Raw genomic sequence first — 109622 nt, forward strand, 5'->3', positions numbered from 1 at the left:
TCCTGCTCGGGCTGTTCGAGGGCGGACCGGCCGAGCCGGTGATCATGCCCACGGAGCTGGTGATCAGGGAGTCCGCCTAAATGATCCCCGCTGTGGCCGCCGCCGTCGCCCTGGCCGAGGAGCACGGCATCCGGGTGGCGGATCCGGTGGTCCTCAACGACTCGTTCAACCTCCGGATCCACCTGCGCCCGGCCCCGATCGTGGCGCGGGTGCCGACGGTGACCGCGCTGGGGCGGGCGCGGCCCGCCGACGCGTTGCGGCGGGAGCTGGACGTCGTGTCCTACCTGCACGGGCAGGGCGTGCCGGTCGTGCCGCCAAGCGACCTGCTGCCCGCCGGGCCGCATCTGCGTGACGGGGTCGCGGTCTCCTTCTGGAAGCACGTCGAGCACGACCCCGGCCATCGGATGGGCCCGGAGACGGCCGGGCGGGCGCTCGCCGAGCTGCACGAGGCGCTGCGGGGCTTTCCCGGCGAGCTGCCCTATCTCGGGCCGGTGCTCGACGAGCCGGTGCGGCTGCTGGAACTGCTCGACGGGGAGGTCCCGCCCGACGTGCTGGCGCGGCTGCGGGACGCGCACGCGGGCCTGGCCGAACGGCTGGCGGGCCGCACGGCGCAGGCCGTCCACGGCGACGCGCATCCCGGCAACCTCCTCGCCACCCCCGCCGGGCTGCTCTGGAACGACTTCGAGGAGAGCATGGCCGCGCCCGTCGAGTGGGACCTGGCCTGCCTGCTGCGCACGCAGCGGCTCGACGGCCGGGCGGCCGTCCGGGCCTATGGGCACGATCCCGACGATCCCGAGCTACGGGAGTTCCTGGCGGCGCGGGCGCTGCAGGGGACGCTGTGGATGCTCCTCAGGGGGCTGCGGCTGCCCGCCGGGGCCGCCGACGCCCGCACGACGCTGGAGGCGTGGCTCCGGGACCCCAGCGGCGCCACCCGCTAGAGCGCTCCCCGCTAGACCGGGATCACGCCGCCGCGCGGGCCGAGGAAGTAGCCGCCGGTGACGTCCAGGACGTGCCCGGTGATCCACCGGGACTCCTCGCTCGCGAGCAGCGCCACGGCGTCCGCGATGTCCTGCGGGCGGCCGATGCGGCCCAGCGCGGTCACCTCGGTGACCGCGCGCTCGGCGGCGCCGTCGTCCGCGCGGAGCCAGGCGTTCATGTCCGTCTCCGTGACGCCCGGGGAGACGGTGTTCACGGTGATGTTCCGGTCGCCGAGGAGGGGCGCCAGGCTGAAGCCCAGCGTGTCCAGGGCTCCCTTGGTCATCGATTGAACTCCTCTCCACCATGAATGAATCGTGGAGATTCTTCCCGTCACCCTCAGGTGCGGGGGTTCGCGCTTCACCGACCCGGGCAACCCCGAGTCTCCACGCGCTGTCACCGCCGTTCCGGCGGCCTAGCTGTACCGACAAGGACACGATCTCCCGATGGGCTTGGCTATCGCCTTCCCGTTCGATCACTCGAACCATACCCACAGTGGCCGAGGAAGTACAAGAAGCTACGGTCAAAGGCGCGACCGTCCTCGAAGGCCGCCTTCACCGCGTACGCCTGCCCGCCCGCGCCCTCGATCGCGGCCACCGTCTCCTTGGCCAGGTCGTCGTTGCTGGCGTAATGGACGATCACCCGGGCCCCGTCGGCGGCCAGGCGCTCGGCGATGGCCCGCCCGATCCCGCGCGAAGCTCCGGTTACCAATGCTGTTTTTCCCGACAAATCTCTCATGCGCTCCATCGTGGGTCTCGGCTCCCTCACCCGTCCAAGACCGGCTGTTATAGCTTTTTGCTATGGATGCCCATATTCGGGATCTCAGGTATTTCGTGGCGGTCGCCGAAGAGCTCAGCTTCACCCGGGCGGCGGCCGAGCGGCTCTTCATCTCGCAGCCCTCGCTGAGCAGGCAGATCAGGCAGCTGGAGCTGTCGCTGCGGGCCAAGCTGTTCGAGCGCGACCGCCGTACCGTGGCGTTGACGGCGGCGGGGGCGGCGCTGCTGCCCGAGGCCCGGCGGATCATCGAGCAGTGGGAGGGCGCGCAGCGGGCGGTGGTGGCGGCGCGCGAGGAGCGGACGCTGGTCGTCGGGTTCCAGACGCGGATCGGGCGCGGGCTCGTGCCGTCCATCTCCTCCGCGCTGCCCGGCTGGGACCTGCGCTTCCGGCAGGTGCCGTGGAGCGACCCCACCGTGGGGCTGGGCGACGGCCAGGTCGACGTGGCCGTCGCGTGGCTGCCCATGCCCGGCCACGACTACGACTGGACGGTGGTCAGCACGGAGGAGCGCTGGGTGGCGCTGCCCGCCGCCCATCCGCTGGCCGCCCGCCCCGAGGTCACGCTCGCCGACCTGGCCGGGGAGGCGTTCGTGGCGATGCCGGTCTCCGCCGGGCCCATGCGGGCCTTCTGGCTGGCCGACGACCAACGGGCGGCGCCCGCCGTGGTGGGGGCGGAGGCGGAGACGGCCGAGGAGGCGCTCGAGCTGGTCGCGTCGGGGCGGGCCGTGGTGCTGGTCTCGGCCGGGAACGCCGAGCTCTACCGGCGCGATGACGTGGTCAGCAGGCCCGTGGCGGGGCTGCCGCCGAGCAGGCTGGCCGTCGTCTGGCGGCGTGACGACCGGCGGCAGGCCGTACGGACGCTGGTTGACGTGTTCGTCACGTGCATGTGCGTCACCTGATCGTCTTTTGTTGACACCGTATACCTTGCTGTTTACGGTGTATACATGATGCTCAGAGCAGTCGCCCCGCTTTTATCCGCGGTGCTTTTCTATTTCGGTACGGGTTTCGCGCCGATCCCCGCGCTGACCTGGCTCGCGCCGCTGCCGATGCTGCTCCTGGCGTCACGGGCGAGCGGCAGGGCGACGTTCATCCTCGCGTTCCTGGCCTTCCTGGCCGGAATGACGAACCAGCTCGACTTCTTCCTGCGCACCCCGTCGGTGCCGCGGCCCATCGGGATCGGCATCATCGTCGGCTGCTCGCTGCTGTTCGGGCTGGTGGTCTGGCTCTTCAGGGCGCTCGCCCGGCGCGGGCTGACCATGCTCGCCGCCACCGCGCCGCCCGCCGTGTGGGTGGCGTTCATGTACCTGACCGTGCTGGCCAACCCGACGGGCATCATCTGGCCGCTTGCCACGTCCGTGGCCGACGTGCCCGTGGTGACCCAGATCGCCTCGGTGACCGGCGCCTGGGGCGTGGAGTACGTGGTGCTGCTGGCGCCGACCACGTTGGCGGCGATGCTGTGGCCGGGGGTGGCCGCGGCGGCGTGGCTGCGTACCGGCGTGCTCGGGGCGGCGGCGTGCCTGCTCGTGCTTGTCTTCGGGGCCGTGCGGCTGGCCGGCGCGGACTCGACCGCCTGGCGGCAGGTGGCGGTGCTGTCGGCCACCCGCTACCAGTGGGCGCCCGACGCGGCGAGCCCGGCGGGCAAGGCCCTGGTCGGCGAGTACGTCAAGGAGATCGCCGAGCTACCCTCGGGGACCAGCACGGTGGTGCTCCCCGAGGGCACGCTGGGCACGGACGAGGCGAGCCTGGGCCCGGCGCTCGCGCCGCTGCGCGAGATCGCCCGCGATCGGAACATCGACGTGGTGATCGGGGTCGTCCACACGACCCCGGAGATCAAGTACAACTACTCGGTGGACCTCCCGGCAGGCGGACTCGCGCCGGTCTACTACACGAAGTGGCACTTCGCGCCCGGGGAGCCGTTCCGGCGCGGGGACCAGCTCGTCTTCGCGCGTGACCACGTCGGGCTGGCCAACTGCATGGACCTCAACTTCCCCGCGCCGATCCGCGACTACGCCCGCGCCGGGGCGCGGCTGATGGCGGTGCCGGCCGCCGACGAGTTCGGCAACGGCTGGCAGCACAGCCGGATGGGACTGCTGCGCGGCGTGGAGACCGGACTCTCGGTGGCCTGGGCGGCGCAGTGGGGCACGCCGATGATCTCGGACCCCTGGGGCCGGGTGCTGGCCGAGCGGGACACCGAGGGCACGCGGCAGCCGTTCGTCACGGCCTTCGCCGACGTGCCCTCGGGCCCGGGCCCCACCGTGTACGCCCGGTTCGGCGACTGGTTCGCGTGGCTGTGCCTCGCGCTGGCCGCCGCCGGGCTGGTGGCGCTGCGGTCAGTCCCTCGTCAGCCACGCCGTGGTGTCGGCGGGCAGGGCGCCGTCCTCCAGGGCGCCGCTGGCCAGGAGGAGCCGGCCCGCGGGTAGCGGCACCGGGTCGGGGCCCAGGTTGGTGACGCTCGTCAGGCCCGAGTCCCTGGTGAAGGCCAGGACCTCGCCGCCCGTCGGGAGCCAGGTCAACGTGCCGTCCCCCAGCAGGTCGCGGCGCAGGCCCAGGGCCGTCCGGTAGAGGTTGTGCATCGAGCCCAGGTCCGTGCGCTGGGCCTCGGCGGTCAGCTTGCGCCAGCCCTCCGGCTGCGGCAGCCACGGCGTGCCCGCGCCGAACCCGAACGGGGGCTCCTCGCCCGACCACGGCAGGGGGACGCGGCAGCCGTCCCGGCCCGGGTTCGTGCCGCCCGACCTGGCGTACATCGGGTCCTGGCGGAGCTCGTCCGCAAGATCCTCGACCTCGGGGAGGCCCAGCTCCTCGCCCTGGTAGACGTACACGGAGCCGGGGAGCGCCATGGCCAGCAGGGCCGCCGCCCTGGCCCGCCGGTAGCCCAGCTCCAGGTCGGAGGGGGTGCCGTGGAGGCGGCCCCCGTGCGCGAACGTGGTGTCGGCGCGGCCGTACCGGGTGACCGGGCGCGTCACGTCGTGGTTCGACAGCACCCACGTCGGCGGGGCGCCGATGGGGGTGTGGGTGGCGAGGGTCAGGTCGATGACCCTGCGCAGCTCGGCCGGGTCCCACGGGCAGGACAGGAAGTCGAAGTTGAAGGCCGTGTGGAGCTCGTCGGGCCGCAGGTAACGTGCGAAACGCTCCTGGTCGGGGAGCCAGACCTCCCCGATCAGGATGCGCTCGCCGTACTCGTCGGCCACCTCGCGCCACCGACGGTAGACGTCATGGACCTCGTCGAGGTCTTCGTACTTCGTGTCCGACTTGATCAGCAGAGCGGCGGAGTCGATGCGCACGCCGTCCACGCCGCGGTCGAACCAGAACCGCAGCACGTCCTCGAACTCCTGGTGGACCTCGGGATTGGTCCAGTTGAAGTCCGGCTGCTCCGGGGCGAACAGGTGGAGGTACCACTGGCCGTCGGGGACCTGGGTCCAGGCCGCGCCGCCGAAGATGGACTGCCAGTCGTTCAGCGGCTCGTCGGCGAACCAGAAGCGGTCCCGCGCCGCGGGGTTCTCCAGCGCCTCCTTGAACCAGGCGCTCTCCGTGGAGCTGTGGTTCGGCACCACGTCGATGATGACCTTGATGTCGAGCTCGTGCGCCCCCTCGACGAACCGCTCGGCCTCGGACAGCGAGCCGAAGACCGGCTCGATGTCGCGATAGTCGGCCACGTCGTAGCCCCCGTCGGCCATCGGCGACGGGTACCACGGGTTCAGCCAGATGGCGTCGATCCCGAGATCCTTCAGGTACGGCAGGCGGGAGCGCAGGCCGGCCAGATCGCCGATCCCGTCACCGTTCCCGTCGGCGAAACTACGCAGGTAGACCTGGTAGATCGCGGCCCCCCGCCACCACGTTTGCGACATGCGCTTATCCCTTGATGCTTCCGGCGGTGAGCCCCGCCATGATGTGTCGTTGGAAGACGAAGAAGACGATGATCATGGGGATGCTGGCGATGACCAGGCCGCCCATGATCTGGTTCTGGGTCACCGCGCCCGCCGTCTGCGACAGGCCCACGCTGATCGTCATCTTCTCGCTGTCGGTCATGACCAGCAGCGGTAGGACGAAGTCCTTGAACGCGGTGACGATCGTGAAGATGGAGACCACGCCCAGGATCGGCCTGGAGACCGGGAGCACGACCGACCACAGCACCCGCAGCGGGCCCGCGCCGTCGATCTGCGCCGCCTCGATCAGCTCCCGCGGGATCGAGTCGAAGAACCGCTTGAGCAGGAAGATGTTGAAGCCGTTCGCCGCCGCCGGGAACCACAGCCCCCAGGCGTTGTTGAGCAGCCCCAGGTCCACGATCGTGACGTAGAGCGGGATGAGGATGACCATGGGCGGGATCATCAGCGTGGCCAGCATCGCGCCGAGGATCACGTTGCCGAACATCGGGCGCAGCTTCGACAGCGCGTACGCCGCCGTGACGTCCACCGCCATGGAGAACAGCCACGCGCCCAGCGAGTAGTACGCGGTGTTCGCCAGCAGCGTGCCGATGTCGAACAGGTCCCAGGCCTCGAAGAACGCCTCCAGCGACGGGTCGGCCGGGACGAGCGACGGCGGCATCTGGGCGATCTCCTCCGGCGTCTTCATGGCGCCGGTGATCATCCAGTAGAGCGGGAAGACGAAGGCCAGCGTGAAGACCACGATGACGGCGATCAGCACCAGCCAGTAGATCCGCCGGCCCCACCTGCTGTTGAGCTGGTGCGGCGAGACGATCGTGCGGAACTGCACCTGGATCGGCTTCGGCGACTTTCGCCGGCGCTTCGGCCTCGCGCCGCCGGGCGGCTCGGACACCGGGGCTCGCCTGTGTTCGGTCGCCGTCATGCCCTGTCCTCACGGGTCGTCCTGAGCTGGAAGGCCGCGAAGACGAGGAGCGCGAGCATGAGCAGCATGCCGAGCGCGCCTGCCTGGCCGTAGTTCATCTGCGAGAACGCGAACTGGTACATGAGGTACGCGACGCTCACGGTCGCGTTCTCCGGGCCGCCGCCGGTCAGCATGTACGGCTCGATGAACACCTGCATGGTCGCCACGATCTGCAGCATCAGCATGAGCAGCAGGATCAGCCGGGTCTGCGGGATCGTGACGTGCCTGATCCGCTTGAAGATCCCGGCCCCGTCGAGCTCGGCGGCCTCGTACAGCTCGGGCGGGATGTTCTGCAGCGCCGCCAGGTAGATCAGCGTCGCGCTGCCCATGTTCATCCAGGTCGAGACGAGGACCAGGGAGATCAGGGCGGTCGACGACGAGTCCAGCCAGGCCAGCGGCGGCAGGTGGAAGAAGTCCAGGACCTGGTTGAACAGCCCGGGCCCCGGATCGTAGAACCACCTGAACAGCAGCACCGCCACGATCGGCGGCAGCATGACCGGCAGGTAGACCACGAACCGCAGGTAGGCCCGGGCGTGGCGCAGCTCGTTGAGGACGAGCGCGACGACGAACGGCACGGCATAGCCGCACAGCAGCGCGAGCAGCGTGAACTCCACGGTGTTCAGCCAGGCCTCGCCGAAGGCCGGGTCCTGGACCGCCGCCTTGAAGTTGTCCAGCCCCACCCAGGTGGGCGGGTTGATCAGGTCGGTCTTCTGGAAGCTCAGAATGAACTCCCTGACCATCGGATACCAGGCGAACACCGTGAAACAGATCAGGGCCGCGCAGAGGAACCCGTAGGCCGTCAGGTTGCGCCGCAAGATTCCCATCAAGGTCAGCCCTTGGCCGCCAGCATGGAGTTCGCCTTGGTCTCGGCGTCCGACAGGAGCTGGTCGACGCCGGCGTCCTTACGGCTCAGCACGCCCGACATGACCACGTCGAGGATGGCGTACAGCTCCTGCGCGTGCACCGGCTCGGCCTTCGGCGGGATCGTCGCGGCGGCCTGCACGTACGGCGCGTAGTTCGTGACCGGCAGCGAGGCGTTCTTCTCGCGGTCGGCCTGGATGGCCTTGCCCGTCGCCGAGTCGCCGTAGACGGCGTTGTCGGGCACGCCGACCGGGTTGCCGATGGCCTTGCCGCGGGCGAAGTCGAAGCGGCCCTTGCCGACGGTGTTGTAGCGGAAGTCGACCCACTCCAGGCCCGCCTTGGCCTCCTCGGGGGTGGCCTTCGGGTTGATCATGAACGCTTCGCCGCCGCTCAGCGACGCCTTGGCCTCGGGGAAACCGGTGATGCCGTAATCGGCGACGTTGCCCTTGAACTTGGTGACCACGTCGGTGACCACGTCGGGCGCGCCCAGCATCATGCCGACCTTGCCGCTGCCCATGGCCATCATGAGCGACTCCCAGCCGACCAGGAGCTTGTTGCCCATGCTGTTGTCCACCCAGCGCATGTCGTGCAGGTTCTGCAGCACGGCCTTGCCCTCGGGCGAGTTGAACGCGGCCTTCTTGTTGTCGGGGGTCAGGATGCTGCCGCCGCGGCCGTAGATGGCCTGGGTGAAGTGCCAGCCGCCGGTGTTGCCGCCGGAGTACTCGCCGTAGCCGACGTAGCCGGTGCCGAGCGCGCCGATCTTCTTGGCCGCCTCGCGGACCTCGGCCCACGTCTTGGGCGGGGTGTCGGGGTCGAGTCCGGCCTTGGTGAACAGGGCGCGGTTGTAGACCAGGCCGACGCCGTAGTGGACGTTCGGCACGCCGTACACCTTGCCGTCCTTGGTCACCATCTCCCGCACGTCGGGGCGCAGGTCGTTCCAGTTCTTGATGGTGCTGGTGTACTGCGTGATGTCGAGCGCCTGGCCCTGGCCGATGACGTCGTTGTAGTTCGTCACCGGGACCACGAAGACGGTCTCCATCTGGCCGCCGGCCAGCTTGGGGCCGAACGTCTTGGGGTCGAAGCAGGGCTGCTGGTCCGTGCTCTTGACCGTCACGCCCGGGTGCGCCTTCATGAACGTGGCCACGTCGTCGTCCCAGGCCTGGCGTTCCTTCGGCGCGGACTTGGCGGGCTGGCAGGCCACCGTGATCGTCACGGCCTTGGCGCCGCCGCCGGCGCCGGCTGACGGGGTGGCGGGGTTGCTGGAGCCGCAGGCTGTGGCTGAGAGGCCGAGCACGGACACGAGCAAGAGCCCAGTGGATCTCCGCATGGTCTGACCCTTCTGATGCGAGGTGCCCACACCATAGGATCGGGGACGGATGTTCGCAATATTTCGACTGCATATTGCAAGATAACGACTGGATTACGCCTGCGTAGCGACGCCTCTCACCCACCGCACGGGTTGAGGTCCCTTGGGGAGGAGAGGGGGCACCGGCCGAGAACCCCCAGGAAGAGGGGGCACGGGCCGAGAGCCCCTGGGAGGGAGGAACGGGCCGGGCTCAGGCCCCTAGACCGCCGCGCGCGCGGTGGAGGCGCGGACCACGAGCTCGGGCTCGAACAGCAGCTCGTCCGCCGGCACCACCGCCTTGTCGATCTGCGCGACCAGCAGGTCCACGGCGGCCCGGCCCATGGCGTCGATCGGCTGGCGGACCGTGGTCAGCGGCGGGTCGGTGCAGTTCATCAGGGCCGAGTCGTCGAAGCCGATGACCGAGATGTCCCCCGGCACGGTGAGCCCCGCCCGGCGGGCCGCCCTGATCGTACCCAGCGCGAGCAGGTCGCTGGCGCAGATCACGCCGGTCACCCCACGCTTGACCAGCCGGGCGGCGGCCGCGTGCCCGCCCTCCAGCGAGAACATCGTGTGCTCGACCAGCCCGGGGTCCCCGCCCTCCGCCTGGAACGTCTCCAGCTTGCGCCGCGACGGCATGTGGTCCTTCGGCCCGAGCACCATGCCGACCCGCTCGTGGCCGAGCGCGCGCAGGTGGGCCAGGGCCATCTCGGCGGCCACCGTGTCGTCGCACGACACCTGCGGGAAGTCGAGGTGCTGGACGGCCGCGTTCACCAGCACGGTCGGCAGCTTGCGCTCGTGCAGCAACTCGTAGTGCCCGTGCGCGGCGTCGGCCTGGGCGTAGAAGCCGCCGGCGAAGACGACGCCGCTGACCTGCTGCTGGAGCAGCAGGTCCACGTAGTCGGCCTCGGAGACGCCGCCGACCGTGCGGGTGCACAGCACGGAGGTGAACCCCTGCTGGGCCAGCGCGCCGCCGACCACCTCCGCGAAGGCGGGGAAGATCGGATTCTGCAGCTCGGGGAGCACGAGGCCGACCAGCCGGGCCCGGTCGCCGCGCAGCTGGGTGGGGCGCTCGTAGCCGAGCACGTCGAGGGCGGTCAGCACGGCCTCGCGGGTCGCGTCGGAGACCCCGGGCTTGCCGTTGAGCACCCGGCTCACCGTCGCCTCGCTGACTCCGACTTTCTTGGCCACCTCTGCGAGTCGTCGCGTCATGCGCAAACTATACGGCCTTCAGCGCAAGCGCTTGCAACGGCTTACGTCGATCCGACGTCAGGCTTTGCACGCCCTCCACGGCGGATCTGCCAGTCCTGCCGGGTTCCTGACCAGCGCGGAGAGACCGCCCCGACGAATTCCTGTCAGTCAACTGTTTGCGAAATCTCGTCGAAATATTGCGGCAATCTGCTTGGCATCCTATGGTTCGGCCATCCGCCTTACCCGGAGGGCCACCCCCATGAGAGCAGTCTTAGCCGCCCTTTCGTTAGTCCTCGGATTCCTGGCCGCACCCGCATACGCGGCGGCCGACACCAACCTCGCCGCGGGCAGGACCGCCACCGCGAGCAGCTCCACCGACGTCTACACCGCCGCAAACGTGACCGACGGCAACCAGGCCACCTACTGGGAGTCGGCAAACAACGCGTTCCCGCAATGGGTCCAGGTCGACCTCGGCGTCAGCGCGAGCGTCAACAAGCTCGTGCTGAAGCTGCCGTCCGGCTGGCCCAGCCGTACCCAGACGCTGACCGTCCAGGGCAGCACGAACGGCTCCGCCTTCAGCACGATCGTCGCCTCGGCGACGTACACCTTCAACCCGACCGCGACGATCACCTTCGCCGCCGCGACCGCCCGCTACGTCCGGCTGCAGATCACCGCGAACACCGGCTGGCCCGCGGGCCAGCTCTCCGAGTTCGAGGTGTGGGGCAGCGCGCCGGACAACCCGCCGCCGAGCGGCGCCAACCTGGCGCTCGGCAAGGCGATCACCGAGTCCTCGCACACCCACACGTACGTGGCCGCCAACGCCAACGACGACAACCTCCAGACGTACTGGGAGGGCGCGGCCTACCCCAACACGCTGACCGTGCAGCTCGGCGCCAACGCCGACCTGACCTCGATCACCCTCAAGCTCAACCCCGACCCCGTCTGGGCCAGGCGGACCCAGACCATCCAGGTCCTCGGCCGTGAGCAGAGCGCCGCCGGCTTCACCAGCCTCGTCTCCTCGGCCACGTACACCTTCGACCCGGCCACGGGGAACTCGGTGACCATCCCGGTGACCGGCAAGGCCGCCGACGTCCGGCTGCAGATCACCGCCAACTCGGGCGCGCCGGGCGGGCAGGTGGCCGAGTTCCAGATCTTCGGCACGCCGTCGGCCAATCCCGACCTGACCGTGAGCGACCTCTCGTCCTCCCCGGCCGCGCCGGTGGAGACCGACGCGGTCACGCTGTCGGCCACGGTCAGGAACGCGGGCACCGCGGCCGCCGCCGCGACCTCCGTGAACTTCTACGCGGGCGCGACCAAGGTCGGCAGCGCGAGCGTGGGCGCGCTGGCCGCGGGGGCGTCGACCACCGTGTCCGCGAACATCGGCGCCAGGGACGCCGGGACCTACCAGCTCTCCGCCAAGGTGGACGAGGACGGCAAGGTCGTCGAGCTGAACGAGGCCAACAACACCGCCACCGGCACCCTGACCGTGAAGCCGGTCGACACGGCCGACCTGGTCGCCTCCCCCGTCGCCTGGACGCCGGGCAACCCGGCCGCGGGCAACACGGTGACGTTCTCGGTGGCGATCAAGAACCAGGGCACGGTGGCCTCCAGCGGCGCCTCCCACGGCATCACGCTCACCGTCACGAACGACTCCGGCACCGTCGTCAAGACCCTGACGGGCTCGACCGGCGGCGCCATCGCGGCGGGCGCGACCACGAGCCCGGTGAGCCTGGGCACGTGGACCGCGGCCAACGGCAAGTACACGGTCAGGACGGTGCTCGCCGACGACGCCAACGAGCTGCCCGTCAAGCGCGCCAACAACACCAGCGAGCTGCCGCTGTTCGTGGGCCGCGGCGCGAACATGCCGTACGACACGTACGAGGCCGAGGACGCCGTGATCGGCGGCGGGGCCACGCGCGTGGGCCCGAGCAGGGACATCGGCACGATCGCCGGCGAGGCCTCCGGGCGGCGCGCGGTGACACTCAACCAGACCGGCGCGTACGTCGAGTTCACCACAAGGGCGGACACGAACACCCTGGTCACCCGCTTCTCCACGCCCGACGCGGCGGGCGGCGGCGGGCTCAGCTCGACCCTGAACGTCTACGTCAACGGCTCGTTCCTCAAGGCCGTCAACCTGACCTCCCGCTACGCCTGGCTCTACGGCGCCGAGGCCAGTCCCAGCAACTCCCCCGGCTCGGGGCCGCCCAGGCACATCTACGACGAGGCGAACGTGCTCCTCGGCGCCACCGTGCCCAAGGGCAGCACGATCAGGCTGCAGAAGGACTCGGCCAACACCCAGACGTACGCGATCGACTTCGTGGACTTCGAGCAGGCGACCCCGGTCGCGAACCCGGACCCGGCGAAGTACGCCGTACCGACCGGGTTCACCCACCAGGACGTGCAGAACGCGCTCGACAAGGCCCGCATGGACGCCAACCTGACCGGCGTGTACCTGCCGCAGGGCGACTACCAGACGTCGAGCAAGTTCCAGGTGTACGGCAAGTCCGTCAAGATCGTCGGCGCGGGCCCCTGGTTCACCAGGTTCTCCTCCCCCGCCGGGCAGGACAACACCGACGTGGGCTTCCGCACCGAGGCCTCGGCCAACGGCTCGACGTTCGCGAACTTCGCCTACTTCGGCAACTACACCTCGCGCATCGACGGCCCCGGCAAGGTGTTCGACTTCTCGAACGTGGCGAACATGACGATCGACAACGTCTGGGCCGAGCACCAGATCTGCCTCTACTGGGGCACGAACACGGACAACATCACGATCAAGAATTCACGGATCCGCAACCTGTTCGCCGACGGCCTGAACATGACCAACGGCAGCACCGGCAACCACGTCACCAACGTCGAGGCCAGGGCCACGGGCGACGACAGCTTCGCGCTGTTCTCGGCCACCGACAACAACCCCGGCGAGCAGACCGGCAACGTCTTCGAGAACCTGACCTCGCTGCTCACCTGGCGGGCCGCCGGCGTGGCCGTTTACGGCGGCTACGACAACACGTTCAGGAACATCTACGTCGCGGACACGCTGACCTACCCGGGCGTCACGATCAGCTCGCTGGACTTCGGGATCCCGATGAACGGGTTCGGCGCCAGCCCGCCCACGACGTTCGACAACATCTCGCTGGTCCGGGCCGGCGGGCACTTCTGGGGGCAGCAGACGTTCCCGGCGCTGTGGCTGTTCTCCTCGTCCAAGGTGTTCCAGGGCATCCGCGTCAACAACCTGGACATCGTGGACCCGACGTACAGCGGGATCATGTTCCAGACCGGCTACTCCGGCAGCGCGCCGCTGAACCCGGTCAAGGACACGATCCTCACGAACGTGTCGATCAGCGGGGCGCAGAAGAGCGGCGACGCCTTCGACGCCAAGTCCGGGTTCGGCATCTGGGTGAACGAGTTGCCCGAGCCCGGTCAGGGCCCGGCCGTCGGGTCGGCCACGATCAACAACCTGAGGTTCGCGAACAACTTCCAGAACATCAAGAACACGACCTCGACCTTCACCCTGACCACGAACTAGAGCTCTGACCTGGTGGGCAACCCCTGCCAGTCGCTGACGCTCGTCACCGCGGCGGCGCTCAACAGCGCCCCGCGGTGCAGGCGTTCCTGGGGGATGAGACCGTCGAGCGCGGCGCTGATGTAACCGGCCGCGAACGCCTCGCCCGCGCCGGCCGTGTCCACGATGGGGACCTGCCAGCCCTGCACGTCGTAGCGCATCCGGTCGGCGCGCACGCTCGCGCCCTTGGCGCCGCGGTCCACCACGACCTCGCGCTCCGCCGTGAGCGCGGGCTTGACCAGGTCGAGCTCGTCCTGGCGGAGGAAGAGCAGGTGCGAGTCGCAGGCCAGCTCGCCGAGCACCTCCTCGGCCTCGCGTACCGACGGCCACAGCTCGGGCACGTAGTCGACGGAGAAGGAGACCATCACCCCGGCGTTCTTCGCGGCGCTCACGGCGGTGCGCACCGCGTCGAGCGCGTCCCGGCCGAGGCCCGCCGTGAGACCGGTCATGTGGAGCATCTTCGACGCCGCGATCCGGTCGATCGGCACGTTGCCCGGAGTGAGCCGCGAGCCCGCCGAGCCCGCGCGATACTGCGTCACTCTCTGTGATCGGCCGACGCGGGTCTCTCTGAGGATCAGGCCCGTGCGCAACCCCTCGGACACGCGCATGTCCGCGACGTCCACACCCTCGCCCCTGAGCGCGGTGAGCACCCTCGCGCCCAGCTCGTCATCGCCCACCTTGCCCAGGTAAGCGGTGCGGTGCCCGAGCCTGGCCAGCGCGATCGCCAGGGTGAACTCGGGCCCGCACACGTCCAGCCGGGCTTCGCTCTCGTGGCGAACCCGGCCGCTGGAGACGATCCCCAAGGGCTCGCCGAGCGTGTAGACGTCGGTCATGCGCCAGACTGTAGCCGGTCAAGTACTTTTCCCGCATAACCCCTGGTTGCCAGCGTGATCAAATATTTTCTGTAACATTAGCCAACCTTTTCCCCTTCTCGTGGCTCAAAGTAGTAAAGGGGTCGGCCACCCCGAGCCGGCTCCAAGTCAATACGGGGAGAGGAATCAGCACCCTCATGAGAAAGATCGCACTTGGTATCGTTTCCGCCCTTGTGGGCGGGGCCATGCTGATGTCGGGCGCGAGCACTGCTTCGGCGGCCACCAAGGTGGACACCCAGCTCAAGATCCGCGACATCGACCCTAATCCGGTCGTGGTGGAGCCCGGCTCCGAGACGACCGCGTACTTCGACATCGGGGCCAGCTCCGACGTCAAGAAGGTCGAGCTCAGCGTGGCGCCCGAGGGCGCTCGCACGCTCCGCGCCAAGGACGTCAAGGACCTCGAGGGCTGGCGCTTCGCCGTCGGCTTCACCGAGGGGGACCCCCAGGGCAAGTGGCAGGCCACCGCTGTAGCCTTCGACTCCGCAGGCAAGGAGATCGCGAAGGACACGGCGTTCTTCTCGGTCGAGCTCGAGAAGAGCAAGTCCGAGACGCGTATCTCGCGCTTCTCCGCCGACCCGTACAAGATCCGCAAGGGTCGTACGATCGAGTTCTCCGGCCGTCTCCAGGTGGATGACGACGGCTGGGAGGGCGTCCGCGGCGAGAAGGTGGACGTCTACTTCCGCGCGAACGGCTCCAGCGGCTGGAAGTGGGTCGCCTCCGCCAAGACCAAGTGGGGCGGCAAGTTCTACGCCGAGACCCGCGCCTACAAGAGCGGTACCTTCCGCGCCGTGTTCAACGGCAACGACGAGCTCGACGGCTCCAAGAGCCGCACGGACTCCGTGCGGGTCTACGGCAGCTGGTGGCGTCGTTAATCCATAAGACGGAGGCCCGGTCCCTTCCCAGGGGCCGGGCCTTCCGGCTTTTCGGGGGCCCTCAGGTTTAGGGATCACGCTTTGCGTGCATGGACAGTCGCATTGCGTGGATCTACCGACCCCCGAAGGAGCCTCGTATGCCGCATCCCCTCATCGCCCTCGTCCTGAGCATGACGAGCACGCTGGGGGCGGCGCCTTCGTCCGATCTGTCCGTACGCTTCGAGCAGCCGGGCTCGCCGGGCGCCGAACAGGCCAGAAAGCTCCTCAAGGACGGCGACACGCTCAAGACCCGGATCCGGCTGCCCGCGTCGGTCAAGGTCGTCGCCCGTGACTGCGACGCGCCGGAGGCCACCTGGGACCTCGAGGAGCGCCGGATCACCATCTGCTACCAGCTGGTGGACAAGGTGCGCCACGTGATGGACGGCATCTCCGAGACCGAGGAGACCGACGCCCGTACCAGGTCCGCCCGCATGGACGGCGCGCTGGCCGTGCTCTTCCACCACCAGCTCGGCCACGCCCTGACCACGCTGAACGGCCTGGCCGACAGCGAGGAGCAGGCCGACCAGTTCGCGGCGCTGACGCTCGCGTCCGACGCGCCCAAGCGCGTGGTGGCCGCCGCCGAGGCCCGCCACCTGCTCGCCGGCCACTCCGGCATCGACCACCTGTCGGGGCCGCCCGAGTCGGCCACGTTCTCCTGCCTCCTGTACGGCGCCGACCCCGGCAAGTACGACCGGATCGCCCAGGGCGGCTGGGTCCCGCCCGAGCGGGCGCCCACCTGCGCCGGCGAGTACGACCGGGTCAGGTCCGCCGTCGGATCGATGGCCGTGAAAGCGGGCACGTAGCGGGTAGCGTCCGGAGTATGGCCGACGAGCTGCTCAAACACTTCAATCCGTTCGACATCTTCGACGCGGAGGCCGCCCGGCTCGACCGGTTCTTCGGCGGGCTCGACGAGGCCGGCTGGCAGCGGCCGTCCCGGTGCGAGGGATGGTCGGTGCGTGACGTGCTGGGCCATCTGGCGGGCGAGGAGCTGTACAACCACGCCTGCCTCGACGGGACCGTACAGGACCTGCTGACCCGGCTCTCCAAGGCCGGCGTGTCCGGCTACAACGACTTCAACGAGTGGTCGGTGCGGCAGCGGCGCCACCTGCCCGTGGCGGAAGTGCTGGAGGAGTGGCGGGTCCAGAACGGCGAGACGCGCCGCCGCATGCGCGAGCTCGGCCCCGGCGGGCTGATCGACACCATGGCCGGGCCCTACCCGTGCGGCCGGCAGGCCTTCCACTACGACTCCGAGTACGCCACCCACGCCGACGACGTCGGTGCGCCCGTCCCCGACGCCGAGGTCGACGACCGGACGCTGTGGCGGGTGGCGGTGGGGCGGTTCGTGCTGGCCGAGCAGGAGGCCAAGGTGCAGGTGGAGCAGACGGCCGACGAGATCTGGGCCGCCGTGAACGGGGTCACGGCCTCGCTGTCGTACCCCGAGTTCGTGGAGGCCACGGTGGGGCGGCTGCCCGCGTCGCACGGGATCGACCCGCGCGTCGTCGCGGCCCTGAGGTGCCTCGCCTGACCGTTCGGAAGGGGGATCGACCATGTGGCTGCGTAACCGGGCGGGCACGGAGCCACTGAGCGCGCGCAGCCCGCTGCGCACCCGGCGGATCCTGTCCCTGGTCGCGCTGGTGCTGGGGATGGCGGCGGCGGTGCTCTTCGCGGTGCTTGCCGCGAGCACGGGGGCGGAGGTCTGGCGCTGGGAGGCCGCGATCGCGGCCGCGGTGGCCGTCGTGGCCGCCGCCGACCTGGCACTGCTGCGCCGGCGGCGCTGACTGTGCTGTCAGGTGGTCAGTACGGCGAGGCTGTCAGGTGGTCAGTACGGCGAGCAGGAGCAGGACGATCACGAGCGCGCCGGCCGTGAAGATCATCCAGACGTGCGCCAGCACCCACCTGCGCAGGCGATCACCATACGCGTGGGAGAAGTCCCCGTCTGATTCGATCTTGTTGATCGCCGCGACGCGCCTGGCCAGCTCGGGGTCCTCTCGCTCAAGGGCCTGCTCGATCTCAGCGAGAATGCGGCGTTCCTTTCCAGAGAGACTCATGGCCATCACCACTGCTCCGATGCCGGTGACCACCTTTTACCCAGCAGTAGCGCAGGCATGCCCCCTCCGGCCGATCCCCCGCAGGCGCGTACATGCCTGCGGGGGGCCGCCCGTCACTTGCGGCGGTTCGCGTAGCGCTGATTGAAGCGCTCGACGCGGCCCGCGGTGTCGAGGATGCGGCCGCGGCCGGTGTAGAAGGGGTGGCTGGCGGACGACACGTCCACGTCGACGACCGGGTACGTCTTACCGTCCTCCCACTCGACCGTCCTGTCGCTGGCGAGGGTCGAGCGGGTGAGGAACGCGAACCCGACGCTCGGGTCACGGAAGACGACGGGGCCGTACGCGGGGTGCAGGTTCTTCTTCATGGCCTGCACAACCAGGTGACAACGGTTTTCATTCCCGAGCTTCCGGATCGAGTCCCAGCACCGTGCGGCCGCCGTCCACGGGGATGGTGGCGCCGTTCACGAACGCCGCCTCGTCCGAGAGGAGGTGCGCCACGACGGAGGCCACCTCGGCGGGGGTCGCGACCCGGCCGAGCGGGTGCAGCATGGCCAGCTGCTCCTCGACGGCCTGCCGCGCCTGCGGGGTCTGCGACTCCAGGAACGCCTCATATCGTTCGGTGGCCACCGAACCCGGGGCCACGGCGTTGACCCTGATGCCGTGCCTGCCGTACTCCACGGCCAGCGCCCTGGTCAGGCCCTCCGTTGCGGCCTTGGCGGTCGAGTAGGGGAGGCTGCCGGGCACCGCCCTGGTGGCCTGGTGGGAGGTGACGTTGACGATGGCGCCGGGCGTACCGGCCGCGAGGAAGTGTCGTACGGCGGTGGCACAGCCCACCACAGCGAGGTCGAGATTGGCCGCGATCAGGGCTCTGACCTCGGCGATCGGGGACGTGTGGACGGAGGCGTCGCGGAACACGGCGGCGTTGTTGACCCAGCCGCGCAGGATGCCGGCCTCCTGGGCCAGGTCGGCGGCCCAGGCGGCGACTTCCTCGTCGGCCGCGTCGCCGATCAGCGGGATGACTCGGGGGCCTGCCCAGGCGAGGGCGTCAGGGTCGCGTTCGACGGCCACCACGGTGTCCTTCTCGCCGCCCTTCTCGCCGAGGAGCCGTTCGACCACGGCCTTTCCGATGCCACGCCCGCCGCCGGTCACCACATAGGAAAAGGTCATGACTCGACGCTATTACGCTTTTACCGTGCGCTATTCCTGACGCGGCGAAGTGACATTTATCACCGTATTTCTGACCGGTGAACGGGAACGATCCTGGAGTGATCGACGCCACCGTGCCGAAGTCCCCCATGTGGATGATCGGCGCTCTCTCGATCACGCAAACCGCCGGATATGGCGTGCTCTATTACGCGTTCTCGGTGTTCATCCCACCGATGTCCCGCGACCTCCACGCCGGGGTCGCACAGTTGACCGGAGCGATCACCCTGGCCGTCCTGGTGTCGGGGGTCGCGGCGCCGCTCATCGGCCGCTGGCTGGACCGGCACGGCGGGCGCGGGCTCATGACCCTCGGGTCGGTGCTGGGCGGGCTGGCGGTGCTGGCGTGGTCCCAGGTGCGCTCTGTGGCGCAGTTGTACCTGGTCTGCGGGGTGCTCGGCGTGGCGTCGGCGATGGTGCTGTACGAGGCGGCCTTCGCCGTGATCGTGGCCTGGTTCGACGCGACCAGGCGGGCGCGGGCGTTACTCGCGGTGACCGTCGTGGCGGGCTTCGCGTCCAGCATCTTCCTGCCGCTGACGGGCTTTCTCGTGGACCTGTACGGGTGGCGCCAGGCCCTGGTCATCCTGGCCGCCGGATACGCCCTGACCTCGGTGCCGCTGCACGCCCTGGCCGTCCGGAGCCGGGCCGCTCCCCCGCACGTGAACCGGCGCGAGATCGTCGGGGCGGCCCTGCGCGAACGTCCCTTCTGGCTGCTGGCGGCGGCCTTCCTGACCCAGACCGGCGCGGTGTCGGTCATGGGGGTCCTGCTGGTCACGTACCTGATCGCCCTCGGCCACACCCCCCTCTTCGCCGCCGGCGTCGCGGGCCTGCTCGGGGTACTGTCGGTCACGGGCCGGCTCGTCACCACCGGCCTTCAGGGCCGCTGGTCGGTGGCGTTGATCACGGCGGTGATGTTCGGGGTGCAGGGGCTGGCGGCGGTGCTGCTGCCGCTGGTCGGCAGGAGCACGGCGGGGGCGGTGGCGGGGGTGGTGCTGTTCGGGCTGGGGTTCGGCGTGGGCACGATCGCCCGGCCTGCTCTTCTGGCCGACCGGTACGGCACGGGAGCGTACGCGTCCCTGAGCGGGGCACTCGCGCTGCCCATCACGGTCGCCAAGGCCGTCGCGCCGCTGCTGGCGGCTGGAATCGCGCAGTTCGCCGGGTATCCGGCGGTGATGGGAGCGGTGGCAGCGGCCTGCGCCCTGGGCGCCCTCTCCCTGATCGCCTACCACCGCAACGCCCACCCCAACCCCGCCACCGCCTGACCCACCTCCGCTCCTTCACCCCACCCACGCCCCGCCCTCACCCCAGCCACACCCAATCCCGCTCTGCTCCTCCCACCCCCAGCCATGCCCAACCGGCAAACCCCGGCCCACCCCCAACCCCGCGACGCTCCGCCCTCCCAACAGCACCCACGTCCAACCCGCGACCCACCACCAACCCCCCGCGCCCAAGCCACACTCCGCCCTCAATCCGCGACCCCGCCCTGACCACGCCCCGCCCCACTCGCGCGAAGGACCCCATCCGCTCCTCCCCCTCGGGAGCCCCCCGACCTCACCCACTAAAGACACTGGGCCGGAGCGCGGCCGACTGGGCTCGAAGGGCGCCTTATGGGCTGGCTCACGGACCGATCACCGTCGGGCAGACTGGGGATGCCAAGGCGAGCGCGTTGGAGCCCCCGATCGCCGTCGGCGGAACTCACGAAACGCTCACCCGCGAACACGTAAGGTAGCCACATGGATACCCCCACCGACGTTCTGCACCGCGTATTCGGCTACGACTCGTTCAGGTCGGGGCAGCAGGAGATCATCGACCATGTCGTGGCCGGCGGCGACGCGCTCGTGCTCATGCCCACCGGCGGCGGCAAATCGCTCTGCTACCAGATCCCCGCCCTGGTGCGCCGCGGCGTGGGGGTCGTCATCTCACCCCTGATCGCGTTGATGCAGGACCAGGTCGACGCGCTGCGGGCGCTCGGCGTGCGCGCGGGGTTCCTCAACTCGACGCAGGACTTCGACGAGCGGCAGCTGGTCGAGTCGGAGTTCCTGGCCGGCGAGCTCGACCTCCTCTACCTCGCTCCCGAGCGGCTGCGCGTGGACACCACGCTGCGGCTGCTGGCCAAGGGCGAGATCTCGGTGTTCGCCATCGACGAGGCCCACTGCGTGGCGCAGTGGGGGCACGACTTCCGGCCCGACTACCTCGAGCTGTCCACGCTGCACGAGCGCTGGCCCGATGTGCCGCGCATCGCGCTGACCGCCACGGCCACCCCGGCCACGCACGCCGAGATCTCCTCCAGGCTCGGCCTGAGCGAGGCCCGCCACTTCGTCGCCAGCTTCGACCGGCCCAACATCCACTACCGCATCACGCCCAAGAGCGAGCCCAAGCGGCAGCTGCTGGAGTTCCTGCGCACCGAGCATCCCGGCGATTCCGGCATCATCTACTGCCTGTCGCGCTCCTCGGTCGAGAAGATCGCCGAGTTCCTGGTCGACAACGGCATCGCCGCCGTGCCGTACCACGCGGGTCTCGACGCCCGCACCCGCGCCACCCACCAGTCCCGCTTCCTGCGCGAAGACGGGCTGATCGTGGTGGCCACGATCGCGTTCGGCATGGGCATCGACAAGCCCGACGTACGCTTCGTCGCCCATCTCGACCTGCCCAAGTCGGTCGAGGGCTACTACCAGGAGACCGGGCGCGCGGGCCGCGACGGCCTCCCGGCCACGGTGTGGATGGCGTACGGCCTCCAGGACGTCGTCCAGCACCGGCGGATGGCCATGGAGGGCGACGAGGCCCACCGCCGCCGCCAGGTGGTCCACCTCGACTCCATGCTGGCGCTGTGCGAGACCGTCGGGTGCCGCCGGGTGATGCTGCTCGACTACTTCGGCCAGAAGGGCGCCGAACCCTGCGGAAACTGCGACACCTGCCAGAATCCGCCCGAATCCTGGGACGGCACCACCCCCGCCCAGAAGGTCCTGTCGGCGGTGTTGCGGCTGGCGCGGGAGCGGCGGCAGAAGTTCGGGGTGGGGCAGGTGGTCGACATCCTGCTCGGCAAGAAGACCGCCAAGGTGCTGCAGCACGGCCACGAGACGCTCACCGTGTTCGGAGTGGGCACTGACCTGGGCAACGCGGAGTGGCACGGGGTGGTGCGGCAACTGCTGGCGCAGGGACTGCTGGCGGTCGAGTCCGACTACGGAGCGCTGGTCCTCACGGACGACAGCGCTTCGGTGCTCCGGGGACAGCGCGAGGTCCTGCTGCGCCGCGACACCCTGCGCCCCGCCCGGGCCAAGGTAGCCTCCTCATCGAAAGCCCAGGCGGTGGCCGAGCTATCCGCCGAAGCGGCCCCGCTCTTCGAGCGGCTCCGATCGTGGCGGGGCGCCACCGCGAAGGAGCAGGGGGTGCCCGCGTACGTCATCTTCCACGACGCGACCCTGAGAGAGATCGCCATCGCCCGACCGTCCTCACTGTCGGAGCTGAGCAACATCAACGGCGTCGGCGAAAACAAACTGGCGAAGTACGGCGAACTCCTCCTGGAGGTCCTCCAGGAGGACACCTGACCCCCACCGCCCCGGCCCCTGCCGCCCGCCTCAGGCGTGCGTTCACCTTGTGCGGGAAGGGCGAGGCGTGGTGGTGGCGACGGCCGCACGAAGAACGGTCGTCGCCACCACGTTGGTCGGCCGGGTCACGGCGATCGGGTGTCGCCGCCCCGCTGACGACCGGCCGGACGTGTGCTGGGCTCTGTGGTCGGTGTCCCCGACGTGGTTGCGGTACAGGATGATCGTACGGCGTGTGAGCGGGAAATGCTGGATGGGCTGGATTGTTCTATCTTTGAGGTTGGGGTCGTTGAGCTGGTCAGAGGGCTGTTGTCCAGTTCGGGTCACGGCCGAGATAGGCCAGAAGGTAGTCCTGGGCCGAGGCGCGCGGGGGCAGGGTCCTCGGCGGGGCGAACCTGTGCGGCCGGTCAACGTCCGTGACGAACAGATGGGCCAGGTCCAGCAGTTCCTCGGCCATGAGGTCCGGGATCGGGTGCTGTTCACCGCAGGCTCTGGCCACGTCCCAGCCGTGCACGGCAATCTCGATCGCACCCGCGGCGGCCACCATGGGCGCGGTCAGGTGGCGATCGCCTATGGAGACCATCCCGGGATGGGTGACCGCGCCCACCCACACACCCAGCACCTCTGTGGCGCGGTCCCTGAGAAGGAGCGCCGGGTTGGCCCCGCATCCCTGCCTTCGCGGCGCAGAGCCACTGAAGCACAAAGCGGCGCTGTCTCCCTCTCCGGTCGCGGACGCAGCCACCTCACGGACACCAGAGCGCGAAGAGGCGCTGTCTCCTCCCCCGGACGCGGATGCGTTCGACCCGCGAAAGCCGGTTCCCGATGAGGCGCCGTCCCCTCCACCCAACGCGGGTGCGTCCGAACCGCGAGAGCCCGTGCCTGATGAGGCGCCGCCTCCTCCATCGGATGCGGACGCGTCCGACCCGCGAAGGCCCGTACCCGGTGAGACGCCGCACCCTCCACCCGACGTGGACGCAGCCGAACCACGAAGGCCCGTGCCCGATGAGGCGCCGCACCCTCCGCCTGACGAAGATGCAGCCGAGCCGCGGATGCCGGAGCGCAATGAGGCGGTGTCTGCACGGCCGGACGTGGGTGCTGTCGGCCTTCGAAGGCTGCGCTGTGGAGGAGTGCCGATGCCGTCGCCTGGTGCGGGGGTGGTCGGCCTTTGGGGGGCCGGGGTGGGCGGCATGCGTGGGTTGGGGGGTCTTGGCGTTGGGACAGGGGTGACGGGTATACGTGGCGGTGCTGGGGGGATGTGGCCGGAGGCGGCGTCGTTCAGGGTTCGGAGTGAGTCGGCCATGTGGTCGAGCAGGTGCTGGAGGTTCCAGTCCGCGCAGGGAGTGGGACGGCAGAGGGCGGCCGGGGTGACTACGCGGAGGCTGCCCAGCGCATAGTCGATCGCCCGTTCCAGCAGCGCAACCCCCGCGGCCAGTGCCTTTTCTTGATCGCACATATCGCCTCCTCTCTCACATGCAGACCCGCGTGCCCGGGAAAAATCATCGGCCCCGCATCCGCTTGGGAGCCGGAGCCGGAGCCGGGGGGATAGAGATCTGTCACCGACTCGCCGAACGTCGGCGTGATCGCAGCCGGAGCCGGAGGAGAGCTTCTGCTTTGGGCCTGCTCAGCGGACTGCTCGACCCTTTGCTCGGATTGCCCGAGGCCACGACGCCCGGCATCGAGGACACCGATGGCTTGAGCGTTCCGATGCCCGATGGCGTGGTGCTGTTCGCCGACCGCTATCGCCTGCGCGGTGCGGGGCCGCTGCGTGTGGTGCTCGTACGGACTCCGTAGGGCAAGCACGAGCTCGACGCCAAGGGCACCGCTCGCGTGCCGGGCAGGCGCGGCATGCGGGTCGTCATGCAGAACGTACGCGGCGCGTTCGGATCCGATGGCCGGTTCGCGGCCTTCCAGCAGGAGAGGGGGACGGGCTGTCCGCGGGTGCCTGGTTGCCGCGAGCAGGCGGGGTGCGACGGGCGGCTGGCGACGGCGGGGGCCAGTTACCTGGATACATGCACGCGGTGGGCGGTCGGGCCGTACTTCGATCCGCAGCTGGAGGCGATGTGCCTGAGGTTACAGCCGTCGCCCTCAGCCTGGAGGTTATAGCTTCCAGCCCTCGGCCTGGGGTTGCGGCCATCGCTCCCAGCCTGGGGTTGCGGCCGTCGCGCCCCAGCCTGGGTTATGACCGCCGCCCCCAGCCGGGGCTTTCGGGCTAGTGATGGGTGGTGGTCGCTTCGGGTTGATCCTGCCGGTCCGACGTCGTGGGTGAGCGGAACCATGCCGCGCCGCGTTGTGTGTCCATGTACTCGCGGACCCGCTTGACCAGGCCGGACTCCAGTTCGAAGATGAAGCAGTATTCGTTGTCGTAGTGGCCACCGTGGGCAAGGGTGGCCTGCAGTCGCATCTCGACGACCACGGTGTCACCGTCGGCGTAGAAGCCGCCGAACTCGATGGACACGTTGTCGACGAAGACCGTGGAGAATTCCTCGGTCAGGAAGCGCACAATGCGGTCCCGGCCGATGAGATGGTGGGTTCCATCGATGGCGCGGGAGGTCGCGTTGTCGGCAGGGGCGAGCCACTCCGCGTCAGGGGCGAAGACGTCGCGGACCTGGTCGGCATCACGCGTGGCGAAGACCCGCCAGGCGTCGATGATGAGTTGCTTGTTCGATGCGGCGCTCATGGAATGTCCTTATGGAGATGGGTGAGCCCGAATTCTCGCGGGGCCCTGATCAGTAGGTCTGGTCACATTCGGCCAGGACTGGCAGCCTGTCCGGATCCGTCCGATCCGGTGAGCCGGTGGATGCCATGCTGGAAGCGTGAACGCAGTCGGCGCCGTCCGGACCACCGGTATCTACTGCCGAGACGACTGCCCGGGCCGCCCCCTCCCGGTGAACACCACCCGCTACCCGTCCGCGGCCGCGGCGGAGGCGGCCGGGTACCGCGCCTGCCACCGGTGCCGCCCGTACCGGCAGGAACCGGCCACCGTCGCGGACATGCCCGAACTGGTGTGCCGCGGGGTCGAACTCATCGCCGGCGGAGCCCTGGACGACGCGACGGAGAGCAGTCTCGCCGGTCGGCTCGGCGTGTCCCCACGTCACCTGCGGCGCATGTTTCTTCAGCATGCCGGGGTCACGCCCGACCAGCTCGCCCGCTCCAGGCGCGCGCACTTCGCCCGCCGGCTGCTCGACGACACTGACCTTCGGATAGCCGACATCGCCTTCGCCGCGGGCTTCGGCAGCGTTCGGCAGCTCAACCGAGTCCTCATGGGCACCTTCCACGGCGCCCCGCGTGAGCTGCGGGCCCGACGGCGGGTCACCGACCGCCTCCAGGCCGATGGCGGACTGGCCCTCCGGCTCGCTCACGACAAGTCATTCGATTTCGCGGCCGCCCTGCGCCACCTGGCCGCACGCGCGACACCGACCGTCGAAGCGGTCTCGTGCACCTCTTATCGGCGCACCATCCTGATCGATCACGACCCCGGCATGATCGAGATCACCCAGCGATCCCCGGCCGAACTCCTGCTCGTCGCCCATCTCCCCCGGCTCAACGGACTCATCCACCACGTCCACCGGGCCCGGAGCATCTTCGCCCTCGACGACTCTGCGAGGACGTGCGGTTCGTGGGATCCGTTCGAAGTCGGTGTGCGTGACATCGTGCGTGCGGGGGTGCCGGACGCCGCACGGGCACGGGCGATCCTGGGTGACCTCGCCGGTCGGTTCGGCGCGGTCGTGCCCGGCCTGGACCCAGTCGGCCTCACCAGGATGTTTCCGCGACCCGACGTCCTCGCTCGGGCCGACCTCGACGCGTTGCCCATCCCCGACACCACCGTCCACGCCTTACGATCGTTCGCGCAGGCGGCCGCGGACGGCTCGGCGACCCATCGATAGAAGCCGGAGCCCGCCGCGTTCGCTCCGGCGGGCTCGAGACCTTCAACGGTCACGAGATCGGGGAGGCCGAAGCTGCAAGCCGTGGAGCCTGCTGACCGTCGAAGCCGCAAGCCACGGCGCCTGCCGACCTTGGACGTGGGATGCCCGCGAGGAGCGTCCAGGGGCGGTCGAACTCTCGCCGAGCGAGGAGCGTCGAGGGGCGGTCGACTCGCGCCGGGTGGCAGGAGCTGGTTGGCTTGGGGCCGTCGAAAGCGGTCGATCCGAGCGGGGGCTCTCCATGCGCAGTGTCGAACCCGAGGTCTTCATCGTCTCCCGTCCGTCGCTGGACTACGACGAGCTGGCCCGCTACCTGGCCGAGGTCGGCGGCGAGAGCTGGCTGGAGCGACTTGATCGCGGCGACCTCGACGCGCAGAACCTCGCCGAGTTCGCCGGTCGGCTCTGCTACCGCTCCTTCGAGCCCGGCCTCAATCCCAACGTGGTCAGGATCAGGGAGAACCAGGACGATTACCTGCGCAACATCCTGGCCAGCGCACACGGCTCGGTCCTCGAGCACGTCAGCTTCAGCTTCGTGCTCCACAACGTCAGCCGGGTGCTGACCCACGAGCTGGTGCGGCACCGCCCGGGTGTGGCCGTCTCGCAGGAGTCGCTGCGTTTCGTCCGGCTGGACGAGCTGCCGTTCTGGTTCCCGGAATGGGCACGGGAAGACGACGAGCTGATGAAGCGGGCCACGGCGGTGCTGGAGCAGCTCGAGCAGTTCCAGCTGTGGATGGCCGAGCACTTCGGGCTCGATGAGGAGGGCGTGCCGTTCTCGGAGAAGAAGCACCGCACGTCGTTCATGCGCAGGTTCGCCCCGGAGGGCGTGGCGACCGGGCTGGTGTGGACCGCTAACGTGCGCACGCTGCGGCACACGATCGAGGCCCGCACCGCCGCCGGCGCGGAGGAGGAGATTCGCCTGCTGTTCCAGCGCATCGGCGAGCTCATGCGCCAAGAAGCCCCCGCTCTGTTCAGCGACTACGTCGTCGAGGAGGGCGGGGCCTGGGTGCCAGGCTGGCGCAAGGTCTGAGCGGTCGCATCAGGCTCCAGGCTGTTGGCGCTCATGCTTCCGGTGAGTCCGGGTCGCTAGCCGGAACCTCCCGGTATCGCCCGGAGTACAGGTTGCATGAAGTGGTTGATGATGGTGACGCTGTTGGTGGTCGCGGCTGGGTGTTCGGCCGAGGTGCCCACGCACGTGGCTCGGTCGGCCGTCCCGGGTCCCGTAAGCCCCAGCGCGGTAGGCCCAAGCGCCGTAAGCCCGAGTCCCATAAGCCCGAGCGCCGTTAGTCCAAGCGCCGTAAGCCTCAGTGTCGTAAGTCCCAGCCCGACGGCTACCAGGGCTGCGTGTAACGGGACCTCGGTGCTTCTCGGCGGAGGGTTTCCCGAGGTGCGGGGGGTGGGGCGGGATGCGGAGCTGTGGGGGCTGTTGTTCGTGGCGGGTCCGCCGCTGGCGCGCGGTGAAGAGATCAAGATCGTGTGGCGGATGACGGGTGAAGGGCCGCTGCGGGTCAAGGCGACGCTTCCCGACGGTACGCCCGCCAAGCTCGCCTGGGGGCCCGAGGAGCATGGCGGGTCGAGCTGGCACAAACCCGGCGAGGAGTGGGGTACGGGGTTCGTCTTCCCGAAGCGGGGCTGCTGGAAGATCGAGCTCACCCGTACGCGGGGCTCCGGGTACGTATGGCTGCCGGTCAAATAGCCCGGTCGATGAAGGCCGTCACGTCGTCCAGGACCTCGGCCTTGTTGGTCTCGTTGAAGACCTCGTGCCTGGCGCCCTCGTAGATCCGTTCGGTCAGGTTCGTACCCTTGATCGCCTCGACCCCCGGACGGCTCCCGTTCAGCGGGACGAGCTCGTCGTCGGCCCCGTGCACCCACAGCGTGGGCAGGGGTCCGAGCCTGCCGCCCTTGGCGATCGTGGCCAGCGTCGTGGCGAACGCCTCCAGCGTGGCACGCTTGAACGGGCCGTGCCACACCAAGGGGTCGGCGGCGTACGCGGCGCCCACCGAGAGGTCGCGGGAGAGGGTGGCCGGGTCGATCGGGACGTCCGGGGGCTCCTCGTAGGCCAGGAGGGTCGGGACGACCGCCCATTCGCCGATCACCGGGCCTGACAGCACGAGCGCCGCCAGGCCGTCGCCGTAGCGCTGGGCGTAGCGGGCCGCGATCATGCCGCCCATCGAGTGGCCGATCACCACGACCGGGACGCCGGGGTGGTCGTCCCTGGCCTGCTCCTCGACGGAGTAGACGTCGGTGACCACGTCCTCGAAGTCCGCGATGTGCACCCGGTCGCCGGCCGACTTGCCGTGGCCCGTGTGGTCGAGGCCGTAGACGGCGGCGCCGTGGCGGACGAGCCGGTCCGCCACGTACTCGTAGCGGCCGATGTGCTCGCCGTACCCGTGGATCAGGACGGCCACGTAGCGCGGCCGGCCATGGGGCCATACGCGGACCGTGTTGAGGCCCGTGGTGCCGGTGAAGGTGTGCTCGCGCGACTCGGCCATGGTCACCGAGCGTACGCTCATGATCGCGTGATCGTCCACCGACTGGGACGCGCCTTGAGGTGTGCGGGTGGCGGGGACGGCCGGAGGCGGGAGGCGGTGGCGACGGGGGAAGCCGAGGCGCGGGGCCGAAGAGGAGGGCCGAGGAGGAGGCTGTGATGTCCGAAAACCGCTGACTTTTGAGGGCCCGGCGGTGTTGAAGAAGGTATGGACATCCACAGCATCATCGAAAGCCCGTTGGGCCCGATCCTGCTCGTCGGTGACGGCTCCGCGCTGACGCGCGTGTCGTTCGACGTGGGCGGACGGGCTGGTCTGCGGTGGGAGCCGGCCGCGTTCGAGGAGGTCGAGCGGCAGTTCGCCGAGTACTTCGCGGGCGAGCGGGTCGCGTTCGACCTGCCGCTCGCCACCCGCGGCACCCCGTTCCAGGAGCAGGTGTGGGCGGCCCTGGATGAGCTGCCGTACGGGACCACGACGGCCTACGGCGCGCTCGCCGCGCGGGTGGGCGCGCCACGTGACCGGATCCGCGCGGTCGGCGCGGCCATCGGCGCGAACCCGCTGCTCGTCGTCCGCCCCTGCCACCGCGTCGTCGGGGCGGACGGCTCGCTGACCGGGTACGCGGGCGGCCTCGAGCGCAAGCACGAGCTGCTCACGCTGGAAGGCGCCCTGCAGCCGCAGCTCTGGAGCGTCGTCGGATGAGCTCGGCGAAGCTGACGGAGGAGACCAAGATGGACTGGGCGAAACTGACGGAAGAGGTCAACTCGTACGGGTGCGCGCTGACGCCGCCGGTGCTCACCCCCGAGGAGTGCAAGGAGATCGCCGGCCTGTACGACGAGATCGGGCTGTTCCGGTCCACGATCGACATGGAGCGGCACCGGTTCGGCGCCGGGCAGTACCGCTACTTCAGCCGGCCGTTCCCGCCGCTGGTGGAGAAGTTGCGGGCGGAGTTCTACCCGCGGCTGCTGCCGATCGCCCGCGACTGGGCGGCCAGGCTGGGCCAGCCGGCGCCGTGGCCGGACGACCTCGACGAGTGGCTGGACATGTGCCACAGAGCGGGGCAGACCAGGCCGACGCCCATCCTGCTGCGGTACGGACGGGACGACTGGAACGCGCTGCACCGCGACCTCTACGGCGACCTGGTGTTCCCGTTGCAGGTCGTGATCGGGCTGGACCGGCCGGGCGAGGACTACACCGGCGGCGAGTTCCTGCTGGTGGAGCAGCGGCCGCGGGCCCAGTCGCGGGGGACGGTGACGCTGTTGCCGCAGGGGCACGGGCTGATCTTCACCACGCGCGACCGGCCCGTGCGCTCCTCGCGGGGCTGGTCGGCCTCCCCCGTGCGGCACGGGGTGAGCACCGTCCGGTCGGGGCTGCGGCATACGCTGGGGCTCGTCTTTCACGACGCGAAATGACGTACACGCTGGTGGGGGCCGACGGCCGCCCGTATGCGAGTCCGGTGCCCGGCACGCTGGGCGGGCATCGAGGGGCCCGGCTGTACGGGCGGCTGGACTGCCCCTCGGCGCTGCGCTCCATTGCTCGTGGGGGATATATCCGGCATCGTGTCTTCTTCGCGGACGCCGGTGACGCGGCGGCGGCCGGGTACCGGCCGTGTTCGAGGTGCTTGCCGGAGGCGTACCAGGCATGGAAGGGCCGGGAGACAGCGTGATACGGGAGATCGCGCCGGGCGCGGTACACGTGCCCGGCTGGCTGACGCTGGACGAGCAGCGCCACCTCGTCGAGGCGTGCCGCGGATGGGCCACGGGACCCGTGCCGATCCGGCACACCGTGCTGCCCCGGGGCGGCGTGATGTCGGTCCGGACGGTGTGCGTGGGATGGCACTGGCAGCCGTACCGGTACACGCGCATCGCCCACGACGTGAACGGCCGGCAGGTGGCCGAGTTCCCCACGTGGCTCGGTGAGCTGGGGCGGCGCGCCCTGGCCGACGCGTACGGACGCCCCGGCGACACGTACGAGCCCGACACCGCCCTGATCAACTTCTACGACGGCCAGGCCAGGATGGGCATGCACCAGGACAAGGACGAGAAGTCCGACGCCCCGGTGGTGTCGCTGAGCATCGGCGACCGGTGCCTGTTCCGCTTCGGCAACACCGAGACGCGCGGCCGGCCGTACACGGACGTCGAGCTCGCCTCAGGCGATCTGTTCGTGTTCGGCGGGCCGTCGCGCTTCGCCTACCACGGCGTGCCGAAGGTCCATCCGGGCACCGGCGATCCCGCCACCGGCCTGGCCTCCGGCCGCCTCAACATCACGATGCGCGTCACCGGCCTCCGGTGACGTAGTCGAAGTCCTCGTCGGAGAGCGTGCGCCGCAGCGTCCGCAGCACCTTCGCCGGGTCGTCGTCCGGCCCCTGCGCGTAGAAGGGCCTGCCGTCCCGGCCGAACGTGATCGCCGCGTCCCCCTCCCACTTGCCCAGCAGGTCGGCCGCCGGAGCGAAGTCTTCGTGCGGCTCGAACCCGAGCTTCCGCGCGTAGTCGACGGACCCGAACACCAGGTGCCGGGCCAGCTCGATCGGCGCCTCCTGGAAGCCCGCGTACTCGCCGAAGAAGTACTGGCGGAAGCGCCGCAGGTCGCGGTCGTCGAGCACGTCGGGGCCGATCGCGTTCTTCGCCCCGAGGCAGTAGACGTCGGCGAGGTAGCCGGCCACCGTCATCCGGTCCCAGGTGTGCCGCCGCGCGACCAGCACGCACACCAGGCCGCCCAGGCCCGCGTCTGGGCCCTCGTCCACCCATCCGCGGGCCGGGTCGACGGTGAGCCCCTCGCTCCAGCCGATGTTGACCCAGCACCCGACCACCTCGGGCTCGGCGGTGGGGGTCTCCGAGGCGATGGCCCGCACCAGCGGCGCCACGACGGACGGCGACACCTTCAGCGCCTTGGCGATCTCCTTCGGGGAGCGGCCCTCGGCGCGCAGCTCGCGTACCCGATCCTTCAAGTCCATTCGGGCAGCCTAGCCGTCCTGGCCACCGCCGACCGCGCCACCATGACGGTCAGGGCGGCGTGGCGAGAACGATGGACGCCGTCAAGCTCCCCGGTGGAAGTAGGACCGGCGCGGCTCCTGGCTGGTCAGGCGGCCGATGCAGCGCAGAAAGCGCGTGCCGGTCTCGAACTGCGCCTGCGACGGCGGCATCACGTCCGCCATCCAGCCGGCCGCGCCGATGTTCCTGGCCGTGCCGACCCTGCTGGCCAGGAGCACCGCCCGGCTGCAGATCCGCTTGATCGTGGGGTGCTTGGCGAGGTCCTGCTGCACGTACGTGTCGGCGTCCGACGGGATCGGGACGACCGCGAACGTCTCCCACGAGTGCAGCTCCTCGCACCCGACCCGCCTGGCCTTCGTGTCGCCGGAGATGATGACCAGCCCGCCCCAGCACTCCGACTCCTGCACGCACGCCGCCTCACCGCCGCGCACCTTGCTCGCCGGGCAGTTCTCCGTGTACGTCTTCAGCCCCTTGAACACGGTCTTCGCCTCTTCCGTGGCGCTCGTGGAGGCCGAAGGGCTGGGAGACGACGCCTGGTTGCCGCCCGGCTCCCTGGTGACGTACGTGTAGACGACCACGCCGACGCCTATCGAGATCACCAGGGCCAGAGCGGCGGCGATCGAGACCAGCGCCCGCGAGGCGCCGCGCCGGGCGGGTGGCACGGTGTCCGCGTGGCCGCCCGGCGGCGGGCCGGTGACCGGCGGACCCATCATCGGCTGCGGCCCCGGGTGACTCGCGTGCTGCCCCATCGGCGGCGGCCCCGGCCGGCTCAGGTGCTGCCCCATCGGCTGGGAGGGGGTCAGCGGTGCGGCGTGCCGTCCCCCGGAGGGGGCCGGGGCGGGCCCGAGCGGGACGGCGGCGAGAGCGTCGCGGAACGCCTCCGCGGTGGGCGTGCGCTCGCGCGGGTCGCTGGCCAGCGCCTGGCGCAGCACGGCGGTCAGCTGGGGCGGCACGCCGGGAATGTCCGGAACGGGCAGGCGGTGCAGGGCCAGGATCATCGCCAGGTTCGGCACGCCGCTCTCGGGGAAGCGTGGCGGGCGGCCGTTCAGCAGCGCGTAGACGGTGGCGGCCAGCGCGTACACATCACCGGCCGGGGTCGGCTCGGCCAGCTCGAACGCCTCGGGCGGCGCGTACGACGGCGTCAGGGACTCGCGCGTCACCGACGCCTCGGGCCCGGACGCGGGCATGGTGGCCAGCCCGAAGTCGGACAGCGCCACCTGGCCGTACCGGTTGACCAGGATGTTGCCCGGCTTCACGTCCCGGTGCAGCACCCCCTGCGCGTGCGCGGCGGCCAGCGCGTCGGCGATCCGTACGCCCACGTCACGCGCCTCGACCGGCGAGAGCCTCCGTCCGGACAGCGACCCGCCCGGGCACAGCTCAAGCACCATGTACGGCCGCCCGTCGGGCAGCAGCCCCGCGTCATAGACGGCCACGACGTGCGGGTGACCGGACAGGGCCCCGGCGGCCGTGACCTCGCGCATGAACCGGCGCCGGTCGCGGTCGGACAGCAGCACCCGGTTGTCGACCTTGAGCGCGACCTCGCGACCCACGGCCGACTGTACGGCGAGGTAGACGACACCGAAGCCGCCCTGGCCGAGAACACCCTTGATCTCATAGCCAGAAACCGATAATTCGGACACGCGCGGAAGCGTACAGGTTCGGGGCGACACCCACTGGAGCGAGGTGATTCAGCCGGCGGTCTGGAGGACCTCGCGGAGCCGGGCCGCGTACGCCCGGGGATGGCTGGTGTTGCCGTTGTGCCCGCCCGGGAACTCCACCAGCTCCGTGCCCAGCAGCTCCGCCAGCTCGACCGCGCACCGGCGGTCGAAGACGTGCTGCGGGGTGGTGTGCCCGGCCGCGGGCAGGATGCGGGTACGGCACCCGCTCAGGTCGAGCTCGTCCTCGACGACGGCGGTGAAGTCGTGGCGGATGAAGAAGTCGAAGTTCGCCTGCCGTTGCGGCGTGATGGGCTGCGGGGTCAGGTCGGCCTCGGCGTCCTCGGTGATGCCGAGCACCCGCTTCACCTGGCCGATCGCCGCGGGCAGGCCGCCTTCGCGGTAGAGCGACTGGAGCTCGGCCAGCTCCTTGCGGTGTTCGGCCCGTTCGGACCCGGGCAGCACCCACGGCGAGACGGGCTCGTGCGCGATGAGCAGGCTGAGCTGTTCTGGGTGCTCGACGGCCAGGTGCAGCCCGATGGAGGCGCCCAGGCTCTGCCCCACCATGATCACGGGCTGGTCGGTGAGGTGGGCGAGCAGCCGGTGCACGTCGTGGGCGTGCTCGCGCACGCTCACGCCGGTGCCGGGGATCGTGCTGCGGCTGAGCCCGCGCCGGTCGTACGTGATCACCGTGTACGCGTCCACCAGCCGATCGACCAGGTCAACGGTGCGACCGGCGTCGCCCTCGCCACTCTGCGAGATCAGCAGGAGCGGGCCGCTGCCGCGCACCTCGTAGTAGAGGTCGACGCCCGGGATGCGCAAGATGTCTGCGTTCATGACCTCAAAGATAATCCATCAAATCTGATGCATCAAGTTCGATGCATTATTCCGGGGATCAGTTTGGCGGCCAGTTCCTCCAGGACCGCCACGGTCTCCGCCACGCGCCGCGGGTCGTCCGTGCCCAGCGCGATCCCCAGCGCGGCGTCGATCGGGGTGTCCCTGACCTGCGTCACCCGTTCGGACACCCCAGGCGCCTCACGGATGATCGTGCGCCGCCGATCCGCGGGATCCGTCTCGGCGATCACCGCGCCCACGGAGCGCAGCCGCGCGATGGCCGCCGACACGGCGCTCTGCGGCAGCCCGGTACGGGCGGCGATCTCACCCACGGTGGTGTCGGGATGTCCGCGCAGGTCGCTCACCACGATCAGCACCGTGCGCACGCTCGTGGAGTGCTCACCGATGCCCTCGGTCGGCATGGCCTCCTCGCCGATCTTCATCAGCGTCCGGCCCAACAGGAACAGCTCGACCCCATTCACGAGCAGCAACATACCGGCGGTGATGGGTAGGGTCGTGCGACGTGACGACGGACTTGGAACGCCTTGCCGAACGCCTGCGCGAGTTCGCCAGGGCCAGGGACTGGGAGCAGTTCCACACACCCAAGAACCTGACGATGGCGCTGGCGGGCGAGGTCGGGGAGCTGGTGGCGGAGTTCCAGTGGCTCACGGCCGACGAGTCCGCGCAGCCCGATCCCGATGCGCTCGCCCGGATACGTACCGAGCTGGGCGACGTCACCCTCTACCTGGTCCGGCTGGCCGACGTGCTGGGCGTGGACCTGGTGGAGGCGGCCCAGGCCAAGCTGGACGACAACGACCGCCGCTACGACGCCGACCGCTACCGCGGCTCGGCCAGGAAGGCCCCGCCCTCCTCGCACTCCGGCTGAAACCCGGCAGCACTCACGACCTTACAGACTGCGTCCTTTGCTGTAAGTTCGCTGGGAATCGGACCAAGGACGCGATGACGAGCCGTCGCGGCGACCTGGACCTTTCACTCCGCGTGACCGCCGAGCCGCATCGGCCGGAACTCCGCCCTGGAGTGGATCTTCGCAGCACGAGAGCCGACCACATCCCGTTCGACATTGTGTTCGATTCTTGAACGCGTCACTTTCTGTGCTTCTTGACCGAATGTGCCATTTTGTGGCGTGATGCGGATGTTTTGGATCGAGAGATTTTTAGATCCTCCTTATCTGCAACAAGAACGGAAAGATCAACTATGAGACGCACACTGACCGCGTTAGGCATCGGCCTGAGTCTGCTGGGATCCACCGTCATCTCCACCCCGGCGCAGGCCGAGGGCGAGATAACGGTGGCCCCTCTCGCCACTGTGTCGGCCGCTCAGGAGATCGCGCGGTTCTGGCTCGCCGACGGAGCCGCCAACCTGAAGAACGCCACACCCTATGCCGTACAGACCGAGGTCCAGGGGGAACGCGTGTCCACCCCCGTCTCCCCGGACACCAAGCCCGGCTCGGTCGCGCCGGTGGCGGGTCCGGCCGAGCCGAAGGGCAAAACGCCCACGAGCACGGGCAAGGTGTTCTTCATCGGTGGTGACGGGCAGCCGCACTGGTGCACGGGCACCGCACTGCAGTCGCAGTACCGCAACCTCGTCGCCACGGCCGGTCACTGCGTGTACGACATCGAGCGCTCCGACGCCACACTCGGCAAGTGGGTCTTTGTCCCCGGCTACACCGCCGGCACCACTCCGTGGGGCCTGTACGTCGGGAAGCAGGCCTTCGCCCACTTCGACTTCTCCACGTACCAGAACTACGACCGCGACTTCGCTTTCGTGAACGTCTACAACGGCGTGGTCTCGCCCTCCCCCGACGTGCTGACCAACACCGGGAGGCTGGTCGACAACGCCGGCGGGCAGGGCTTCGCCTGGAACCAGCCGACGGACTCCATGATGGACGTCTTCGGCTACCCCGCCGGACCCAACCCTGACGGACGGCGGCCCTACACGGGCGAGAACCTGGAATGGTCCACCGGGCGGATCTCCACCATGACGCTGTCCGGCCTCCCCGACGACCTGTTCCTCGGCGTCGAGTCGCCGTTCACCGGTGAAGGCTCCCTCGGTTCTTCCTGGCTGTACAAGTACAGCAGCGACTACCGTGCCGGCTACCTCAACGGCATCACGATCAGCGTTGCCGACACCAATGGCGACGGCCGCTACGACACCGGCGTCTCGCCGTACTTCGACGGCGCGGTGAACGTCATCTACAGGGCCGCCACAATGGCCTGGACCGGCTCGATCGCGTAGAACAGCTACCGCGGCCGCTGCGCCTGCCCGGCCCGGGCGGGCGCGGCGGCCGCTGTCACGGACCGTCGCCCTTTCCGATCAGGAGGCGGGCCACGTCGGAGGCCAGCGTGTTCGCCAGGGTGTCCAGCCGGGCGGGGTCTTCCAGCAGGAGGAAGAGCCAGGCGAAGATCGATCCCAGGAGCATGGCGTGGACGCGCGCGGGATCCGGCCGGGACGGCAGTTCGCCGCGCGCCACCGCCCGGTCCAGCACCTCGGTCACGCACTCGCGCTCGGCCCTGACGAACGTCCCCGCGAACGCGGCGGCCATCCCCTCGTCCGCGTGCACGTCCGCCAGCAGTCCCGGCACGACTCCGGGTGGCGGCGTGCTCAGGGTGGTGGCGATGACGTGGGTGACGGCGGCCAGGTCGGTGGCCAGGGAGCCGGTGTCGGGGGGTGTCTCCAGCTCCAGGTCGTGCATGACGGCCGCGAAGATCATGGCCTGCTTGGTGGGGTGGCGGCGGTAGATGGCGGCCTTTCCGACGCCTGCCCGCGCCGCGACCGCGTCCACGGTGAGCTGTGCGTATCCCTGCTCGGCCAGCAGTTCGCGGGCCGCCGCGGCGATGGCCCCGTCCACGCGTCCGTCCCTGGGGCGGCCCACCGGCTGTCTCATGTGCGCCAGCTTATTACGGAACCGATGGATCCGTAATACGATTCGGACCTATGAGTTCCGATACTTCCGTTCTCGTAAGGCGGGCGGGCGGGATGTTGGTGTTCCTGGGCTGCGTGCACCTGGTCGCCACCGCCGTGCTGAGCGCCGAGCACATTCCGGGCTGGTTCGGCGGGAGCATGTGGTTCTTCCCGCCGGGGCCGGAGGACCTGTCGCGGCTCGCGCCCGGCGTGGGGGCGTTCTGGCTGGTCTGGGGGAGCTTCGCGGTGCCGCTGGGGCTGGTCGGGGCGCTGGTGGTGGGGTTCGGGCGGCGGGGGCAGGTGCCGCCTGCCTATCTCGGGATCGGGGTAGGGGTGTGGGCGCTGGGTGGCGCCGCGCTGTTCGAGCCGTCGCCGTTCGTGCTCGCGGTGGTGCCGGCCGTGCTGCTGCTGGTCGCCCATCGCCGGGAAACCGTGGAACGCGACGACGCCGGACGGGCCTCGGAGGCCGGTCCGGCGTGAGTCGCGGTACAGGGGGTCATGCCGCGTGGCGCCTGAGGATGGCGAGCGTGAGGGCGGCCAGGCCGATGAAGGTGATCGCGCTGACCAGCGCCACCGTGTTGAGCCCCGTGGTGAACGCGGCCCGCGCCAGGTCCAGCAGGTCGGGCTGGTCCTTGGCGGCGATCACCGCGGCGGTGACGCTCTCGCGGACCGCCTCCACCGGCAGGTGCTCGGGGAGCTGCCCGCGGTAGACGGCGCTGCCGAGGCTGCCCAGCGCGGCCACGCCCACCGCGACGCCGAACTCGCCGCCCGTCTCCGACAGCGAGGCCGCGGAGCCGGCCTTCTCCGCCGGCGCGGCCGTCATGATGACGCCGTTGCCCACGCCCATCGGCAGCGCGATGCCCGCGGAGGCCAGGACGAGCCCGGCCACGACCAGCCCGGTGCCGCCGGCGCTCGGCACCTGCGTGTGCAGGAACAGCCCGACCGCGCCCACGGCGAAGCCGCCGGCCATCACGTACGCGGTGCCGACGCGGCGGGCGAGGGCGGGGGCCAGCGTCAGGGCGACGATCATGGCGAGGTTCTGCGGCACGAGCCAGAGACCCGCCTCCAGCGGGGACATGGCCTCGACGGTCTGCAGGTACTGGGTGGTCATCAGCGTCGTCCCGGCCATCACGACGCCGCCGAGCAGCATGGTCCCGAGCGTGGTCGCGAAGGCCCGGTTGCCGAACAGGCGCAGGTCGAGCAGGGGGTCGGCGAGCCGGCGCTGCCGCCGTACGAACACCACGGCGAACGCCGCCCCGGCCACGACCGCCGCCACGGGCACCGGGTGCCAGCCGCTCCTCGCGATCTCCTTGAGCCCGTACACGACCGGCAGGATGGTCGCGAGCGACAGCGCGACGCTGGCGAGGTCGAGCCGGCCCGCGTTCGGGTCGCGGTACTCGGGCAGCAGCGTCCGGCCGGCCACCAGCAGCGCCACCATGAACGGCACCCCCATCAAGAAGGCCGCCCCCCACCAGAAGTGCTCGAGCAGCAGCCCGCCCACGATCGGCCCGGCCGCCATGCCCAGCATGAAGCAGCCGAACCAGAGCCCGATCGCGGTCCCCATCTGCTTGGCGTCCTGGAACATGTTCCTGATCAGCGCCATCGACGACGGCATCAGCGTCGCCCCCGCGATGCCGAGCAGCGCCCGGGCCACGATCAGCATCTCGGCGCTCACCGAGTACGCGGCCACCACCGAGGCCGCGCCGAACGCCGTCGCCCCGATCATCAGCAGGCGGCGCCGCCCGATCCGGTCGCCCAGCGTCCCCATGGTGACCAGGAACCCGGCCAGCATGAAGCTGTAGATGTCCATGATCCAGAGCTGCTGCGGAGCGCTCGCCCCGAGGCCGGTGCTGAGGTGCGGCAGCGCCAGGTAGAGCACGCTGACGTCGACCGAGAGCAACAGGGCCACGGAGGCCAGGACGGCCAGCCCGGTCCATTCCCGGCGGCCCGCGCGGGTGCCGGGAAGTGTGCCCTCGAGTGTGGTGGTGTTCATCTCGTTCCCCTTTCAGTTGTCTTCACAGTGCTGTTAGGGGCTTCCGATGTTCTTTTCGTGGACTTAAGGCCGCGCATAAGGTGACGGTCATGCGTTTTGGGGTGCTGGGTCCGCTGGCCGTGTGGACGGATGCCGGCGAGAGCGTCACGGTTCCCGGGCTCAAGGTACGGGCGCTGCTCGTGGACCTGCTCGTCCACGAGGGCCATCCCGTGTCCGTGGACCGGCTGGTCGACGACCTGTGGGGCGCGGAGCCGCCGGGCAATCCGGCCGGGGCGCTGCAGGTGCGCGTCTCGCAGCTGCGCAAGGCGTTCGAGGACGCCGAGCCCGGCGGCAAGAACCTCGTCGTCTCCCGCGCCCCCGGCTACCTGCTGCGCCACGAGGACGGGGCCGTGGACGCGGCGCGCTTCGCCGGCCTGCTGGCCCGGGCGGAGGCCACCGACAGCCCGCGGACCAGGGCGGGGCTGCTGGCCGACGCGCTGGCGCTGTGGCGAGGGCCGGCGTACGCCGACTTCGCCGACGAGGAGTACACCAGATCGGCCATCCTGCGCCTGGAGGAGCAGCGGCTGTCCGCGCTGGAGCAGCACGCCGAGGCGCGGCTGGAGCTGGGCGAGCACGGCCTGCTGGTGGGCGAGCTGGGCGATCTGGTGGCCAGGCATCCGCTCAGGGAACGCCTGCGCGCCGTCCACATGCGGGCCCTCTACCGCGCGGGACGCCAGAGCGAGGCGCTGGCCTCGTACGGTGAGCTGCGGGACCGGCTGGCCGACGAGCTCGGCCTGGACCCGGGACCCGAGCTGGTCGCCCTGCACCAGGCGATACTCGGGCAGGACCCGGCCCTGAGCGTGCCCGCCGACCGCCCCGTCACGAACCTGCCCGCCTCCGTCAGCAAGCTCATCGGCCGGGACGAGGCCCTGGCCGAGGTGTGCGCGCTGGTGGGCGACGAACGGCTGGTGACGCTCACCGGCAGCGGCGGGGTCGGCAAGACCCGGCTGGCGCTGGAGGCCGCGAACCGGCTGGTGGACGGGTTCGCGGACGGGGCCTGGCTGGTCGCGCTCGACCAGGCGTCCCGCTCCCCCGCCGAGGCCGTGCTGGCCGCCCTGGACATCCGCGAGGACGCCGGCGCGCCCGCCGGGGAGCCGGCCTCCCAGGGGGACCGGGCGCTGGAGCGGCAGCTCGGCGCGGCGCTCAGGGCCAGGCGGATGCTGCTGGTCCTGGACAATTGCGAGCACGTGGTCGAGCAGGTCGCCGAGCTGGCCGAGGCGCTCCTGCGGGCCTGCCCCGACCTGCGGATCCTGGCCACGAGCAGGGAGCCGCTGGCCGTGGCCGGCGAGGTGCTGTGGAGCGTGCCGCCGCTCGACGTGCCGGGCAGCGCCGATCTGGCGGTCATGGCGCGTTCGGACGCGGTCAGGCTGTTCGTGACCAGGGCCGCGGCCTCCGCCCGCGGGTTCGCGCTCGACGCGCGCAACGCGGCGGCCGTGGCGCAGCTCTGCCTGCGGCTCGACGGCATCCCGCTGGCGCTGGAGCTGGCCGCGACCCGGGTGCGGGCGCTGGGCGTCCAGGGCGTGGTGGCCAGGCTGGACGACCGGTTCAGGCTGCTGGCCTCGGGGCAGCGGGGCGCGCCGGCCCGCCAGCAGACGCTCACCGCGGTGATCGACTGGAGCTGGGACCTGCTGTCCGACGACGAGCGCCGCGTCCTGCGCCGCCTCGCCGTGCACGCCGACGGCTGCACGCTGGAGGCCGCCGAATCCGTCTGCGACGCCGCCGAGCTCGACGTGCTCGACCTGCTGGCGCGCCTGGTCGACCGCTCGCTCGTGGTCGTCGTCGAGGCCCCCGCCGGCGTCCGGTACCGGCTGCTGGAGTCGGTGTCGGAGTACTGCCGGGCCAAGCTGTCCGACGCGGGCGAGCTCGACCGGGTACGCCTCGCGCACCTGCGCCACTACCTGGCGATGGCCGTACAGGCCGAGCCGGAGCTGTACGGGCACGACCAGCGGGACTGGCTGCTGCGCCTGGACGCGGAGGCCGCCAACCTGCGGGCGGCGCTCGACACGGCGGTCGCCGGCAAGGACGCCGACAGCGCGGCCCGGCTGGTGAACGCGCTGGCCTGGTACTGGTTCCTGCGCGGCCGGCTGGCCGAGGGCCGGCGGTCGCTGGCGGCGGCCCTGTCCGTCGATGGGGCCGCCTCCCCGGTCCGGGCGCGGGCGGCGGCCTGGGAGGCCGGGTTCGCGCTCATCCTGGGCGAGGAGGTCGACTGGGAGCCCGTGCTGGCGGCGGTCGAGGACCCGGGCGAACGGGCCAGGGCCGAGCTGTTCGTGAGCATGCACGTCAAGGACATGCCGACGGGGCAGGAGCTGGTGGGCCGGGCGCTGCCCACGTTCAGGGAGACCGGCGACCGGTGGGGCGTCGCGGCGGCGCTCGCCAGGCAGGCCAGGGACGCGTTCACGACGCGGGACATCCAGGCGCTCGAACGGACCGGCGAGGAGAGCGCGCGGCTGTTCACCGAGCTGGGCGACCGGTGGGGGCTGCTGCAGGCCACGGCCTGGCTGGCGTCGCTGGCCGAGATGGCGACCGACGCGGAGCGGGCCACCCGGCTGTTCGGCGAAGGGCTGCGGATGGCCGAGGACCTGGGGCTGTGGCCGGAGGTCTCCACGCGCATCGCCTGGCTGGGCTGGATCGCGATGCAGACCGGCGACTACGACCGCTCCATGGAGTTCTGCGAGCGGGCCATGAAGCTGGCGCAGAGCCAGGGCTACATGGAGGGCACGATCATGGGCGAGATGGGCCTCGCCTTCGCCGCGCGCCGGGCCGGGCGGCTGGACCTGGCCGAGACGCATCTGCGCCGGCTGCTCGAAGGGGTGCCGCGCGGCGCGGACGTCGAGCCCCCCTTGTACGTGCCGGACACGCTGATCGAGCTGGGCTACCTCACGGAGCTGCGCGGGGACCCGGCCGCGGCCATGGAGCTGCACGTGGAGGCGCTGGCCGCGGCCCGCAGGATGGGCGACGTCAGGACGATGGCGTTCGCCGTGGAGGGCGCGGCCTCGGCCGCCGGGCCGACCGAGAAGGCGGCCGTGCTGCTGGGGCTGGCGGCCGCGGCCAGGGAGCGGAACCAGACCCCGGCGGGGGCGGCCGAACGGGCCGACGCCGAGCGGGCGGCGGCGCGGGTACGCGAGGCGCTCGGCGAGGAGGCCTTCGCGGCCGCGTACCGGGAGGGCGCCACCCGCAAGCTCGACGAGGCGGCCGACCTGCTCTGAGGGCTAGGCAAGGTACTCGGCCAGGCGGTCGAAGAACTCGATCCAGCCCGCCTTGGCCTGCTCGGCGTGCGCGGGGTCGGTGTTGACGCCGTACTGGTGGAAGCGCATCCCCGTCTTGCCGTCCGCCTCGGTGAAGTCGATCGTGACGACCGACGCCGGCCCCTCGCCCGGGTTGTCCGGGTCGCCCGTGGTGAACACCACCCGCTCCGGCTCCGTCACCTCGCGGTAGGTGCCGTCCAGCGTCGCCTCGAACCCCTCCTCGCCCACCAGCGTGGCCCGCCAGACGCCGCCGGGGCGGGTGTCCAGGGTGATCCGGCCGACCGGTGTGCTGAGCATCCGCGGCCCGAACCACTGCGAGAAGCGCTCCGGCTCGGTCCAGGCGGCCCACACCAGCTCGCGGGGGGCGTCGAAGAGGCAGTTGATCTCGTATTCGGCGGTCTGGGTCATTGTCGTGTCCTTTCCGGTTCGTTCGATGGCTCAAAGGTCGCAGGGCGCGCTTCAGATCTCCTTCTCGTGGCCTTAAGGCGCGTGGCAGGCTGGCGGTATGAGGATCATTCGCGCCGCCAGAGTGCTCACCGGCCGGCCCGGAGAGGTGATCGCCGACGGCGAGGTCCTCGTCGACGGCGACCGGATCGTCTCCGTGGGGCCGCGCGGCAGCTGGGGCGAGGCCGCCGAGGTCCTCGACCTGCCGGGCCACACGGTGCTGCCCGGGCTGATCGACGCGCACGTCCACCTGGGGTTCGACGCGAAGGTGGACCCGGTGACCCGGCGCAGCTCCGAGAGCGACCACCACCTGCTGTTACGCATGGCCGAGAACGCGCGCAAGCTCGTCTCCGCCGGCGTCACCACCGCCCGCGACCTGGGCTCGCGCGGCTTCCTCGACCTGGCCCTGCGCGATGCGATCGAGGAGGGCCTCACGGTCGGCCCGCACATCGTGGCCGCCACCAGGCCCATCACGATCACCGGCGGCCACTGCTGGTACATGGGCGGCGAGGCCGATGACGAGCCCGCCATCCGCCGCGTCGCCAGGGAGAACCTCCGGGCGGGCGCCGACTGCCTGAAGGTGATGGCCTCCGGCGGCCTGATGACGCCGGGCGCGCCGCCGAGCTGGGTCCCGCAGTATGGCACCGAGCAGCTCAGGGTCGTCGTGGAGGAGGCCGCGTCGCGCGGCAAGGGCGTCGCCGCCCACGCCCACGCGCACGCCTCCATCCGCAGCTCCATCGAGGCGGGCGTCACGACGCTTGAGCACTGCACGTTCTTCGGCCCGTCGGGGCACGACTACGACGCCGAGCTGGCCGACCTCGTCGCGGCGAGCGGCACGTACGTGTGCCCCACCGTGCACGGCGTGTTCTGGCGGATGCGCGAGGCCTACGGGCCCGAGATGATCGACGCCTGGCTGAACGCGGTGGCCGCCATGCGGGAGGCCGGGATCCGGCTCGTCGCGGGCACCGACGCCGGGTTCACCAACGGCGGCATCGCCAACGAGACCGACGGGTACGTCGCCGGCCTGGAGGTGTTCGCGGAGGCCGGGTTCGGCCACGCGGAGATCATCGAGATGGCCACCGTGCGCGCCGCCGACGCCTGCGGGGTGGGCGGGGTGACCGGCAGCCTGGAGGCGGGCAAGCGGGCCGACCTCATCGCGGTCAAGGGCGATCCGCTCGAACGCCTGGCCGACCTGCGCGATCTCACACTCGTCCTGATCTCCGGTCGTTCCGTCACGCAGACGGGCATCGACACGGTGACCTCGTCCGTCGGCTGAGAGGATTCTTCATGCTGCCCTGGTCCGCCGAGCTGGCCGGCCGTCTCGACCACGCCGTCATCGACAGCGCCCTGCTGCGCGGCAACCCCCTGGGGGATCCGCACGAGCGCCCGATCATGGTGTACGTCCCGCCCGGGTACGACGACGATCCCTCCCGTCGCTACCCCTCGATCTACGTGCTGCTCGGCTACACCGGCCACGTCGCCATGTGGCTGAACCGGGCTCCGTTCCGCCAACCGTACCCGGAGCTCGCGGACGCCGCCTTCGCCTCCGGGGAGGCCCTGCCCGCGATCGTCGTGTACGTGGACGCGTGGACCTCGCTCGGCGGCAGCCAGTTCCTCGACTCCCCCGGCACCGGGCGCTACCACTCCTACCTGCGGGACGAGGTCGTGCCGTGGGTGGACGCCCGCTACCGCACGATCGCCGACCGCGACCACCGGGCGGTCACCGGCAAGTCGAGCGGCGGCTACGGGGCCATGGTCACCGCGATGCTGGCGCCCGACGTGTTCGGCGCGCTGGCCACGCACGCCGGCGACGCGTTGTTCGAGGTGTGCTCGCGCGGGTCGTTCCCCGAGGTGGCGCGCAGGCTGCGGGACATGTACGACGGCTCGTACGACACGTTCCTCGCCGACTTCCGCGGCCGCCCGGCCGGGACCAAGGAGGGGGACCTGGAGCTGCTGGAGATGTACGCGTACGCGGCCGCCTACTCCGCGGACCCCGACGGGACCGTACGCGTGCCCTTCGACGACACGGGCGCCGTCGTGCCGGAGGTGTGGGAGCGCTGGCTGTCCTGGGATCCCGTGCTGATGGCCCCGCGGCACGCCGAGGCCCTGCGCTCGATGCGGGCGATCTGGGTGGACGCCGGGAGCAAGGACGAGTACTTCCTGGACTTCGGGGCGGTGGCGTTCCGGCGGGCGCTGGAGGCGGCGGGCGTCAAGGACGAGAACGTCTATTTCGAGCTCTTCGACGCCGGCCACGGCGCCATCGAGTACCGCTACCCGCTCGCCCTCGCCTGGTTGTCCCGCCGCCTGACCCCTTAGGTCCGCAGGCTGCGCACGCCGGCGAGGATCAGCTCCAGCCCGGCGCGGAAGGCCGCGTCGCGCTGCTCCCGGGGCCAGGTCTCGGCCTTCCTGGCCTGCTCCTCGACCGTGTAGCCGTTCACGTAGGCCATGACGGTGTCCACGGCCACGGCGGCCCTGTCCGCGGGGATGCCCGCCGCGGCCAGGGCCGCTATGAGCGCGTGGAAGCCGGCCACGGCCTCGTCCCCCGCGTGCTGGAACGTCGCCATGAGGCGGGCCCCGTCCCGGTGGGCCAGCATGAGCTCGCGGATGCCGATCGCGACGATCCGCAGCTGCTCGTCCCAGGGGCCGTCGAGCGGCGGTGCGGGGCCGTCCTGCGGGGTGACCAGGTGCGCGACCATCGCGTCCAGTAGCGCCTGTTTGCTGGGGTAATGCCGATACAGCGCCCCGGCCTGCACCCCGAGCCGGCCGGCCAGGCGGCGCATGGTCAGCCCGTCCAGGCCGACCTCGTCGAGCAGCTCGATCGCCGCCCGGAGGACCTGGTCGCGCCGCTCCCCCATGAGACCTCCTTGACAGTACGGCTCCGCTTACGTGAACAATGTACACGTGAACGTTGTTCACGTCGGACAGGGAGGACGGCATGAGCGGACAACGGGTTCTGGTGATCGGGGCGGGCCTCGGCGGGCTGGCCCTCGCGCACGCGCTGGTGCGCGCGGGGATCGACGTACACGTGTACGAGGCCGACGACGGCAGCGGCGATCGTTTCCAGGGCTACCGGATCGGGCTGGCGCCGCTCGGGTGGGCGGAGCTGCGCGCCTGCCTGCCGGAGCGGCTGTACGCGCTGGCGGAGGCGACCAGCGGCGACCTGGACGGCCCCGGGCTGCTGTTCGACGAGCGGCTCACGCTGCTCAGCAGCGACCTGCCCGAACCGCCGGACGAGACCCGGGCGGTCGATCGCCAGGTGCTGCGGCGGATCCTGCTCGGCGGACTCGGCGACCGCGTCACGCACGGCAAACGCCTGACCGGGGTCGCCGAGACCGGCGAGACGGTGACGGCCCGCTTCGCCGACGGCACCCAGGCCACGGGCGACGTGCTGGTCGGCGCCGACGGCGGCAACTCGGTGGTCCGCCGCCACGTGGCCCCCGAGGTGGGCCACGTCGATGCCGGCCTGTGCGGCGCGATGGGCCGCACGCCGATCACCGAACGCTTCGCGGAGCTGGTGCCGGGCCGGGGCACCATGGTCAAGGGCCCGGGGATCACGCTGATGCTGGGCCGCATGCGGTTCGCCAGGGAGCCCTCGGAGGCCGCCGCGGAGCTCGTACCCGGTCTGGACCTGCCCCATCGGGACAGCTACGTGCGGTGGGTGCTGCTCGTGCCCCCGGAGCACCCGGCGTCGCGGCAGACCCTGGTGGACGCCCGCGAGCTCGTCCTGGAGCTCATCGACGGCTGGCACCCCGACCTGCGGAATCTCGTGCGCTCGGCGGACATGAGCGCCGCGGGCCCCGCCAAGGTCTACGACCGTCCCGTGCCCGCGTGGCCGGCGGGCCGGATCACGGTCCTCGGCGACGCCGCCCACCTGACGCTGGCCAGCGGCGGCAACGGCGCGAACACCGCCATCCAGGACGCCCGACGGCTGGGCAACCGGCTGGCCGAGGTCCACCGGGGCGAGCGGGACCTCCGGTCGGCGCTGGCCGAATACCAGGCCGACCTGCTGGAACGCGGGAACGCGGCGGTGGAGCACGGCAAGGAGGCCATGAAGCGGTTCGTCCCCACGGACTCTCAATCATCTAGGTGACACTTGTCAACCAAACGATTGATGCTCTACCGTCCTTGCACATGGCGGCACGAAGGGCGCCGCGCCCTGAGGAGCGCGGCAAGGCGGCGGAGCTGACGCGGGAGCGGATCCTGCGGGCCGCCGTGAGCGAGTTCGGCGAGAAGGGATATTCCGGCGCGCGCACCGCCGGGATCGCCGCCCGCGCCGGCGTCAACCAGCAGCTGATCTCCTACTACTTCGGCGGCAAGCAGGGGCTGCTGGAGGAGCTGCGGCGGCGCCGGCAGGCGGACGAGGCCGCGTCCGACGCCTCGTCCGTCTCGTTCGCGGAGTCGGTCGGGGCCCAACTGGAGCGCACGCTCGACGACCCGGAATGGGCGCGGCTGGTGGTGTGGCAGGCGCTGGGCGACTGCCCGTTCGCCGACGCCGAGGAGGGACAGCGGTTCGCGCAGGCGCAACGCGCCCGGATGGCCGAGTCGCTGGAGCGGATGCGCGGGCGGCAGGCGGCCGGGGAGGTCACCGATCGGGTCGATCCGGCGTTCGCGCTGCTGGTCGCCTATGCGGTGGTGTTCGCGCCGATCACGATGCCGCAGTTCGTCCGGGACATCTTCGGCGACGACCCGCTCTCGCCCGAGGTGCGCCGCCGCCTGCACGGTGAGCTGGTCAGGCTTCTCGGCCAGGCCGAGGATTAGGGAGGTTCTGCGGCAATGGTGATGGTGGTCTTCGGGGCTCGGGGCAGTGTGGGGCGCCATGTCGCCGCCGGTCTGCTGGCGGCCGGCGAACAGGTGCGGGTGACGAGCAGGGACCCGGAAAGGGGCGGCCTGCCCGCTTCCGCGGAGGTCGTGGCGGCCGATCTGGACCTTCCCGAGACGTTGCCCGCCGCGCTGGAGGGCGCCACGAAGGTGTTCGTGTACGCCAAACCGGACGGTGTCGCGGGCTTCGTCGAGGCGGCCAGGTCGGCCGGGGTGCGACAGGTGGTGCTGCTGTCGTCGGCGGCGGTCGCGATCGAGGGCTCCGAACACAACCCGATCGCCGTGCACCACCAGGTCGTCGAGACGGCCGTGGAGGGCTCGGGGCTGGACTGGACGTTCATCCGGCCGGGGATGTTCGCGACGAACACGCTGTGGTGGTGGCAGGCGGCGATCCGGGGCGGGGGCGCGGTGCGGCTGCCGTACCCGGAGGCCGAGACCGCCCCCATCCACGAGAAGGACCTGGCGGCGCTCGCGGTGACGGCGTTGACCGAGCCCGGGCACGAGCGGCGGGCGTACACCGTGTACGGGATGGAATCGCTCACGTTGCGGCGGCAGGTCGAGCACATCGGGGAGGCGATCGGGCGTCCGATCGCCGTCGAGGTGGTGTCGGAGGCGCAGGCGCGGGAGGAGATGGGCCGGACGACGCCGGCGGTCGGCGTCGAGGTGATCATGAAGCAGTGGGCGGCCCGCGACGGCATACCCGCGCAGACCTCGACTGCGGTGGAGAAGGTGACCGACCGCCCGGCGCGCACGTTCGCCGAATGGGCCGTCGACCACGCGGACGACTTCCGCTGAGCGCGGGTGCGGCCGGCGTCTTCACCTGTTCTGCGGGGGTGTCTTCTTCCTGCGGCCGCGGCGGGGGCTCGATCCGCGCGGGTTCTGCGGCGGTCCGGGCCTGGGCTCGACTCCCGGCGCGTACCCGGGTGAGCGATACAGGGGCCGGCCTCCGTACCAGCCCCACATGAGGCAGATCAGCCCCACGAGCAGGGCCAGGACCGGCACCAGGTAGAGGAGCGCGTCGAGCCGGAGCAGCCCGGCGGCGGTCACCCCCGTGATCGACGCGACCAGCACCCAGCCCGGCCCGTGCCAGTACGGTTTCCCCAGCGGCCTGTCGGACTCCTCCCAGCCCCGTGGGGTGCGCCGCCGGAGCCGCCCCGCCGGCCACAGCCGCGTGCCGTCCCCGGTGATCACGACCGCTCGCCTGAACGGCCCTCCCCCGATCCGCACCTGCGCCTTCAGTCCCTCCGCCCGCTCGTCGACGGCGGGATCCCAGTGGACCCGCTGGTAGTACGGCCTCGCCCCGCGCTCGGGGACGAGCTTCAGGTACGGGCTGAACCAGCGGACCCCCTTCGTCCTGTACTCCAGGATCAGCGGCCGGACCTGCCACCGCACCTCGGCCGCCGACGCCGCGTGCCGGTTGAGCAGGAACCGGGCCAGCACCAGGACGAGCCCGAGCCCGTAGACGCCCGCGACGACGAACGGAGCTCGCCTGAGCATGTCCCCGGGAGGGGGCACGTCCTCATGCCCGGCGGGGAACACCAGACCGCCGGGCTCGGCCGGGTCGTAGCGGATGGGCAGCACCGAGCCCCGCACGAAATGTTCGGAGTCGGCCTGGATCATCGTCTGATGGCTGTTCCTGCCGTCGGACCAGTCCAGGTAGAACATCTCCGGATTGCCCCGGTCGTCGAAGTCGATGTACTGGACCGTGGCCGCGGCCCGCGCCGTGGCGCGAGACTCCGCGTCGGCGACACCGGCGGCCTGGACCGCGAGTACGCCGAACGCCACGAGCGCTCCCAGCGTGAAACCCCCGAGCGACACCAAGGCGATACGCGATATCGGCTGTAAGCCATGCACCCACACAGTTTGGCGCGAGGGTCTTTCGCCACGCTTTCATCAGTCTGTCGCCGTTCTCCGCGCCTTCCGTCCGCCCAGATGCCGGGCGAAGAACCGCAGCGAGCTGTCCGTCTCGAACCGCGGCAGATCCCCGTGCTTGCCGGGATTGGCGTGCAGCGTCTTCTCGGCCGAAGCGAAGGCGTCGAACAACGCCAGGCCCTCGGCCCGCGGCACCCGCTCGTCGTCCCACTGGAGCAGGAACCGCACCGGTACGGTGATACGCGCCGCGGTCTCGGCCAGCGTGGTCGCCCCGAGCAGGCCCAGCACCGCGGCGCCGACCCGGGGTTCCGCGGCGACGAACGGGACACCGAGCCCGCAACCCATCGACACACCCCAGTAACCCGCCGGACCTGCGCCGACGTGGTCGAGCTGCTGGAGCGCGGTCAGGACCGCCTGCCATTCCGCGACGGCCTGACCAGCCAGAAGAACGTGCATGGCCAGGACCTGCGCGGTCGCGTCCTCGCCGGCGGCCGCACGGGCCCGCATCTCGGTCGCGATCCGGCCGAACTCCTCGCCCTTCGGCCGCTCGCCGTGGTTGGGCGCGTCGATCGCGGCGACCGCGAACCCGCCCTCGGTGACGAAGTCGTGCGCGCGGGCCAGGATGCCGGGCGCCTTCTTGTGCTGCCCGCCGCCGTGTCCCATCAGGATCAGGGGACGAGTGCTCGGGGCGGCTTCCGGCGTCCACAGCACGCCGGGGATCTCGCCGAGGGTGAAGAGCTGTTCGGTGACGCCGTCCGACGACGTCCGGGAGATGAAGCGCATGGCGATTCAAGCCTTTCGGGAGGCCTTCTGCGGGCGCTCCCTAGACCATGCGTGGGAGGGAGCCCCGACCTGTCACAGCGTTGATCGGTCTCACCTCCTCGAGTTCGCGGCGATGCACGGCGCCGCCGAAGCTATCACAACACGTGGAGGGAGTACGCTGTGGCTGGCGTTTCGGGACGCGACCGGTCCGCGGAAAGGGCTCAGCCCACCCGATCTTCATGGTGTTCAGTCATGGTGCAGTTCCTCCTTTTCGGCCTGAAGATGCGGACGTCGGGCATAACCGGAAGGGAGGTCTTCGTGGCGAACCGTCTGCCCGAAAACCCCAGCCTCGACCACCTGAAGAACGAGGCCAAGCAACTGCTGCGCGGCGTACGCGCGGGCGAGCTCCGCGCACTCGCGACAGTCGGCGGATGGTATCCGGGAGCGCCGTCAGAACTGCGGTTGGCCGACGCGCAACTGGTGGTCGCCCGCAAGTACGGCTTCACCAGCTGGCCGCAGTTGCGGGCACACCTGGCGATGCTGGGCAGGTTCGCGCGCCGGCCGCACGAGGTGGGCCCCTCGGCCGACCCCGCGACCGAGTTCCTGCGGCTGTCCGGCCTGGCCTACCACGGACCCGCGAGGACCGAGGCGGCGGCGCGGCTGCTGGACGGCCATCCCGAGACAGCCGGCGCGTCGGTGTGGACGATGGCGGCGCTCGGCGACGCCGCCGGGACGGCCCGCGCGGTCGCGTCCGACCCCGCGTCGGCCCGGGCCTCCGGCAGCCCCTTCGGCTGGGAGCCGCTGCTGTATCTGACCTGTTCACGGGTGGCGCAGGCCGACGCCGTGGGGACGGCGCGGGTCCTGCTGGACGCGGGAGCCGATCCGAACGCCGGCTACCTGCCCGAGGGGCTCGGACCGCCGTTCACCGCCTTGACGGGCGCGCTGGGCGGTGGGGAGCTGGGGCAGCCGCCGCATCCGCGGGACCTGGAACTGGCCCGGGTGCTCCTGGAGGCCGGGGCGGACGCCAACGACGGCCGGGCTCTGTACAACCGCGGAGTCATGGACGACGACACCGGCTACCTGGAGCTGCTGCTGGAGTTCGGGCTCGGCGGCGGGGACGGCGGGCCATGGGCGGCCAGGCTGGGACGCGTACAGGACTCCCCGGCCCGCATGCTGGCGAACACGGTGCTGACGGCCGCGTTGCGTGGCCAGGCAGGCCGGATGCGGTGCCTGCTGGCACACGGAGCACCCGCGGACGCCAAGAGCGACGGGCATCCGTTCTTCGGCGGGCACACGGCGCTGGAGCTCGCGCTGCTGGGCGGGCATACGGAGGTCGCGCGGCTCCTGTCCGACGCGGGGGCCTCCGGCACCCTGCGCGGGCTGGACGCCGCGGAGGCCGCGATCATGCGAGGGGATCGGGAGCAGGCCGGGCACCTGCTGAGCGCCGATCCCGGACTGGCCGGGCAACTCCTGACGCGGCGGCGGGATCTGCTCATCAGGGCCGCGGAGTACGGCCGGGTGCCTGCCGTACGGCTGGCCTGCGGGCTGGGGTTCGACGTGAACGCGCGCCTCCCGGCGACGGCGTTGCACAAGGCGGCGCGGGCAGGCGACCTGCCGATGGTGCGAGCGCTGGTGGAGTTGGGAGCCGACCCGTCAGTACGGGAGCACGACTACGACGCCACGCCGCTGGAGTGGGCACAGTTCGCCGGTCGGGCCGAGGTGGTGGACTTCTTGCGCTGATCACCACCATCTCGTCATCAAGCGTCCCGGTCTCCGCACGCCCCCAGCCTCCGCGGCGACCCAGCTTGCTCCTTGCGCTTGCTGCGGGACCGCCGCGGTGCGTTACCGAGTTGCGGCGATCTGTCCGAGCAGGTCCGTCGTCACGCGGTCGAGGCGGGCCGCGGCGTCCGGGTCGAAATCCTTGCCGGTCATCGGCAACGGCTTGCCGCGCATGTAGGCGGTGACAGCGGATCCGGGCGCGGCGTCCAGCAGTGCGGCGATCGGCACGATCGCCTTGCCGACCGGCATCGCGAAGAACCGGGCGAGCGCCTTGGTGACGGCACGCCTGGGCTGCGGCAGCGGGTCGGCCATGCTCGTGTTCACGAAGCCGGGGTTGTAGAGGACATAACGCGTACGGGCGGCCGGGTGGCGAGCGGGGAAGCCGGCTCCCAGCAGGTCGTTGCAGCGCGAGGACTGCATCGCCGCGCGCATCCCCGTGTAACCGTCGCGCCATTGGAGGTCGTCCCAGTTGACGCGGCCCGGCAGGCCGCCGGGTCCGGCGATGTTCATCACGACGGGCGCCTGCGCGCGCTCCAGGTGCTCCATCAGGCCGTGGCCGATGACGAACCGGCTCAGGTAGGCGAGCGCGAAGGTGAACTCCAGCCCGTCCGCCGTCTCCTCGCGCTTGGGCCGGAACCGCTGGGCCGCGAACACCAGCCCGTCCACGGCCTCGGTGGTCGCCATGACCTCCTCGACCACCTGCCGCATGCCCGCGACGGTGCTCAGGTCGGCCCGGAGAAACACGGCCCTGCCCTCGGCGCCGAGCCGGTGCGCCTCGGCGAGAAAGGCACGCCCCTTGTCCTCCCCGCTGGCCACGGCGATCACGCTGTCCCCGCGCCGCAGGAAATGCAGCCCCAGGCCCTTGCCCATGCCGTCCGTGCCGCCGGTGATCACGTATGTACGCATTCCCGAGCCCTCTCAAGTCATCGATCGGTGACAAGAATGCTAGGCCTGGTGGATGGTTAAGTCAACGTACGATGACTTAGGATGATTTGCATGGACCAGCCGAAACGCCGCGACAAAGCCGCCACCCGCGCCAAGCTGCTCGACGCCGCCCGCCTGCGCTTCGCCCGCCAGGGCTACGACGGCACCGGCGTACGTGAAATCGCGGCCGACGTGGGCGTCGATCCGGCTCTGGTCTTCCGCTACTTCGGCTCGAAGGAGCAACTCCACGAGGAGGCTGTACGCGTGGAGATCCCGGCCGGCCTCACGGACGATCCGGCGCGTCCGCTCACCCACATCACCGACACGCTGCTGCACGATGTCGTCTTCGCCGACTGGGAGCAGTTCGCCGGCGAGCACCCGCTCCTGGTGATGCTGCGCTCCGCGGGACGCCCGGCCATCCGCGAACAGTTGCGTACGCAGATCTGCGAGGGCTACCTGCCCGACTTCGCCGAGCGGATGGGCGGCGAGAACCCCGCCCTGCGGGCCGAGATGGTGGGCGCGCTGCTGCTCGGCATGGGCGTGATGCGCTCACTCCTCGGCAGTCCCGCCCTGAGCGAGGCCTCCTTCGAGGAGACGCGCGCGCTGGTCGCCCGGCTGGTCACGGCCTTGAGCGATCAATCCCCTCGATAACCCCAGTTATGCGCCTTTTGTCGCGGAGCGACGACCCGGCGTGGGGCTGACCCGAGTCACCCGCTCAACATCGCCACGACCGTCCGGAGGACGCAGGGTTCTGCACGAGTGGCGCGAGAAGACGGAGAAGGGCGAGGTCATCGGGAACCGCATGATCGACGGCCACCCCTCGGTTCTCGTGGGCAGGGTGCGGCGTTCGTGCTCGGCGGTGCGTGGCGTCAACCTGCGAACTTCTCGACAGCCGCCGGGGTGACGGGGGTGAAGAAGTTGACAAGGTTGCCGTCGGGGTCGCGGAACAGCAGCGACCGGTTGCCCCAGGGCATCGTGGTGGGCTCGTTGACGAAGTCGGTCACGAAGCCGGTCAGGTTCTGGTGAACGCGATCCACGTCGTCGACGAGGAACTCGGTGATCACGCTGTGGTTGTCCGCCGGGCGGGCAGAGCCCGGGGCGAACAGCGGGACGGTGCGAGTGCCGGCGATCGCGAGGGTGGCCTTGGGGGTCTTGAGTTCGGCGAAGTCCTCGGTGGCCCATATCGCACGCACCCCTGTGGCTCGTTCATAGAACTCGACGAGGCGCGCGACGTCGCTGGTGATGATCCGAATCGAGACGAAGTTCATGGGGAGCTCCTTGGCTGTGCTGGCGTCGTGCGCTTCGCAGCCTAGGAGAAATAGTGGACAGAATCGGTCCTGTATTCGCATAGGCTGCGAACATGCCTCGACCCACCGGGCGCGTGCTGACACTCCTGGAGTTGCTGCAGTCGGGCGGCATCCGGACCGTGGCCGAACTCGCCGACCGGCTCGGCGTCGAAGGACGTACCGTGCGGCGGTATGTGGACCAGCTGATCGATCTCGACGTGCCCGTGGAGTCGGTGCGCGGCCGCTACGGCGGGTACCGGCTCGCTCCCGGGTACCGCCTGCCGCCCCTCATGCTCAGCGACGACGAGGCGCTGGCCGTGCTGCTCGGCCTGGTCGCCGGCCGCCGAGCAGGGTTGATGACGACGCAGCACACGGCGAGCGAGACGGCATCGGCCAAGATCCGGCGGGTGCTGCCCAAGCACATCGCCCGCCGGCTCGACACACTCCTGGAGTCTCTCGCCTTCACGGATCAGCCCGGCGAGTTCGCCGCCCCGGACGCCGGAGTCCTGCTCACCATCGCCGATGCGGTACGCCACCGCCGACCGGTCTCGATCCGATACACCGACCGCGACGGGCGGCTCAGCGAACGCACGCTGCACGCGTACGGGATCGTCGCCCATTCGGGCCGGTGGTACGTCACCGGCAACGACGCCCGGATCGGCGAGGACCGAACCTTCCGGCTCGATCGCATCGCGGACGCGAGGGCCCTGCCCGGCTCATTCGACGCGCCCGAAGGTCCGGGTCCGGCACAGCGCGTGTTGTCGGGGTTCGCCACGGCTGAGTACCAGCATGAGGTGACCTTGCGGATCCACGGGACAGTTGAGCAGATTCGCGCCCACCTTCCCGCCAGCGTCGCGAGCCTGGAGGAGCACGAGCCCGCGGCCGGCGAGGACCGGGCGAGCGAGCGCTGGCTGCGCGTCGAGCTACGGGTGGAGCGGCTCGACTGGTTGCCTCCGGCACTCGCCGCACTCGGCCGGCCGTTCGTCATCGAGCGCCCCGACGAACTGCGCGACCGCGTCATCGCGCTCGCCGATCACCTCGCGTCCTACGCCCGCCAAGGCTGACGGCGAGGAACCAATGTCATGAGGTGGCACACCTGGTCGTCGTCCAGCAGGGGCCGGCCGCCGGACGTGACCAGGCCGAGGGCGAGGACCGAACGGTCAGCGCCGGCACCACCGTGGTGCGCGCGCACCAGCACGCGAACCGCACCGGCTTTCCCGAAACCAGCTCCTGTCGCACACCGAGTTACCGGCTCTGGCCCGAACTCGGGGGTATCTGCTGGTGTCTCGCCCGTTCAAGGGTGTCGGCCGGCCCACGGGGGCCTTTGGCGAGCGGGGTGGGCTCCAGCAGGCCAGACCGGTAACCGGCCCACGGGTGGGCGATGGCGCCGAAGGCGCGGGGGGTGCGCCGTAAGGCGCCTGAATAGGGAACGCCTGAGTCCCCGCCCACCTACCTGTTGCCCCGGGTTCCTGATAGCGGCTCCACCCTCCATCGGTGTGGCGGCAAAGCTTAACCACTCTCCGTAGCCAGAGTTAGTACATCCGTCGGCAAGATCGACCTGCGCATCTGGCCTCGGATGGGTCACACTGGTGACATGGATGTCAGGGGATACGGAGCAGTCCGCCCTTACGTCGTGCCCGATACGTTGGAGGAGCTCGCCGGGCCCGTCAGGGGTGTCGTCTCGCTTCCCCATCACCTCGACTGGGGACCGAAACGCAGCTATGACCTTGAGCAGGTTGCCGATGCGCGGCTGATGTACATGCGTGTGATCCGAGAGAGTGCCACGCCTGACGACCTACGGCATTTCCTGAACGCCTCACTCCTGCGGCGCCTCTGGCCGGAGTTGGTCCTGCCGCCGCGGGTTCGCGCCCTGTGGCTGGACCGCTTCCCCGAGTTGCAGCGCCAAGCCGCCTGATGGACGAATTCCACCGTCGCCTGGCCAGCATTGCTCTGGCAGCAGCAGCAGATCACGGCTTCGCTCTGGCAGGCGGCTACGCGGTGCAAGCCTATGGCGTACTTCAGCGGCCAAGCGAAGACATCGACCTGTTCACCTCCAGCCTCCGCGGCGACTTCGCGGAGGGGGTCAGGAAAGTCCAGGATGCTTATGCCGTCCAAGGCCTAACCGTCAAAGTCGATCTCGACAGCCCGCAGTTCGTACGACTTAGCGTTTCCGATCCTGCAATCGGCCGGACCAGCAAGGTCGAATTGGCAACCGACCTGCGGTCGCACCCGCCGATCACCATGGAGATCGGTCCGGTCATCCACCTTGATGACGTTGCAGGAGGCAAGGTTGAGGCGCTGTTCACCCGAGCGGAAGTTCGTGATTTCATCGACGTCGACGCGTTGATCACCAGCAATCGGTTCACCCGGAACCAGTTGCTTGACCTTGCCGCATCCCGTGACCTCGGCTTCGATCGCGCCACGTTCGCGCAAATGCTCTCCGCTCTGGAGCTCTATCCGGACAGCGAGTTCCTCGCCTATGGCCTGATAGAGGCTGAGGTGCGCAAACTCCGCACCCGTTTCGATGAGTGGCGCACCGATCTTTCCCGAAACTAGCTCCTGCCGCACGCTGAGTTGCTGGCTGGGGCTCGAACTCGGGGGTATCTGCTGGTGTCTCGCCTGTTCAAGGGTGTCGGCCGGCCCACGGGGGCCTTTGGCGAGCGGGGTGGGCTCCAGCAGGCCAGACCAGTAACCGGCCCACGGGTGGGCGATGGCGCCGAAGGCGCGGGGGGTGCGCCGAAGGCGCCTGAATAGGGGACGGCTGAGCCCCGGGCGCGAAGCGCCCCCCGCGAAGACCTTTGCGCCGCCAGGCGTGGCCAGGGACGAGCGGAGCGAGGACCGCTCGGGGCGGTGTCCAGCAGGCCCACCACCCGGATGGGCAACGGGTGGGCGAGCCTGGCCCACCTACCCGGATGCCTACTCGTGGCGGGCCGTGCTGTCTCGGACGATGAGTTCCGTTGCCAGTTCGACCCGCTTGGTCTCCGGGACCTCGCCGCGGCCCATGGCCAGGACCGTGCGGGTGGCGAGGGCGGCCATCTCCTGCAGCGGCTGGCGTACCGTGGTCAGGGGTGGCCAGGCCGACTTGGACAGGGGCAGGTCGTCGAAGCCCACCACGCTCAGGTCCTCGGGGACGCGAAGGCCGCGCTGGCGGGCCGCCTCGAACACGCCGAAGGCCATCAGGTCACTCCCGGCGAAGATCGCCGTCGGGGGCGCGTCCAGGGAGAGCAGCGCGTGGCCCTCGTCGTGGCCGGACTCCACCAGGAACGTGCCGCGGCGGATCAGCTCCGGCTCGATCGGCACCCCGGCCGTCTCCAGGGCCGCGCGGTAGCCGTCCACGCGGGCCTGGCTGCACAGCATGTCCGTGGGGCCGCTGATCATGCCGATGCGCCGGTGGCCGAGTTCGAGCAGGTGGCGGGTGGCGGCCAGGCCGCCGTTCCAGTTGGTGGCCCCGACCGAGACGACGCCGGGGGCGGGCTCGCCCTCCGGGTCGACCACCGCGAACGGGAGCGAGCGCGCGCTGAGCTGGGCCTGGATGCCGGTGGACAGGCGCGAGGCGACGATGACCACGCCGTCGGTACGGCGGGCGGCCAGGCGTTCGAGCCAGTCGCGGCCCGGTCCGGCATGAGTGTGCAGGACGGAGATGACCACGCTGGCCCCGGCCTCGTGGGCCGCGCCCTCCGCGCCGCGCACGATCTCCATGGCCCACGGCGACTCGATCTCGGCGAAGACCAGGTCGACCAGGCCGGCCGGGGTGTCGTCCTGGCTGATGCGCCGCTGGTAGCCGTGTTCCTGCAGGAGTCGTTCGACTCGATGGCGGGTCGCCGGAGCGACCTCTGGACGTCCGTTGATGACCTTGGACACCGTCGGAATGGAGACCCCGGCCTCTTCCGCGATCAGTGCGATCGTCACCCGCCGCTTCGCTGACACGTTCGGGAGTGTATCCGAAAGTTTCGGTTTGGGATCGCTCCCACTCGAGGTGTTGACGCTTTACGCAGCGTTTACCTACGATCCAGAAAGCGAAACTATCGGGGAGGTAACGAAACTTTCGCCCGGTGCGCCGCGTTGTGCCCCATGAGTCACGCTGAGTCCCGCGAATCACGTGCAGGGGTCCGTACGGCAGGCCGAGCCAGTCTGAGGGAAGGACCCCTGATGAAACGCAGTCTGGTGTTGATCGCGACCGCAGTGCTCATAACCGGCTGCGGCGGTGGGGGCAGCACTACGGCCCCACAGCAGAGCGGCTCGGCGGCCAAGGTCACTCTTGAATGGTGGCACCTGTCGACCGCGGAGCCGCTCAAGTCCCTCTGGGCGCAGCGGGCCAAGGACTTCGAGGCCAAGCATCCCAACGTCACCATCAAGGCGACCGTTCTGGAGAACGACGCGTACAAGGCCAAGCTGACCACGATCACGCAGTCCGGCAAGGCCCCCGACCTGTTCGCCACGTGGGGCGGCGGCGTGCTCAAGCAGCAGATCGACGCCGGGCTGGTCAAGGACATCTCCTCCGACGTCGCCGACGTCCTGCCCAGCTTCACTCCGGCGGCGCTGAGCGCGTACCAGTTCGACGGCAAGACGTACGGGCTCCCGACCGACATCGGCCTGGTCGGCTTCTGGTACAACAAGAAACTCTTCGCCGAGGCCGGCATCACGCAGCCGCCCGCCACGTGGTCGGCGTTCCTCGAGGACGTCAAGAAGCTCAAGACGGCGGGCGTCACCCCGATCGCCCTGGCCGGCAAGGAGAAGTGGCCGGGCCACTACTACTGGGCCTACCTCGCCATGCGCATCGCCGGCCTCGACGCGCTCAAGCAGGCGGCCGTCGACCACGACTTCACCAAGCCCGACTTCGTGGCCGCCGGACAGCAGGTCAAGGCGCTGGCGGACCTGCAGCCGTTCCAGAAGGGCTTCCTCGGCGCGGGGTACGGCACCCCGGACGGCCAGGCGGCCACCATGTCGAACGGCAAGGCCGCCATGGAGCTGATGGGCCAGTGGGCGCCCGCCGTGCAGAAGGACGCCGGCAAGGGCCTCGGCGACGACCTGGGCTTCTTCCCCTTCCCCGCGGTCGAGGGCGGCAAGGGCTCGATCTCCGACGCGTTCGGCGGTGGCGGCGGCCTGGCCGTGGGCGCGGACGCCCCCGCGGAGGCCGTGCAGTTCGTGAAGTTCATGACCGAGATGGACAACCACTCCAAGGCCGTGGCGGCCGGCGGCGTGCTGCCGGTGCTCAAGGGCGAGGAGAGCGCGGTCACGGACCCCAACCTCAAGCAGGTGGCGACCGCGCTGGCCGCGGCCGGCGGCTACCAGCTCTACCTCGACCAGGCCTACCCGCCCGCCGTCGGCCAGCAGGTCAACGACAGCGTGGCCGAGCTCATCGCCGGTACGAAGACGCCGGACGAAGTCGGCAAGGCCATCACCGAAGTGGCCAAGAGCGAAGGATGACGACCCTCCTCAAGGGGCCGGAGGCGGTCACGCTTCCGGCCCCCGCCCCTGCCGCCAGGCGGCGCGGCCGCTGGGTGACCATCGCCCTGTTCCTGCTGCCCGCCCTGGTCCTCTTCCTGCTGCTGGTCGTCGCACCCATCCTCGTGGCGTTCTACGCCAGCCTGTTCAGGTGGAACGGTTTCGGCGGCCTGCCGACCAACTTCATCGGGCTCGACAACTTCACCCGGCTCTTCGGCACCGAAATTTTCGGCCAGGACCTGTGGCACCTGCTGGTCCTCGTGCTGCTGTCGGTCTGCGTGCAGCTCCCGTTCTCGCTGGCCATCGCGATGCTGCTGAACCAGCGCATCCGCGGGCGGGCGCTGTACCGGGTGGTGTTCTTCGCGCCGTACGTGCTCTCCGAGGTCATCACCGGCGTGCTGTTCTCGATGATCCTCTCGCCCGAGTCGGGCATGGCTAACCAGTTCCTGTCGGTGTTCGGGCTCGACTCGGAGTGGCTGGCCGACCCCGACACCGTGATGCCGTCGCTCTTCCTGGTCATGACGTGGAAATATTTCGGCTTCCACATGATGATCTATCTCGCCGGGCGGCAGGCCATCCCGAACGAGCTCATCGAGGCCGCCCAGATCGACGGGGCTACGAGCTGGAAGACGTTCCGGCACATCACGCTGCCGCTGCTCGGGCCGACGATCCGGATCAGCGTCTTCCTGTCCGTCATCTACACGATCCAGCTCTTCGACCTGGTGTGGATCCTCACCCAGGGCGGGCCGTCGCACTCGTCCGAGACGATGGCCGTCACGATGATGGACTGGGGCTTCAAGCGCTCCCAGGTCGGCTACGCCAGCGCGATCAGCGTCGTGATGTTCGCGCTCAGCCTCGTCTTCGCCCTCGTCTACCAGCGGTTCGTGATGCGCCGCGACCTGGAGGGCGCGACCACCTCGATGGGAGAGCGCCGATGATCCATCGGAAGAAGTCCTCGCCGCGGCGCAACACCCTGCCGCTGCATCTGATCGCGTGGATCGTCGGCCTGTTCATCATCATCCCGGTGGTGTACGCGCTGATCGGCGGCTTCAAGTCCACCAGCGAGCTGTCCACCAACCCGTTCGGCCTGCCCAGCACCTGGGCGACGGACAACTACACCGACGTGATCGGCTCCGGCTCGTTCTGGCTGCAGCTGTGGAACAGCACGTTCATCGCGGTCGTGACGACCGTGCTGACCGTCGGGGTGTCGGCGCTGGCGGGGTTCGTCTTCGCCAGGTTCGCCTTCCGCGGCAGGGAGCTGTTCTTCACGCTGTTCACGGCCGGGCTGATGTTCCCGTTCGCGGTGGCCATCCTGCCGATCTTCGTGCTGCTGCGCACGTTCGGGCTGCTGGGCAACCCGCTCGGCGTGATCCTCACGCAGGCGGCCTTCGGCCTGCCGCTGACGATCATCATTCTGCGCGGCTTCTTCCGCGGCATCCCGGGCGAGATCGAGGAGGCGGCCATCATCGACGGCTGCAGCCCGTTCGGCTTCTTCTGGCGGATCCTGCTGCCGATGGCCAGGCCCGCCATCGCCACCGTCTCGGTACTGGCCATCGTGGGGAGCTGGAACAACTTCATGCTGCCGCTCGTGGTCTTCAGCGAGGAGTCGAGCTGGACGCTGCCGCTGGGCATCCAGCAGTTCCAGGGCCAGTACGCCTCCGACACCGCCCGCATCCTGGCCTATCTCGTCCTGGCCATGGTGCCCGCGCTCGGGTTCTACGCCGTCGCGGAACGTCACCTGGTCGGCGGTCTCACCGCGGGCGCGACGAAGGGATGATCACCTTCCACCTGCGAACGTGACTCGCCGCACACTGTCGCTTCCAGCTCTTGCGCTAGGTATGCTTCGCCTGCCCTAATTTAGGTAAGCCTTTCCTCAGGGAATGCCAAGCAAAACCTCAGCAAACGGGAGTGACGGTGCTCGCCAGTTACCTCATCGGACTGCGCGAAGGTCTCGAGGCGGCACTCGTCGTCTCAGTCCTGGTCGCCTTCCTGGTCAAAAGTGACCGCAAGGACAAGCTCCCGCAAGTGTGGACGGGAGTCGGCGCGGCCGTCGCGCTGTCCGTCGGGTTCGGGGCACTGCTGACGTTCACCGCCGCCCATCTGGGACACACCGGGCAGGAGCTGTTCGACGCGATCACCTCGCTGCTCGCCGTCGTGTTCGTCACCTGGATGATCTTCTGGATGCGGCGAGCGGCCCGCGCGCTCTCCGGCGAGCTGCGGGGCAAGCTCTCCGACGCGCTGGAGCTCGGCTCGATCGCGGTGGTCGTGATGGCGTTCCTCGCCGTCGCCCGCGAAGGGCTGGAGACGGCGATCCTGTTCTTCGCCTCCGTGCAGGGCGCCGTCACCACGCCGGAGCCGCTCATCGGCATCAGCCTGGGGCTGCTCACCTCCGTACTCATCGGCTGGGGCCTCTACCGCAGCGCCGTGAAGATCAACCTCACCAAGTTCTTCACCTGGACGGGGCTGCTGCTGATCCTCGTGGCCGCGGGCATCTTCAAGTACGGCGTGCACGACCTGCAGGAGGCCAACATCCTGCCCGGCCTGAGCACCTACGCCTTCGACATCAGCAGCGTCATCCCCGCCGACTCCTGGTACGGCACCCTGCTGTCGGGCATGTTGAACATCACGCCCCAGCCCAGCGTCGCCGAGGTCATCGCCTGGGCCTGCTACCTCGTCCCCACCCTTTTCTTCTTCCTGCGCAACACGCGGGTGAAGTCCACGCCGTCGCCCGCTTCCTCCGCGGCCTGAAACAGGAGCATCATGCGCACCCCCATCCGCCTGTCCTTCGGGGCGCTCGCCCTGGCGACGCTGGCCGCCTGCGGCTCGGGCAACACCCCCGCCGCCTCCCCCGCCTCCGGCTCCGCCCCCGCCAAGCCGGGCAAGGTCACCGTGGCGGCGTCCGACACGGAGTGCAAGGTCGGCGCGTCCGAGGTCGCGGCGGGCACCACGACGTTCACGATCACGAACGGCGGCACCAAGGTGACCGAGTTCTACGTGTTCGCCCCCGGTGACCGGGTCATGGCCGAGGTCGAGAACATCGTGCCCGGGCTGACCAGAGAGCTCATCGCCGAACTGCCGGCGGGCGCGTACGAGACCGCGTGCAAGCCCGGCATGGTCGGCAAGGGCATCCGCAACGCGTTCAAGGTGACCGGCGAGCACAAGGCGCTCACCGAGGACGCCAAGCTCGCCGACGCGGTCGCCAGCTACAAGCGCTACATCAAGTCGCAGAGCGACACGCTGCTGGTCAAGACGCAGGAGTTCGTGGACGCGGTCAAGGGCGGGAAGATCGACCAGGCCAAGGAGCTGTTCCCGGTCGCGCGTACGTACTGGGAGCGCATCGAGCCGGTGGCCGAGATCTTCGGCGACCTCGACCCGGCCATCGACGCCCGCGAGGCGGACCTGGCCGACGGCGAGGAGTGGACCGGCTTCCACAGGATCGAGAAGGACCTGTGGATCAAGAAGGACATCAGCAAGGACGGCGCCATCGCGGACAAGCTGATCGCCGACGTCAAGACGATCGTGGACAAGTCGAACGCCGCCGAGCTGACTCCCCTGAACCTGGCCAACGGCGCCAAGGAACTGCTCGACGAGGTCGCCACCGGCAAGATCACCGGCGAGGAGGACATCTGGTCGCACACCGACCTGTGGGACTTCGACGCCAACCTCGAAGGCTCCAAGGCGGCCGTGCAGTCGCTCAGGCCGGTGCTGGAGGATCGGGCTCCCGACCTGGTCAAGACGCTGGACGAGAAGTTCACGGCGGCCGAGGCGGCGCTGGACGCGCACCAGAAGGGCGACGGCTGGCAGCTGCACAACGAGCTGTCCAAGGCCGAGCTGAAGACCTTGTCGGACGCGATCAACGCGCTGGCCGAGCCGATCAGCAAGATCGCGCCGGTCATCACCAAGTAGCGGGAGGTGACGGCAATGAGCCAGCGGGTGAGCCGCAGGGGGCTGTTCGGGCTGGGAGCCGCGGGCGCCGCCGTGGTCGGGGCCGGTGTCGTGGCCGCGAACACACTCTTCGAGGAGCCGCCGGTCGCGCACGCCTCCTCGACCTCCGACCCGTTCCCCTTCTATGGCGAGCACCAGTCGGGCATCGTCACTCCGGCGCAGGACCGGCTGCACTTCGTGGCGTTCGACGTCACCACGGACAAGCGCGCCGAGCTGGTCGAGCTGCTGCAGGAGTGGACGGCGGCGGCCGCGCGGCTCACGCAGGGCAAGGAGGCGGGGTCGTACGGTGCGGTGGGCGGCGCGCCGGAGGCCGCGCCCGACGACACGGGCGAGGCGCTGGGGCTGCCCGCGTCTGGGCTGACGCTGACGATCGGGTTCGGGGCGTCGCTGTTCGACGAGCGCTTCGGGCTGAAGGACAAGCGGCCGGCCGCTCTCGCCGACTTGCCGAAATTTCCGGGAGAGCAGCTTATTCCGGAAATTTCCGGTGGGGACATCTGCGTGCAGGCGTGCGCCCACGACCCCCAGGTCGCCGTGCACGCCATCCGCAACCTGGCCAGGATCGGCTTCGGCAAGGTCTCCGTACGCTGGTCGCAGCTCGGCTTCGGCCGTACGTCGTCCACGTCCCGCTCCCAGACGACCCCGCGCAACCTGATGGGCTTCAAGGACGGCACCAACAACCTCAAGCTGGAGGACGCCGCCCTGCTCCGCGACCAGCTGTGGGCCGCCGCGCAGGACGGCAGCGACTGGATGGCGGGCGGCTCGTACATGGTGACCAGGAAGATCCGGATGGCGATCGAGACCTGGGACCGCACGTCGCTCGTGGAGCAGGAGCAGATCTTCGGCCGGGACAAGGGCGAGGGGGCGCCGCTGGGCAAGAAGGCCGAGTTCGACCTGGTGGACTTCGCGTCCAAGGGGGCCGACGGGCAGCCGAACATCAAGGACGACGCCCACGTACGGCTCGCCCACCCGACCTCCAACGGCAACGCGCACCTGCTGCGCCGCGGCTACAACTTCGTGGACGGCTCCGACGGCCTCGGCCGCCTGGACGCGGGCCTGTTCTTCATCGCCTACCAGCGCGACCCGCGCAAGCAGTTCGTACCGGTACAGATGAACCTGGCCAAGCACGACGCCCTCAACGAGTACATCAAACACGTCTCCAGCGGCTTGTTCGCCTGCCCACCCGGGGTCCGCGACGCCGGCGACTACTGGGGCCGCACCCTCTTCGGATAGTCAGCAGTAGGTCGCGCGCCGCCACCCACCCGTTGCCCGGTCACCGGGTGGGCCTGCCGGACCCCACCCCGGGCCAAAGGTCTTCGCGGGGAGCGCTTCGCGCTCGGGGCTCAGGCGATGCTTCCAGTCGGGCCAAGCCCCGACCCGTGTAGGGCTTCGCTCCGCTCAGACGCCCTCATCAAGGCGCAGGCTTCGCCTGCGTGTTCCGGTAGTCGAAGAGTGGCAGCGTCGGCCAATGCGGGCGTGAATAGCACGTCCGGCTCCTGAACTCCTGGACGGATCCGGAACCGACGACAGCGCCCCGACCGCTTTTGAGGGCCGCAGTGGGCGGGTGGCCTGAACACTTCGCTGGGGCGCTCTTCGGCAAAGCGCCCACACAGGTATCGGCAGAACGCCCACGCATCCTGCGGCAGAACGTCCACATAATGTCCGGCAGAACGCCCACATAGCTAGCGGCAAACTGCCCACACAACCGGTTGACCTCCGGTAATCTCCGTCAGTGTGACACAGCCAGCTCTGTTCTCTCGCCGCGCCCAAGCCATGACCCTGGAAGCACTGGCGGACACGCGGGTGGTCGTCGTCAACGGCGCTCGGCAAGTTGGAAAGAGCACGCTGGCGAGCTTGATCGCCAGCCAGGTGGACAACGCCCGCCAGCTCTACCTGGATGACCCTGCGATCCTGGCCGCAGCCGAAGAGGATCCCGTCGACTTCGTCCGGCACGATGCACTTCTGCTGATCGATGAGATCCAGCGTGCCCCGCAACTACTCCTGCCGATCAAGCACGAGGTTGATCGGGATCCGCGCGCAGGCCGTTATCTCCTCACCGGTTCCGCACGCCTACTGGACCTACGCGATCTGCCAGACGCCCTGCCGGGCAGGACGGAGACCATCGAGTTGTGGCCACTGTCCCAGGGGGAGATCGACAGCGCTCCGGACGGCTTCGTGGATTACGTCTTCACACATGGCGCCGATGTTTCCATGCATCCCTGCTCGCTGCGTAAGCCTGACTACGTGGACAGGGCGCTGCGCGGCGGCTACCCGGAGGCGGTCCGGCGGGACCCGGGACGCCGGCGCAACAGGTTCTTCGACTCCTACATAACCGATCTGATCACCAGAGACGTCCGCCAGATCTCCGACATCGAGCGTCCGGCAGAGATGCGCAGGCTTCTCAGCGTCATAGCGGCCCGGATGGGAGGACTGGCGGTGGTCCAGTCGATCGCCGGCGACGTGGGTCTTCCTCGGGTAACGCTCTCCCGCTACTTGGACCTCCTGGAACTGGTCTTCGTGATCAAGCGCATACCGGCCTGGTCGTCGAATCTCACTCGCCGCGCCATATCCACACCCAAGCTGCTCGTCACAGACAGCGGACTCGGCGGCCAGCTCATCGGCATGTCACCCGAACGCGCTAGAGACGTCACCGCCCCCGTTGGCCCACTGCTCGAGAATTTCGCGATCGGTGAGGTGGCACGTCAGCTCACCTGGGCCAACGAACCCGTCCAGCTGTTCCACTACCGAGACCGCGACAAAGTGGAGGTGGACATCGTCCTGGAGCACGCATCCGGCGAAGTGATCGGCATTGAGATCAAAGCCGCCGAAACCGTCCGAGGCGACGACTTCCGTGGACTGCGCCACCTGGCCGACCGACTCGGAGCAAGATTTCGCGCTGGGTTCGTCCTCTATACCGGCGAACAGGTCCTGCCTTTCGGCGAGAGGCTGCGCGCACTCCCCATGGCATCCTTGTGGACGCTCGGCAACACGACCGAGAGGAATAGCCGGGTCAGCGCGCCGAAGCACGTATTTCCCTATGCGGGCGGGCGGATCTAGGGTCGAACCAGTGGCCCTGGATCGTAGATCTACAACGCCCAGGATCGCGACCATACCGGGAAGGCGGCCAAGAAGATCACGTACGAAATGGGCGAACTGCTCGCGAATCACGGCTCACCCGCCGAGCACAGAATCCACCCGCGCACCACGATCTGCCTGAGCCGCTGGTGTGCGATCCCCGCCCCCACCCCGTCGAAAGGCCCGACACCACCGCTCCGTTAATGGTTGTACGTCCTGGGAGCCTGCCGTCAGGAATCGTCTTTCGGGCGTGCGACCTCAGGCCCATCGCCGGGGAAGGGTCCCTGCAACTCGCCGGCAAGGCGCGGATCGCTCCAGATCACCGCGGTGGAGCGCCACGAGGTCAACGACCTCCCGAACGGCAACAACTCTCCCGTGTCCGCGCCCGCCATCAAGTGGCTGAGCAGCTCACGTACACACTCCTGGCGTTCCGTTTCGGGCAGCCAGGTGAGCCAGGGAAGCTCCTCCGCGAGGACGTCCTCCGCGAGTGCGCTGTTGCGGCGGGCCACGATGGCCAGCGCGCGAGCGGCGATACGCAGGCTGGTCATCCTCGCCTGGAATCGCTCGGCGCGCATCAGGATGAGGTTCTCGTCATCGCGTCGTTCGAGGATGACATCGGCGTTGTCCAGTGTGGGAAGCACCTCTGAGGGGCCCCTGAGGAACGCGCTGTACGGAAAGCTCTTGGTCGTCACCTCAGCAGGTTATCTGAAGTAGTTCAGATGTCGATCCCATTGCTCTGGCGATCGCCGCCGCGGCCAGGATGGTGGTACAGCGGGTGAGGAGCGGCAGGCCCCGCCGGTCCCCGGCGATGAGCAGGCATGCCGTACGGGCTTTTCATACCGGCCTGGTGTGCTGCACGCACGCGCACATCGCGCCGAACTCGGGTTTCCGCGCTGCTCCTGTCCCGCCAGGCTCATTCCGTCACGTAGCCGGACGTCCAGGCGTCTTCGTCGACTTCGACCTCGGCAGACAGAAACAGTCAGGCTCATCTCGAAACCCGGGGAGATTTCGAGCCACACTGATGCGCCGCTCGACACGATCCGGCGTCGAATAGACGCCCAGCAGTTTGACGTCGTCTCCCAAATCCTCACGAGCCGAGAATTCGCCATTGTCGAAGTGCGGAACGTTTCCGGCTTCGTCTACCGCGACGTGATGGACATGCCACAGGACGTACACCTTCACGCTACTCATCCCCGTCGAGGTCGAAGGCGACGTCGGCGAGCCGGACCGTCCGCACTTCGGAATAGCGTTCCCGGCATGGATTCGTTCGGCCCACGCGAAGAGGCGGCATTCTAGACCGAAGACCTGGCCACTCAAGAGTCCACGACGGGCGACTCGGCATGAGCATCGGGTGTCTGGCCTGCGGGCGTTGCCGCTGTCCTAGCGGAGAGGAGCGGCGAGCCCTCAAGGGGAGGAGTTCGCCCGTGCCGCAGGAACTCTGCGAGCAATCGCGTTCACGTCGTACCCTGAAGACCATGAAAGGCGGTGTCATGAGTGCTCAGCCCGTTGGCAGTGGCCCGGTAGACCATCCGAGAGTGCCGAAGACGATCGGCGGCATCTCCAACGCGCTGCGCGGAAGCCGCCGCGCTCAGTTCTTCGCCGAGCTTCTGGAAGCGCAGCAGGGCCCTGACCTAGACGGGGTCTTGACCGCTTGGTGGGGTCGCGCGATGCTCGACACCGATCCCGACCGGGATCGGGTACGCGCGGCGGCCGAAGCCGGAACCCTGCCGACCATGACCATGGATGAGGTCCTCCGTCGACGGCGGGAGAGCGGCACCCGGTGAGCGAGGACGACGATCTATGGCCTGTTGTGCCTTCAGAGATCGTGGCTGACACGCTTGCTGACCCGTCGGTCTCAGCGGAGGTTTTCTCGACGGTGGCGGCACTCACGGTCGCGATCTGTGAGGACCCATGGCTGGCTGGAAGCGAGCAAGTCGGTGCCGATCTCGATTGGAGGGAGATCTTGATACCTAAAGGGTATGGCATCGCGGAGTATCGGATCGACTGGAAGAACCAGCAAATAATCCTAACCCGCATAGTTCTGTTCTGACAGAATCCGCCTGTCACCGCTCCTCACTCTCGATCATCTCCTGCAGTCGGGGCAGCACTGATCCCTCCCCGTACCGAGTCTGAAGCCGGTCGGATAAACCGGTGAACAGGTCCTGCCTTTTCGGCGAGAGGCTGCGCGCACTCCCCATGGCGTCCTTGTGGACGCTCGGCAACACGACCGAGGGGGAACAGCCGGGTTGGTCAGCGCGCCAAAGCACGTATTTCCCTGTGCGGGGCGGGCGGGTCTAGGGTCGAAACGTTCGAGAATTCGCCATTGTCGAAGTGCGGAACGTTTCCGGCTTCGTCTACCGCGACGTGGTGGACATGCCACAGGATGTACACCTTCACGCTACTCATCCCCGTCGAGGTCGAAGGCGACGTCGGCGAGCCGGACCGTCCGCACCTCCGAGTCGTCCAGGAGCTTGCGCACGTCGGCGAGTTTCCAGCTGTCTACGACGAGCCCGTACACGAGGCCCTCCTTGGCCGCCCCGTCGAGCCACCCGTAGTCCAGCATGAACGCGCTGAGGTCGTATCCCTCGTCGAGTTGCCCGACCCACTTGCGGAACTCCGCCAGCGCCGGCTCGGGCTCGGTCTCGCACTGATAGGTGAGTTCGCCCTGGAGGAGGTCCTCGGTCATGTCGCGGTTCCAGACGACCGCGTTCAACGGGGGATCGTTGCTGGAGTCGTCGTACTCGAACCAGGACGGGGCGTAGACGTAGGAGACGTCCCGTCCTCCGCAGATCTTGTGCCTGCGGTTGAAGGCGATGAGCCGCTCGCTGGTCATCGGCTTCGCGAACTGCACGACCGCGACCGCGTCGAGCGTCTGGGGAAGCGCGTCGATGGTCTTCCGAACGTCTGCCGGGACGACTTCGGGGTCCGTCTCCAGGACGGAGATCGCGTAGGAGAATCTGCCGGACGGCCCGTCGAGGGAGGGGGCCCGGACGGTGCCGAACCAGTTCGGCGCGATCTCGTACTCCCTCCAGCCACCGCCGGGACCGGCCAGGCGTGGCTCGCCCCGCAGGGTGTAGGTGGTGTTCAGCAGCCATCCGGCGTCGTCGTGACCGTCCGACAGGCGTTTGTCCGGGTTCGCGACGCGGGCGGCGGTGCCGTACACCAAGGCCGTCCGATCGTCGTCGACGAACAACCACAGAAGCCGGTCGACCGCGCTCAAGGCCAGGTACAGCGCCGTGGTGACGGCCAGGACCTTGACGAGGGACCGGGCCACGTACGCCCAGTCGGGCTCCCTCACGTTCATCGGCGCACTCCTAGATCAAATCGGGTACGGCGCACCATAGCCGGTGGGACGGAAGTGTCGGCAGGTTCTGGTAGGACAGGACGCGTCAGGCCCCCCGACCCGAGGATCATCCGTGACCGACGACGACAATCCGAGCCGCTCGGACCGCTACACCGGCACCTACGCCGGCCTGCCCGTGGCCGAGGTGCCCGGGGACGAGGACGGGCCGTGGCCCGACGCCGGTCCCGTGGCGTGGCGGCTCAGCGCCGGCTGGGACGGCAGCCGCATCGCCGAGTGCTTCGACCGGTTCTTCGCGCACGTCGACACCGCGAAGGTCACGGCCGTCGTGATCGGCGCGTGGGAAGACTGCTACAGCGACAGCAGCGCGTCCATCGTCCGCCGCCTGGCCGACGAGGCCGGCCGGCTGCCCGAGCTGCGCTCGCTCTTCCTCGGCGCGATCTCGTCGGAGGAGTCCGAGATCTCCTGGATCCAGCAGTCCGACATCACGCCGCTGCTGGAGGCGTACCCGAAGCTTGAACGGCTGGAGGTGCGCGGCGGCTCCGGGCTCCGGATGCGGCCGGTGCGGCACGAGGCGCTGAAGAAGCTGCGGTTCGAGTCGGGCGGCCTGGACGGCTCGCTGGTCCGCGCCGTGGCCGCCAGCGACCTGCCCGCGCTGGAGCACCTGGAGCTCTGGCTGGGCGTCCCCGAGTACGGCGGCGACGGCAACGTCCCCGACGTCGACCCCATCCTCAGGGGTGAGCGGCTGCCCGCGCTGCGTCATCTGGGGCTGCAGGACAGCGAGATCCAGGACGAGCTCGCCGCCGCCGTGGCCACCGCGCCGATCGTGGCCAGGCTCGAGACGCTGCGCCTGTCGATGGGCGTGCTCACCGACGCCGGGGCGGAGGCGCTGCTCAGCGGCCAGCCGCTGACCCATCTGCGCGTGCTCGACCTGCACCACCACTACATGTCCGACGAGATGATGCGGCGGGTGACCGAGGCCCTGCCCGGGGTGGAGGTCGACGTGTCCGAGAACGAGGAGCCGGACATGGACGAAGAGGACGGCGAGACGTGGCGTTACGTGGCGGTGGACGAGTGATGCGGGAGTTCGACGAGCAGCCCAGCCACTACGACCGCTACGACCAGAGCTATGTCGGCCTGCCGGTGGCCGAGGTGCCGTGGCAGGGCGACGACAAGCCGCCCGAGGCCGGGTCCGCGGCCTGGCGGCTCAGCGCCCACACCTACGACGACGACCTCCCCGACCACGTCGCCGAGTGCTTCGACTGGTTCTTCGAGCACGTCGACACCTCGCAGGTCACCGCCGTCGTGATCGGCGGGTGGGAGGAGCCCTACGACACCGACAGCAGCGAAGTCGTCAGCCGCCTGGCCGACGAGGCCGGTCGGCTGCCCGAGCTGCGCTCGCTCTTCCTCGGCGCGATTTCGCCGGAGGACTGCGAGATCTCCTGGATCACGCAGTCGGACATCACGCCGCTGCTGGAGGCGTACCCGAAGCTGGAGCGGCTGGAGGTGCGCGGCGGCACCGGTCTGCGGTTCTCGCCGGTGCGGCACGAGTCGCTGAAGGTGCTGCGGTTCGAGACGGGAGGGCTGCTGGGAGAGGCGGTTCGCGGCGTCGGCGCGTGCGACCTGCCCGCGCTGGAGCACCTCGACATGTGGTTCGGGGTCGACGAGTACGGCGGTGACGCCACGGTCGGCGACGTCGCCGGGATCCTGGGCGGGGAGCGGCTGCCCCGGCTGCGCCACCTGGGGCTGCAGAACAGCCAGATCCAGGACGAGCTCGCCGCCGCCGTGGCGTCCGCGCCGATCGTGGCCGGGCTCGAGACGCTGAGCCTGGCGATGGGCGGGCTCACCGACGCCGGCGCGGAGGCGCTGCTCAGCGGCCAGCCGCTCACCCACCTGCGCCGGCTGGACCTCTCCCACCACGACATCGGCCTCGAGATGAGGGCCCGCCTGACCGCGGCGCTGCCGGGCGTCGACGTCGACCTGTCCGGCCCGGGCACGGGCTACGTGGCCGTGACGGAGTGAGTGGCGTGCGGTTCGCCGTGGTCGGGACGCCCGGGGATCGGCGGGTGACGATGTTCCGGGACGCCGCGGTGGCCGCCGGGCTGGCGGAGCCCCACGTGATCCCGTGGCGGGACGTGCTGGCCGGGCGGGAGATCGGCGCGCCCGAGGGTTCGTTGCTGCGCGTGGATTCGCCGGGCGAGGACGCCGGGGCCGACGAGCTGCTGCGCGGGCCCGGGGATCCCGCGCGGGTCGGCGGCGGGGCGGCCTGGTTCAAGGCGTTCACGGCGGGGCTGTCGCGGGTGGCCGCCATCCCGGGTGTGCGGCTGCTCGGCGACGTCGAGGAGATCGCGGTGATGTTCGACAAGCGGCGCTGCCACGCCGTGCTGGCCGGGGCGGGGGTGCCGGTGCCGCCCGCGTTCGAGGCCGGTTCGTACGACGGGCTGCGGGCGGAGATGGAGCGCCGGGGCTGGTCCCGGGTGTTCGTCAAGCCCGCGCACGGTTCGTCGGCGTCCGGGGTGATCGCGTTCCAGGCGCACGGCGACCGGGTGCGGGCCGTCACGTCGGCGGCCTGGGTCGACGGGGTGCTGTGCAACTCGCTGCGGGTGCGTACGTACACCTCCGCCGGTGACGTGCGGCGGATCGTCGACCTCCTCGCCGGCGACGGGCTGCACGTCGAGCGGTGGTTTCCGAAGGCGTCCACCGGCGGGAGGGTGTTCGACCTGCGGGTGGTGACCGTGGCCGGGGTCCCGACGCACGCGGTGCTGCGGGCCGGCGGCAGCCCGATGACCAACCTGCACCTCGGCGGGTCGCGGGGTGATCTGGACGCCGTACGGTCGCGGCCGGACCTGTGGGAGCGGGTGCTGGAGGCGTGCTCGCGGGCGGCGGCCTGCTTTCCCCGGAGCCTCAGCACGGGGGTGGACGTCATGGTGGGGGTGGATTGGCGGTCGGTGGCGGTGGCCGAGGTGAACGCGTTCGGGGATCTGCTACCGGGGTTGGGGGATCTCGCGGGGAACGGGCGGGACACGTACGCCGAGCAGGTACGCGCGGTCCTGGCGGGGGCGTGGTGAGCACAGGCGAGCCGGCGTTCGACATGAACGGGATCGTGGGGAGCCACGACATCCTCCTCGTCACGCTCGACACGCTCCGCCACGACGTCGCGGTCGCGCTCGAGGCCGCCGGGCTGCTGCCGAACCTCCTGCCGCCCGGCGCGTCCTGGGAGCGGCGGCACAGCCCGGGCAGCTTCACGTACGCCGCCCACGCCGCCATGTTCGTCGGGTTCCTGCCCACTCCGGTGACCCCGGGGCCGCATCCCCGGCTGTTCGCGGCCACGTTCCCGGGCAGCGAGACCACCGGGGGCCGTACGTGGGTGTTCGACGCGCCCGACCTGCCCGCCGGCCTCGCGCGGGCCGGCTACCACACGGTGTGCGTCGGCGGCGTCGGCTTCTTCAACAAGCTGACCCCGCTCGGGTCCACGCTGCCGAGCCTGTTCGCCGAGAGTCACTGGGAGCCGGCCTTCGGCGTGACGAACCCGTCGTCGCTGGAGCGCCAGATCGACCGCGCCGAGGAGGTGCTGGCCGACCGGCGCGAACCGGTCTTCCTGTTCGTCAACGTGTCGGCCCTGCACCAGCCGAACCACTTCTACCTGCCGGGAGCCGCCGGAGACTCGCTGGAGAGCCACGCGGCGGCGCTGCGGTACGTCGATCGGCACATCGGACGCCTCTACGCGCTGATGCGCCGCCGCCGTCCCTGCCTGGTGATCGTCTGTTCCGACCACGGCACGGCGTACGGCGAGGACGGCCACGTCGGCCACCGGATCGGCCACGAGGTGGTCTGGACGGTCCCCTACACCGAGTTCGTTCTGGAGAGCAATGCGGCCTTATGAGGGTTACGTCTACGCCTATCCGCACAAGACCGCCTACCGGCCGCTCGATCCGCGACCACGGCTCAAGGAGGTGTGGGCCGGGGAACGGCCGGGCGCGTTGTACGTACACATCCCGTTCTGCGAGATGCGCTGCGGCTTCTGCAACCTTTTCACCCGCACCGGCGCCCCGGAGGAGCTGGTCGCGGCCTACCTCGACGCGCTGGAGCGGCAGGCCGGCCAGGTACGGGACGCGCTGGAAGAGACCGCGTTCACCACGGCCGCGTTCGGTGGCGGGACGCCGACGTACCTCAGTGCTCGCGAGCTGACCCGGCTGTTCGACCTGACCGAGCGCACGATGGGGGTGGATCTCGCCCGGATCCCGCTTTCGGTGGAGACCTCCCCCGCCACCGCGACCCCCGACCGCCTGTCCGTCCTGGCCGAGCGCGGCACGTCCCGCGTCTCGATCGGCGTGCAGAGCTTCGTCGACGCCGAGGCCCGCTCCGCCGTACGCCCGCAGAAGCGGGCCGAGGTGGACGCGGCCCTCAACGCGATCAGGGCCTCGGGTGTGCCGGTGCTCAACATCGACCTGATCTACGGCATCGACGGGCAGACGCCGGAGTCGTGGCTGTACTCGCTGGACACCGCGCTCGGGTGGCGGCCCGAGGAGCTGTACCTGTACCCGCTCTACGTTCGGCCGCTGACGGGGCTCGGCAAGCAGGGCCGGGCATGGGACGACCAGCGGCTCGAACTGTACTGGGCCGGGCGCGAGCACCTGCTGGCCGCCGGGTACGAGCAGGTTTCGATGCGGATGTTCCGGCTGCCCGGCACGGGTTCGACCACCGGCTACTGCTGCCAGACCGACGGGATGGTGGGGCTGGGGTGCGGGGCGCGCTCGTACACGAGCGAGCTCCACTACTCGTTCGAGTACGCCGTGGGGGCGCGGCACGTGCGCTCGATCATCGACGACTACGTGCGGCAGGACGAGTTCGACGTGGCCAACGTGGGCTTCTCCCTGTCGCTCGAGGAGCGCAAGCGGCGCCACCTCATCCAGTCGCTGCTGCAGGGCGACGGGCTCTCGCGGCGGCTGTACGCGGAGCGGTTCGGCGGAGACGTGCTGGCCGACTTCGCCCTGGACGAGTTCGGCGAGTGGCTGCTGGCGGACCCGGCGACGGTCCGGCTGACGCCGGAGGGACTGGCCTACTCCGACGCGATCGGGCCCGCCCTCTTCTCGCCCGAGGTCAGGAGGCTCATGGAGGGGTACGCGGCGTGCTGACCATCCTCTACCGCGGGCCCCTCTCGAGCTGCGACTACGACTGCGCCTACTGCCCGTTCGCCAAGCGGCGCGACAGCCCCGAGCAGTTGCGGGCCGACCGGGAGGCGCTGGAGCGGTTCGCGGGCTGGGTGGGCGAGCAGCCGTTCGAGGTGTCGGTGCTGTTCACGCCGTGGGGTGAGGGCCTGGTCAGGTCGTGGTACCGCCGGGCCCTCGTGGAGCTCTCCTGGCTGCCCAACGTCGCCAAGGTCGCCATCCAGACGAACCTGAGCTGCCGTACCGACTGGCTCGCCGAGGCGTCGGACCGGGCCGCGCTGTGGGTGACGTATCACCCGACGCAGGTCGCGTACGACCGCTTCCTGGGCAAGCTCCGCTCGCTGCCGGTGCGCCACAGCGTCGGCATCGTCGGCGACCCCGCGCACCTGCCGGACGCGCGGCGGCTGCGGTCGGATCTGCCCGCGCAGACGTACCTGTGGGTGAACGCCGAGGAGGGCCGCCTCTATACCGACGAGGAGGCGGCCGAATGGTCGGCGATCGACCCGCTCTTCCACGTCAGCCGCTTCCCGCACCGGAGCGCCGGGCTGCCGTGCCGGACGGGCGACAGCGTCATCTCGGTGAACGGCGACGGCACCGTGCGCCGCTGCCACTTCATCCCGGAGACGCTGGGCAACCTGTACGACGGCTCCTACCGCGCGGCGCTGCGGCCCCGGCCCTGCCCCGCCACGGCCTGCGACTGCCACATCGGCTACGTGCATCTGGAGCCGCTCGGCCTCTACGACGTCTTCACCGGCGGTGTCCTCGAACGCATCCCGGCGGTCTGGCCCTGACCTCAGGTCTCGCGCTCGGGCCGGTAGTCCTCCTCAGTGACCCCGAACGTCCACGCGACGCCCTCCCGCGCCCGCTCCACCCACGGCGGCACCCGCAGGAAGTAGGTGCGGCTGGTGCCGTCGGGCTCGGGCGTGGAGTTGACGACCTCCACCATGGCCAGCGGTTCGTCGTCGGAGAGCTCCACCCGCCACAGGACGCCCGTCTCGTCGGAGTGCACCGGCTTGGCCCCCGACTCGGCCAGGTAGCGGTCGAGGCCGAAGTGCTCCAGCATGGCCCGGCGCAGCTCGGCGTTCTCCTCTTCGCGGATCCGCTCGACGGTCAGCTCGCGCATCGCGGCGCCGAAGTCGGCCGGAACGGGCATGCCGTGCCAGGCGTGCAGCGCGAACCCGTCGGAGTAGGACAGGGCCGGGCCGACCGCCCGATGCAGCCGCCCCACCTCGTCGAGGTGCAGCTCGGCGGGGCGCTCCGTGACGATCGCCAGCCGCTCGAACGGCCACCACCAACCGGTGCGCTCGGCCGTCCGCTTGAGCCCGTCGAGCCCGTCGAACGCCGACAGCCAGGGGGCGTCGTGCTGCCCCAGCACCGCGTCGAGCGTCACCCGGCGCAACGCCAGACCGACCTGACCAGCCTCGCCGCCCCCGCCGGCCCCGCCGCCGAGCTCGGCGATGCCTCGGCGGATGTCGTTGACCAGCCGGTTGACCTGCGGCCAGAGCCGTCCGCCGGTCTCGTCCCACAAGGCCGCCCAGCCGACGGGGCCCAGCTCGGCGTGGGCGGCCGCCCTGGCCCGCTCCCACGGCACCGTACGGACCGCGTCCCGCACCGACCGGCCGGGATCCCCGAACGACTCCCACGACCTGAGCGCCTCACCCACCGCCCGACGCAGCTCTGGAACGCCCTGGTCACCGGGCTCCTGCTCGTCGGAACCGCTCTCGCCACGCGGATCGCGCATCACGGCGCGGCCATCCCCACTCGGTGACCTGGTTGACGAGTCACCGTCGCCCGCCGACCCGGTGGATGAGCCGTCCCCGCTCGGCGAGCCGCCGTCGTTGGGTGAGCGGTGCGGCAGGGCTCCCAGCCCGGCCTCCTCCAGGGCGCGGCGTACCGCGTCGCCGCCCGTCAGCCAGGCCGCCGCGACGGCACCGGCCGCGGGCGAGGGCAGCACCAGCACGTGCTCGGGCTCGGCCAGCCCGGCCTCGCGGTACGCCTGCCGGACGGCCGCCTCCGGATCCTCGCCTGGCCCGGTGGCCACGGCCACCTGCTCCCACGTCAAGGTCGTCATCAGTCGGCCACCACCCGGTAGGAGCCGGGCACGTATTCACGCTGCCTGATCACCCTGTACCAGCCCTTGGGCAGCGAGATCGCGGCGTGCTCCTCGTGCACGAGCCGCCCTCCTTCGGGCAGGTGCAGGAAGCCGCCGGCCAGGGTGCCGGGGCCGGGGATCGCGTGGCAGTGTCCGGTGGCCTCGCCATAGGCCAGCACCAGCCGCCCGCGAGCGTCCCGCGGCTCCGGCCGCAGCGTGCGCGGGGCGGACTCCTCCGGCACGGGCATGATCAGGATGTCGCCCTGTCGATACATCGACCAACCTCCATCGTCGGGGGGATGATCGAAAGCTATCTACCCTGACCGACAATTCCCGGTGCCCGGGACGCCGCGCGCCCACGCCCGCATGCGACCGGATCCCACGTCGGCAACACACCACGCGGTCCGCAACTACCGGACGGAGACAGGTCACCGAACTGAGGCGATGGCGAGCCGACGGCGGAAGCGAACCGACGGCGGCACCCGGCCACGCCCTGGTCACCGGGCTCCTGCGAGGCGGACCCGCCTTCGTGGCGCGGTTCGCGCAACACCGGGCCGCCCTCGCCCAGGCAAACCGTGCGCGCTTCGAACATCTGCCTGAACTTAGAGTCATCGATTGATAACGTTCCGCGCATGCCCTCCTCCCAGCACGAGGCACTCCATCGCATTTTCCGCGACAAACCAGAGCTGTTCGCTCATGCCTTCAAGATGCTCAACATCGACTTCCCGACCCCTTCCGAGGTCGCTGTGGTCGATACCGATATGACGGAAATAGTGCCAATTGAGCGGCGCGCTGACACGGTGATGATGTTCACCTCCCGATGGGGGTCCAAGACCGTGGTGATCATCGAGTCACAACTGCGCGTAGACGACGACAAGGCGTCCGCGTGGGCCTACTACCTCAGCCACGCGCACATCAAGTTTGACTGTCCCGTCATGCTCCTCGTGACCTGCCAGGACGAGGTCACAGCCACATGGGCCCGCGAGCCGAAACGGATCGGCCTGCCCGGCTTCCCGTGCTTGATCGTCTACCCCGTAGCGCTCGGCCCTGACAACGTGCCTCAGATCATCGACCCGGCCGAAGCGTGCGAAGACGCGGTGCTCGCCATGTTCTCGGCACTCACACATGCGCGTTCACCCAAGGTCAATGCGATACTGAAGGCCCTGGACGTCGCGCTGACCGCGGTCGACACCGACACCGCCGCATACCTCGCCGAACAAACGGAAATAGGCCTCGGAAACACTAAAGCCCGGCAGATCTGGAGATCTCTGATGGTCATGCAGAACTATCGATTCAAGTCCGAGTTCGCGGAGATGCTCCGGGCCGAAGGACGGGCCGAAGGACGGGCCGAAGGTGAGGCGAAGTCCGTGCTGAAGATCCTGGAGCAGCGCAACATACCTGTCTCGGACTCCATCCGGGAGAGACTCCTGGCATGCACCGACCTCGCCCTCCTTGAGAGCTGGCTCGTCCGATCACTCAAGGCCACCACCGCCGAAGAGCTCTTCGATTGAAGATCCGGCTCAGCTGAAGCCCGGCCGCCCACAGCTGGGATACCCGAACCCCCTCCATCACACCCTGCTGAAACCGGCACCCCTGCACATCCGGCGACGCGCCATGACAACGCGATGAGCGGGCGGCGTAACCAGACGACCTTCTCCAGCGGACCCCATGGAGGCGTTCGCGCCCGACATCATCCCGCTCCCCCGTAGAAGATCCAGCGCAAGATCGGCCAGGTCTCCGCCGGACCGGTACACGTGCCGGTCGCCGGGATATCGCCGTACGCCCGAGGCTCAGCGGCGGCGGGCGCGGGAGGCGGCGGCGTGGGCGCGGTTGGCGCAGCGGGTCGAGCAGAACTGGCGCTTGCCCGGGCGGCTGTGGTCCACGAATGCGTCCTTGCAGGGGTCGGCCGCGCAGAGGCGCAGCCGTTCCCAGTCGCCTGTGGCGGCGAGGTCGAGTAGCTCGGCGACGGATCGTACGGCGAGCCGTTCGGCCAGGTCGGCTCCCTCCGGGGCGGTGAGGCGTTGTCGGGGTGCACCGTCCGAGTCCTCCACCGCCACCCGAATCGGCAGTTCGCCCGCCCACTCCGCCAGGGCGCGCGTCCGATCGGAAGGGTCGCAGGACAGCACGGCACGCAGCCGCTCCCGCACCACCCGCACCGCCCGCAGGTCCCCCGCGTCCGGCCCGCCGGTTCCCGCCGAGTCCTCGCTCGGCGCACCACTGAGCGGCTCCCCCACCGACAGCACCCTCGCCTGCGCCTCCGGTGAAAGGTGCAGTTCGTGGCAGAAGCGGTGCAGGGCCGCCGTGTCGGGCAGGCGCTCCGGGTCGTCCAGGTACTCGTCCCACGTGTTGGCCAGATCCAGTGCCACAAGACCCGTTTCAGCGAACTGGCGCATCCATCCTCCCTCTGTTACCGTCACGACTATGACCAGAATAACCCCTGACAGGCACCTGACGATCCTCGACGCCCCGTCCAATCTCGGTCTGCGCCCGCTCGCCCCCGACACCATCCCCGGTTGCTACAAGGCCCCCTGGGCGCTGCGGAACGCGGGCCTCGTGCGGCGGCTCGGCGCCGCCGACGCGGGGACGCTGGTCCCGCCCCGCTATGTCGCCACATGGGAGCCCGGGAGCGGCGTGCGCAACGGCCCAGCCATCGCCTCGTACGCCCGCAGGCTCGCCGACAAGGTGACCGGCATCCGGGCGGCGGGAGGGTTCCCGGTGCTGCTCGGCGGGGACTGCTCGATCCTGCTCGGCCCCGCCCTCGCCCTGCGCAGGAGCGGGCGGTACGGGGTGGCGTACCTGGACGCGCACGCCGACTTCCGGCACCTGGGCAACAGCCCGCACGTCGGGGCGGCGGCCGGGGAGGACCTGGCGCTGATCACCGGGCGCGGTGACGACTACCTGGCGGACATCGACGGGCTGCGGCCGTACGTCAGGGACGAGGACGTGATCGTGATCGGGGTCCGGGACGAGGAGGACCTGCGGGACATCGCGGACAGCGGCATCGCGCACCTCCCGGGCACCGACATCTCCCTCGACGACGCGAGCAAGGTGCTGGTGCGTGACGAGCTCGACGGGTTCTGGATCCACGTGGACGCCGACGTCCTCGACCCGTCCGTGCTGCCCGCCGTGGACTCCCCCACCCCGGGCGGGCTCGACGCCGCGCAGCTCACCGAGCTCATCCGCGGCCTGGCGCAGCTGCCGGGAGCCGCCGGCCTGGAGGTGACGATCCTCGATCCCGACCTGGACGAGGACGGCAGCCAGGCCGCCCTGCTGGCCGACATCCTCGTGTCGGCGCTGACCTAAGGGGCTGACCTAAGGGCCTAACGGATCGCGTAGCCGCTCGTGCTGGAGTGGCCGGTCTCGTTCGTGGCGGTGATCGAGGTCCAGGGGCCCGTGGGTACGTACGGGGCCCACGCCGACTCCAGCCGCCCCCGCCCGTACCACTCCTGCTTGACCACCGCCCCCTGCGGGTCGAAGCGGAGCGTCCCGCCGCGCAGGTTGTAGCCCTCGACGAGGATGCCCTGCCGCCCGTTCATCTCCTTGCGGGTGGCGCCGACGATGATCGGCTGCCGCCAGCCGTTCACGATGTCGTCGGCCAGCGAGGGTGTGTCGTAGCGGGCCTGGCAGGTGAAGAACGGGTCCCACCCATAAGAGATGATTTTTCCGGCGTAGGTCCCCGCCGCCATCACCTGCGTATCGATCCGGCCCTTCGTGGTACGCCCGCGCAACGGCAGCGGATCCACCCGCCCGCACTCCCCGTCCACCGGCGTCGGCTCGAACCCCTCCACGTTCACCCACAGCTCCACCCCGGACGGCACCCGCCGCGCCGCGGCCTCGATGTAGTCGCGCGTGGACCCGTAGTACGCCCGGGCATTGCTCACATCCCCGACCACCGGCACCAATCGCGGAGTGACGTGCGCCTCCTCCTCATGAACCCCGTACACCGGCACCTTCCCCGTCCCCCGCCCGTCCTGCACGGCGACGGCCATGGGCGCCCCGGCCCGGGTCGCGGCGATGTCCGCCAGCCCCTTCTCCACCTGCCCGGGCGGGAACCCGCGTCCCCTCCGGGCGTCGATGTACGGGCTGACCACGATCTTCTTCCCGGGCAGGGCCGCGGCGACGACCGCGTGCTGGGCCGCGTACAGCTCGATGATCGGATCCTTCGGCCCCCGCCCCCGCACGGCCAGCTCGAACGACTGGTAGACCCCGCCGAACGCCGCCGACCTCCCGAACCGCTCCCGGTAGTCGGCCAGCACCCGCGCGGTGAAGGCGCTCAGCGCGGGGGTGTGCGCGCTGTCGGGCTCCCACGGCTTGCCCTCCTGCTGCGGCGCGGCGGGCAGTCCGGGGAACACCGTCATCCCGTACGCGGCCGCCTCGGTCATCAGGTTGCCGAGCCCGTCGCCGTCCGTGGAGACGAGCACGAGATCCTGGACGGGGTCCGCGCAGGACCCGGCCAGCGAGACCCGGTAGAAGATCCGGCCCCGGCTCTCGATCCGCCGGTCCAGCCCCGGGCAGCGCAGCAGCCCCTTCCCGAACTCCTCGCTGGTCACGTACGTGTAGACGTGACGGACACCGGGCACCTCGGCGCACGGCCGCCCGTCCACGAGACAGTCGGCGAAGACGGGATCCTCGCGGGCGCTGAACCTCGGCCCGAACGTGATGAGCGTGTCGCCGCCGATCGCGTGGACGGCCTCGACCATGCGCCGCGTCACGCACGGATCGGCGCGGGGGATGACCCAGTAGCCGGTGACGGCGTACGGGGCGACGACCCGGGTGTCGCGCGACTGGCACTCCTCCACCCCGGAGGAGTCGCCGGGCACGACCAGACTCGCCACGAAGGCGCCCGCCACGACCAGCCACAGGATGATCCGGTGCACCCACGCCCCTTCCACGCCACCCCAAGCCTACGCATCCGGCGCGCCGTGCACGTGCCCCGGCGTGACCTGCGGCACCTGATCACCGACAATGACATGGTGCGCATCGATCTCAGCGGCAAGACCGCGCTGGTCACCGGCTCGACGCAGGGCATCGGGGCGGCCATCGCCGAAGGGCTGGTGATGGCGGGGGCCCGCGTAGGGATCAACGGCCGCACCGCTAACTCCGTCGCGATGGCGATGGAGCAGATCGGCGTCGGCGACCTGATCGAGGCACCCGGCGACGTGACGACGGACGAGGGCTGCGCGGCGGTGCTGGACGCGCTGCCGCGGGTGGACATCCTGGTCAACAACCTGGGGATCTTCGGGGCCAGGCCCGCGCTCGAGATCGACGACGCCGAGTGGCGGCGCTATTTCGAGGTCAACGTGCTGGCCGCGGTCCGGCTCACCCGTACGTACCTGCCGGGCATGATCGAGCGCGACTGGGGCCGGATCCAGTACATCGCCAGCGACTCCGCCGTGGCCATCCCCGTCGAGATGATCCACTACGGCATGACGAAGACCGCGCTGCTGGCCGTCTCCCGGGGCTTCGCCAAGGCGGCGGCGGGCACGGGGGTGACGGTCAACTCGGTGCTCGCCGGGCCGACGCACACCGGGGGCGTGGAGGACTTCGTCTACCAGCTCGTGGACAAGGACCTGCCGTGGGAGGAGGCGCAGCGGGCGTTCATGCGGGAGCACCGGCCGCAGTCGCTGCTGCAGCGCCTGATCGAGCCCGAGGAGATCGCGAACATGGTCGTCTACCTCAGCTCGCCGTTCGCCTCCGCGACCACGGGCGGCGCGGTGCGGGTGGACGGCGGCTACGTGGACTCGATCCTCCCGTGAAGACCTCCTCCGAAGATCTCCCCTGAAGATCTTCCATGATCAGTACGACTGGAGCTCGATGAGGTTGCCCTCCGGGTCGCGCAGGTGCGCGGTCCGCAGGGTGGGCGCCCAGTCGGGGCGGTCCTGGGGCGGGGCGACGACCGTGGCGCCGTGGCGGGTCAGGCAGGCGGCGGCCATGTCGACGTCGTCCACCTTCATGACCAGCATGGCCGCGTCCTGAGCCGCGTCCTGAGCCGTGTCCTGAGCCGTGTCCTGAGCCGTGTCCTGAGCCGTGTCCTGAGCAGCCTGGGGCAGGTCCGCGGTGCCGACGGCGGCCGCGAGCCGGTCCCGGCCGAACAGGACCAGCCCGGCCTGCCCCTCGATGTCCCAGTTGGCGTATCCGGGCAGGACCTTCACCGGCTCGACGCAGAGCAGCTCGCGCAGCACGGCCTGGTAGAAGGCGGCGCTGGCCGGGAAGTCACGCACCAGCAGGCGGGGATAGAGCGCGTCCATCGGAGGGCCTCCAGCGGGAAATAGTGGGTAACTACCAATTATTGGTGACAACCTACACTAGGGGCATGGACCTGCCGCCCGCCCTGCTCGCGATCACGACCTTCGTCCTGCACAAGGTCGGGGTGGGGAGCCGCCGCGCCGTGGCGGCCCGGCTGGCGGACGAGGCCGGTCTGAGCCTGTGGCAGTTCGCCGTGCTGGCCACGCTGGCCGACTCCGGACCCGCCGCCCAGCGCGAGATCGGCGGCCGGCTGGGGCTCGATCCGAGCGACATGGTGCGCCTGATGGACGAGCTGATCGGCGCGGGGCTGGCCGAACGCGACCGCGACCCGGCCGACCGGCGGCGCTACCGGGTCTCGCTGACGCCCGCGGGCCGCGACGCGCTGGAGCGGGGGCGGGCGCTGGTGGAGCGCGTGGAACGGGAGACGCTGGCGCCGCTGACGGCGGACGAGCGGGAGCGACTCCACGAGCTGATCACGAAAATCTTCAGATAACGACGATGAGCAGGGAAAAAGCCGCCTGGGTGATAGGCCAGGCCGTTCACGGCTGTCCCGACATCGAATCGTGATTACTCATCCGTCACATTCTGCACAGCAACACCACATGCCCTCTTTGCACACAGTTACAGATCATGTTAGATGGAGGCGAGCAGAGAGGACCGGCACAGTGACGCTGATTCTCGATGGCGTCTTCGTACGGCAGCGCGGGGAGACCTGGCTTGACGACGTTCGCCTGGAATTATCCAACGGAATGACCACACTCGTCGGCCCGATGACCGCGGGAAAAACGACATTGATGCGCGTCGCCGCCGGACTGTTACCGCCGGATTCGGGCCGCGTCGTGGTCGACGGAAAAGACGTCACCGCGATTTCCGTGCGGAAACGCTCGGTCGCCTTCGTCTATCAGCAATTCATCAATTACCCCTCCCTGACCGTCCACGAGAACATCGCCTCTCCCCTCCGCCTCGACCCGAAGTTCCGGGGCGCGGGGATCGACCGCCGGGTGCGCGAGGTCGCCGAGCTCATGGGCATCGCGGGGCTCCTCGACCGCCGTCCCGCCGAGCTGTCGGGCGGGCAGCAGCAGCGCACCGCCATCGCCCGCGCGCTGGCCCGCCCCGTTGACCTGCTGCTGCTCGACGAGCCCCTGGCCAACCTGGACTTCAAGCTCCGCGAGCAGTTACGCGCCGACCTGAAGACCATGTTCGCCGACTCCCCCGGCGTGGTCCTCTACTCCACGGCCGACCCGAACGAGGCGCTGACGTTCGCCGCCCCGACCGTGGTCCTGGGCGAGGGCAGGATCCAGCACGTCGGCGACGTGGCCGAGATGTACGCGCACCCGCCGACGCTGGCCGTGGCCGCCACGCTCAGCGACCCCCCGCTCAACCTGCTGCCCGGCGTCGTACGCGACGGCCGGATCGAGGTCCTGGGCACGTCGTTCCCCGCGCCCCGCGCGCACGCGTCGGGCCGCGAGGTCATGCTCGGCATCCGTCCCCACCAGGTGAGCATCGAGCGCGCCGGACCGGGGGCGCTGGAGCTGCCCGCCGAGATCAGGCTGGCCGAGGTGACCGGCAGCGCGACGTTCGTGCACCTGCTCCTGCAGGGGAGCGTGCACCTGGTCGCGCACCTGACGGGCACCCGGCTGTTCACGCCCGGCGAGTCCGCGGTCGCGTACGTGGACCCGGCCCATGTCTTCGTCTTCGACGAGGACGGCGGGCGCCTGCTCGCCACCAGCGCCGCGGAGGTCGACCTGCATGGCTGACATCCGCCTGGAAGGCGTGAGCCACAGCTACGACGGCGGCGAGACCTGGGCGCTCAAGCCGATGACCTGGACCTGGCAGAGCTCCCGGGCGTACGCGCTGCTCGGCCCGAGCGGCTGCGGCAAGACCACACTCCTGAACATCATCTCCGGCCTGCTCACCCCCACGGTGGGCCGGATCTTCTTCGACGACCGCGACGTCACCGACGTGCCCACCTCGGGCCGGAACATCGCGCAGGTCTTCCAGTTCCCGGTCCTGTACGAGGAGATGTCGGTCTACGACAACCTCGCCTTCCCCCTCCGGAACCGGAAATATCCGAAGAAGGAGATCGACGAGCGGGTCCGCCAGGTCTCCCGGCTCCTCGGCCTCGACCACCTGCTCGGCCGCAGGTCGCGCCGCCTGGACGCGGGCCGCCAGCAGATCGTCAGCCTGGGCCGCGGCTTGGTGCGCTCCCAGGTGGCGGCGGTGCTGCTGGACGAACCGCTCACCGTGGTCGACCCGGCGCTGAAGTGGACGCTGCGCAGCAAGCTCAAGGAGATCCACCGCGACACCGGACACACGCTCGTCTACGTCACGCACGACCAGACGGAGGCGCTGACGTTCGCCGACGAGGTCGTGGTGCTCAACGACGGGGCGATCGTGCAGGCGGGCGAGCCGGCCGAGCTGTTCCTGTCGCCGGCGCACGAGTTCGTGGGGCACTTCATCGGCTCGCCCGGCATGAACATGCTCCCGGCCGAGATCGTCGGCGACGTCGTACGCGTCGGCCAGGCGGACGTCGGCCTGGTCGCCGGCGAGCTCCCGCCGGGGCCGGTCAGGATCGGGGTGCGCCCCGAGTTCGTCGAGATCACCGGCGCGGGCCGGTCGCCGGGCGTGCCGGCCACGGTGACCGGGATCGACCGGATGGGCGCGTACGACCTGGTCCACGCCAGGGTCGGCGAGCACCCGATGATCGCCAGAACCGAGGCGGGCTCGCCGTACCGGCCCGACTCGGTCGAGTTCCTCCACTTCCCCGCGGACCGGACGTTCCTGTTCCGGGACGAGGTCAGGTGCGGCTCCCTCGCGCCCTTGAACGGAAGGGGTACGGCGTGACCGAGGTCCAGGAGGAGCCGCGGGCCGCGGACCTGAAGCGGAAGGACAACCGGGCCTGGTTGCTGGTGCTGCCGGTGGTCGTGTCGGTGGCGTTCACGGCCGTGATCCCGCTGATGACCGTGGTCAACTTCTCCGTGCAGGACGTCTTCAACCCCAATGACCGGATCTTCGTGGGCCTGGACTGGTTCCGCTCGATCTCGCGCGACCCTGAGGTGCGCTCGGCGTTCGTGCGGACGCTGCTGTTCTCGGCGCAGGTGCTGCTGCTGGAGATCCCGCTCGGGGTCGCGCTCGCGGTGGTGATGCCGCGCCGCGGCTTCTGGGTGTCGGTGGCGCTGGTGCTGGTCGCGCTGCCGCTGCTCATCCCGTGGAACGTGGTGGGCACGATCTGGCAGATCTTCGCCCGCGGCGACATCGGGCTGGGCGGCTGGACGATCAACAACGTCCTCGGGATCAACTTCAACTACACGCTGGACTCCACGGACGCCTGGATCACGGTCCTGGTCATGGACATCTGGCACTGGACGCCGCTGGTGGCGCTGCTGGCCTACGCGGGCCTGCGCTCGATCCCGGAGCCGTACTTCCAGGCCGCGCAGATCGACGGCGCGTCGGCGTGGGCCACGTTCCGGCACATCCAGTTGCCCAGGCTGCGCGGGGTGCTGACGATCGCGATCCTGCTCAGGTTCATGGACAGCTTCATGATCTACACCGAGCCGTTCGTGGTGACGGGCGGCGGCCCGGGGAACGCCACGTCGTTCCTCAGCATCCTGCTGTCGAAGATCGCGGTCGGGCAGTTCGACCTGGGCCCGGCGGGCGCGTTCTCGCTGCTCTACTTCCTGATCGTGCAGATCCTCTGCTACGTCTTCTTCACCGTGCTGACCAGGTCGGGGAGGTGACCCGATGGCCAGGCGCACCGAGCGGCGACTGCCCTGGGCACGGACGGTCTTCTGGCTGTACGTGGCCACGCTGATGCTGCCGCTGCTGTGGATGTTCGGCATGTCGATCCGGCCGAACGAGGACATCCTCGGCAGTTTCTCGCTCATCCCGCAGCGGGTGACGTTCGACAACTACGCCACTTTCTTCTCCGACTCCTCCTGGTATTCGAGCTATCTGAACTCCATCATCTACACCTCGATGAACGCGGTGATGTCGCTCGTCGTGGCGCTGCCGGCGGCGTACGCGTTCTCGCGGTTCCGTTTCGCCGGGGACAAGCATCTGTTCTTCTGGCTCCTGACGAACCGCATGGCGCCGCCGGCGGTGTTCCTGCTGCCGTTCTTCCAGATTTACCAGAGTGTCGGGCTCTTCGACACGCACCTCGGCGTCGCCATCGCGCACATGCTCTTCAACGTGCCGCTCGCCGTGTGGATACTCGAGGGCTTCATGTCGGGAATTCCCCGGGAAATAGACGAGACCGCGGCGATCGACGGCTATTCGCTGCCGCGTTTCTTCATTCGTATATTCCTGCCGATGATCCGGTCCGCGATCGGCGTGACGCTGTTCTTCTGCTTCATGTTCAGCTGGGTCGAGCTGCTGATCGCCAGGACCATCACCTCGGTGAACGCCAAACCGATCGCCGCCACGATGACGCGGACGGTGAGCGCGGCAGGCGTGGACTGGGCGCTGCTGGCGACGGCGGGCGTGCTCACCATCGTCCCCGGCGCGATCGTCATCTGGTTCGTCCGCAACTACATAGCCAAGGGATTCACCATGGGGAGGGTCTAGGGATGCTGGAGTGGATGGTCTGGACCGTCCCGACGGCCCTGGTGTTCGCCGGGCTCGCCCTGCTGCTGGTCGTCATGGCGGTCTGGGCCCGCGTCTCCCCTCCCGTGGCCAGGCGCGGCTTCCTGCGCATCGAGACCGACCGTGGCGACCGGCTCTACATCGGCCTGATCAGCGCGGCCGTCGTGCTGGCCGGCTGGATAGCTGTCACCGACCTGTCCATGTGGCTCGCACTCGGTTGCGCGCTGCTGGTGGCGGTCGTGATCGGGATATGGGGCTAACAGAGGAGGAGCCGAGCGATGAGGCATCGGGCAGGCAGGTCCGCGGCGGTAGGTCTGGCCGCGCTCGTCCTGGTAGTGGCCGGCTGCACGCAGGGCGCGAAGAAGCCCACGAGTGATTTCAAGGAGTCCGACGGCAAGGCCGCGGCGCAGCGGTGGGTGACGGAGGAGTTCACGCCGAGCACCCTGTCCAAGGACCAGCAACTGGCGGAGATGGACTGGTTCATCAAGGCCGCGGCGCCGTACCGGGGCATGCAGATCAACGTGGTCTCCGAGACGATCACCACCCACGAGTACGAGTCTCAGACACTGGCCAAGGCGTTCACCGAGATCACCGGGATCAAGATCAAGCACGATCTGATCCAGGAGGGTGACGTCATCGAGAAGCTGCAGACCCAGATCCAGGGCAACCAGAACATCTACGACGCGTACGTCAACGACTCCGACCTCATCGGCACCCACTCGCGCGGCGACTACGTCTTCCCGCTGTCCGACTACATGGCCGGCGAGGGTAAGAACGTCACCTCGCCCACGCTCGACCTGGACGACTTCATCGGCATCAGCTTCACCACCGGCCCGGACAAGAAGATCTACCAGCTCCCCGACCAGCAGTTCGCGAACCTGTACTGGTTCCGCTACGACTGGTTCACCGACCCGGAGATCAAGAAGCAGTTCAAGGCCGCGTACGGCTACGACCTGGGCGTCCCGGTCAACTGGGCGGCCTACGAGGACATCGCCGACTTCTTCACCAACAAGATCAACGGCAACGGGACCATCGACGGCAAGAAGGTCTACGGCCACATGGACTACGGCAGGAAGGACCCGTCGCTGGGCTGGCGCTTCACCGACGCCTGGCTGTCCATGGCGGGCAACGGCGACCCCGGCATCCCCAACGGCCTGCCGGTGGACGAATGGGGCATCAGAGTCGAGAACTGCCGCCCGGTCGGCTCATCGGTCACCCGCGGCGGCGACGTCAACGGCCCCGCGGCGGTCTACGCGCTCACCAAGTACGTGGACTGGCTGAAGAAGTACGCGCCCCGGGAGGCCGCGGGCATGAACTTCAGCGAGGCGGGCCCGGTCCCGGCGCAGGGCAACATCGCCCAGCAGGTCTTCTGGTACACCTCGTTCACGGCCGACATGACCAAGCCGGGCCTGCCGGTCGTCAACAGCGACGGCACACCCAAGTGGCGCATCGCGCCGAGCCCGCACGGCGCCTACTGGAAGCAGGGCAACAAGCTCGGCTACCAGGACGCCGGCTCGTGGACGCTGCTCAAGAACACGCCGCAGGACCGCCGGGCCGCGGCCTGGCTGTACGCGCAGTTCGTCACGTCGAAGTCGGTGTCGCTGAAGAAGTCGATCAAGGGCCTGACGTTCATCCGCGACTCCGACATCCGCAGCGACTTCTTCTCCGAGAACTCCAAGAAGTACGGCGGGCTCATCGAGTTCTACGCCTCGCCGGCTCGCAAGCAGTGGACCCCGACCGGGACGAACGTTCCCGACTATCCCAAGCTCGCCCAGCTCTGGTGGCAGAACGTGGCCACCGCGGTGACCGGTGAGACGACCGCCCAGCAGTCGATGGACAACCTGGCCAAGCAGCAGGACGAGATCCTGGCCCGGCTGGAGCGGCGCGGCTACGGCGGCGACTGCGCGCCGAAGCTGAACCCGGAGCGGCCCGCCCAGTACTGGCTCGACCAGCCGGGCGCGCCCGCGCCGAAGCTGGCCGACGAGCGGGGCAAGCCGGAGACGCTCGACTACGACAAGCTCATCGCCACGTGGAAGTCGGGTAACTAGCGCCGTTCAGGAGCGCCGCCGCCCGGGGGCAGGTCCCGGGCGGCGGCATTCTCCTAGGCCTTCAACCGCTGAGCCAGCCAGTCGAAGGCCTGCTCCTGCCTGGTCACGTCGAAGCTGTGGGGCACGTCTGCCCACACCGCCTCGTAGGCGTCAGGAGCCTCGCGATAACGTTCCTCGATCATGGTGTGCGCCCGGCGCATGCCCGGCTCGGGGAAGAGCTCGTCGCGCAGGGCGTACTGGACCATGAGCGGCTCGGGCACGCGGGCGGCCACCAGGTCGGGCCAGTCGCCCAGGCGCGGCAGCCCCGGCGGCCAGAGCATCCAGGTGTGCTTCTCGACGTACCCGTCGATCATGTCGCGGTAGGACGAGACCATCGCGGCGACCACGACGGCCCTCATGTCAGGGTCGAACGCGCCGAGCAGCGCGGCCCGCAGGCCGCCGCCGGAGAGCCCGACGCATCCGACGGTGCCCACGTCGGGCCTCGATCGGAGGTACGCCGCCGCGGCCAGGTCCTCGCCCGCCGCCACGCCCGCGAAGGACGTGCCGAGCGCGGCGCAGTACTTGGCGACCACGTGCTCGTGATCCCTGGCCGCCGCGTCGTAAGGGCCGGGCTCGTCGACGCCGAGCGGGAAACGGCGGCTGCCCCAGGTGAGCACGTCGGGGGCCAGCACCACGAACCCGCGCCGGGCCAGCTCGTTCGCGTACGCGCGACCGCCGTAGAGCCGCTCGCGGACCCGCTGGACCTCGAGGGATGGCCCGGAGGGACCGTCGGCGATCTTCTCCTTGCCCACCCACTTCATCCCGCCGTGGCAGTGCAGCGCCACGACCCCGGGCAGCGGCCCGGCCGCGTCAGCGGGACGCAGGAGGTACGCGTGGGTGCGCGGCCCGAACCCCACCGACCAGGAGAGCTCCTCCCCGGCGAGGTCACCGTCCGTCCACGAGCGCTCGACCCGCACGTCACCGGCGGCCAGGTCGAGCACCCCCATCGCGGCACGCGCAGCCCGCCGCAGCTCGGGCCCCGGAAGAGACGGGTACGGCCCGAGCTGCGCGGCGGCGACCTCGGCCAGCTCAGCGAACACGCGTGCCGTCGTCCACCAGGTGCACCGGCTCGCCGGTCGCGGCCGACACGTTGGCCGAGTGGCCGGTCAGCACGCTGCGGATCCCGTCGCGGTAGCCGGCCTGCCGGGCCAGCGGGTCGTCGCCGGGGCCGCGGAAGACGTCGTTCAGCAGCAGCCGGTCGCCGCCGCCGTGGCCGCCGGCGCCGCTCTCGATCGGCACCTCCTCCGCCTCGCTCCAGTGGCGGTGCAGGGTGAGCTTCTCCCAGGAGTCGGTTTTGTGCTTCTTGGAGGCGGAGCTCGGGTCGATGGCCGCGTGCGGCGGGGTCCACGCCCGCTCGACGACCTCCAGCTCCAGCCGCCCGCCCGTGCCGTTGAACACCACCCGGTAGCCCTCGGCGGGCGCGTAGGCGTTCAGCGCGTAGGTGAGCACGGCGCCGTTGGTGTAGCGGACCATCACCGACATGGTGTCGTCGATGGTGATCCCGTCGCCGAAGACGTCCTGGTCGCGGAGGTAGCCGTCCTCGTGCTCGGCGTCCAGGTAGAGCCGCTTGAGCCGGGGGTCCTTGGAGATGTCCAGGATGAACGGGTCCGTGCCGAGACCCGGGGCGCCCTGGCCCCGCACCGGACGGTCGGTGACGCCGCGCTCGCGGGCGTTCTCCGAGCCGTAGAAGCGCAGGTCGGCCTGGGCGAAGACGGTCTGCGGGGCGGCGGCCAGCCACCAGTTGACCAGGTCGAAGTGGTGGGTGGACTTGTGGACGAGCAGCCCGCCCGAGTTGATCCGCTCGCGGTGCCAGCGGCGGAAGTAGTCGGCGCCGTGGATAGTGTCGAGCGTCCACTCAAAGTGCACGGACGTCACCCGGCCGATCGCGCCCTCCTGCAGCAGGCGGCGCACGGCCGAGTTACGCGGCGAGTAGCGGTAGTTGAACGTGACGATCAGCTTGCCGCTGCTGCGCTCGGCCGCCTCGGCGATGGCCGCGCAGCCCTCGGCGTCGACGGTCAGCGGCTTCTCCACGATGACGTCGCGCCCGGCGTCGAGCGCCGCGCACACGTACCGGGCGTGCGTGGCGTCGACGGTGGTGACAATGACCGCGTCGGCGAGCTCGAGCACCTTGTCGAACTCATCGGGCGTGAAGCGCGGCACCTCGTGACCGATCCGCTCGACGTAGTAGTCCATGCGGGTCCGGTTCGTGTCGCACAGGGCGACGATGGTGCCGGCGTCGCGCCACTCCCCGAGCAGCGCGTCGACATACATCTGCGCACGATGCCCGAGCCCGACGAACGCGTACTTCATGTCTCTCCTTTAGCCTGCGATCGAGGCGTTGGCCTCGGTGATGAATTTCTGCGCGGCGTCGTCGGGGGTCATCCTGCCGAACAGGACCTCCTCGGAGTAGCGCGTGAGGATGTCTTCCATGGCGCTGGCGCCCTTCGGCGGAGCGGCCGGCGGGTCGGCCAGCTCGCCCTTGACCTTGTCGAGGAAGTCCAGCGTCTTCTTGTCCGTGGGCGGCAGCTTGTCCTTGACCGCCGCCAGCACCTTGGAGCTGGCCGGCAGGCCGCGGTCGCTGAGGATGATCCCGCCCACCTCAGGGTCGTTGATCATGAAGTCGATGAACTTGGCGGCCTCGGCCGCGTGCTCGGACTTCGACGAGGCGGTGTAGAACATCGCGGGCTGCAGGAACATGCCGCCGGTGGTGGCCCCCGGCAGCTTCGGCATCCGCAGCAGGTCCACGTCCTTGCCGGACTTCTTGGCGATGCCGCCGAGCTGGTTGCTCCACCACATGCCCATCCCGCCGGCGCCGGTGGCCAGCAGCGACTGGTCCACGCTCTGGGCGCCGATCTCGGCGGTCTTGGCGGCGTCGGGCGAACCCTTGGTCTTGATCAGGTTCTGGGCGGTGGCCCACCAGGCCTTGATCGTCTCGGGCGAGACGCCGATCTTGTTGCCGTTGTAGAAGGGCTCGCCCTTCTGCGCGGCGAAGATCTGGAGGTAGGCCGGGTTGAAGCTCTGCTGCGTGCCGTAGATCTTGCCGCCGCTCTTCTCGGTGATCTTCGACGCCAGGGCGACGTAGTCGTCCCAGGTCCACTTGGTGTCGTCCGGGACCTTCTGCCCCGCGGCCTCCACCTCGGTCGGGCTGAAGACCAGGGAGAAGGCGTTGACACCGGTGGGGATGGCGAACTGCTTGCCGTCGATGGCGCCGGTGGTCAGCACCTTGGCGTCGATGTCGGCGGTGTTCACCTTGCTGGCCAGGTCGGCCAGCGTGCCGCGGTCTGCGTATTCGCGCAGGCCGCGGATCTCGAGGGTCATGACGTCGGGCGCGTCGTTGGCCGCGACCTTCGTGGACAGCGACTCGTAGTAGGCGGCGAAGTCGGAGAACTCGCCCTCGACGTCGATGGTCGGGGTCTTGGCCTCGAACTTCTTGATCGCCTCTTCGGTCATCTGCTGCCGCGCGGCGCTACCCCAGTAGGAGAAGCGCAGCTTGACCTTGCCATCGGCGCTTTCGCCGCCGCTGCCGCTGCCGCAGGCCGCGGTGACCGCCAGCATCGCGGTGGCGAGCAACGCCGCCGACCACACCTTCTTGCCAGAGCTCACGGCTCTACCTCCTAGGGGTTTTCTTCTTGTTGGGGGGTGGACGGAACTACTTCAGCCCCGTCGTGGCCACGCCACGGATCAGGTACTTCTGGCCGGCCAGGAAGAAGCCGAAGATGGGACCGAGCGCGATGATCGACATGGCGAACATGGGTCCCCATTGCGAGTCGCTGCTGGCGTCCAGGAAGGTGCGCAGCGCGACCGGGACGGTGAAGTTGTCCGGGTTGTTGAGGTAAAGGAGCTGGCTGAGGAAGTCGTTCCACGTCCAGATGAACGTGAAGATCGCGGTCGTGGCCAGCGCGGGCAGGCAGAGCGGCATGACCACTCTGATGAAGATGCGCCAATAGCCCGCTCCGTCGATCTCGGCCGCCTCGTCCAGCTCCCTCGGCAGCGTACGGATGAACTGCACCATGAGGAAGACGAAGAACGCGTCCGTCGCCAGCACCTTGGGCATCACCAGCGGCCAGATCGTGTTGATCAGGTCGAGCTTCGAGAACATGATGTACTGCGGCACGATCACCACGTGGTGCGGCAGCATGATCGTGCCCAGCATGATGGCGAACCAGAACTTCTTCAGCGGGAAGTTCAGCCGGGCGAAGGCGTAGGCCGCCAGCGAGCAGGCCACCAGGTTGGCCACCACGGACAGCGCGGTGACGACCGCGGAGTTCCACAGGTAGTAGCCGAAGGGGTGCTTCAGCGCCGTCCAGCCCTCGGTGTAGTTCTCGAACGTGACCTGGCTGGGCCACAGCCCCGGCTCCCGGAAGATCAGCTCCTCCGGCTTGAGCGAGCTGGAGATCATCCAGAGCAGCGGATAGAGCATGACCAGACCGAAGCCGATCAGCAGGATGTGCTTGACCACCGGCCCGCCCTTGAGGGGGCGGAACAGCACCGGGAGCGGCCTACTTGGTGTCGCCATAGAAGACCCAATACTTAGACGCGAGGAAGTTCACTCCGGTCAGGGCGGCGATGATGACCAGCAGGACCCACGCCATCGCCGCGGCGTAGCCCATGTCGTAGCTCTTGAACCCCTTCAGATAGAGGTAGAGCGTGTAGAAGAGGGTGGAGTCGGCCGGGCCGCCCTTGCCGTTGCTGACGATGAACGCCTGCGTGAACGACTGGAACGACTTGATGACCTCGAGCACGAGGTTGAAGAAGATGATCGGCGTCAGCAGCGGCAGCGTGATCGAGCGGAACTGGCGCAGGGTCCCGGCCCCGTCCACCGCCGCCGCCTCGTAGTAGCTGCTGGGGATCTGGCGCAACCCGGCGAGGAAGATGATCATCGGGGCGCCGAACGTCCACACGTGCAGGAGGATCAGCGTGCCCAGCGCCGTGTCGGGGTCGCCGACCCAGCCGGGCCCCTGGATGCCGAACACCGCGAGCACCGCGTTGACCAGGCCGTCGGCGCCGAAGACCTTGCGCCAGAGGATCGCGATCGCGACGCTGCCGCCCAGCAGCGAGGGCAGGTAGAAGATCGAGCGGTAGAACGACAGCCCGCGCAGCCCCCGGTCGAGCACCAGGGCCAGCCCCAGTGCGAAGGCCAGCTGCAGCGGGACCGACACGACCACGTAGATCGTGGTCACCTTCAGCGAGGACATGAACCTGTCGTCCTCGGTGAACATCCTGATGTAGTTGTCCAGCCCGACCCACTTGGCCTCCTTGAGGAGGCTGTAGTCGGTGAAGGACAGGTAGAGCGAGGCGATGATCGGGCCGACCGTGATGACAAGCAGGCCGACGAACCAGGGCGCCAGGAACAGGTAGGCGGCCCTGGCCTCGCGGCGGGCGCGTAGGGAGCGGGGTCCGCCTCCGCCGGCCTGCGTGGCCGGTTCGCGCGGGGCTCGGGTCTTCACCGCCACCGTGTCAGCCATGACGGAACTCATTCGTCATTCACGGACCTTCCGGCGAGATGTGAATGGATAGCGCTTTCCTATAGCTGGCGGGAAAGTTACGTCAACCCTTTGCAGACGTTACATAGCCGTTACCGATATATCGTTACGACGTTTTCCCAGGTAGAGAGCCTGCCCGTCCGAGAAGTCAGATGAATTCGCTGCTCAGTTAGTACAACCGTTTGCAGCCGACCCGCTACCGTGGCGGAGCGGTGGAGTCCCTGATCACCAGGCGCGTCTCCAGCGAGGTGGTGGCCGTGACCTCCTGGATGAGCAGATCCACGGCGAGCCGGCCGGCCGCGGCGGTGGGCATGGCGACAGTGGTGAGCTTGGGGCGGTTCAGCCGTCCGGAGACGATGTCGTCGATCCCGACCACGCTGACGTCCCGCGGCACGCTCAGCCCCAGGTCACCGAGCCCCTCGATGAGCCCGATCGCCACCAGGTCGTTGTAGGCGAGCACGCCGGTCGCCCCGGAGTCCCGCACCCGCCGCGCGGCGGCGAGCCCGCCCCGCTCGGTGGGCGCGTTGGGGCCGATGACGACCAGCTCGACACCCTCCACCTGTTCGGCGGCCGTACGGATCTCCGCACTGGTCCACGAGCCGGCCGGGCCCGACACGAGCGCCACGCGGCGGTGCCCGAGCCCGGTCAGGTGCTCGACCGCCAGCCTGGCCCCGTGGCCGACGTCCATCAGGACCGTGGCGGCGCCGCGCAGCCGCCGGTTGATCACCACGAACGGCACCCGCGCGGCCAGCCGTTCCAGCGCCTTGTTGGACGAGCGCGGGCTGCACAGCACCAGGCCGTCCACCTGTTTGGAGAACGCCTGCACCAGCTCCTCCTCGGTGGCCGCCTCCTCGTCGGTGTCGGCCACGAACAAGTGATAGTCGCGCTGCCGGGCCGCCGAGTGGGCCGCCTTGATCAGCGGGGGGAAGAACGGATTGGCGATGTCGGCCACGATCAGGCCGAGGTTGTGGGTGCGGCCCGTCGTGAGCGCCCTGGCCGCCCGGTTGGGGCGGTATCCCAGCTCCTCGGCCACCTTGAGCACCCTGGTACGGGTGGCCGCGTTCACCATGTGCGGTGCGGAGAACGTCCGCGACACGGTCGATACATGGACACCGGAAGCCCGGGCCACATCACGAATCGTCACTGTCACAGTCGCCCACCCTAACGCAACCGCTTGCAGAATCTCTGAGTACCATGAAAGCGCTTGCCGCGCCCCTGCCTCAGAAAACCCCTGTTCCAGCGCGGGGGGCGAAATCACCTCTTGACGACCTCGCCCTGAGGACACAAAGGTTTAGTGCAACTGTTTGCAGTCTTGAAGGAGCCCCCACGGTGAGCAGAGTCCTCGTCACCGGAAGCGCAGGACGCCTCGGCCGTAGCGTGGTCACCACGCTCGCGGCGGCCGGGCACGAGGTCATCGGCGTCGACCGAACGCCCGGCACGCCATCCGAGGCCGCGACGGCCTTACCGGCCGATCTCACGGACACGGGCGAGACCTTCGAGGTCATCGCCAGGTTCCGGCCCGAGACCGTGATCCATCTGGCCGCGATCGCGACCCCGTTCAGCCTCCCGGAATCGGTGATCTTCAAGGTCAACACCCAGCTCGCGTTCAACGTCTGCGAGGCGTCCGTCGCGCTGGGCGTGCCGGGCGTGGTGGTGGCCAGCAGCCCCACCGTCATCGGGTACGGCGCCCCCGGCGGCTGGGCGCCCGCGTACCTGCCGATCGACGAGGACCACCCGGTACGCCCGTGGAACGCGTACAACCTGTCCAAGGTCACGGCAGAGCAGACCATGAAGGCGTTCGCGCTGGCCGGGACGACCAAGATGGCCGCGATCAGGCCGTGCTTCGTCATCCCGCCCGAGGAGTGGGCGGGCGCGCCCACCCAGTCGGGCCACACGGTGCGTGAGCGCCTCGACCGGCCGGAGCTGGGCGGGGTCTCGCTGTTCAACTACATCGACGCCCGCGACTGCGCCGACATGATCACGGTGCTGGCCGCGGCGCTGCCCGAGCTGCCCAACGGCGAGGTGTTCTTCGCCGGGGCCGCGGACGCGCTGGCCCGCAAGCCGCTCGCCGACCTGCTGCCCCAGGTCGTGCCCGGCACCGAACCGTTCGCCGCCGGTCTCACCGGCACCACCCCCGCCTTCTCGATCACCAAGGCAGAGCGCCTGCTCGGCTGGCAGCCCAAGCGGAGCTGGCGTACCGAACTGAAGGAAGCTGAGTCAACTACCGCCGGCTGAGGCCGGTGGTTTGCTCTCACGGTCCCGTCTGGCTGAAGGGAGGCCGGTAGCGTGTGGCTGGTTGACAGCAGCCCAGCCCGCAGCGCCGCGTGCGGCGATGTTGCGGGCCGCGATGTGGTCGGCGTGCCCAGCGAGGCCACACCCGGTGCAGGCGAACCGGCCCCGCGCGGGCCGATTCGCTCTGGCGACGCACCCGCACTGCGGACAGGCCTGGGAGGTGTAGGCGGGGTCGACCAGGAGGAAGGCGATCCCGGCCCGCGCGGCCTTGTAGCGGGTGAACGCGATCATCTGGGCGAACGCCCAGCTGTGCAGGGTGCGCCGCTGGAACCGGTGAGCCCTTACCCGCCCGCGGATGCCCCGGAGATCTTCCAGGGCGATCCCGCGGCCGGTGCGTTCGGCTTCGCGCACCACGTGTGTCGAGAGCTGGTGGTTGAGGTCGGTCATCATCCGGTGCTCACGCCCGGCCAGGCGGCGCAGCACCCGCCGCGCCGCACTCGTGCCCTTCCTCTGCAACCGTCGGCGTTGCCGATGCCGCCGCTCCCGCAGCGTGCGGACATGGCCATTGCCGTTGATCGGACCGGCCAGGGCAGGGCCGGGCAGCACCGCACCATCGCTGGTGGCCGCCAGGTTCGCCACCCCTTGATCCACCCCCAGGAAGCCGTTGACCGGCTCGCGCACCCCGGGCCGGGGCAGGGTGATACTCACCTGCAGCAGCCAAACGCCGCGCCGAAAGATCAGGTCGGCCTCCCCGCGCGGCAGCGTGTCGACAGCCTTCAGGTCTTCCGGCCGGCCCGCGTAGGGGACGTGCAGGCGGCCGGTGGGAGTCCACAGCGACACGGTCCGGGCGTCACGGTTCCAGGTCATCAGGCGTGCGTCGTAGGGGACGGCGCCGTGCGGCCGAAAAATGTGAGCCCGCTTCTTGCTGGCGCGTCGGTTGGCATAGGCGCCGGCGACCCGGGCAATCGCCAGTACCGCTGCCTGCGCACCCAGCCCGGGAAGGTGGACGCGCGCCGCGTGGTAAGCCAGCCGGTGGAGCTCCAGCGCGGTGAAGATCTGATGCTGCCAGGCCAGACGAGAGACGAAGGTGGCCGCGTGGTTGGACGTCTCCACCGCTGCCTTGAGGGCATCGGCCTGATCCAGGGTGGGCGAGAGCCGCAGTTGCACCACCGACGGCAGACCCTGCCGCTTGATGGCCGAGCGGCGGATCGCCATCGCGCACCTCCCGTCACCGGAGTCCCGTCCATCGCGAATGTTACCGATTGTTATCACTCGTTTCCATACTGTTTCCGAAAGGAGGGTGGCGCTTCCACCGGTCCTGAAGGACCGGCTCTTCGCGCCACAACTCACATGAATCTGAGCGGTGTGCTGTTCTTCCCCGTGACCCCCTTCGACGCCGACGGCCGGCTCGCCGAGGAGGTGCTGGCCGAACACATCCGGCAGGGCATGGAGCACGGTCCCGGCGGCGTGTTCGTGGCGTGCGGCACCGGCGAGTTCTCGGCGCTGTCGGAGGCCGAGCACGCGCGGGCGGTGCGGGTGGCGGCCGAGGTCGTGGGCGGGCGGGTGCCGGTGTTCGCGGGCGCGGGCGGCCCGCTCGGCACGGCGCTGAACCAGGCGCGGGCGGCTCGCGAGGCGGGCGCCGACGGGCTGCTGCTCATGCCGCCGTACCTGGCCCAGGGGCCGGGGCACGGCTTCGCCGCCTACGTGGCCGCGGTGGCCGCGGAACTGCCGGTGATCGTCTACCAGCGGGGCTCCGTGGTGCTGGAGCCGGAGGCCGTGGTGGAGCTGGCCGGGATCTCCGGGGTGATCGGGCTCAAGGACGGCGTCGGCGACATCGACCGGATGCAGCGGATCGTGCTGGCGGTGCGGGAGGCGTACCCGGACTTCCTGTTCTTCAACGGGCTGCCGACGGCCGAGCTGACCATGCCCGCCTACCGGGGCATCGGCGTGGAGCTGTACTCCAGCGCGGTGTTCGCGTTCGCGCCGGAGATCGCGCTGGCCTATCTGAACGGTGACGAGCGGCTGCTCACCGGGTTCTACGCCCCGCTCGTACGGCTGCGCGGCAAGGTCCCCGGCTACCCGGTCGCCCTGGTCAAGGCCGGGGTACGGCTGCGCGGCCTGGACGTGGGCGCCGTCCGCCCGCCGCTGGTCGAGCCGACCGACGAGCACCTGGAGGAGCTGGAGGCGCTGATCAAGACGGGGCTGGAGCTGGCCGCGTCATGACGATCGCCGACCTGCGTACCTCGCTGCGGACGGCCCCGCTGCCGCGGCCCTGGGGCGCGGACGTGCCGGCCAACCACGTGGTCGTGTGCGAGGTCACGCTGGAGGACGGGCGGATCGGCACCGGGTTCTCGTGGACGCCGCAGATCGGGGCGCACGCCGTGCGGGCGCTGCTCGACCACGACCTGCGGGAGGCGCTGATCGGGCTGCCCGCGCACCCCGAGGTGGTGTGGGACCGGCTGTGGCGGCACCTGCGCGAGGCGGGGCCCGGCGGGATCACCACGATCGCGCTGGCCGGGATCGACCTGGCGCTGTGGGACCTGCGCTGCGGTGACAGCGGCCTGACCGACGTGCTGGGCCGCCGGCGTGACGAGGTCCCGGTCTACGGCAGCGGCGTCAACCTGCACTACCCGCTGGAGGAGCTGGTGGAGCAGGCGCGGCGCTGGGTGGCGGCCGGGTACCGGGGCGTCAAGATCAAGGTGGGCCGGCCCGACCTGGCGGAGGACGTGGCCAGGGTGGCCGCCGTGCGCGAGGTGATCGGGCCCGACCGGCTGCTGATGATCGACGCCAACCAGCGGTGGGACCTGCACCGGGCCAGGCGGGCTCTTTCCGCGTTGCGGGAGTTCGGGCTGCAATGGATCGAGGAGCCGCTGCCCGCCGACGACGTGGCCGCGCACGTGGAGCTGCGGCGCTCCATCGACGTGCCGGTGGCGGTCGGGGAGAACGTCTACACCACCTACGGCTTCCGTGACCTGCTCGCGGCCGGGGCGTGCGACATCGTCCAGCCGAACGTGGTGCGGGTCGGCGGGATCACGCCGTTCCTGCGGATCGTGGAGCTGGCCAGGACGTACGACGTGCCGGTCTATCCGCATCTGCTGAGCGAGGTGTCCGGGCAGCTCGCGCTGGCCCTGCCGCTGCCGGTCATGGCGGAGGACGTGGAGGACGCCTCGTTCGCGGCCCTCGGGCTGCTGGCGGAGCCGTACCCGGTGCAGATTTCCGACGGGGTCCTGCGGGCGGGCGCGCACGCGGGGCTCGGACTGAGGTGGTCGCGATGAAGGTGGTACTCGCTGGTGCGCACGGCCATGGGCGGCACCATCTGGGCAATCTGCGCAGGCTGGCCGACCAGGGGCTGATCGAGCTGGCCGGGATCTGCGACGTGGTGCCCGTCGAAGTGGACTTCGGCTCGCCGCTGCAGTCGCCCGACCTGGGCGAGCTGCTCGCGAAGACCGGCGCGGAGATCACGGTCATCTGCACGCCGATCCACACGCACGCCGACCTCGCGGTGACCGCTCTGCACGCGGGATCCCACGTGCTGCTGGAGAAGCCGCCCGCGGCGAGCCCTTCCGCGCACGCCCGGATCGCCGCGGCGGTGGCGGAGACGGGGCTGGCCTGCCAGGTCGGCTTCCAGTCGCTGGGCTCGGCGGCGGTCCCCGCGCTGCGCTCGCTGATCGCCGACGGCACCATCGGGCGCGTGCGCGGCATCGGCGGCGCGGGCGCCTGGGAGCGGCCCTCGTCCTACTTCACCCGGTCGGCCTGGTCGGGCAAGCGCCGGCTCGACGGCGTGGACGTGGTGGACGGCGCGCTGACGAACCCGTTCGCGCACGCCGTCGCGACCGCGCTCGCCCTGGTGGACAGCCCTGTCTCGGAGATCGAGGCCGAGCTCTACCACGCCCATCCGATCGAGTCGGACGACACGTCCTGCCTGCGGATCCGTCTCGACGACGGCTTCGTGATCACGATCGCGGTGACGCTCTGCGCGACCGGCCGGAGCGAGCCGTACCTGGTCGTGCACGGCGACGCGGGCCGCGCCACGCTCGTCTACACGCAGGACCGGCTCAAGGTCGAGCTGCCGGACGGCACGGTCACGACGACCGCGTACGAGCGCACCGACCTGCTGGAGAACCTCATCGACCATGTCCGCACGGGCGCCGAGCTGATGGTGCCGCTGTCCGCCACGGAGACGTTCACGCAGGTGCTGGACGCGGTGCGGCTGGCTCCCGAGCCGCTGCCGATCCCGGAGCGCTACCAGGACGTCAAGCGGGACGCCGCGTCGGGCGAGGTCACGCACCGGTTCCTGCCGGGTGTCGCCGACCTGACGGCCCGCAGCGCCGAGACGCTGTCGCTCTACTCGGAGCTGGACGTCCCCTGGACCCGGGTGGAGCTGCTGGCCTCCGGGCGGGCGGTGGCCTCGTACGAGCTGCGGCCCGACCTGCCGGCCACCGACTCCCCGCGGCCCTACCTCCACGGGGTGCGGACGCTGGGCGGCGTCGAGGTCACCGAGGTGCGTCCCGAGGACCACGTGCACCACCTCGGGGTCGGGGTGGCGATCTCCGACCTGGGCGGGGCGAACTTCTGGGGCGGCCGCACGTACGTCAAGGACCAGGGGCCCGCCTGGCTGGACGATCACGGCACGCAGCGGCACCTGTCGTTCTCCCGGCTCGACGACTCCGGCTTCGTCGAGCACCTGGAGTGGGCGGGGCCCGGCGGGCGGCTGGTGGCGCGCGAGGAGCGGACCGTCACGGCCCGGCCGTTCGGGGACTTCTGGGCGCTGGACTTCTCGTTCACGCTCACCAACCTCACCGGCGCGCCGCTGGAGGTCCGGAGCTCGGCCACCAAGGGGCGCGTGGGCGCGGGGTACGGCGGCTTCTTCTGGCGCGCCCCCGGCACCTCCACCGCCCGGATCGCGCTCCCCGGGGACGAGGAGGCCGTGCACGGCAGCCGCGACCCCTGGGTCGCCCTGTCCGGCACCACGCCGGAGGGGCGGGACTGGACGCTCGTCTTCGTGCAGTCGGACGGCGACCCGTGGTTCGTGCGGGTCGAGCACTATCCGGGGGTCGGGCAGGCGCTGGCCTGGGACCGGCCGCTCGTCGTCGAGGACACGCTGACCAGGCGGGTCGTGACGGCGGTGGTGGACGGCAGGCTCGACGCCGCCGCCGCGTCCGCGCTGGCGGACACGGTACGCGAGGCGACACCGGCCCTTCGGTAAGCCCTCACTCGGCGTTTCCTGGCGGTTACGCGTTCGGTGGCTAGGGTGCGTGATCTGTGACTTCTCCCGCCACTCTTGACACCCGGTCCGTGACCGCCAGGGACCCGTTCTTCGACAACGCCAAATACCTGGCCATCCTGCTCGTGGTGTGCGGTCACCTCATCGAGGACCAGCGGGACCACCCCATCGCCCACGCGCTCTACTTCTACGTCTACGTCTTCCACATGCCGCTGTTCATCGTGCTGAGCGGCTATCTGTCGCGCCGGTTCACGTTCTCGGCGGGGAAGGCGCGCAAGCTCATCTCCACGCTGGCGGTGCCGTACCTGATCTTCGAGGTGGCGTACTCGCTGCCGCGGCTGATCCTGTACGGGAAGTTCGAGCTGACCCTGCTGGACCCGTACTACCTGACCTGGTTCCTGCTGTCGTTGTTCCTGTGGCGGCTGTCGACGCCGGTGTGGCAGCAGCTCAGGTGGCCGCTGGCGGTCGCGGTCGTGCTGTCGCTGCTGACCGGGATGAGCGCGCTGCCCGACGAGCTGGCCATGAACCGGACGTTCGCGCTGCTGCCGTTCTACGTGCTCGGGCTGATGCTCAAGCCGGAGCACTTCGCGTGGCTGCGCAGGCCGTACATGCGGCTGACCGGCTTCCTGACGCTCGGGCTGGGGCTGGCGGCGGCGCTGCTCGTGCACGACCAGGTGCCGACGGAGTGGATCCGATGGCGGCTGTCCAACTCGGCGCTGCACGTGGACGACCTCACCGGCACGGCCGTGCGGCTGGGGCTGCTGGTGGCCGGGGCGGTGCTGGTGGCGGCGTTTCTCGCGGTGACCCCGGCGCGGCACACGTGGTTCAGCGATCTGGGCTCGGCCACCATGTACGCGTACCTGCTCCACGGGTTCGTGGTCAAGGTCGCCGAGCGGTTCGAGCTGGGCGTGCCTTTGTCGATCCTGCTCGGCGTGGCCGCCGCCACCCTGCTCTGCACGCCGCCGGTGCGCAAGCTCTTCCACTGGGCCGTGGAGCCGCGCATGTCCTGGGCCTTCACCCCGCTCCGCCGGCCGTGACACGGTGGCGGGTATGGCCATCGACTTCACCCTCGCTCCCGAGCACGAGGAGATCCGCAAGCGGGTCCGCGCCTTCATCCAGGGGACCGTCATTCCCGCCATGGAGGAGGTGAAGGAGGCCGACCGGGACGCCTACCTGCGTACGATCTTCCGGCTCCGCTCCCAGGCCAAGGCCGAGGGGCTGTGGCTGCCGCACATGCCGAAGGAGTGGGGCGGCATGGGGCTGGGCCACGTCGAGCTGGCCATGGTGCAGTCGGAGGCGGCCAAGACCCGCGTCGGGCCGTGGGTGCTCAACTGCATGGCCCCGGACGAGGGCAACATGCACACCCTCCTGCACTGGGCGACGGACGAGCAGAAGGAGAAGTACCTGCGGCCGCTGCTGGAGGGCACGCAGATGTCCTGCTTCGCCATGACGGAGCCGGAGGTGGCGGGCTCCGACCCCACCCTGATCCGCACCTCGGCCGTCCGGGACGGGGACGAGTGGCTGATCAACGGCCACAAATGGTTCATCTCCAACGCGCGCCGGGCCAACTTCGCGATCCTCATCGCGCGGACGGAGCCGGACGTGCCCGAGGGCTCGCGCGGCGCGAACACCGCCTTCCTCGTCGACCTCCCCGACCCGGGCTGGAACGACGTGCGCGAGGTCGAGACGATGCACGGCTCCACGGGCCACAGCGAGATCGTCATCACCGATCTCCGCGTGCCCGACAGCCAGATCCTGGGCGGTCGCGGCAACGGCCACCGCCTCGGCCAGTACCGCCTGGGCCCGGCCCGGCTCGCCCACTGCATGCGCTGGATCTCCCAGGCGGAGACGGCCCTGGACATGATGGTCGAGCGCGCGCTCAACCGCTACAGCCACGGCTCGCTGCTGGCCGAGAAGCAGGGCATCCAGTGGATGATCGCCGACTCGGCCATGGAGCTCTACCAGTGCAAGCTGATGGTCCTGCACGCCGCATCCAAGATCGACAAGGGTGAGGACTTCCGTACGGAGGTGTCGATGGCCAAGCACTTCGTGGCCAACAGCCTCAACCGGATCGTGGACCGGGCGATCCAGGTGCACGGCGCGCTCGGCTACTCGACGGACACGCCGCTGGCCGGCATGTTCCAGCACGCCCGCTGGGCCCGCTTCGCCGACGGCGCCGACGAGATCCACCAGATGCGCATCGCCGAACGCACCATCGCCGCCTACCGGGCCACCGGCTCCACCAACTCCGCCACCGGCGGCCTCCCCCTGTGACGGACGGTCGTCACCCGGGGCGGCTTCAGACGGTCGTCACCCGAGGAGCCGGCATCGTCACGATCTCCCGCTCGTAATAGGCCCGGAAGTCCTCCCCGGCCGCGAACAGCTTGTCGAGCTCGCCCCGGCACGCCGCGATCACATCAGGGTCGTCGATCCGCCTCGCGCCGCTGTGGGTCCCGCAGGCGTCGTACGTCACCTCGTACATGACGGACGACCCCAGCACGACGAGCTCCGGCAGGCGCCGGTCGATCTCGAGGTCGGACACCTCCGCCGCGTCGAGCACCCGCACCTGCTCGGCCACCCCCACCCGCAGCGCCAGCACGTGCATCTCCCACTGCAGGTACGGCGTGACGGGTTGCTCCACGATCCGGATCCGCCGGCAGGGATAGGCCCTGCTCCGGCCCTCGTCGCCCGTGCCGTCGACCAGCTTGAGTGAGCGTTCCCAGTCGCAGTCCATCATCGCCAGCCAGCTCGGCTCCCCGGCCTCGAAGCGCTGAATACGCTGGAGTTTCCAGAACACGTCATCAATGTTCCGGAAATTCGGCCAGAAATCGTCAAGATATCCGTCCGCACTTAGCAAGACTCCCGATATCTCGTGAATGCGCTCAAGCATATGACGACCGTACCCATCAGATTCGCGGCACGAACCCGTGAGCAGCGGCTACGCTGGCCGGAATGCTCACACAATTGATCGTCCTGCGCGGCAACTCCGGCTCGGGCAAGACGAGCGTCGCCCGAGCCTTCCGCAAGGCGTACGGCAGGCGCGGCCTCGCGGTGGTGAGCCAGGACGTGCTGCGCCGCGACATCCTCCGCGAACTCGACGTCCCGGACGGCGTCAACATCGGCCTCATCGACACCGTCACCCGCTACGCGCTCGACCACGGCCACCACGTCATCCTCGAGGGCATCCTCACGGCCGGCAGGTACGCCCCGATGCTCCAGTCCCTGCGCGAGGACTTCCCCGGCCGCAGCCGCTTCTTCTACCTCGACATCCCCTTCGAGGAAACGCTCCGCCGCCACGCCACCCGCCCGCAGAGCGCGGAGTTCGGCCCGGACATGATGCGCGAATGGTATATCGAGCGGGACCTGCTGCCCGGCGGCTACGAAACCGTCATCGATCAGAGCAGCTCGCTCGATGAAACGGTACGACGGCTGCTATCCGAAACACTCGAATACACAGAAACCAGCAATTACCAGAAACCCACTCGAACCCCAGCAAATCACCTCATCGACTAATGGCTTATACGCCTGTGCCTATCCTCTGAGACGGGCGTAGGCCGCGGGTGGCATCCCGACCGCGGCGGTGAAGTCGCGGGTCAAGTGAGCCTGGTCCGTATAGCCGAGTTCGACGGCCAACGTCGCGAGGTCCAGCCCTTCGTAGACCCGCTCCGCCGCCTCGTGCAGGCGGAAGCGGCGGATCACCCACTTGGGGCCGATGCCGACATAGTCCCGGAACAGCCGCTGCAACGAACGCACCGACCGCCCCGATCTGGCCGCCAGCTCATCGACCCTGGTCACGGAGACCTCGTTCTCGGCCATCTCCACCAGTGCCGCGACCTCTTCGGCCAGCGGATCCCGCTCCGGCCCCAGACTCAGCAGGAACCTCTCGACCAGCCCGATGGCGGCCCGGGCATCGGACTCGGCCAGAACCTGCTCGACCAGCGAGGCGCCCGCCGAGCCGTACATCTCGCCGATCTCCACGAAACGGTCGGTCAACTGCGACACCGGACCGCCGAGAAACGGCCGGAAACCGCCCGGACGGAAGCGCGTGCCGAGCACGCGGCCGCTGCCCCGCATGGTGTACGAGAACCCGCCCTTGATCACTCCCGCGAACTGATGGAAGTCCGTGGTGATCGTCATGTTCACGGTGGGGTGCGAGACGATGCGCTGTTCGTACGGCTCGGCGAGGTCGGTCCACGTGACGACCCAGAAGTGCTCCACAAACGTCGCAATCTCCGCCGATGGCGCCTGTCTGAAGAAATCGAAGGCGTCGAGCCCCGCGTACGGGTCGACCCAGCCGCGCTGTCGCGTTTCTACAAGCCGCGCCTGGGTCAGGCGGGGCATCATGGCTGCCATGGACGACATGATGCCGCTGATGACGCGCGCCACCGAACGGACCGCGGGATTGGTCCGCGCGGTGCGGCCCGAACAGTTCGGTTCCCGTACGCCCTGCGCGAAGTTCGACGTCAAGGACCTGATCAACCACCTCGAGTGGGTGGCGGACCTGTTCGAGTCGCTGGGCCGCCAGGGGGAGAGAATCGAGCAGGAACCGTACGCGGGCGACTTCCCCGAGCGCGCGGAGCGCACGCTGGCCGCCTGGTCCCGCCCCGAGGCGTGGGAGGGCACCAGCCCCGCCATGGGCCTGCCGATGACCACGCTGGCCCACATGTACCTCGTCGACATGGTCGTACACGGCTGGGACCTGGCCAGAGCCACCGGCCAGGACTACGAGCCGGACGCTGAGACCGTCTCGCGGGCGCTCCACTTCACCGACCAGATGGCGGAGATGGGCCGGCAACGCGGCGCCTTCGGCCCACCGGTAGACGTGCCGGACAGCGCCCCGCAATTCGACCGCCTCCTCGGCATCATCGGCCGCAACCCAGCCTGGACCCCGTAAACCGCACCACCCTCGACGAGCCGCCGTCACAACGAAGGGAGACACACCGATCCCCCCGCCCGCCGAACCAATCCGAACGCGGCGATCCCCCTCTCACCGAACGAACCGGCACGCGGCGACCCTCCTCCCGCCGAACCAAACCCGAGCACGGCGACCCCCCTCCCGCCGAATCACACCCGGACACCGAATCACCCCTGGATGCCGATGCCGAGGCCGCTGCTCCTCCCCCCGGCGTGTGCTCCCCGAGGCGCCGTCCACCTCCCTCCCCGTGCGGCCGCCTGGCCCCAGCATCCTGCCGAGCGCCTGGACACCAGGCGTTGGACACCCGATTCGGGACGATGGACGAGATAGCGCTGCAGCACCGGGTGCCAGCGGTTGGCGGGCAGGTTCCGAAGCGCCGCGACGGCCAGGCAGTACTTGCTCACGGTGACCGGCCGCACCCCCAGCCCGCGCAGGACCTTGTCCACCAGCGCCTTCCCGTCGGCGGACTTCGACTCCAGCAGCACCAGGTCGCGGCGCGCCGGTGCGCTGGAGCGCCCGTCGTGGCAGAGCAGGCCCGTGTCGCAGGTGAGCCTGGCCGCGCCCGAGGGGTCGATGAAGGTCACCCGCTTGTAGTCGGTGGACAGCACCGGCCCCAGCGTCTCCGGGGCGATGAGGTGTAGCTCGGCGAGAAGGGTGTCGCGCACGAAGTCGAACGCCTCCCGGGTGAGCGTCCGGCTCGGCGCGTCGTCGTACGGGATGCGGTGCTTGTCGGTGCTGCCACGGGTGCCGTTGAGCTTGAGCTCCAGCCACCGGCCGCCCCCGTCCAGGTAGGTGCGGGTGCGCAGCTTGAACCTGCGCCGCCGACCCTGCCGGTGCTGGTGGAAGGTGAGCAGGTCAGGCGTGTCGAAGTAGGTCGACGTGTAGCGGAACTGGCGTCTTGCCCCGATGCGCAGCACGGCGAACCGGTCTCCCAGCTCGGCCGCGAGTGCCGCCATGGTGGCGGCCGGCACGATGTATTTGCGATCGACCCGGCTCATCAGCTCCGGCACGTCCTCGAGCCCGATCGGCGCCACCTCGGCCGCGATCCCGGCCAGCAGCACATCCGCGTCCAACTCACCCATCACCACACCTCCACCACCTTCTGCATGACTCCGGCTCACGGGGTTCAGCGGACGCCGGCCCGTTGGGGAGGGGCCACGTAGCGGACGTCGACCACCGTTGTGTCGCGGACGTAGTCGATCTGGGTGACCACGTAGTGGAGGACGTGTGCCCGCAGGCGGCTCTCCAGGTCGACCCGGAGCAGGTCCGGGTCCGAGTGGACGACGTCCAGGGTGATGACCTGGTGGCGGGTGCGGCCGAGCAGGGCCGGGTGGTCGGCGACGTACATCACCACCAGCAGGACGCCGTCCAGCAGCAGGGCGGTCAGCGGCCACGCGCCCGCGACGCCGTTGACCAGGCCCAGCACGATGGCGATGAAGTAGTAGGCGATCTCCTGCTGGGTGATCTCGCTGGAGCGGAGGCGGATGATCGACAGGACGCCGAACAGGCCGAAGCCGACGGCGACGTCGACGCGCTGGACGAGCAGGAGCGAGACCACCGCGAAGATGCCCACGTTGAGTGCCACGTAGGCGAAGAGCAGGTCACGTCGATGATGTCGCCGGTAGTAGAGGCCATAGGCCAGGGCGACGATCGACGCGAGATCCATTACCAGTCCGGCTGTCACGGCGCTCCCTCCGTCGGTGCTGCTGAGAACAGCTTTTCGGGGCGGGGTGAGGCGAGAGTGAGGTGAT

At 69.9% G+C, this 109622-nt stretch carries 113 protein-coding genes and 1 pseudogene (1 of these 114 only partly in view); 67 read left to right on the forward strand and 47 right to left on the reverse strand.

Translation table 11 applies throughout. The features are described 5' to 3' along the window. Together ACWDRB_RS34260 and ACWDRB_RS34265 are read left to right on the forward strand one after the other, a co-directional pair. Positions 1-80, forward strand: the end of a protein-coding gene (locus tag ACWDRB_RS34260; RefSeq protein ID WP_449900701.1) for a LacI family DNA-binding transcriptional regulator. The gene continues 916 nt to the left of window position 1, outside the view; 80 of the gene's 996 nt are visible here — the last part of the coding sequence; its start codon lies off the left edge, out of view; its stop codon occupies positions 78-80. Next, positions 81-938, forward strand: a complete 858-nt coding sequence (locus tag ACWDRB_RS34265; RefSeq protein WP_449900703.1) for a phosphotransferase — start codon at positions 81-83, stop codon at positions 936-938. A gap of 11 nt (positions 939-949) precedes the next feature. Here the strand turns inward: ACWDRB_RS34265 and ACWDRB_RS34270 are convergent, their stop codons facing one another. Together ACWDRB_RS34270 and ACWDRB_RS34275 are read right to left on the reverse strand one after the other, a co-directional pair. Then, positions 950-1261, reverse strand: coding sequence for an SDR family NAD(P)-dependent oxidoreductase (locus ACWDRB_RS34270; RefSeq protein WP_449900706.1), 312 nt, complete (start codon positions 1259-1261; stop codon positions 950-952). Positions 1262-1431: 170 nt separating this feature from the next. Beyond that, positions 1432-1722, reverse strand: a complete 291-nt coding sequence (locus tag ACWDRB_RS34275) for an SDR family NAD(P)-dependent oxidoreductase (protein WP_449900709.1) — start codon at positions 1720-1722, stop codon at positions 1432-1434. A gap of 53 nt (positions 1723-1775) precedes the next feature. Between ACWDRB_RS34275 and ACWDRB_RS34280 the strand changes: the two genes are divergently transcribed. Together ACWDRB_RS34280 and ACWDRB_RS34285 are read left to right on the forward strand one after the other, a co-directional pair. After that, a complete protein-coding gene (locus tag ACWDRB_RS34280) occupies positions 1776-2648 on the forward strand; it encodes a LysR family transcriptional regulator (RefSeq protein ID WP_449900711.1) in 873 nt (290 codons plus the stop codon). Positions 2649-2729: 81 nt separating this feature from the next. Continuing rightward, the gene (locus tag ACWDRB_RS34285; protein ID WP_449900713.1) at positions 2730-4169 is read left to right on the forward strand and encodes a nitrilase-related carbon-nitrogen hydrolase; all 1440 of its coding nucleotides are present in this window, start codon (positions 2730-2732) and stop codon (positions 4167-4169) included. Here the strand turns inward: ACWDRB_RS34285 and ACWDRB_RS34290 are convergent. The 5 genes from ACWDRB_RS34290 to ACWDRB_RS34310 form a co-directional block, all read right to left on the reverse strand. Then, positions 4080-5594 carry a glycoside hydrolase family 13 protein gene (locus ACWDRB_RS34290; RefSeq protein WP_449900715.1) on the reverse strand — a complete coding sequence of 505 codons (1515 nt, stop codon included), beginning with the start codon at positions 5592-5594 and terminating at the stop codon, positions 4080-4082. The two genes, ACWDRB_RS34285 and ACWDRB_RS34290, sit on opposite strands and share 90 nt — an antisense overlap. Positions 5595-5598: 4 nt before the next feature. Next, positions 5599-6552: a carbohydrate ABC transporter permease gene (locus tag ACWDRB_RS34295; protein WP_397369783.1), complete on the reverse strand. Its 954-nt coding sequence runs from the start codon at positions 6550-6552 to the stop codon at positions 5599-5601. Further along, complete coding sequence (locus tag ACWDRB_RS34300; protein WP_355191312.1) at positions 6549-7415, reverse strand: carbohydrate ABC transporter permease; 867 nt, start codon at positions 7413-7415, stop codon at positions 6549-6551. The genes ACWDRB_RS34295 and ACWDRB_RS34300 overlap by 4 nt, the downstream gene beginning before the upstream one ends. Before the next feature lie 5 nt (positions 7416-7420). Next, positions 7421-8779 carry an ABC transporter substrate-binding protein gene (locus ACWDRB_RS34305; protein ID WP_355191310.1) on the reverse strand — a complete coding sequence of 453 codons (1359 nt, stop codon included), beginning with the start codon at positions 8777-8779 and terminating at the stop codon, positions 7421-7423. A gap of 237 nt (positions 8780-9016) precedes the next feature. Then, complete coding sequence (locus ACWDRB_RS34310) at positions 9017-10006, reverse strand: LacI family DNA-binding transcriptional regulator (RefSeq protein WP_364244575.1); 990 nt, start codon at positions 10004-10006, stop codon at positions 9017-9019. Positions 10007-10244: 238 nt separating this feature from the next. Here ACWDRB_RS34310 and ACWDRB_RS34315 point away from each other — a divergent pair, with 238 nt between their 5' ends. Continuing rightward, positions 10245-13508 carry a discoidin domain-containing protein gene (locus tag ACWDRB_RS34315; RefSeq protein WP_449900720.1) on the forward strand — a complete coding sequence of 1088 codons (3264 nt, stop codon included), beginning with the start codon at positions 10245-10247 and terminating at the stop codon, positions 13506-13508. On the opposite strand, the gene ACWDRB_RS34320 is transcribed toward ACWDRB_RS34315, so the two are convergent. Next, on the reverse strand, positions 13505-14377 hold the full coding sequence (locus ACWDRB_RS34320; RefSeq protein ID WP_449900722.1) for a sugar kinase: 873 nt from the start codon (positions 14375-14377) through the stop codon (positions 13505-13507). The genes ACWDRB_RS34315 and ACWDRB_RS34320 overlap by 4 nt on opposite strands. A 176-nt stretch (positions 14378-14553) precedes the next feature. On the opposite strand from ACWDRB_RS34320, the gene ACWDRB_RS34325 reads away from it, so the two are divergent. The 4 genes from ACWDRB_RS34325 to ACWDRB_RS34340 all read left to right on the forward strand — a co-directional run bounded on the left by ACWDRB_RS34325 (position 14554) and on the right by ACWDRB_RS34340 (position 17105). After that, positions 14554-15288 carry a hypothetical protein gene (locus ACWDRB_RS34325; RefSeq protein ID WP_364244567.1) on the forward strand — a complete coding sequence of 245 codons (735 nt, stop codon included), beginning with the start codon at positions 14554-14556 and terminating at the stop codon, positions 15286-15288. A 137-nt stretch (positions 15289-15425) separates the two neighbouring features. Beyond that, the gene (locus ACWDRB_RS34330) at positions 15426-16130 is read left to right on the forward strand and encodes a DUF4344 domain-containing metallopeptidase (RefSeq protein ID WP_449900724.1); all 705 of its coding nucleotides are present in this window, start codon (positions 15426-15428) and stop codon (positions 16128-16130) included. Between the two features lie 17 nt (positions 16131-16147). Further along, positions 16148-16852: a maleylpyruvate isomerase family mycothiol-dependent enzyme gene (locus ACWDRB_RS34335; protein ID WP_449900726.1), complete on the forward strand. Its 705-nt coding sequence runs from the start codon at positions 16148-16150 to the stop codon at positions 16850-16852. A 22-nt stretch (positions 16853-16874) separates the two neighbouring features. Next, positions 16875-17105 carry a DUF6343 family protein gene (locus ACWDRB_RS34340; RefSeq protein ID WP_449900728.1) on the forward strand — a complete coding sequence of 77 codons (231 nt, stop codon included), beginning with the start codon at positions 16875-16877 and terminating at the stop codon, positions 17103-17105. Between the two features lie 33 nt (positions 17106-17138). Here the strand turns inward: ACWDRB_RS34340 and ACWDRB_RS34345 are convergent, their stop codons facing one another. The 3 genes from ACWDRB_RS34345 to ACWDRB_RS34355 all read right to left on the reverse strand — a co-directional run bounded on the left by ACWDRB_RS34345 (position 17139) and on the right by ACWDRB_RS34355 (position 18542). Continuing rightward, positions 17139-17375 carry a DUF3040 domain-containing protein gene (locus tag ACWDRB_RS34345; protein WP_350729870.1) on the reverse strand — a complete coding sequence of 79 codons (237 nt, stop codon included), beginning with the start codon at positions 17373-17375 and terminating at the stop codon, positions 17139-17141. A gap of 113 nt (positions 17376-17488) precedes the next feature. Continuing rightward, on the reverse strand, positions 17489-17740 hold the full coding sequence (locus ACWDRB_RS34350) for a type B 50S ribosomal protein L31 (RefSeq protein ID WP_449900730.1): 252 nt from the start codon (positions 17738-17740) through the stop codon (positions 17489-17491). A gap of 28 nt (positions 17741-17768) precedes the next feature. After that, positions 17769-18542 (reverse strand): SDR family NAD(P)-dependent oxidoreductase, encoded by a 774-nt coding sequence (locus ACWDRB_RS34355; RefSeq protein ID WP_449900732.1) that lies wholly within the window; start codon positions 18540-18542, stop codon positions 17769-17771. 98 nt (positions 18543-18640) lie between these two features. Here ACWDRB_RS34355 and ACWDRB_RS34360 point away from each other — a divergent pair, with 98 nt between their 5' ends. Further along, on the forward strand, positions 18641-19837 hold the full coding sequence (locus tag ACWDRB_RS34360; protein WP_397369791.1) for an MFS transporter: 1197 nt from the start codon (positions 18641-18643) through the stop codon (positions 19835-19837). A 471-nt stretch (positions 19838-20308) separates the two neighbouring features. After that, on the forward strand, positions 20309-22120 hold the full coding sequence (gene recQ / locus ACWDRB_RS34365) for a DNA helicase RecQ (RefSeq protein WP_449900734.1): 1812 nt from the start codon (positions 20309-20311) through the stop codon (positions 22118-22120). A 295-nt stretch (positions 22121-22415) separates the two neighbouring features. Here the strand turns inward: recQ and ACWDRB_RS34370 are convergent, their stop codons facing one another. Further along, positions 22416-22730: a hypothetical protein gene (locus ACWDRB_RS34370; RefSeq protein ID WP_449901019.1), complete on the reverse strand. Its 315-nt coding sequence runs from the start codon at positions 22728-22730 to the stop codon at positions 22416-22418. Between the two features lie 624 nt (positions 22731-23354). Further along, positions 23355-23570 (reverse strand): annotated as a pseudogene (locus ACWDRB_RS34375) (maleylpyruvate isomerase N-terminal domain-containing protein); the annotation flags it as partial. Between the two features lie 158 nt (positions 23571-23728). Here ACWDRB_RS34375 and ACWDRB_RS34380 point away from each other — a divergent pair. Together ACWDRB_RS34380 and ACWDRB_RS34385 are read left to right on the forward strand one after the other, a co-directional pair. Beyond that, the gene (locus tag ACWDRB_RS34380) at positions 23729-23908 is read left to right on the forward strand and encodes a hypothetical protein (RefSeq protein ID WP_449900737.1); all 180 of its coding nucleotides are present in this window, start codon (positions 23729-23731) and stop codon (positions 23906-23908) included. Positions 23909-23962: 54 nt separating this feature from the next. Continuing rightward, positions 23963-24220, forward strand: coding sequence for a CocE/NonD family hydrolase (locus ACWDRB_RS34385; RefSeq protein WP_449901006.1), 258 nt, complete (start codon positions 23963-23965; stop codon positions 24218-24220). Positions 24221-24326: 106 nt separating this feature from the next. Here ACWDRB_RS34385 and ACWDRB_RS34390 read toward each other — a convergent pair whose 3' ends face one another. Further along, positions 24327-24794, reverse strand: a complete 468-nt coding sequence (locus tag ACWDRB_RS34390; protein WP_449900739.1) for a nuclear transport factor 2 family protein — start codon at positions 24792-24794, stop codon at positions 24327-24329. Positions 24795-24930: 136 nt separating this feature from the next. On the opposite strand from ACWDRB_RS34390, the gene ACWDRB_RS34395 reads away from it, so the two are divergent. The 3 genes from ACWDRB_RS34395 to ACWDRB_RS34405 all read left to right on the forward strand — a co-directional run bounded on the left by ACWDRB_RS34395 (position 24931) and on the right by ACWDRB_RS34405 (position 27730). Continuing rightward, the gene (locus ACWDRB_RS34395; protein WP_449900742.1) at positions 24931-26001 is read left to right on the forward strand and encodes a helix-turn-helix domain-containing protein; all 1071 of its coding nucleotides are present in this window, start codon (positions 24931-24933) and stop codon (positions 25999-26001) included. A 277-nt stretch (positions 26002-26278) separates the two neighbouring features. After that, positions 26279-27064 carry an FAD-dependent thymidylate synthase gene (thyX, locus tag ACWDRB_RS34400; protein ID WP_449900744.1) on the forward strand — a complete coding sequence of 262 codons (786 nt, stop codon included), beginning with the start codon at positions 26279-26281 and terminating at the stop codon, positions 27062-27064. Positions 27065-27430: 366 nt separating this feature from the next. Beyond that, positions 27431-27730, forward strand: a complete 300-nt coding sequence (locus tag ACWDRB_RS34405) for a hypothetical protein (RefSeq protein ID WP_350729856.1) — start codon at positions 27431-27433, stop codon at positions 27728-27730. On the opposite strand, the gene ACWDRB_RS34410 is transcribed toward ACWDRB_RS34405, so the two are convergent. Further along, positions 27723-28526: an alpha/beta hydrolase gene (locus ACWDRB_RS34410; RefSeq protein WP_449901008.1), complete on the reverse strand. Its 804-nt coding sequence runs from the start codon at positions 28524-28526 to the stop codon at positions 27723-27725. The genes ACWDRB_RS34405 and ACWDRB_RS34410 overlap by 8 nt on opposite strands. A gap of 204 nt (positions 28527-28730) precedes the next feature. On the opposite strand from ACWDRB_RS34410, the gene ACWDRB_RS34415 reads away from it, so the two are divergent. The 4 genes from ACWDRB_RS34415 to ACWDRB_RS34430 are packed head-to-tail and all read left to right on the forward strand — an operon-like array spanning position 28731 to position 30809. Further along, entirely contained in the window at positions 28731-29219 is a 489-nt protein-coding gene (locus tag ACWDRB_RS34415; RefSeq protein ID WP_449900747.1) for a methylated-DNA--[protein]-cysteine S-methyltransferase, read from the forward strand. Then, entirely contained in the window at positions 29216-29929 is a 714-nt protein-coding gene (locus tag ACWDRB_RS34420; RefSeq protein WP_363962719.1) for a 2OG-Fe(II) oxygenase, read from the forward strand. Before ACWDRB_RS34415 ends, ACWDRB_RS34420 begins: the two co-directional genes overlap by 4 nt. Then, complete coding sequence (locus ACWDRB_RS34425; protein ID WP_449900751.1) at positions 29926-30183, forward strand: Ada metal-binding domain-containing protein; 258 nt, start codon at positions 29926-29928, stop codon at positions 30181-30183. The genes ACWDRB_RS34420 and ACWDRB_RS34425 overlap by 4 nt, the downstream gene beginning before the upstream one ends. Beyond that, entirely contained in the window at positions 30180-30809 is a 630-nt protein-coding gene (locus ACWDRB_RS34430) for an alpha-ketoglutarate-dependent dioxygenase AlkB family protein (protein WP_449900753.1), read from the forward strand. The genes ACWDRB_RS34425 and ACWDRB_RS34430 overlap by 4 nt, the downstream gene beginning before the upstream one ends. Here ACWDRB_RS34430 and ACWDRB_RS34435 read toward each other — a convergent pair. From ACWDRB_RS34435 to ACWDRB_RS34450, 4 genes are all read right to left on the reverse strand, one after another. After that, a complete protein-coding gene (locus tag ACWDRB_RS34435) occupies positions 30793-31470 on the reverse strand; it encodes a helix-turn-helix domain-containing protein (RefSeq protein ID WP_449900755.1) in 678 nt (225 codons plus the stop codon). The genes ACWDRB_RS34430 and ACWDRB_RS34435 overlap by 17 nt on opposite strands. Before the next feature lie 81 nt (positions 31471-31551). After that, positions 31552-33147, reverse strand: coding sequence for a serine/threonine-protein kinase (locus tag ACWDRB_RS34440; protein ID WP_449900758.1), 1596 nt, complete (start codon positions 33145-33147; stop codon positions 31552-31554). Between the two features lie 48 nt (positions 33148-33195). Beyond that, positions 33196-33999 (reverse strand): alpha/beta fold hydrolase, encoded by an 804-nt coding sequence (locus ACWDRB_RS34445; protein ID WP_449900761.1) that lies wholly within the window; start codon positions 33997-33999, stop codon positions 33196-33198. A 32-nt stretch (positions 34000-34031) separates the two neighbouring features. Next, complete coding sequence (locus ACWDRB_RS34450) at positions 34032-34478, reverse strand: MarR family transcriptional regulator (RefSeq protein WP_397369802.1); 447 nt, start codon at positions 34476-34478, stop codon at positions 34032-34034. A gap of 41 nt (positions 34479-34519) precedes the next feature. Here ACWDRB_RS34450 and ACWDRB_RS34455 point away from each other — a divergent pair, with 41 nt between their 5' ends. Both ACWDRB_RS34455 and ACWDRB_RS34460 read left to right on the forward strand, forming a co-directional pair. Continuing rightward, positions 34520-34882 carry a nucleotide pyrophosphohydrolase gene (locus tag ACWDRB_RS34455; RefSeq protein ID WP_449900763.1) on the forward strand — a complete coding sequence of 121 codons (363 nt, stop codon included), beginning with the start codon at positions 34520-34522 and terminating at the stop codon, positions 34880-34882. Between the two features lie 329 nt (positions 34883-35211). Beyond that, positions 35212-36252 (forward strand): trypsin-like serine peptidase, encoded by a 1041-nt coding sequence (locus tag ACWDRB_RS34460; RefSeq protein ID WP_449900765.1) that lies wholly within the window; start codon positions 35212-35214, stop codon positions 36250-36252. Between the two features lie 55 nt (positions 36253-36307). Here ACWDRB_RS34460 and ACWDRB_RS34465 read toward each other — a convergent pair whose 3' ends face one another. Next, on the reverse strand, positions 36308-36901 hold the full coding sequence (locus ACWDRB_RS34465) for a TetR/AcrR family transcriptional regulator (protein ID WP_449900767.1): 594 nt from the start codon (positions 36899-36901) through the stop codon (positions 36308-36310). 50 nt (positions 36902-36951) lie between these two features. Between ACWDRB_RS34465 and ACWDRB_RS34470 the strand changes: the two genes are divergently transcribed. After that, on the forward strand, positions 36952-37398 hold the full coding sequence (locus ACWDRB_RS34470) for a hypothetical protein (RefSeq protein ID WP_449900769.1): 447 nt from the start codon (positions 36952-36954) through the stop codon (positions 37396-37398). A gap of 16 nt (positions 37399-37414) precedes the next feature. Here ACWDRB_RS34470 and ACWDRB_RS34475 read toward each other — a convergent pair whose 3' ends face one another. Beyond that, on the reverse strand, positions 37415-38911 hold the full coding sequence (locus ACWDRB_RS34475) for an MFS transporter (protein ID WP_449900771.1): 1497 nt from the start codon (positions 38909-38911) through the stop codon (positions 37415-37417). Between the two features lie 89 nt (positions 38912-39000). On the opposite strand from ACWDRB_RS34475, the gene ACWDRB_RS34480 reads away from it, so the two are divergent. After that, positions 39001-42156: a BTAD domain-containing putative transcriptional regulator gene (locus ACWDRB_RS34480; RefSeq protein ID WP_449900773.1), complete on the forward strand. Its 3156-nt coding sequence runs from the start codon at positions 39001-39003 to the stop codon at positions 42154-42156. 3 nt (positions 42157-42159) lie between these two features. On the opposite strand, the gene ACWDRB_RS34485 is transcribed toward ACWDRB_RS34480, so the two are convergent. Then, a complete protein-coding gene (locus ACWDRB_RS34485) occupies positions 42160-42603 on the reverse strand; it encodes an SRPBCC family protein (RefSeq protein WP_449900775.1) in 444 nt (147 codons plus the stop codon). 97 nt (positions 42604-42700) lie between these two features. Between ACWDRB_RS34485 and ACWDRB_RS34490 the strand changes: the two genes are divergently transcribed. Then, positions 42701-43915 carry an amidohydrolase family protein gene (locus tag ACWDRB_RS34490; protein ID WP_449900777.1) on the forward strand — a complete coding sequence of 405 codons (1215 nt, stop codon included), beginning with the start codon at positions 42701-42703 and terminating at the stop codon, positions 43913-43915. Between the two features lie 11 nt (positions 43916-43926). Next, on the forward strand, positions 43927-44955 hold the full coding sequence (locus ACWDRB_RS34495) for an alpha/beta hydrolase (protein WP_449900779.1): 1029 nt from the start codon (positions 43927-43929) through the stop codon (positions 44953-44955). On the opposite strand, the gene ACWDRB_RS34500 is transcribed toward ACWDRB_RS34495, so the two are convergent. Beyond that, complete coding sequence (locus ACWDRB_RS34500; protein ID WP_355191258.1) at positions 44952-45494, reverse strand: TetR/AcrR family transcriptional regulator C-terminal domain-containing protein; 543 nt, start codon at positions 45492-45494, stop codon at positions 44952-44954. The two genes, ACWDRB_RS34495 and ACWDRB_RS34500, sit on opposite strands and share 4 nt — an antisense overlap. 80 nt (positions 45495-45574) lie before the next feature. Between ACWDRB_RS34500 and ACWDRB_RS34505 the strand changes: the two genes are divergently transcribed. Genes ACWDRB_RS34505 through ACWDRB_RS34515 form a run of 3 tightly spaced genes read left to right on the forward strand, consistent with a single transcriptional unit; the run spans position 45575 to position 48252 of the window. Then, complete coding sequence (locus tag ACWDRB_RS34505) at positions 45575-46729, forward strand: FAD-dependent oxidoreductase (protein ID WP_449900782.1); 1155 nt, start codon at positions 45575-45577, stop codon at positions 46727-46729. A gap of 41 nt (positions 46730-46770) precedes the next feature. After that, complete coding sequence (locus ACWDRB_RS34510) at positions 46771-47397, forward strand: TetR family transcriptional regulator (RefSeq protein WP_449900784.1); 627 nt, start codon at positions 46771-46773, stop codon at positions 47395-47397. A gap of 15 nt (positions 47398-47412) precedes the next feature. After that, positions 47413-48252 carry an NAD(P)H-binding protein gene (locus ACWDRB_RS34515; protein WP_449900786.1) on the forward strand — a complete coding sequence of 280 codons (840 nt, stop codon included), beginning with the start codon at positions 47413-47415 and terminating at the stop codon, positions 48250-48252. 21 nt (positions 48253-48273) lie between these two features. Here ACWDRB_RS34515 and ACWDRB_RS34520 read toward each other — a convergent pair whose 3' ends face one another. Both ACWDRB_RS34520 and ACWDRB_RS34525 read right to left on the reverse strand, forming a co-directional pair. Beyond that, on the reverse strand, positions 48274-49242 hold the full coding sequence (locus tag ACWDRB_RS34520) for a hypothetical protein (RefSeq protein WP_449900789.1): 969 nt from the start codon (positions 49240-49242) through the stop codon (positions 48274-48276). 108 nt (positions 49243-49350) lie between these two features. After that, on the reverse strand, positions 49351-50112 hold the full coding sequence (locus ACWDRB_RS34525; protein WP_449900791.1) for a dienelactone hydrolase family protein: 762 nt from the start codon (positions 50110-50112) through the stop codon (positions 49351-49353). 297 nt (positions 50113-50409) lie between these two features. Here ACWDRB_RS34525 and ACWDRB_RS34530 point away from each other — a divergent pair, with 297 nt between their 5' ends. Next, positions 50410-51831: an ankyrin repeat domain-containing protein gene (locus tag ACWDRB_RS34530; RefSeq protein ID WP_449900793.1), complete on the forward strand. Its 1422-nt coding sequence runs from the start codon at positions 50410-50412 to the stop codon at positions 51829-51831. 102 nt (positions 51832-51933) lie between these two features. On the opposite strand, the gene ACWDRB_RS34535 is transcribed toward ACWDRB_RS34530, so the two are convergent. Further along, entirely contained in the window at positions 51934-52776 is an 843-nt protein-coding gene (locus ACWDRB_RS34535; RefSeq protein WP_449900795.1) for an SDR family NAD(P)-dependent oxidoreductase, read from the reverse strand. A 90-nt stretch (positions 52777-52866) separates the two neighbouring features. Here ACWDRB_RS34535 and ACWDRB_RS34540 point away from each other — a divergent pair, with 90 nt between their 5' ends. Continuing rightward, on the forward strand, positions 52867-53445 hold the full coding sequence (locus ACWDRB_RS34540; RefSeq protein ID WP_449900798.1) for a TetR/AcrR family transcriptional regulator: 579 nt from the start codon (positions 52867-52869) through the stop codon (positions 53443-53445). 218 nt (positions 53446-53663) lie between these two features. Here the strand turns inward: ACWDRB_RS34540 and ACWDRB_RS34545 are convergent, their stop codons facing one another. Beyond that, positions 53664-54062 (reverse strand): VOC family protein, encoded by a 399-nt coding sequence (locus ACWDRB_RS34545; RefSeq protein WP_449900800.1) that lies wholly within the window; start codon positions 54060-54062, stop codon positions 53664-53666. 92 nt (positions 54063-54154) lie between these two features. Between ACWDRB_RS34545 and ACWDRB_RS34550 the strand changes: the two genes are divergently transcribed. The 3 genes from ACWDRB_RS34550 (at position 54155) to ACWDRB_RS34560 (ending at position 56636) form a co-directional block, all read left to right on the forward strand. Further along, the gene (locus tag ACWDRB_RS34550) at positions 54155-55144 is read left to right on the forward strand and encodes a helix-turn-helix transcriptional regulator (protein ID WP_449900802.1); all 990 of its coding nucleotides are present in this window, start codon (positions 54155-54157) and stop codon (positions 55142-55144) included. Between the two features lie 530 nt (positions 55145-55674). Continuing rightward, positions 55675-55995: a hypothetical protein gene (locus tag ACWDRB_RS34555; RefSeq protein WP_449900804.1), complete on the forward strand. Its 321-nt coding sequence runs from the start codon at positions 55675-55677 to the stop codon at positions 55993-55995. After that, positions 55995-56636, forward strand: a complete 642-nt coding sequence (locus tag ACWDRB_RS34560) for a nucleotidyl transferase AbiEii/AbiGii toxin family protein (protein WP_449900807.1) — start codon at positions 55995-55997, stop codon at positions 56634-56636. The genes ACWDRB_RS34555 and ACWDRB_RS34560 overlap by 1 nt, the downstream gene beginning before the upstream one ends. Positions 56637-56996: 360 nt before the next feature. Here the strand turns inward: ACWDRB_RS34560 and ACWDRB_RS34565 are convergent, their stop codons facing one another. Next, complete coding sequence (locus ACWDRB_RS34565) at positions 56997-58007, reverse strand: LacI family DNA-binding transcriptional regulator (protein WP_364244451.1); 1011 nt, start codon at positions 58005-58007, stop codon at positions 56997-56999. 222 nt (positions 58008-58229) lie between these two features. Between ACWDRB_RS34565 and ACWDRB_RS34570 the strand changes: the two genes are divergently transcribed. The 7 genes from ACWDRB_RS34570 to ACWDRB_RS34600 all read left to right on the forward strand — a co-directional run bounded on the left by ACWDRB_RS34570 (position 58230) and on the right by ACWDRB_RS34600 (position 66524). Then, positions 58230-59507, forward strand: a complete 1278-nt coding sequence (locus ACWDRB_RS34570) for an extracellular solute-binding protein (protein WP_449900810.1) — start codon at positions 58230-58232, stop codon at positions 59505-59507. Then, complete coding sequence (locus ACWDRB_RS34575; RefSeq protein WP_449900812.1) at positions 59504-60463, forward strand: carbohydrate ABC transporter permease; 960 nt, start codon at positions 59504-59506, stop codon at positions 60461-60463. The genes ACWDRB_RS34570 and ACWDRB_RS34575 overlap by 4 nt, the downstream gene beginning before the upstream one ends. Further along, complete coding sequence (locus ACWDRB_RS34580) at positions 60460-61302, forward strand: carbohydrate ABC transporter permease (protein WP_397373488.1); 843 nt, start codon at positions 60460-60462, stop codon at positions 61300-61302. The genes ACWDRB_RS34575 and ACWDRB_RS34580 overlap by 4 nt, the downstream gene beginning before the upstream one ends. 137 nt (positions 61303-61439) lie before the next feature. After that, complete coding sequence (efeU, locus tag ACWDRB_RS34585; protein ID WP_350728642.1) at positions 61440-62273, forward strand: iron uptake transporter permease EfeU; 834 nt, start codon at positions 61440-61442, stop codon at positions 62271-62273. Positions 62274-62285: 12 nt separating this feature from the next. Continuing rightward, complete coding sequence (efeO, locus tag ACWDRB_RS34590; RefSeq protein WP_449900817.1) at positions 62286-63431, forward strand: iron uptake system protein EfeO; 1146 nt, start codon at positions 62286-62288, stop codon at positions 63429-63431. A gap of 15 nt (positions 63432-63446) precedes the next feature. Beyond that, on the forward strand, positions 63447-64700 hold the full coding sequence (efeB, locus tag ACWDRB_RS34595) for an iron uptake transporter deferrochelatase/peroxidase subunit (protein WP_449900819.1): 1254 nt from the start codon (positions 63447-63449) through the stop codon (positions 64698-64700). A gap of 540 nt (positions 64701-65240) precedes the next feature. Continuing rightward, positions 65241-66524 (forward strand): ATP-binding protein, encoded by a 1284-nt coding sequence (locus tag ACWDRB_RS34600; RefSeq protein WP_449900822.1) that lies wholly within the window; start codon positions 65241-65243, stop codon positions 66522-66524. Between the two features lie 248 nt (positions 66525-66772). Here ACWDRB_RS34600 and ACWDRB_RS34605 read toward each other — a convergent pair whose 3' ends face one another. Together ACWDRB_RS34605 and ACWDRB_RS34610 are read right to left on the reverse strand one after the other, a co-directional pair. Next, a complete protein-coding gene (locus ACWDRB_RS34605; protein ID WP_449900824.1) occupies positions 66773-67234 on the reverse strand; it encodes a hypothetical protein in 462 nt (153 codons plus the stop codon). 229 nt (positions 67235-67463) lie between these two features. Further along, entirely contained in the window at positions 67464-67724 is a 261-nt protein-coding gene (locus ACWDRB_RS34610) for a hypothetical protein (protein WP_449900826.1), read from the reverse strand. Positions 67725-67966: 242 nt separating this feature from the next. On the opposite strand from ACWDRB_RS34610, the gene ACWDRB_RS34615 reads away from it, so the two are divergent. Beyond that, positions 67967-68326 (forward strand): hypothetical protein, encoded by a 360-nt coding sequence (locus ACWDRB_RS34615; RefSeq protein WP_449900829.1) that lies wholly within the window; start codon positions 67967-67969, stop codon positions 68324-68326. Next, entirely contained in the window at positions 68323-68592 is a 270-nt protein-coding gene (locus ACWDRB_RS34620; RefSeq protein ID WP_449900832.1) for a hypothetical protein, read from the forward strand. Before ACWDRB_RS34615 ends, ACWDRB_RS34620 begins: the two co-directional genes overlap by 4 nt. Before the next feature lie 348 nt (positions 68593-68940). Here the strand turns inward: ACWDRB_RS34620 and ACWDRB_RS34625 are convergent, their stop codons facing one another. Next, on the reverse strand, positions 68941-69846 hold the full coding sequence (locus ACWDRB_RS34625; RefSeq protein WP_449900835.1) for a hypothetical protein: 906 nt from the start codon (positions 69844-69846) through the stop codon (positions 68941-68943). Between the two features lie 112 nt (positions 69847-69958). On the opposite strand from ACWDRB_RS34625, the gene ACWDRB_RS34630 reads away from it, so the two are divergent. From ACWDRB_RS34630 to ACWDRB_RS34655, 6 genes are read left to right on the forward strand one after another with little or no spacing between them, the layout of a single operon-like run. Beyond that, positions 69959-70921, forward strand: coding sequence for an STM4015 family protein (locus ACWDRB_RS34630; protein ID WP_449900836.1), 963 nt, complete (start codon positions 69959-69961; stop codon positions 70919-70921). Further along, complete coding sequence (locus ACWDRB_RS34635) at positions 70921-71865, forward strand: STM4015 family protein (protein WP_449900839.1); 945 nt, start codon at positions 70921-70923, stop codon at positions 71863-71865. Before ACWDRB_RS34630 ends, ACWDRB_RS34635 begins: the two co-directional genes overlap by 1 nt. A gap of 5 nt (positions 71866-71870) precedes the next feature. Further along, positions 71871-72911 (forward strand): STM4014 family protein, encoded by a 1041-nt coding sequence (locus tag ACWDRB_RS34640; protein WP_449900841.1) that lies wholly within the window; start codon positions 71871-71873, stop codon positions 72909-72911. A gap of 23 nt (positions 72912-72934) precedes the next feature. Continuing rightward, complete coding sequence (locus ACWDRB_RS34645) at positions 72935-73726, forward strand: STM4013/SEN3800 family hydrolase (protein WP_449901011.1); 792 nt, start codon at positions 72935-72937, stop codon at positions 73724-73726. Next, positions 73713-74978 carry an STM4012 family radical SAM protein gene (locus tag ACWDRB_RS34650; protein ID WP_449900843.1) on the forward strand — a complete coding sequence of 422 codons (1266 nt, stop codon included), beginning with the start codon at positions 73713-73715 and terminating at the stop codon, positions 74976-74978. The genes ACWDRB_RS34645 and ACWDRB_RS34650 overlap by 14 nt, the downstream gene beginning before the upstream one ends. Further along, a complete protein-coding gene (locus ACWDRB_RS34655; RefSeq protein ID WP_449900846.1) occupies positions 74972-75802 on the forward strand; it encodes an STM4011 family radical SAM protein in 831 nt (276 codons plus the stop codon). The genes ACWDRB_RS34650 and ACWDRB_RS34655 overlap by 7 nt, the downstream gene beginning before the upstream one ends. 2 nt (positions 75803-75804) lie before the next feature. Here ACWDRB_RS34655 and ACWDRB_RS34660 read toward each other — a convergent pair whose 3' ends face one another. Beyond that, complete coding sequence (locus ACWDRB_RS34660; protein ID WP_449900848.1) at positions 75805-77082, reverse strand: DUF6745 domain-containing protein; 1278 nt, start codon at positions 77080-77082, stop codon at positions 75805-75807. Beyond that, the gene (locus ACWDRB_RS34665) at positions 77082-77378 is read right to left on the reverse strand and encodes a hypothetical protein (RefSeq protein ID WP_350728630.1); all 297 of its coding nucleotides are present in this window, start codon (positions 77376-77378) and stop codon (positions 77082-77084) included. The genes ACWDRB_RS34660 and ACWDRB_RS34665 overlap by 1 nt, the downstream gene beginning before the upstream one ends. A gap of 357 nt (positions 77379-77735) precedes the next feature. Between ACWDRB_RS34665 and ACWDRB_RS34670 the strand changes: the two genes are divergently transcribed. Further along, entirely contained in the window at positions 77736-78614 is an 879-nt protein-coding gene (locus tag ACWDRB_RS34670) for a hypothetical protein (protein ID WP_449900850.1), read from the forward strand. Positions 78615-78893: 279 nt separating this feature from the next. Here the strand turns inward: ACWDRB_RS34670 and ACWDRB_RS34675 are convergent, their stop codons facing one another. After that, the gene (locus ACWDRB_RS34675) at positions 78894-79496 is read right to left on the reverse strand and encodes a CGNR zinc finger domain-containing protein (protein WP_449900852.1); all 603 of its coding nucleotides are present in this window, start codon (positions 79494-79496) and stop codon (positions 78894-78896) included. Between the two features lie 28 nt (positions 79497-79524). On the opposite strand from ACWDRB_RS34675, the gene ACWDRB_RS34680 reads away from it, so the two are divergent. Next, on the forward strand, positions 79525-80406 hold the full coding sequence (locus ACWDRB_RS34680) for an arginase family protein (RefSeq protein WP_449900854.1): 882 nt from the start codon (positions 79525-79527) through the stop codon (positions 80404-80406). 17 nt (positions 80407-80423) lie between these two features. Here the strand turns inward: ACWDRB_RS34680 and ACWDRB_RS34685 are convergent, their stop codons facing one another. Beyond that, complete coding sequence (locus ACWDRB_RS34685; protein WP_449900856.1) at positions 80424-81980, reverse strand: DUF4434 domain-containing protein; 1557 nt, start codon at positions 81978-81980, stop codon at positions 80424-80426. A gap of 96 nt (positions 81981-82076) precedes the next feature. Here ACWDRB_RS34685 and ACWDRB_RS34690 point away from each other — a divergent pair, with 96 nt between their 5' ends. Beyond that, positions 82077-82859 (forward strand): SDR family NAD(P)-dependent oxidoreductase, encoded by a 783-nt coding sequence (locus ACWDRB_RS34690; RefSeq protein ID WP_449901014.1) that lies wholly within the window; start codon positions 82077-82079, stop codon positions 82857-82859. A 39-nt stretch (positions 82860-82898) separates the two neighbouring features. On the opposite strand, the gene ACWDRB_RS34695 is transcribed toward ACWDRB_RS34690, so the two are convergent. Beyond that, positions 82899-83351, reverse strand: coding sequence for a VOC family protein (locus ACWDRB_RS34695; RefSeq protein WP_449900858.1), 453 nt, complete (start codon positions 83349-83351; stop codon positions 82899-82901). Between the two features lie 44 nt (positions 83352-83395). Here ACWDRB_RS34695 and ACWDRB_RS34700 point away from each other — a divergent pair, with 44 nt between their 5' ends. The 7 genes from ACWDRB_RS34700 (at position 83396) to ACWDRB_RS34730 (ending at position 89978) form a co-directional block, all read left to right on the forward strand. Next, a complete protein-coding gene (locus ACWDRB_RS34700; RefSeq protein ID WP_449900860.1) occupies positions 83396-83842 on the forward strand; it encodes a MarR family winged helix-turn-helix transcriptional regulator in 447 nt (148 codons plus the stop codon). 109 nt (positions 83843-83951) lie between these two features. Next, positions 83952-85106 (forward strand): ABC transporter ATP-binding protein, encoded by a 1155-nt coding sequence (locus ACWDRB_RS34705; RefSeq protein WP_355191198.1) that lies wholly within the window; start codon positions 83952-83954, stop codon positions 85104-85106. Next, positions 85099-86193 carry an ABC transporter ATP-binding protein gene (locus tag ACWDRB_RS34710; protein ID WP_449900862.1) on the forward strand — a complete coding sequence of 365 codons (1095 nt, stop codon included), beginning with the start codon at positions 85099-85101 and terminating at the stop codon, positions 86191-86193. The genes ACWDRB_RS34705 and ACWDRB_RS34710 overlap by 8 nt, the downstream gene beginning before the upstream one ends. Beyond that, positions 86190-87086 (forward strand): carbohydrate ABC transporter permease, encoded by an 897-nt coding sequence (locus ACWDRB_RS34715; RefSeq protein WP_364244379.1) that lies wholly within the window; start codon positions 86190-86192, stop codon positions 87084-87086. Before ACWDRB_RS34710 ends, ACWDRB_RS34715 begins: the two co-directional genes overlap by 4 nt. 4 nt (positions 87087-87090) lie before the next feature. Further along, on the forward strand, positions 87091-87912 hold the full coding sequence (locus tag ACWDRB_RS34720; RefSeq protein ID WP_192790434.1) for a carbohydrate ABC transporter permease: 822 nt from the start codon (positions 87091-87093) through the stop codon (positions 87910-87912). 2 nt (positions 87913-87914) lie between these two features. Continuing rightward, entirely contained in the window at positions 87915-88190 is a 276-nt protein-coding gene (locus tag ACWDRB_RS34725; RefSeq protein WP_350728620.1) for a DUF2160 domain-containing protein, read from the forward strand. A gap of 18 nt (positions 88191-88208) precedes the next feature. After that, entirely contained in the window at positions 88209-89978 is a 1770-nt protein-coding gene (locus ACWDRB_RS34730) for an ABC transporter substrate-binding protein (RefSeq protein ID WP_449900865.1), read from the forward strand. Between the two features lie 53 nt (positions 89979-90031). On the opposite strand, the gene ACWDRB_RS34735 is transcribed toward ACWDRB_RS34730, so the two are convergent. The 6 genes from ACWDRB_RS34735 to ACWDRB_RS34760 all read right to left on the reverse strand — a co-directional run bounded on the left by ACWDRB_RS34735 (position 90032) and on the right by ACWDRB_RS34760 (position 96650). After that, a complete protein-coding gene (locus ACWDRB_RS34735) occupies positions 90032-91057 on the reverse strand; it encodes an alpha/beta hydrolase family protein (RefSeq protein ID WP_449900867.1) in 1026 nt (341 codons plus the stop codon). After that, positions 91047-92327, reverse strand: a complete 1281-nt coding sequence (locus tag ACWDRB_RS34740) for a Gfo/Idh/MocA family protein (RefSeq protein ID WP_449900869.1) — start codon at positions 92325-92327, stop codon at positions 91047-91049. The genes ACWDRB_RS34735 and ACWDRB_RS34740 overlap by 11 nt, the downstream gene beginning before the upstream one ends. Positions 92328-92336: 9 nt before the next feature. Further along, complete coding sequence (locus tag ACWDRB_RS34745; protein WP_449900871.1) at positions 92337-93620, reverse strand: ABC transporter substrate-binding protein; 1284 nt, start codon at positions 93618-93620, stop codon at positions 92337-92339. A gap of 46 nt (positions 93621-93666) precedes the next feature. Further along, complete coding sequence (locus ACWDRB_RS34750; protein ID WP_449900874.1) at positions 93667-94533, reverse strand: carbohydrate ABC transporter permease; 867 nt, start codon at positions 94531-94533, stop codon at positions 93667-93669. Then, entirely contained in the window at positions 94517-95482 is a 966-nt protein-coding gene (locus tag ACWDRB_RS34755; RefSeq protein ID WP_449900876.1) for a carbohydrate ABC transporter permease, read from the reverse strand. Before ACWDRB_RS34755 ends, ACWDRB_RS34750 begins: the two co-directional genes overlap by 17 nt. Positions 95483-95696: 214 nt before the next feature. Continuing rightward, positions 95697-96650, reverse strand: coding sequence for a LacI family DNA-binding transcriptional regulator (locus ACWDRB_RS34760; RefSeq protein WP_449900879.1), 954 nt, complete (start codon positions 96648-96650; stop codon positions 95697-95699). Positions 96651-96829: 179 nt separating this feature from the next. On the opposite strand from ACWDRB_RS34760, the gene ACWDRB_RS34765 reads away from it, so the two are divergent. Further along, the gene (locus tag ACWDRB_RS34765; protein WP_449900882.1) at positions 96830-97735 is read left to right on the forward strand and encodes an NAD-dependent epimerase/dehydratase family protein; all 906 of its coding nucleotides are present in this window, start codon (positions 96830-96832) and stop codon (positions 97733-97735) included. Here the strand turns inward: ACWDRB_RS34765 and ACWDRB_RS34770 are convergent. Beyond that, positions 97718-98947: an RNA-guided endonuclease InsQ/TnpB family protein gene (locus tag ACWDRB_RS34770; protein WP_449900884.1), complete on the reverse strand. Its 1230-nt coding sequence runs from the start codon at positions 98945-98947 to the stop codon at positions 97718-97720. The two genes, ACWDRB_RS34765 and ACWDRB_RS34770, sit on opposite strands and share 18 nt — an antisense overlap. 135 nt (positions 98948-99082) lie before the next feature. Between ACWDRB_RS34770 and ACWDRB_RS34775 the strand changes: the two genes are divergently transcribed. Genes ACWDRB_RS34775 through ACWDRB_RS34795 form a run of 5 tightly spaced genes read left to right on the forward strand, consistent with a single transcriptional unit; the run spans position 99083 to position 105230 of the window. Next, a complete protein-coding gene (locus ACWDRB_RS34775) occupies positions 99083-99955 on the forward strand; it encodes a 5-dehydro-4-deoxyglucarate dehydratase (protein WP_449900886.1) in 873 nt (290 codons plus the stop codon). Next, complete coding sequence (locus ACWDRB_RS34780; RefSeq protein WP_449900889.1) at positions 99952-101007, forward strand: mandelate racemase/muconate lactonizing enzyme family protein; 1056 nt, start codon at positions 99952-99954, stop codon at positions 101005-101007. The genes ACWDRB_RS34775 and ACWDRB_RS34780 overlap by 4 nt, the downstream gene beginning before the upstream one ends. After that, on the forward strand, positions 101004-102938 hold the full coding sequence (locus ACWDRB_RS34785; protein WP_449900892.1) for a DUF6807 family protein: 1935 nt from the start codon (positions 101004-101006) through the stop codon (positions 102936-102938). The genes ACWDRB_RS34780 and ACWDRB_RS34785 overlap by 4 nt, the downstream gene beginning before the upstream one ends. A gap of 56 nt (positions 102939-102994) precedes the next feature. Further along, positions 102995-103993 carry an acyltransferase family protein gene (locus ACWDRB_RS34790; protein WP_449900895.1) on the forward strand — a complete coding sequence of 333 codons (999 nt, stop codon included), beginning with the start codon at positions 102995-102997 and terminating at the stop codon, positions 103991-103993. Positions 103994-104006: 13 nt separating this feature from the next. Beyond that, entirely contained in the window at positions 104007-105230 is a 1224-nt protein-coding gene (locus ACWDRB_RS34795; RefSeq protein WP_449900897.1) for an acyl-CoA dehydrogenase family protein, read from the forward strand. 25 nt (positions 105231-105255) lie between these two features. On the opposite strand, the gene ACWDRB_RS34800 is transcribed toward ACWDRB_RS34795, so the two are convergent. Beyond that, positions 105256-105846, reverse strand: a complete 591-nt coding sequence (locus ACWDRB_RS34800; RefSeq protein ID WP_449900899.1) for a DUF6879 family protein — start codon at positions 105844-105846, stop codon at positions 105256-105258. Between the two features lie 62 nt (positions 105847-105908). On the opposite strand from ACWDRB_RS34800, the gene ACWDRB_RS34805 reads away from it, so the two are divergent. Next, positions 105909-106469 carry a kinase gene (locus ACWDRB_RS34805; RefSeq protein ID WP_449900901.1) on the forward strand — a complete coding sequence of 187 codons (561 nt, stop codon included), beginning with the start codon at positions 105909-105911 and terminating at the stop codon, positions 106467-106469. Positions 106470-106487: 18 nt separating this feature from the next. On the opposite strand, the gene ACWDRB_RS34810 is transcribed toward ACWDRB_RS34805, so the two are convergent. Beyond that, the gene (locus ACWDRB_RS34810) at positions 106488-107342 is read right to left on the reverse strand and encodes a helix-turn-helix domain-containing protein (RefSeq protein WP_363962660.1); all 855 of its coding nucleotides are present in this window, start codon (positions 107340-107342) and stop codon (positions 106488-106490) included. Here ACWDRB_RS34810 and ACWDRB_RS34815 point away from each other — a divergent pair. Beyond that, positions 107308-107850, forward strand: coding sequence for a TIGR03086 family metal-binding protein (locus tag ACWDRB_RS34815; RefSeq protein WP_449900903.1), 543 nt, complete (start codon positions 107308-107310; stop codon positions 107848-107850). The genes ACWDRB_RS34810 and ACWDRB_RS34815 overlap by 35 nt on opposite strands. A 188-nt stretch (positions 107851-108038) precedes the next feature. Here the strand turns inward: ACWDRB_RS34815 and ACWDRB_RS34820 are convergent, their stop codons facing one another. Next, complete coding sequence (locus tag ACWDRB_RS34820; RefSeq protein WP_449900905.1) at positions 108039-108953, reverse strand: polyphosphate polymerase domain-containing protein; 915 nt, start codon at positions 108951-108953, stop codon at positions 108039-108041. 44 nt (positions 108954-108997) lie between these two features. After that, positions 108998-109537 carry a DUF4956 domain-containing protein gene (locus ACWDRB_RS34825; RefSeq protein ID WP_449901017.1) on the reverse strand — a complete coding sequence of 180 codons (540 nt, stop codon included), beginning with the start codon at positions 109535-109537 and terminating at the stop codon, positions 108998-109000. Positions 109538-109622 lie beyond the last annotated feature (85 nt).

It is taken from the genome of Nonomuraea sp. NPDC003707 (genome assembly GCF_053587055.1).

Excerpts from the sequence above, each read along its gene's own strand:
- ACWDRB_RS34340 (WP_449900728.1), top strand. The coding sequence starts at position 16,875 with ATGTGGCTGCGTAACCGGGCGGGCACGGAGCCACTGAGCGCGCGCAGC.
- ACWDRB_RS34580 (WP_397373488.1), top strand. The coding sequence starts at position 60,460 with ATGATCCATCGGAAGAAGTCCTCGCCGCGGCGCAACACCCTGCCGCTG.
- ACWDRB_RS34480 (WP_449900773.1), top strand. The coding sequence starts at position 39,001 with ATGCGTTTTGGGGTGCTGGGTCCGCTGGCCGTGTGGACGGATGCCGGC.
- ACWDRB_RS34710 (WP_449900862.1), top strand. The coding sequence starts at position 85,099 with ATGGCTGACATCCGCCTGGAAGGCGTGAGCCACAGCTACGACGGCGGC.
- ACWDRB_RS34305 (WP_355191310.1), bottom strand. The coding sequence starts at position 8,779 with ATGCGGAGATCCACTGGGCTCTTGCTCGTGTCCGTGCTCGGCCTCTCA.
- ACWDRB_RS34540 (WP_449900798.1), top strand. The coding sequence starts at position 52,867 with ATGGACCAGCCGAAACGCCGCGACAAAGCCGCCACCCGCGCCAAGCTG.
- ACWDRB_RS34575 (WP_449900812.1), top strand. The coding sequence starts at position 59,504 with ATGACGACCCTCCTCAAGGGGCCGGAGGCGGTCACGCTTCCGGCCCCC.
- ACWDRB_RS34445 (WP_449900761.1), bottom strand. The coding sequence starts at position 33,999 with ATGAACGCAGACATCTTGCGCATCCCGGGCGTCGACCTCTACTACGAG.
- ACWDRB_RS34795 (WP_449900897.1), top strand. The coding sequence starts at position 104,007 with ATGGCCATCGACTTCACCCTCGCTCCCGAGCACGAGGAGATCCGCAAG.
- ACWDRB_RS34330 (WP_449900724.1), top strand. The coding sequence starts at position 15,426 with ATGCCGCATCCCCTCATCGCCCTCGTCCTGAGCATGACGAGCACGCTG.
- ACWDRB_RS34465 (WP_449900767.1), bottom strand. The coding sequence starts at position 36,901 with ATGAGACAGCCGGTGGGCCGCCCCAGGGACGGACGCGTGGACGGGGCC.
- ACWDRB_RS34475 (WP_449900771.1), bottom strand. The coding sequence starts at position 38,911 with ATGAACACCACCACACTCGAGGGCACACTTCCCGGCACCCGCGCGGGC.
- ACWDRB_RS34600 (WP_449900822.1), top strand. The coding sequence starts at position 65,241 with ATGACCCTGGAAGCACTGGCGGACACGCGGGTGGTCGTCGTCAACGGC.
- ACWDRB_RS34825 (WP_449901017.1), bottom strand. The coding sequence starts at position 109,537 with ATGGATCTCGCGTCGATCGTCGCCCTGGCCTATGGCCTCTACTACCGG.
- ACWDRB_RS34275 (WP_449900709.1), bottom strand. The coding sequence starts at position 1,722 with ATGGAGCGCATGAGAGATTTGTCGGGAAAAACAGCATTGGTAACCGGA.
- ACWDRB_RS34635 (WP_449900839.1), top strand. The coding sequence starts at position 70,921 with ATGCGGGAGTTCGACGAGCAGCCCAGCCACTACGACCGCTACGACCAG.
- ACWDRB_RS34300 (WP_355191312.1), bottom strand. The coding sequence starts at position 7,415 with ATGGGAATCTTGCGGCGCAACCTGACGGCCTACGGGTTCCTCTGCGCG.
- ACWDRB_RS34785 (WP_449900892.1), top strand. The coding sequence starts at position 101,004 with ATGAAGGTGGTACTCGCTGGTGCGCACGGCCATGGGCGGCACCATCTG.
- ACWDRB_RS34720 (WP_192790434.1), top strand. The coding sequence starts at position 87,091 with ATGGCCAGGCGCACCGAGCGGCGACTGCCCTGGGCACGGACGGTCTTC.
- ACWDRB_RS34325 (WP_364244567.1), top strand. The coding sequence starts at position 14,554 with ATGAGAAAGATCGCACTTGGTATCGTTTCCGCCCTTGTGGGCGGGGCC.
- efeO (WP_449900817.1), top strand. The coding sequence starts at position 62,286 with ATGCGCACCCCCATCCGCCTGTCCTTCGGGGCGCTCGCCCTGGCGACG.
- ACWDRB_RS34525 (WP_449900791.1), bottom strand. The coding sequence starts at position 50,112 with ATGCGCTTCATCTCCCGGACGTCGTCGGACGGCGTCACCGAACAGCTC.
- ACWDRB_RS34570 (WP_449900810.1), top strand. The coding sequence starts at position 58,230 with ATGAAACGCAGTCTGGTGTTGATCGCGACCGCAGTGCTCATAACCGGC.
- ACWDRB_RS34560 (WP_449900807.1), top strand. The coding sequence starts at position 55,995 with ATGGACGAATTCCACCGTCGCCTGGCCAGCATTGCTCTGGCAGCAGCA.
- ACWDRB_RS34515 (WP_449900786.1), top strand. The coding sequence starts at position 47,413 with ATGGTGATGGTGGTCTTCGGGGCTCGGGGCAGTGTGGGGCGCCATGTC.
- thyX (WP_449900744.1), top strand. The coding sequence starts at position 26,279 with ATGCGCAGTGTCGAACCCGAGGTCTTCATCGTCTCCCGTCCGTCGCTG.
- ACWDRB_RS34495 (WP_449900779.1), top strand. The coding sequence starts at position 43,927 with ATGCTGCCCTGGTCCGCCGAGCTGGCCGGCCGTCTCGACCACGCCGTC.
- ACWDRB_RS34725 (WP_350728620.1), top strand. The coding sequence starts at position 87,915 with ATGCTGGAGTGGATGGTCTGGACCGTCCCGACGGCCCTGGTGTTCGCC.
- ACWDRB_RS34420 (WP_363962719.1), top strand. The coding sequence starts at position 29,216 with ATGAGCTCGGCGAAGCTGACGGAGGAGACCAAGATGGACTGGGCGAAA.
- ACWDRB_RS34355 (WP_449900732.1), bottom strand. The coding sequence starts at position 18,542 with ATGACCTTTTCCTATGTGGTGACCGGCGGCGGGCGTGGCATCGGAAAG.
- ACWDRB_RS34705 (WP_355191198.1), top strand. The coding sequence starts at position 83,952 with ATGCCCTCTTTGCACACAGTTACAGATCATGTTAGATGGAGGCGAGCA.
- ACWDRB_RS34415 (WP_449900747.1), top strand. The coding sequence starts at position 28,731 with ATGGACATCCACAGCATCATCGAAAGCCCGTTGGGCCCGATCCTGCTC.
- ACWDRB_RS34675 (WP_449900852.1), bottom strand. The coding sequence starts at position 79,496 with ATGCGCCAGTTCGCTGAAACGGGTCTTGTGGCACTGGATCTGGCCAAC.
- ACWDRB_RS34535 (WP_449900795.1), bottom strand. The coding sequence starts at position 52,776 with ATGCGTACATACGTGATCACCGGCGGCACGGACGGCATGGGCAAGGGC.
- ACWDRB_RS34290 (WP_449900715.1), bottom strand. The coding sequence starts at position 5,594 with ATGTCGCAAACGTGGTGGCGGGGGGCCGCGATCTACCAGGTCTACCTG.
- ACWDRB_RS34500 (WP_355191258.1), bottom strand. The coding sequence starts at position 45,494 with ATGGGGGAGCGGCGCGACCAGGTCCTCCGGGCGGCGATCGAGCTGCTC.
- ACWDRB_RS34680 (WP_449900854.1), top strand. The coding sequence starts at position 79,525 with ATGACCAGAATAACCCCTGACAGGCACCTGACGATCCTCGACGCCCCG.
- ACWDRB_RS34815 (WP_449900903.1), top strand. The coding sequence starts at position 107,308 with ATGGACGACATGATGCCGCTGATGACGCGCGCCACCGAACGGACCGCG.
- ACWDRB_RS34425 (WP_449900751.1), top strand. The coding sequence starts at position 29,926 with ATGACGTACACGCTGGTGGGGGCCGACGGCCGCCCGTATGCGAGTCCG.
- ACWDRB_RS34645 (WP_449901011.1), top strand. The coding sequence starts at position 72,935 with ATGAACGGGATCGTGGGGAGCCACGACATCCTCCTCGTCACGCTCGAC.
- ACWDRB_RS34485 (WP_449900775.1), bottom strand. The coding sequence starts at position 42,603 with ATGACCCAGACCGCCGAATACGAGATCAACTGCCTCTTCGACGCCCCC.
- ACWDRB_RS34625 (WP_449900835.1), bottom strand. The coding sequence starts at position 69,846 with ATGAACGTGAGGGAGCCCGACTGGGCGTACGTGGCCCGGTCCCTCGTC.
- ACWDRB_RS34435 (WP_449900755.1), bottom strand. The coding sequence starts at position 31,470 with ATGGACTTGAAGGATCGGGTACGCGAGCTGCGCGCCGAGGGCCGCTCC.
- ACWDRB_RS34315 (WP_449900720.1), top strand. The coding sequence starts at position 10,245 with ATGAGAGCAGTCTTAGCCGCCCTTTCGTTAGTCCTCGGATTCCTGGCC.
- ACWDRB_RS34280 (WP_449900711.1), top strand. The coding sequence starts at position 1,776 with ATGGATGCCCATATTCGGGATCTCAGGTATTTCGTGGCGGTCGCCGAA.
- ACWDRB_RS34670 (WP_449900850.1), top strand. The coding sequence starts at position 77,736 with ATGCCCTCCTCCCAGCACGAGGCACTCCATCGCATTTTCCGCGACAAA.
- ACWDRB_RS34350 (WP_449900730.1), bottom strand. The coding sequence starts at position 17,740 with ATGAAGAAGAACCTGCACCCCGCGTACGGCCCCGTCGTCTTCCGTGAC.
- ACWDRB_RS34550 (WP_449900802.1), top strand. The coding sequence starts at position 54,155 with ATGCCTCGACCCACCGGGCGCGTGCTGACACTCCTGGAGTTGCTGCAG.
- ACWDRB_RS34385 (WP_449901006.1), top strand. The coding sequence starts at position 23,963 with ATGCGGGTCGTCATGCAGAACGTACGCGGCGCGTTCGGATCCGATGGC.
- ACWDRB_RS34755 (WP_449900876.1), bottom strand. The coding sequence starts at position 95,482 with ATGGCTGACACGGTGGCGGTGAAGACCCGAGCCCCGCGCGAACCGGCC.
- ACWDRB_RS34510 (WP_449900784.1), top strand. The coding sequence starts at position 46,771 with ATGGCGGCACGAAGGGCGCCGCGCCCTGAGGAGCGCGGCAAGGCGGCG.
- ACWDRB_RS34800 (WP_449900899.1), bottom strand. The coding sequence starts at position 105,846 with ATGCTTGAGCGCATTCACGAGATATCGGGAGTCTTGCTAAGTGCGGAC.
- ACWDRB_RS34390 (WP_449900739.1), bottom strand. The coding sequence starts at position 24,794 with ATGAGCGCCGCATCGAACAAGCAACTCATCATCGACGCCTGGCGGGTC.
- ACWDRB_RS34320 (WP_449900722.1), bottom strand. The coding sequence starts at position 14,377 with ATGACCGACGTCTACACGCTCGGCGAGCCCTTGGGGATCGTCTCCAGC.
- ACWDRB_RS34335 (WP_449900726.1), top strand. The coding sequence starts at position 16,148 with ATGGCCGACGAGCTGCTCAAACACTTCAATCCGTTCGACATCTTCGAC.
- ACWDRB_RS34310 (WP_364244575.1), bottom strand. The coding sequence starts at position 10,006 with ATGACGCGACGACTCGCAGAGGTGGCCAAGAAAGTCGGAGTCAGCGAG.
- ACWDRB_RS34555 (WP_449900804.1), top strand. The coding sequence starts at position 55,675 with ATGGATGTCAGGGGATACGGAGCAGTCCGCCCTTACGTCGTGCCCGAT.
- recQ (WP_449900734.1), top strand. The coding sequence starts at position 20,309 with ATGGATACCCCCACCGACGTTCTGCACCGCGTATTCGGCTACGACTCG.
- ACWDRB_RS34460 (WP_449900765.1), top strand. The coding sequence starts at position 35,212 with ATGAGACGCACACTGACCGCGTTAGGCATCGGCCTGAGTCTGCTGGGA.
- ACWDRB_RS34665 (WP_350728630.1), bottom strand. The coding sequence starts at position 77,378 with ATGTATCGACAGGGCGACATCCTGATCATGCCCGTGCCGGAGGAGTCC.
- ACWDRB_RS34295 (WP_397369783.1), bottom strand. The coding sequence starts at position 6,552 with ATGACGGCGACCGAACACAGGCGAGCCCCGGTGTCCGAGCCGCCCGGC.
- ACWDRB_RS34505 (WP_449900782.1), top strand. The coding sequence starts at position 45,575 with ATGAGCGGACAACGGGTTCTGGTGATCGGGGCGGGCCTCGGCGGGCTG.
- ACWDRB_RS34730 (WP_449900865.1), top strand. The coding sequence starts at position 88,209 with ATGAGGCATCGGGCAGGCAGGTCCGCGGCGGTAGGTCTGGCCGCGCTC.
- ACWDRB_RS34820 (WP_449900905.1), bottom strand. The coding sequence starts at position 108,953 with ATGGGTGAGTTGGACGCGGATGTGCTGCTGGCCGGGATCGCGGCCGAG.
- ACWDRB_RS34740 (WP_449900869.1), bottom strand. The coding sequence starts at position 92,327 with ATGAAGTACGCGTTCGTCGGGCTCGGGCATCGTGCGCAGATGTATGTC.
- ACWDRB_RS34470 (WP_449900769.1), top strand. The coding sequence starts at position 36,952 with ATGAGTTCCGATACTTCCGTTCTCGTAAGGCGGGCGGGCGGGATGTTG.
- ACWDRB_RS34490 (WP_449900777.1), top strand. The coding sequence starts at position 42,701 with ATGAGGATCATTCGCGCCGCCAGAGTGCTCACCGGCCGGCCCGGAGAG.
- ACWDRB_RS34660 (WP_449900848.1), bottom strand. The coding sequence starts at position 77,082 with ATGACGACCTTGACGTGGGAGCAGGTGGCCGTGGCCACCGGGCCAGGC.
- ACWDRB_RS34780 (WP_449900889.1), top strand. The coding sequence starts at position 99,952 with ATGACGATCGCCGACCTGCGTACCTCGCTGCGGACGGCCCCGCTGCCG.
- efeB (WP_449900819.1), top strand. The coding sequence starts at position 63,447 with ATGAGCCAGCGGGTGAGCCGCAGGGGGCTGTTCGGGCTGGGAGCCGCG.
- ACWDRB_RS34650 (WP_449900843.1), top strand. The coding sequence starts at position 73,713 with ATGCGGCCTTATGAGGGTTACGTCTACGCCTATCCGCACAAGACCGCC.
- ACWDRB_RS34545 (WP_449900800.1), bottom strand. The coding sequence starts at position 54,062 with ATGAACTTCGTCTCGATTCGGATCATCACCAGCGACGTCGCGCGCCTC.
- ACWDRB_RS34770 (WP_449900884.1), bottom strand. The coding sequence starts at position 98,947 with ATGGCGATCCGCCGCTCGGCCATCAAGCGGCAGGGTCTGCCGTCGGTG.
- ACWDRB_RS34410 (WP_449901008.1), bottom strand. The coding sequence starts at position 28,526 with ATGGCCGAGTCGCGCGAGCACACCTTCACCGGCACCACGGGCCTCAAC.
- ACWDRB_RS34695 (WP_449900858.1), bottom strand. The coding sequence starts at position 83,351 with ATGGACGCGCTCTATCCCCGCCTGCTGGTGCGTGACTTCCCGGCCAGC.
- ACWDRB_RS34345 (WP_350729870.1), bottom strand. The coding sequence starts at position 17,375 with ATGAGTCTCTCTGGAAAGGAACGCCGCATTCTCGCTGAGATCGAGCAG.
- ACWDRB_RS34750 (WP_449900874.1), bottom strand. The coding sequence starts at position 94,533 with ATGGCGACACCAAGTAGGCCGCTCCCGGTGCTGTTCCGCCCCCTCAAG.
- ACWDRB_RS34270 (WP_449900706.1), bottom strand. The coding sequence starts at position 1,261 with ATGACCAAGGGAGCCCTGGACACGCTGGGCTTCAGCCTGGCGCCCCTC.
- ACWDRB_RS34775 (WP_449900886.1), top strand. The coding sequence starts at position 99,083 with ATGAATCTGAGCGGTGTGCTGTTCTTCCCCGTGACCCCCTTCGACGCC.
- ACWDRB_RS34805 (WP_449900901.1), top strand. The coding sequence starts at position 105,909 with ATGCTCACACAATTGATCGTCCTGCGCGGCAACTCCGGCTCGGGCAAG.
- ACWDRB_RS34265 (WP_449900703.1), top strand. The coding sequence starts at position 81 with ATGATCCCCGCTGTGGCCGCCGCCGTCGCCCTGGCCGAGGAGCACGGC.